The sequence below is a fragment of the Streptomyces sp. NBC_00086 genome (assembly GCF_026343255.1).
Classification (GTDB): Bacteria; Actinomycetota; Actinomycetes; order Streptomycetales; family Streptomycetaceae; genus Streptomyces.
Genome location: NZ_JAPELZ010000001.1, coordinates 3,657,086 through 3,772,428 on the forward strand (window position 1 = coordinate 3,657,086; position 115,343 = coordinate 3,772,428).

At 71.2% G+C, this 115,343-nt stretch carries 99 protein-coding genes, 1 tRNA gene and 2 pseudogenes (2 of these 102 running past the window's edge); 44 read left to right on the top strand and 58 right to left on the bottom strand.

Annotation, left to right across the window (positions count from 1 at the left end; all coding sequences use genetic code 11):
- From tmk to bldG, 8 genes are all read right to left on the bottom strand, one after another.
- Nucleotides 1–566: the 5' portion of a dTMP kinase gene (gene tmk / locus OG276_RS16230; RefSeq protein WP_266906080.1), read on the bottom strand. The gene continues 2,680 nt to the left of window position 1, outside the view; only the first 566 of its 3,246 coding nucleotides appear in the window; it begins with the start codon at nucleotides 564–566; its stop codon lies off the left edge, out of view.
- 285 nt (nucleotides 567–851) lie between these two features.
- Nucleotides 852–3,674: a type I DNA topoisomerase gene (gene topA / locus OG276_RS16235; protein ID WP_266906082.1), complete on the bottom strand. Its 2,823-nt coding sequence runs from the start codon at nucleotides 3,672–3,674 to the stop codon at nucleotides 852–854.
- Nucleotides 3,675–4,162: 488 nt separating this feature from the next.
- Nucleotides 4,163–4,360 (bottom strand): hypothetical protein, encoded by a 198-nt coding sequence (locus OG276_RS16240; protein ID WP_266906084.1) that lies wholly within the window; start codon nucleotides 4,358–4,360, stop codon nucleotides 4,163–4,165.
- A 180-nt stretch (nucleotides 4,361–4,540) separates the two neighbouring features.
- On the bottom strand, nucleotides 4,541–6,112 hold the full coding sequence (locus OG276_RS16245; RefSeq protein WP_266906086.1) for a methyltransferase: 1,572 nt from the start codon (nucleotides 6,110–6,112) through the stop codon (nucleotides 4,541–4,543).
- Between the two features lie 232 nt (nucleotides 6,113–6,344).
- Nucleotides 6,345–6,911, bottom strand: coding sequence for a small secreted protein (locus OG276_RS16250; protein ID WP_266906088.1), 567 nt, complete (start codon nucleotides 6,909–6,911; stop codon nucleotides 6,345–6,347).
- Between the two features lie 158 nt (nucleotides 6,912–7,069).
- Complete coding sequence (locus tag OG276_RS16255) at nucleotides 7,070–9,487, bottom strand: sodium-translocating pyrophosphatase (RefSeq protein ID WP_266906090.1); 2,418 nt, start codon at nucleotides 9,485–9,487, stop codon at nucleotides 7,070–7,072.
- Between the two features lie 730 nt (nucleotides 9,488–10,217).
- Nucleotides 10,218–10,658: an ATP-binding protein gene (locus OG276_RS16260; protein ID WP_266906092.1), complete on the bottom strand. Its 441-nt coding sequence runs from the start codon at nucleotides 10,656–10,658 to the stop codon at nucleotides 10,218–10,220.
- 101 nt (nucleotides 10,659–10,759) lie between these two features.
- Complete coding sequence (gene bldG, locus OG276_RS16265; RefSeq protein WP_243339893.1) at nucleotides 10,760–11,101, bottom strand: anti-sigma factor antagonist BldG; 342 nt, start codon at nucleotides 11,099–11,101, stop codon at nucleotides 10,760–10,762.
- Between the two features lie 81 nt (nucleotides 11,102–11,182).
- Here bldG and OG276_RS16270 point away from each other — a divergent pair, with 81 nt between their 5' ends.
- Nucleotides 11,183–13,657 carry a DEAD/DEAH box helicase gene (locus OG276_RS16270; RefSeq protein WP_266906094.1) on the top strand — a complete coding sequence of 825 codons (2,475 nt, stop codon included), beginning with the start codon at nucleotides 11,183–11,185 and terminating at the stop codon, nucleotides 13,655–13,657.
- Between the two features lie 553 nt (nucleotides 13,658–14,210).
- Here OG276_RS16270 and OG276_RS16275 read toward each other — a convergent pair.
- The 7 genes from OG276_RS16275 to ssd all read right to left on the bottom strand — a co-directional run bounded on the left by OG276_RS16275 (nucleotide 14,211) and on the right by ssd (nucleotide 19,301).
- Nucleotides 14,211–14,573: an Rv3654c family TadE-like protein gene (locus tag OG276_RS16275; protein WP_266906096.1), complete on the bottom strand. Its 363-nt coding sequence runs from the start codon at nucleotides 14,571–14,573 to the stop codon at nucleotides 14,211–14,213.
- The gene (locus OG276_RS16280) at nucleotides 14,570–14,923 is read right to left on the bottom strand and encodes a TadE family type IV pilus minor pilin (RefSeq protein WP_266906098.1); all 354 of its coding nucleotides are present in this window, start codon (nucleotides 14,921–14,923) and stop codon (nucleotides 14,570–14,572) included. The genes OG276_RS16275 and OG276_RS16280 overlap by 4 nt, the downstream gene beginning before the upstream one ends.
- Nucleotides 14,910–15,110: a DUF4244 domain-containing protein gene (locus OG276_RS16285; protein ID WP_266912872.1), complete on the bottom strand. Its 201-nt coding sequence runs from the start codon at nucleotides 15,108–15,110 to the stop codon at nucleotides 14,910–14,912. The genes OG276_RS16280 and OG276_RS16285 overlap by 14 nt, the downstream gene beginning before the upstream one ends.
- A 216-nt stretch (nucleotides 15,111–15,326) precedes the next feature.
- Entirely contained in the window at nucleotides 15,327–16,103 is a 777-nt protein-coding gene (locus OG276_RS16290; protein ID WP_266906100.1) for a type II secretion system F family protein, read from the bottom strand.
- Nucleotides 16,103–16,987 carry a type II secretion system F family protein gene (locus OG276_RS16295; protein WP_266906102.1) on the bottom strand — a complete coding sequence of 295 codons (885 nt, stop codon included), beginning with the start codon at nucleotides 16,985–16,987 and terminating at the stop codon, nucleotides 16,103–16,105. Before OG276_RS16295 ends, OG276_RS16290 begins: the two co-directional genes overlap by 1 nt.
- On the bottom strand, nucleotides 16,984–18,132 hold the full coding sequence (locus OG276_RS16300) for a TadA family conjugal transfer-associated ATPase (protein WP_266906104.1): 1,149 nt from the start codon (nucleotides 18,130–18,132) through the stop codon (nucleotides 16,984–16,986). The genes OG276_RS16295 and OG276_RS16300 overlap by 4 nt, the downstream gene beginning before the upstream one ends.
- Entirely contained in the window at nucleotides 18,129–19,301 is a 1,173-nt protein-coding gene (ssd, locus tag OG276_RS16305) for a septum site-determining protein Ssd (RefSeq protein ID WP_266906106.1), read from the bottom strand. Before ssd ends, OG276_RS16300 begins: the two co-directional genes overlap by 4 nt.
- Nucleotides 19,302–19,833: 532 nt before the next feature.
- Here ssd and OG276_RS16310 point away from each other — a divergent pair.
- Nucleotides 19,834–20,703, top strand: coding sequence for an HAD family phosphatase (locus OG276_RS16310; RefSeq protein WP_266906108.1), 870 nt, complete (start codon nucleotides 19,834–19,836; stop codon nucleotides 20,701–20,703).
- Between the two features lie 399 nt (nucleotides 20,704–21,102).
- On the opposite strand, the gene OG276_RS16315 is transcribed toward OG276_RS16310, so the two are convergent.
- Nucleotides 21,103–21,963, bottom strand: a complete 861-nt coding sequence (locus tag OG276_RS16315; protein WP_266906110.1) for an oxidoreductase — start codon at nucleotides 21,961–21,963, stop codon at nucleotides 21,103–21,105.
- A gap of 109 nt (nucleotides 21,964–22,072) precedes the next feature.
- Between OG276_RS16315 and OG276_RS16320 the strand changes: the two genes are divergently transcribed.
- On the top strand, nucleotides 22,073–23,083 hold the full coding sequence (locus tag OG276_RS16320) for an ATP-binding protein (RefSeq protein WP_266906112.1): 1,011 nt from the start codon (nucleotides 22,073–22,075) through the stop codon (nucleotides 23,081–23,083).
- Here the strand turns inward: OG276_RS16320 and OG276_RS16325 are convergent.
- Nucleotides 23,037–24,386, bottom strand: a complete 1,350-nt coding sequence (locus tag OG276_RS16325) for a hypothetical protein (RefSeq protein WP_266906114.1) — start codon at nucleotides 24,384–24,386, stop codon at nucleotides 23,037–23,039. The genes OG276_RS16320 and OG276_RS16325 overlap by 47 nt on opposite strands.
- A gap of 236 nt (nucleotides 24,387–24,622) precedes the next feature.
- Between OG276_RS16325 and OG276_RS16330 the strand changes: the two genes are divergently transcribed.
- From OG276_RS16330 to OG276_RS16350, 5 genes are all read left to right on the top strand, one after another.
- Nucleotides 24,623–27,028: a SulP family inorganic anion transporter gene (locus OG276_RS16330; RefSeq protein WP_266906116.1), complete on the top strand. Its 2,406-nt coding sequence runs from the start codon at nucleotides 24,623–24,625 to the stop codon at nucleotides 27,026–27,028.
- Between the two features lie 293 nt (nucleotides 27,029–27,321).
- Complete coding sequence (gene acs / locus OG276_RS16335; protein ID WP_266906118.1) at nucleotides 27,322–29,277, top strand: acetate--CoA ligase; 1,956 nt, start codon at nucleotides 27,322–27,324, stop codon at nucleotides 29,275–29,277.
- A 229-nt stretch (nucleotides 29,278–29,506) separates the two neighbouring features.
- Nucleotides 29,507–30,940 (top strand): Na+/H+ antiporter NhaA, encoded by a 1,434-nt coding sequence (nhaA, locus tag OG276_RS16340; protein WP_266906120.1) that lies wholly within the window; start codon nucleotides 29,507–29,509, stop codon nucleotides 30,938–30,940.
- A gap of 53 nt (nucleotides 30,941–30,993) precedes the next feature.
- Entirely contained in the window at nucleotides 30,994–31,452 is a 459-nt protein-coding gene (locus OG276_RS16345; protein ID WP_266906122.1) for a phage holin family protein, read from the top strand.
- Nucleotides 31,449–32,417, top strand: coding sequence for an alpha/beta fold hydrolase (locus OG276_RS16350; RefSeq protein ID WP_266906124.1), 969 nt, complete (start codon nucleotides 31,449–31,451; stop codon nucleotides 32,415–32,417). The genes OG276_RS16345 and OG276_RS16350 overlap by 4 nt, the downstream gene beginning before the upstream one ends.
- A gap of 387 nt (nucleotides 32,418–32,804) precedes the next feature.
- On the opposite strand, the gene OG276_RS16355 is transcribed toward OG276_RS16350, so the two are convergent.
- The 3 genes from OG276_RS16355 to nth all read right to left on the bottom strand — a co-directional run bounded on the left by OG276_RS16355 (nucleotide 32,805) and on the right by nth (nucleotide 35,778).
- Nucleotides 32,805–34,007, bottom strand: a complete 1,203-nt coding sequence (locus tag OG276_RS16355) for a MarP family serine protease (protein ID WP_266912874.1) — start codon at nucleotides 34,005–34,007, stop codon at nucleotides 32,805–32,807.
- Between the two features lie 13 nt (nucleotides 34,008–34,020).
- Entirely contained in the window at nucleotides 34,021–34,782 is a 762-nt protein-coding gene (locus tag OG276_RS16360) for a CoA pyrophosphatase (RefSeq protein ID WP_266906126.1), read from the bottom strand.
- A 186-nt stretch (nucleotides 34,783–34,968) separates the two neighbouring features.
- Nucleotides 34,969–35,778, bottom strand: a complete 810-nt coding sequence (gene nth / locus OG276_RS16365; protein WP_266906128.1) for an endonuclease III — start codon at nucleotides 35,776–35,778, stop codon at nucleotides 34,969–34,971.
- 398 nt (nucleotides 35,779–36,176) lie between these two features.
- Between nth and OG276_RS16370 the strand changes: the two genes are divergently transcribed.
- Both OG276_RS16370 and OG276_RS16375 read left to right on the top strand, forming a co-directional pair.
- Nucleotides 36,177–36,851, top strand: a complete 675-nt coding sequence (locus OG276_RS16370) for a Crp/Fnr family transcriptional regulator (RefSeq protein WP_003981529.1) — start codon at nucleotides 36,177–36,179, stop codon at nucleotides 36,849–36,851.
- A gap of 221 nt (nucleotides 36,852–37,072) precedes the next feature.
- Nucleotides 37,073–37,882, top strand: coding sequence for a nucleotidyltransferase domain-containing protein (locus tag OG276_RS16375; protein ID WP_266906130.1), 810 nt, complete (start codon nucleotides 37,073–37,075; stop codon nucleotides 37,880–37,882).
- A 16-nt stretch (nucleotides 37,883–37,898) separates the two neighbouring features.
- Here OG276_RS16375 and OG276_RS16380 read toward each other — a convergent pair whose 3' ends face one another.
- The 4 genes from OG276_RS16380 to OG276_RS16395 form a co-directional block, all read right to left on the bottom strand.
- Nucleotides 37,899–38,744 (bottom strand): MBL fold metallo-hydrolase, encoded by an 846-nt coding sequence (locus OG276_RS16380; protein WP_266906132.1) that lies wholly within the window; start codon nucleotides 38,742–38,744, stop codon nucleotides 37,899–37,901.
- Nucleotides 38,741–39,676 (bottom strand): NUDIX hydrolase, encoded by a 936-nt coding sequence (locus OG276_RS16385; protein WP_266906133.1) that lies wholly within the window; start codon nucleotides 39,674–39,676, stop codon nucleotides 38,741–38,743. Before OG276_RS16385 ends, OG276_RS16380 begins: the two co-directional genes overlap by 4 nt.
- Before the next feature lie 285 nt (nucleotides 39,677–39,961).
- A complete protein-coding gene (locus tag OG276_RS16390; RefSeq protein ID WP_266906135.1) occupies nucleotides 39,962–40,435 on the bottom strand; it encodes a RidA family protein in 474 nt (157 codons plus the stop codon).
- Nucleotides 40,432–40,596 carry a DUF4177 domain-containing protein gene (locus OG276_RS16395; RefSeq protein WP_112447450.1) on the bottom strand — a complete coding sequence of 55 codons (165 nt, stop codon included), beginning with the start codon at nucleotides 40,594–40,596 and terminating at the stop codon, nucleotides 40,432–40,434. The genes OG276_RS16390 and OG276_RS16395 overlap by 4 nt, the downstream gene beginning before the upstream one ends.
- A gap of 76 nt (nucleotides 40,597–40,672) precedes the next feature.
- Here OG276_RS16395 and OG276_RS16400 point away from each other — a divergent pair, with 76 nt between their 5' ends.
- Both OG276_RS16400 and OG276_RS16405 read left to right on the top strand, forming a co-directional pair.
- Nucleotides 40,673–41,653, top strand: coding sequence for an ArsA-related P-loop ATPase (locus OG276_RS16400; RefSeq protein ID WP_266906137.1), 981 nt, complete (start codon nucleotides 40,673–40,675; stop codon nucleotides 41,651–41,653).
- Nucleotides 41,654–41,667: 14 nt separating this feature from the next.
- Nucleotides 41,668–42,978: an ArsA family ATPase gene (locus OG276_RS16405; protein WP_266912876.1), complete on the top strand. Its 1,311-nt coding sequence runs from the start codon at nucleotides 41,668–41,670 to the stop codon at nucleotides 42,976–42,978.
- A gap of 28 nt (nucleotides 42,979–43,006) precedes the next feature.
- Here OG276_RS16405 and OG276_RS16410 read toward each other — a convergent pair whose 3' ends face one another.
- Nucleotides 43,007–43,357, bottom strand: coding sequence for a WhiB family transcriptional regulator (locus OG276_RS16410; protein ID WP_250745358.1), 351 nt, complete (start codon nucleotides 43,355–43,357; stop codon nucleotides 43,007–43,009).
- Between the two features lie 386 nt (nucleotides 43,358–43,743).
- Here OG276_RS16410 and OG276_RS16415 point away from each other — a divergent pair, with 386 nt between their 5' ends.
- Entirely contained in the window at nucleotides 43,744–46,020 is a 2,277-nt protein-coding gene (locus OG276_RS16415) for a transglycosylase domain-containing protein (protein ID WP_266906140.1), read from the top strand.
- A gap of 103 nt (nucleotides 46,021–46,123) precedes the next feature.
- Here the strand turns inward: OG276_RS16415 and OG276_RS16420 are convergent, their stop codons facing one another.
- Entirely contained in the window at nucleotides 46,124–46,585 is a 462-nt protein-coding gene (locus OG276_RS16420) for a GatB/YqeY domain-containing protein (protein ID WP_243330535.1), read from the bottom strand.
- Between the two features lie 79 nt (nucleotides 46,586–46,664).
- Between OG276_RS16420 and OG276_RS16425 the strand changes: the two genes are divergently transcribed.
- From OG276_RS16425 to OG276_RS16435, 3 genes are all read left to right on the top strand, one after another.
- Entirely contained in the window at nucleotides 46,665–47,603 is a 939-nt protein-coding gene (locus OG276_RS16425) for a metallophosphoesterase (RefSeq protein WP_266906143.1), read from the top strand.
- A gap of 31 nt (nucleotides 47,604–47,634) precedes the next feature.
- The gene (locus OG276_RS16430; RefSeq protein ID WP_266906145.1) at nucleotides 47,635–48,324 is read left to right on the top strand and encodes a Pr6Pr family membrane protein; all 690 of its coding nucleotides are present in this window, start codon (nucleotides 47,635–47,637) and stop codon (nucleotides 48,322–48,324) included.
- Between the two features lie 40 nt (nucleotides 48,325–48,364).
- A tRNA-Pro gene (locus OG276_RS16435) sits at nucleotides 48,365–48,438 on the top strand.
- A 141-nt stretch (nucleotides 48,439–48,579) separates the two neighbouring features.
- Here OG276_RS16435 and OG276_RS16440 read toward each other — a convergent pair.
- Nucleotides 48,580–48,858, bottom strand: a complete 279-nt coding sequence (locus OG276_RS16440) for a hypothetical protein (RefSeq protein WP_266906147.1) — start codon at nucleotides 48,856–48,858, stop codon at nucleotides 48,580–48,582.
- A 166-nt stretch (nucleotides 48,859–49,024) separates the two neighbouring features.
- Between OG276_RS16440 and OG276_RS16445 the strand changes: the two genes are divergently transcribed.
- Nucleotides 49,025–49,885, top strand: coding sequence for an SDR family oxidoreductase (locus tag OG276_RS16445; RefSeq protein WP_266906149.1), 861 nt, complete (start codon nucleotides 49,025–49,027; stop codon nucleotides 49,883–49,885).
- A gap of 186 nt (nucleotides 49,886–50,071) precedes the next feature.
- Here the strand turns inward: OG276_RS16445 and OG276_RS16450 are convergent, their stop codons facing one another.
- Entirely contained in the window at nucleotides 50,072–50,398 is a 327-nt protein-coding gene (locus OG276_RS16450; protein ID WP_323182337.1) for a hypothetical protein, read from the bottom strand.
- Between the two features lie 367 nt (nucleotides 50,399–50,765).
- On the opposite strand from OG276_RS16450, the gene OG276_RS16455 reads away from it, so the two are divergent.
- Together OG276_RS16455 and OG276_RS16460 are read left to right on the top strand one after the other, a co-directional pair.
- Nucleotides 50,766–51,251, top strand: a complete 486-nt coding sequence (locus OG276_RS16455) for a cation:proton antiporter regulatory subunit (RefSeq protein WP_266906153.1) — start codon at nucleotides 50,766–50,768, stop codon at nucleotides 51,249–51,251.
- Between the two features lie 3 nt (nucleotides 51,252–51,254).
- Nucleotides 51,255–52,514, top strand: a complete 1,260-nt coding sequence (locus OG276_RS16460; protein ID WP_266906155.1) for a cation:proton antiporter — start codon at nucleotides 51,255–51,257, stop codon at nucleotides 52,512–52,514.
- A 51-nt stretch (nucleotides 52,515–52,565) separates the two neighbouring features.
- On the opposite strand, the gene OG276_RS16465 is transcribed toward OG276_RS16460, so the two are convergent.
- The 4 genes from OG276_RS16465 to OG276_RS16480 all read right to left on the bottom strand — a co-directional run bounded on the left by OG276_RS16465 (nucleotide 52,566) and on the right by OG276_RS16480 (nucleotide 56,982).
- The gene (locus tag OG276_RS16465; RefSeq protein ID WP_266906157.1) at nucleotides 52,566–53,741 is read right to left on the bottom strand and encodes a cation:proton antiporter; all 1,176 of its coding nucleotides are present in this window, start codon (nucleotides 53,739–53,741) and stop codon (nucleotides 52,566–52,568) included.
- A gap of 5 nt (nucleotides 53,742–53,746) precedes the next feature.
- Nucleotides 53,747–54,226 (bottom strand): cation:proton antiporter regulatory subunit, encoded by a 480-nt coding sequence (locus OG276_RS16470; RefSeq protein WP_266906159.1) that lies wholly within the window; start codon nucleotides 54,224–54,226, stop codon nucleotides 53,747–53,749.
- Between the two features lie 321 nt (nucleotides 54,227–54,547).
- The gene (locus OG276_RS16475) at nucleotides 54,548–55,213 is read right to left on the bottom strand and encodes a class I SAM-dependent methyltransferase (protein ID WP_266906161.1); all 666 of its coding nucleotides are present in this window, start codon (nucleotides 55,211–55,213) and stop codon (nucleotides 54,548–54,550) included.
- 263 nt (nucleotides 55,214–55,476) lie between these two features.
- Complete coding sequence (locus tag OG276_RS16480) at nucleotides 55,477–56,982, bottom strand: SulP family inorganic anion transporter (RefSeq protein WP_266906163.1); 1,506 nt, start codon at nucleotides 56,980–56,982, stop codon at nucleotides 55,477–55,479.
- Nucleotides 56,983–57,389: 407 nt separating this feature from the next.
- Here OG276_RS16480 and OG276_RS16485 point away from each other — a divergent pair, with 407 nt between their 5' ends.
- The 7 genes and pseudogenes from OG276_RS16485 (at nucleotide 57,390) to OG276_RS16515 (ending at nucleotide 67,908) form a co-directional block, all read left to right on the top strand.
- Nucleotides 57,390–57,800 carry a MerR family transcriptional regulator gene (locus OG276_RS16485; protein WP_266906165.1) on the top strand — a complete coding sequence of 137 codons (411 nt, stop codon included), beginning with the start codon at nucleotides 57,390–57,392 and terminating at the stop codon, nucleotides 57,798–57,800.
- A 240-nt stretch (nucleotides 57,801–58,040) separates the two neighbouring features.
- A complete protein-coding gene (nhaA, locus tag OG276_RS16490; RefSeq protein WP_266906167.1) occupies nucleotides 58,041–59,363 on the top strand; it encodes a Na+/H+ antiporter NhaA in 1,323 nt (440 codons plus the stop codon).
- Nucleotides 59,363–59,830, top strand: a complete 468-nt coding sequence (locus tag OG276_RS16495) for a hypothetical protein (RefSeq protein WP_266913449.1) — start codon at nucleotides 59,363–59,365, stop codon at nucleotides 59,828–59,830. Before nhaA (OG276_RS16490) ends, OG276_RS16495 begins: the two co-directional genes overlap by 1 nt.
- 17 nt (nucleotides 59,831–59,847) lie before the next feature.
- A pseudogene (locus OG276_RS16500) lies at nucleotides 59,848–60,072 on the top strand (hypothetical protein); the annotation flags it as partial.
- 151 nt (nucleotides 60,073–60,223) lie between these two features.
- Nucleotides 60,224–60,829, top strand: a complete 606-nt coding sequence (locus OG276_RS16505) for a hypothetical protein (RefSeq protein WP_266906169.1) — start codon at nucleotides 60,224–60,226, stop codon at nucleotides 60,827–60,829.
- Nucleotides 60,830–60,891: 62 nt separating this feature from the next.
- Nucleotides 60,892–62,937, top strand: coding sequence for a flotillin family protein (locus OG276_RS16510; protein ID WP_266906171.1), 2,046 nt, complete (start codon nucleotides 60,892–60,894; stop codon nucleotides 62,935–62,937).
- A gap of 93 nt (nucleotides 62,938–63,030) precedes the next feature.
- Nucleotides 63,031–67,908 carry a DNA repair ATPase gene (locus tag OG276_RS16515; RefSeq protein WP_266906173.1) on the top strand — a complete coding sequence of 1,626 codons (4,878 nt, stop codon included), beginning with the start codon at nucleotides 63,031–63,033 and terminating at the stop codon, nucleotides 67,906–67,908.
- Nucleotides 67,909–67,959: 51 nt separating this feature from the next.
- On the opposite strand, the gene OG276_RS16520 is transcribed toward OG276_RS16515, so the two are convergent.
- The 3 genes from OG276_RS16520 to OG276_RS16535 all read right to left on the bottom strand — a co-directional run bounded on the left by OG276_RS16520 (nucleotide 67,960) and on the right by OG276_RS16535 (nucleotide 71,567).
- Entirely contained in the window at nucleotides 67,960–69,021 is a 1,062-nt protein-coding gene (locus OG276_RS16520) for a CdaR family transcriptional regulator (RefSeq protein ID WP_266906175.1), read from the bottom strand.
- Nucleotides 69,022–69,197: 176 nt separating this feature from the next.
- The gene (locus OG276_RS16525) at nucleotides 69,198–70,703 is read right to left on the bottom strand and encodes a LacI family DNA-binding transcriptional regulator (RefSeq protein WP_266906177.1); all 1,506 of its coding nucleotides are present in this window, start codon (nucleotides 70,701–70,703) and stop codon (nucleotides 69,198–69,200) included.
- A gap of 612 nt (nucleotides 70,704–71,315) precedes the next feature.
- A complete protein-coding gene (locus OG276_RS16535; RefSeq protein ID WP_266906181.1) occupies nucleotides 71,316–71,567 on the bottom strand; it encodes a helix-turn-helix domain-containing protein in 252 nt (83 codons plus the stop codon).
- Between the two features lie 646 nt (nucleotides 71,568–72,213).
- On the opposite strand from OG276_RS16535, the gene OG276_RS16540 reads away from it, so the two are divergent.
- From OG276_RS16540 to OG276_RS16570, 7 genes are all read left to right on the top strand, one after another.
- A complete protein-coding gene (locus OG276_RS16540) occupies nucleotides 72,214–73,134 on the top strand; it encodes a hypothetical protein (protein WP_266906183.1) in 921 nt (306 codons plus the stop codon).
- Complete coding sequence (locus tag OG276_RS16545; protein ID WP_266906185.1) at nucleotides 73,131–73,829, top strand: ATP-binding protein; 699 nt, start codon at nucleotides 73,131–73,133, stop codon at nucleotides 73,827–73,829. The genes OG276_RS16540 and OG276_RS16545 overlap by 4 nt, the downstream gene beginning before the upstream one ends.
- 96 nt (nucleotides 73,830–73,925) lie before the next feature.
- Nucleotides 73,926–74,717, top strand: coding sequence for a DUF2637 domain-containing protein (locus tag OG276_RS16550; RefSeq protein WP_266906187.1), 792 nt, complete (start codon nucleotides 73,926–73,928; stop codon nucleotides 74,715–74,717).
- Nucleotides 74,718–75,283: 566 nt separating this feature from the next.
- Entirely contained in the window at nucleotides 75,284–75,619 is a 336-nt protein-coding gene (locus OG276_RS16555; protein WP_266906189.1) for a plasmid mobilization relaxosome protein MobC, read from the top strand.
- The gene (locus OG276_RS16560; RefSeq protein ID WP_266906191.1) at nucleotides 75,616–77,349 is read left to right on the top strand and encodes a relaxase/mobilization nuclease domain-containing protein; all 1,734 of its coding nucleotides are present in this window, start codon (nucleotides 75,616–75,618) and stop codon (nucleotides 77,347–77,349) included. Before OG276_RS16555 ends, OG276_RS16560 begins: the two co-directional genes overlap by 4 nt.
- Nucleotides 77,350–77,572: 223 nt before the next feature.
- The gene (locus tag OG276_RS16565) at nucleotides 77,573–77,968 is read left to right on the top strand and encodes a hypothetical protein (RefSeq protein ID WP_266906193.1); all 396 of its coding nucleotides are present in this window, start codon (nucleotides 77,573–77,575) and stop codon (nucleotides 77,966–77,968) included.
- Nucleotides 77,969–78,107: 139 nt separating this feature from the next.
- Nucleotides 78,108–78,569: a hypothetical protein gene (locus tag OG276_RS16570; RefSeq protein WP_266906195.1), complete on the top strand. Its 462-nt coding sequence runs from the start codon at nucleotides 78,108–78,110 to the stop codon at nucleotides 78,567–78,569.
- Between the two features lie 260 nt (nucleotides 78,570–78,829).
- Here the strand turns inward: OG276_RS16570 and OG276_RS16575 are convergent, their stop codons facing one another.
- The 11 genes and pseudogenes from OG276_RS16575 to OG276_RS16625 all read right to left on the bottom strand — a co-directional run.
- Nucleotides 78,830–79,093 carry a hypothetical protein gene (locus OG276_RS16575; protein ID WP_266906197.1) on the bottom strand — a complete coding sequence of 88 codons (264 nt, stop codon included), beginning with the start codon at nucleotides 79,091–79,093 and terminating at the stop codon, nucleotides 78,830–78,832.
- Nucleotides 79,094–79,126: 33 nt separating this feature from the next.
- A complete protein-coding gene (locus OG276_RS16580; protein WP_266906199.1) occupies nucleotides 79,127–79,507 on the bottom strand; it encodes a hypothetical protein in 381 nt (126 codons plus the stop codon).
- 61 nt (nucleotides 79,508–79,568) lie between these two features.
- Nucleotides 79,569–80,051 carry a hypothetical protein gene (locus OG276_RS16585; protein ID WP_266906201.1) on the bottom strand — a complete coding sequence of 161 codons (483 nt, stop codon included), beginning with the start codon at nucleotides 80,049–80,051 and terminating at the stop codon, nucleotides 79,569–79,571.
- Nucleotides 80,052–80,652: 601 nt separating this feature from the next.
- Complete coding sequence (locus OG276_RS16590; protein WP_266906203.1) at nucleotides 80,653–81,273, bottom strand: 2OG-Fe(II) oxygenase; 621 nt, start codon at nucleotides 81,271–81,273, stop codon at nucleotides 80,653–80,655.
- Entirely contained in the window at nucleotides 81,270–82,646 is a 1,377-nt protein-coding gene (gene cysS / locus OG276_RS16595; protein WP_266906205.1) for a cysteine--tRNA ligase, read from the bottom strand. Before cysS ends, OG276_RS16590 begins: the two co-directional genes overlap by 4 nt.
- Before the next feature lie 78 nt (nucleotides 82,647–82,724).
- Nucleotides 82,725–83,630, bottom strand: coding sequence for a hypothetical protein (locus OG276_RS16600; protein WP_266906207.1), 906 nt, complete (start codon nucleotides 83,628–83,630; stop codon nucleotides 82,725–82,727).
- A 13-nt stretch (nucleotides 83,631–83,643) separates the two neighbouring features.
- The gene (locus OG276_RS16605; protein WP_266906209.1) at nucleotides 83,644–84,765 is read right to left on the bottom strand and encodes a sugar-transfer associated ATP-grasp domain-containing protein; all 1,122 of its coding nucleotides are present in this window, start codon (nucleotides 84,763–84,765) and stop codon (nucleotides 83,644–83,646) included.
- A 156-nt stretch (nucleotides 84,766–84,921) separates the two neighbouring features.
- Nucleotides 84,922–85,365, bottom strand: coding sequence for a hypothetical protein (locus OG276_RS16610; protein WP_266906211.1), 444 nt, complete (start codon nucleotides 85,363–85,365; stop codon nucleotides 84,922–84,924).
- A gap of 193 nt (nucleotides 85,366–85,558) precedes the next feature.
- Nucleotides 85,559–86,761 carry a helix-turn-helix domain-containing protein gene (locus OG276_RS16615; RefSeq protein WP_266906213.1) on the bottom strand — a complete coding sequence of 401 codons (1,203 nt, stop codon included), beginning with the start codon at nucleotides 86,759–86,761 and terminating at the stop codon, nucleotides 85,559–85,561.
- A gap of 89 nt (nucleotides 86,762–86,850) precedes the next feature.
- Nucleotides 86,851–87,513 (bottom strand): HAD-IA family hydrolase, encoded by a 663-nt coding sequence (locus OG276_RS16620; RefSeq protein WP_266906215.1) that lies wholly within the window; start codon nucleotides 87,511–87,513, stop codon nucleotides 86,851–86,853.
- Nucleotides 87,514–87,736: 223 nt separating this feature from the next.
- Nucleotides 87,737–87,820: pseudogene (locus OG276_RS16625) on the bottom strand (chemical-damaging agent resistance protein C); the annotation flags it as partial.
- A 375-nt stretch (nucleotides 87,821–88,195) separates the two neighbouring features.
- Here OG276_RS16625 and OG276_RS16630 point away from each other — a divergent pair.
- The 5 genes from OG276_RS16630 (at nucleotide 88,196) to OG276_RS16650 (ending at nucleotide 93,715) form a co-directional block, all read left to right on the top strand.
- A complete protein-coding gene (locus OG276_RS16630) occupies nucleotides 88,196–89,527 on the top strand; it encodes a hemolysin family protein (protein WP_266906217.1) in 1,332 nt (443 codons plus the stop codon).
- The gene (locus tag OG276_RS16635) at nucleotides 89,524–90,552 is read left to right on the top strand and encodes a hemolysin family protein (protein WP_266906219.1); all 1,029 of its coding nucleotides are present in this window, start codon (nucleotides 89,524–89,526) and stop codon (nucleotides 90,550–90,552) included. The genes OG276_RS16630 and OG276_RS16635 overlap by 4 nt, the downstream gene beginning before the upstream one ends.
- Before the next feature lie 111 nt (nucleotides 90,553–90,663).
- Entirely contained in the window at nucleotides 90,664–91,224 is a 561-nt protein-coding gene (locus tag OG276_RS16640) for a hypothetical protein (protein WP_266906221.1), read from the top strand.
- Between the two features lie 500 nt (nucleotides 91,225–91,724).
- Nucleotides 91,725–92,480: a DUF5131 family protein gene (locus OG276_RS16645; protein WP_266906223.1), complete on the top strand. Its 756-nt coding sequence runs from the start codon at nucleotides 91,725–91,727 to the stop codon at nucleotides 92,478–92,480.
- 107 nt (nucleotides 92,481–92,587) lie between these two features.
- Nucleotides 92,588–93,715 (top strand): three-Cys-motif partner protein TcmP, encoded by a 1,128-nt coding sequence (locus OG276_RS16650; RefSeq protein WP_266906225.1) that lies wholly within the window; start codon nucleotides 92,588–92,590, stop codon nucleotides 93,713–93,715.
- Nucleotides 93,716–93,744: 29 nt separating this feature from the next.
- On the opposite strand, the gene OG276_RS16655 is transcribed toward OG276_RS16650, so the two are convergent.
- The gene (locus OG276_RS16655; protein WP_266906227.1) at nucleotides 93,745–94,392 is read right to left on the bottom strand and encodes a restriction endonuclease; all 648 of its coding nucleotides are present in this window, start codon (nucleotides 94,390–94,392) and stop codon (nucleotides 93,745–93,747) included.
- Nucleotides 94,393–94,570: 178 nt separating this feature from the next.
- Nucleotides 94,571–95,116 (bottom strand): hypothetical protein, encoded by a 546-nt coding sequence (locus OG276_RS16660; RefSeq protein ID WP_266906229.1) that lies wholly within the window; start codon nucleotides 95,114–95,116, stop codon nucleotides 94,571–94,573.
- A 457-nt stretch (nucleotides 95,117–95,573) separates the two neighbouring features.
- Between OG276_RS16660 and OG276_RS16665 the strand changes: the two genes are divergently transcribed.
- On the top strand, nucleotides 95,574–97,082 hold the full coding sequence (locus tag OG276_RS16665; protein WP_266906231.1) for a SulP family inorganic anion transporter: 1,509 nt from the start codon (nucleotides 95,574–95,576) through the stop codon (nucleotides 97,080–97,082).
- 9 nt (nucleotides 97,083–97,091) lie between these two features.
- On the opposite strand, the gene OG276_RS16670 is transcribed toward OG276_RS16665, so the two are convergent.
- The 6 genes from OG276_RS16670 to OG276_RS16695 form a co-directional block, all read right to left on the bottom strand.
- Nucleotides 97,092–97,574, bottom strand: coding sequence for an SRPBCC domain-containing protein (locus OG276_RS16670; protein ID WP_266906233.1), 483 nt, complete (start codon nucleotides 97,572–97,574; stop codon nucleotides 97,092–97,094).
- 84 nt (nucleotides 97,575–97,658) lie between these two features.
- A complete protein-coding gene (locus OG276_RS16675) occupies nucleotides 97,659–99,188 on the bottom strand; it encodes a flotillin family protein (RefSeq protein WP_266906235.1) in 1,530 nt (509 codons plus the stop codon).
- A 130-nt stretch (nucleotides 99,189–99,318) separates the two neighbouring features.
- Complete coding sequence (locus OG276_RS16680) at nucleotides 99,319–99,828, bottom strand: hypothetical protein (protein ID WP_266906237.1); 510 nt, start codon at nucleotides 99,826–99,828, stop codon at nucleotides 99,319–99,321.
- Nucleotides 99,829–99,985: 157 nt separating this feature from the next.
- Nucleotides 99,986–101,038 carry a CdaR family transcriptional regulator gene (locus tag OG276_RS16685; protein WP_266906239.1) on the bottom strand — a complete coding sequence of 351 codons (1,053 nt, stop codon included), beginning with the start codon at nucleotides 101,036–101,038 and terminating at the stop codon, nucleotides 99,986–99,988.
- 73 nt (nucleotides 101,039–101,111) lie between these two features.
- On the bottom strand, nucleotides 101,112–101,645 hold the full coding sequence (locus tag OG276_RS16690) for a DM13 domain-containing protein (RefSeq protein WP_266912878.1): 534 nt from the start codon (nucleotides 101,643–101,645) through the stop codon (nucleotides 101,112–101,114).
- Between the two features lie 264 nt (nucleotides 101,646–101,909).
- Complete coding sequence (locus OG276_RS16695; RefSeq protein WP_266906241.1) at nucleotides 101,910–103,394, bottom strand: vanadium-dependent haloperoxidase; 1,485 nt, start codon at nucleotides 103,392–103,394, stop codon at nucleotides 101,910–101,912.
- Between the two features lie 286 nt (nucleotides 103,395–103,680).
- On the opposite strand from OG276_RS16695, the gene OG276_RS16700 reads away from it, so the two are divergent.
- Genes OG276_RS16700 through OG276_RS16710 form a run of 3 tightly spaced genes read left to right on the top strand, consistent with a single transcriptional unit; the run spans nucleotide 103,681 to nucleotide 105,982 of the window.
- Entirely contained in the window at nucleotides 103,681–104,304 is a 624-nt protein-coding gene (locus OG276_RS16700; RefSeq protein ID WP_266906243.1) for a metal ABC transporter ATP-binding protein, read from the top strand.
- On the top strand, nucleotides 104,301–105,191 hold the full coding sequence (locus OG276_RS16705; protein ID WP_266906245.1) for a metal ABC transporter permease: 891 nt from the start codon (nucleotides 104,301–104,303) through the stop codon (nucleotides 105,189–105,191). The genes OG276_RS16700 and OG276_RS16705 overlap by 4 nt, the downstream gene beginning before the upstream one ends.
- A complete protein-coding gene (locus OG276_RS16710; RefSeq protein WP_266906247.1) occupies nucleotides 105,146–105,982 on the top strand; it encodes an ABC transporter substrate-binding protein in 837 nt (278 codons plus the stop codon). The genes OG276_RS16705 and OG276_RS16710 overlap by 46 nt, the downstream gene beginning before the upstream one ends.
- A gap of 91 nt (nucleotides 105,983–106,073) precedes the next feature.
- Here OG276_RS16710 and OG276_RS16715 read toward each other — a convergent pair whose 3' ends face one another.
- A complete protein-coding gene (locus OG276_RS16715; RefSeq protein WP_266906249.1) occupies nucleotides 106,074–107,864 on the bottom strand; it encodes a class I adenylate-forming enzyme family protein in 1,791 nt (596 codons plus the stop codon).
- Entirely contained in the window at nucleotides 107,861–109,804 is a 1,944-nt protein-coding gene (locus OG276_RS16720) for a CoA transferase (RefSeq protein WP_266906251.1), read from the bottom strand. Before OG276_RS16720 ends, OG276_RS16715 begins: the two co-directional genes overlap by 4 nt.
- A 244-nt stretch (nucleotides 109,805–110,048) precedes the next feature.
- Here OG276_RS16720 and OG276_RS16725 point away from each other — a divergent pair, with 244 nt between their 5' ends.
- The gene (locus OG276_RS16725; protein WP_266906253.1) at nucleotides 110,049–111,173 is read left to right on the top strand and encodes an acyl-CoA dehydrogenase family protein; all 1,125 of its coding nucleotides are present in this window, start codon (nucleotides 110,049–110,051) and stop codon (nucleotides 111,171–111,173) included.
- Between the two features lie 574 nt (nucleotides 111,174–111,747).
- On the opposite strand, the gene OG276_RS16730 is transcribed toward OG276_RS16725, so the two are convergent.
- Both OG276_RS16730 and OG276_RS16735 read right to left on the bottom strand, forming a co-directional pair.
- Entirely contained in the window at nucleotides 111,748–112,512 is a 765-nt protein-coding gene (locus tag OG276_RS16730; protein WP_323182338.1) for a hypothetical protein, read from the bottom strand.
- A 971-nt stretch (nucleotides 112,513–113,483) separates the two neighbouring features.
- Nucleotides 113,484–114,629, bottom strand: coding sequence for an MFS transporter (locus OG276_RS16735; RefSeq protein ID WP_323182339.1), 1,146 nt, complete (start codon nucleotides 114,627–114,629; stop codon nucleotides 113,484–113,486).
- A gap of 268 nt (nucleotides 114,630–114,897) precedes the next feature.
- Here OG276_RS16735 and OG276_RS16740 point away from each other — a divergent pair, with 268 nt between their 5' ends.
- A protein-coding gene (locus tag OG276_RS16740; RefSeq protein ID WP_266906255.1) for a hypothetical protein crosses the window boundary here: on the top strand, nucleotides 114,898–115,343 show its 5' portion. 349 nt of this gene lie beyond the right edge of the window; only the first 446 of its 795 coding nucleotides appear in the window; its start codon is at nucleotides 114,898–114,900; its stop codon lies off the right edge, out of view.

Consider the following 115,343-nt stretch of genomic DNA (forward strand, 5'->3'; position numbering starts at 1 on the left):
GCGCCCTCGGGCGGCGGCGTCGGCAGCAGGCCGGGCGCGGCGCTGTCCCTGGCCAGCCCCCACAGCCGCTCCGCGGCGCCGGAGACGAAGACGGTGGCGAGCAGGGCGATCAGCGCGTGCGGGCCGATCCAGTCGAGCCACAGCGGGGCCACGACGAAGAGGCCGAGCCGCAGCCCGTCGGCGCCGATCATCGTCCAGCGGCGGTCCAGCTTGCCGCCGGGGGCGGTGAGCTTGGCCAGGGGGCCGAGGAGGACCGCGCCGAAGAGGACGGTGGAGAGCACGCGGACACCGAAGACGGCGGCGACGGCGAGGGCCCAGCCGGTGTAACCACCGCCGAAGGGCTCCTGCTCCACGGCCGTCTGGAAGACCAGCAGCACCAGGACCAGCAGGGCGAGGGCATCGCCGATGCCGCTCACCAACTGCGCGCTCCACAGACGGCGCAGCCCGGGGGTGCGCAGCAGGGCGCGCACCGCCCGCTCGCGGGAGTCCGCGGCGAGGGCTTCGTCGTAGGTGGGGGCGGTGTCGGTGGTGGCGGTCACGACCGTTGGCTGCTCGGCTCGCGTCATCCGCCCAGCCTATCCGCTGTGCTTGGCGGGTGCGGAGCCCCTGTGGACAAGCTCCGGTGTGACCCCCGACCCACCTCCCGGGGCTTCGCCCGCGGGGTCCGTGCCGCCGCTGCGCGGGGCATGTCCCCCACCCGCCCTTCCACCGTTCCCCGGGCTCCGCCCGGACCCGGAAAGATCCTGGGGCTCCGCCCCGGACCCCGGTCCTCAACCGCCGGACGGCTGAAACAGCGAGGGCCCGTGCGCATTGCACGGGCCCTGCCGGTGACTACTCGTCCGCGACTACGACTACTCGTCCGCCGCAGCGGCCGCCGTCTTCTTCGCGGCCGTCTTCTTGACGGTGGCGGTGGTCTTCTTCGCCGCCGTCGCCTTCTTCGCCGTCGTCGTCTTCTTGGCGGCAGCCGTCTTCGTCGCCGTCGCCTTCTTCGCCGGGGCCTTCTTCGCGGGCGCCTTCTTGGCCGTCTTCTTCACCGGGCCCTTGGCGCGCTTCTCCGCGAGCAGCTCGTACCCACGCTCCGGCGTGATCGTCTCGACGTCGTCGTCCCGCCGCAGCGTCGCGTTCGTCTCTCCGTCCGTCACGTACGGGCCGAACCGGCCGTCCTTGACGACCACGGGCTTCTCGCTGACCGGGTCGGTGCCCAGCTCCTTCAGCGGCGGCTTCGCGGCCGCGCGCCCCCGCTGCTTGGGCTGCGCGTAGATCGCGAGCGCCTGCTCCAGGGTGATGGCGAACAGCTGGTCCTCGGTCTCCAGCGACCGCGAGTCCGTGCCCTTCTTCAGGTACGGGCCGTAGCGGCCGTTCTGCGCGGTGATCTCCGCGCCCTCAGCGTCCACGCCCACGACCCGGGGAAGGGACATCAGACGCAGTGCGTCCTCGAGCGTGACCGTGTCCAGGCTCATCGACTGGAACAGCGAGGCCGTCCGCGGCTTCACCGCGTTCTTGCCGGTCTTCGGCGTGCCCTCGGGCAGGATCTCCGTCACGTACGGCCCGTAGCGACCGTCCTTCGCGACGATTTCGTTCCCGCTGATCGGGTCCTTGCCCAGCTCGAACTCGCCGCTCGGCTTCGCGAAGAGCTCCTCCGCGTACTCGACCGTCAGCTCGTCGGGGGCCAGCTCCTCGGGTACGTCCGCCCGCTGGTGGCCCTCGGCGTCCTTCTCGCCGCGCTCCACGTACGGCCCGTAGCGGCCGACGCGCAGCACGATGCCCTCGCCGACGGGGAAGGAGGAGATCTCCCGGGCGTCGATCGCGCCCAGGTCGGTCACCAGCTCCTTCAGGCCGCCGAGCGCGTCACCGTCGGCCGGTACGACCTCGGTCGCGTCCTCCGCGCCGAAGTAGAAGCGCTTGAGCCACGGCACGGACTGGGCCTCGCCCCGCGCGATGCGGTCGAGGTCGTCCTCCATCTTGGCGGTGAAGTCGTAGTCGACGAGCCGCCCGAAGTGCGTCTCCAGCAGGTTGACCACGGCGAACGACAGGAAGGACGGCACGAGCGCCGTGCCCTTCTTGAAGACGTACCCGCGGTCCAGGATCGTGCCGATGATCGACGCGTACGTCGACGGCCGGCCGATCTCCCGCTCTTCCAGCTCCTTGACCAGCGAGGCCTCGGTGTAGCGGGCCGGCGGCTTGGTCGAGTGGCCGTCGACCGTGATCTCCTCGGCCGACAGCGCGTCGCCCTCGGCGACCTGCGGGAGGCGCTTCTCACGGTCGTCGAGCTCGGCGTTCGGGTCGTCCGCGCCCTCGACGTAGGCCTTCATGAAGCCGTGGAAGGTGATCGTCTTGCCGGACGCCGAGAACTCGGCGTCGCGGCCGTCCGCCGACCGTCCGCCGATCTTCACGGTCACCGAGTTGCCGACCGCGTCCTTCATCTGGGAGGCGACGGTGCGCTTCCAGATGAGCTCGTACAGGCGGAACTGGTCGCCGGTCAGACCGGTCTCGGCCGGGGTGCGGAAACGATCACCCGAAGGACGGATCGCCTCGTGCGCCTCCTGCGCGTTCTTGACCTTGCCCGCGTAGACGCGGGGCTTCTCCGGCAGGTACTCGGCCCCGTAGAGCTGCGTGACCTGGGCACGGGCCGCCGACACCGCGGTGTCGGACAGCGTCGTGGAGTCGGTACGCATGTAGGTGATGAAGCCGTTCTCGTACAGCTTCTGCGCCACCTGCATCGTCGCCTTCGCACCGAAGCCGAGCTTGCGCGAGGCCTCCTGCTGGAGCGTCGTCGTACGGAACGGGGCGTACGGGGAGCGGCGGTACGGCTTGGACTCGACGGACCGGACGGCGAACGAGGTCTCGGTCAGCGCGGCGGCCAGCGCCCGTGCGTTCGCCTCGTCGAGGTGCAGCACCTCGCTCTTGAGCTGCCCGGTCGAGCCGAAGTCGCGGCCCTGCGCCACGCGCTTGCCGTCCACCGTGTTCAGGCGGGCGACCAGCGTGGAGGGGTCGGAGGCGTCACCGGCGCGGCCGGTGGCGAAGGTGCCGGTCAGGTCCCAGTACTCGGCCGAGCGGAAGGCGATGCGCTCGCGCTCCTTCTCGACCACCATGCGGGTCGCCACCGACTGGACGCGGCCCGCCGACAGCTTCGGCATGACCTTCTTCCACAGGACCGGCGAGACCTCGTAGCCGTAGAGGCGGTCGAGGATGCGGCGGGTCTCCTGGGCGTCGACCATGCGCTGGTTGAGCTCGCGCGGGTTGGCGACGGCGTCGCGGATCGCGTCCTTGGTGATCTCGTGGAAGACCATCCGGTGGACGGGGACCTTGGGCTTGAGGACTTCCTGCAGGTGCCACGCGATGGCTTCGCCCTCGCGGTCCTCATCGGTGGCGAGGAAGAGTTCGTCGGACTCGGCCAGCAGCTCCTTGAGCTTCCTGACCTGGGCCTTCTTATCGGCGTTGACGACGTAGATCGGCGCGAAGTCGTGCTCGACGTCCACACCGAGGCGACGGACCTCGCCCGTGTACTTGTCGGGAACCTCGGCCGCGCCGCTGGGGAGGTCGCGGATGTGCCCGACGCTCGCCTCGACGACGTATCCGGGGCCGAGGTAGCCCTTGATCGTCTTCGCCTTGGCAGGGGACTCGACGATGACGAGTCGGCGGCCGCCCTTTGCGGTCTCGCTAGTCGGGGACAACTTGGCTCTTCTCTCCGGTCGGCACTCGGTCGCAGTACGGCGACGCTGCGGAGTGTGACGGTACAACCCGCCCCCGTGTCAAACGGCAGAAGCCCGCAACGGCCACTCGAACGGTAACCCGACAAGTGCCATTTCTGCCGCCCGGATGCCACGGCAGGCCCTGCGCACTCACCGCGCAGAGTGGCCGAAGGGCCGTCTGGCCCCGCCCCGGCACCCCGCTTCACGTCGTTCTTTACGATCCTGCGCACATTCCGGACGAGCGGAGGAAACCCGGCGCGCCGCCGGCCGTGGGCGACATCCGGCCGATTCCGCGGCCCCGATCCCCCGGCCTCACCCCACCCGGACCGATGCACCCGCTCCCACCAGGGGCGATACCGCCCCGGCCCACCGGGGCCCACTGCCGCGGAGCCCGAATGCCGGGCAGCCCGGGGCGGTGCGGAGCCCCCGGGCCCCGTGAGCTTCGCCTCAGCGAGCCCCCGCGCCCGCACTCACAGCCGGCCGAGGCACCAGAGGCCGAGGGCCAGCGACACCCCGCCGGCGAGCAGTGCCACCGGTACGGCAACGACGGGGCGCACACCCTCGGCCACCGGCGCGCCTCGTAGGGCGCGCGCCCCCGTCCAAGCCGACAGAGCGGCCCCGAACAGCAGGAACACGGCTGCCGCGAAGATCGCCGGACCGTGTTCCATGCCGTTCCCCTCATCCCCCCGGGCCGCTCCCGGGATCCCCCCGGATCCCGCTGAGGAGAGGGTTTCAGCCGATGGGGGACGGCAGGCGAACCTGGGGTTACATCCCGGCTCCGGCTGCCCGAGGCCCGCCGCGGCTCCGGACCGCACCGGGCGCACGGCGGCGCACCGCGCCCGCCGTCCCTACTCCCCGGGGGCTTCCGCTCCGGCTTCCGCGCCCGCGTCCGCCCCGGTCAACGGCTCCAGGAACCCCTGCTCCACGAGCATCCGGATCGCCTCGGGCGTCCGGTCCCGCAGAACCACCGGGTCCTCCTCCACCAACTGGGCGATGGCGTCCAGAATCCGCCCCGCGCTCAGTGATCCGTCACACACCCCGGCGAAGCCGGCGCCGACCGTGTCGACCTTGGTGGCGCGCCGCATGCCCCGGTTCTGCCGGAGCACGACGTGCTCCGGATCCTCCGCGCCGGGCGCTCCGACCTGCTCCTGGACGACCTCCGCGGTCAGCCGGAAGTAGCCCGCGAGCAGGGCCGCGTCATCGTGGTCGCGCAGGTAGTCCTGGCGCGCGAAGTGCTCCAGGACGGCGTCCCCGAGCGGCTGCTCCACCGAGTGCGGCCACTCCTCGACCACGACCGACGGCTCGGCCGCGTCGCTGCGCCGCAGCGTGATCCAGCCGAACCCGACCGCCTTGGTCTTGCGGGCTTCGAACTCGTCCAGCCAGTCCTCGTACCGCTGTTCGTACTCGGCGGGGTCGGTCCGGTGGTCGCCGGCGTCGCGCAGCCACAGCTCCGCGTACTGCGTCACGTCCTGCACGTCGCGCTGCACGATCCAGGCATCGCAGCCGCGCGGCACCCAGGCCCGTACCCGGTCGTGCCAGTCCTCGCCGTCCACGTGCTGCCAGTTGCCCAGGAACTGCGCGAATCCGCCCGGGTTGAGCCGGGCTCCGGCCTCCTGGACCAGGGTCCGGCACAGGTCGTCGCCGCCCATCCCGCCGTCCCGGTACGTCAGCCGGGCTCCGGGGGAGATCACGAAGGGCGGGTTCGACACGATCAGGTCGTACGTGGCCGCGCCGACCGGCTCGAACAGCGACCCGGCGAGCAGTTCCGCCTCGGGGGCCCCCGACAGCGCCAGCGTCAACCGGGTGAATTCCAGGGCCCGCGGGTTGACATCGGTCGCCGTGACCCGGGTCGCGTGCTGGGCGGCGTGCAGCGCCTGGATCCCGGATCCGGTGCCGACGTCGAGGGCCGAGCCGACCGGCGTGCGGACGGTGATCCCCGCCAGCGTCGTGGAGGCGCCGCCGACACCGAGGACCACGCCCTCCTCGCGGCTGCCGATGCCGCCGGCCCCGCCGACGGCGCAGCCGAGGTCGGAGACGATGAACCAGTCCTCGCCGTCCGGGCCGCCGTACGGGCGCACGTCCACGGTGGCGTGCACCTCATCGCCCTCGCGCCGCAGCCAGCCGTCGGCCAGCGCCGCGTCCACGGGCAGGGCGCCCGCGGCATGTACGTACGGCACCGGCTGCCGCAGCAGGAACAGCCGGGTCAGGCTGGCGAGCGGCCCGTCGCCGTGGCTCCGCGTGGCGCGCAGGGCGGGGACCGTCTCGCTGCGGGCCAGCGCGGCGTACGCCGGGGCGCCGAGCAGATCGAGCAGCCCGTCGGCGGTGAAGCCCGCGGCGAGCAACGCGGCGCGCAGCTCGGCCGCGCGGGCCGACGAGGGGAGGCGGGCGGGCAGACCGGGGGGAAGGCTGGTGGTACTCACCCGCCCATTGTGGCCGCTGCCGCCGCCATTGCCCGCGCCACACGGCCTTCGGCGTGGGCGCCCGTCGCTCCCGCGAGCTCCCGGCCGGCGGCCGCACCCCGGGACGGGCCCCGGCCGGGCGCAGCTCCGTACGGCCGGGCCTGTCCCCGGACATGCCCCGGGGCGGCCGGGGTCCCGAAGGATCCCGGCCGCCCCGGTGGGTGCGGCGCCGCCGGCAGGGCGGCGGGCCGCGCTAGGACTGCGCCGGCGACGGAGTCGTCACCTGGCAGCCCTTCTGACTGTTCATCGCCTTGTCCAGCCCGCCCGCCTTGAGCTGGTCAAGGGCTTCCTTGCCGCCCTTGGTCGCTTCCTCCAGGCCGCCGGCAACCTCCTTGAGGCCCTCGGCGAACTTGCCCTGGTCCTTGGCGTCGAGCGCGTCCATCTTCGTCTTCAGGGCGGTGTAGCCCGCCGACGTCGATTCGAAGCCCATGACCGCGGCGGCCTGGGTCTTCTCCCCGTCCTTGACGGGCGGAACTCCCGCGTTCGTGAGGGCCGTCCCCATCGCCTTGTACGACTCGGACATGGTCCCGAAGGCCGCCGAGTCGGTCGTCTGGACCTCCTCGGGCTTACTGCTCTCGGTCGCCACCCGCTTGATGTCGGCGTTCGCCTGCTCGATCTTCGTGAGCTCTGGCTGCCAGCTGTCGCAGACCTTCTTGGCCCAGGCGTCGGTCTTCTTGTCGCCGTCGTCCCCGCCGCAGCCGGACAGGACGAGCATCAGCACCGCAGCGCCCGATACCGCGGCCGCAAGCTTCTTGTTCACCGGATTGGTCCCTTCGAAGGCTCTCGGCCCGGAAGATACACGCCCACCATCCGGGAAACGCAATGGCGGACGGACGGCGCGTCAGTCCGCGCCCCCCGTCCGCCATTCGGGCGTACGGTCGAGTCGAGCCGGGCCGGTTCAGGCCCGCGACGGCCGTCTCAGGAAGAGACCACCGCTGCCGGGTCGGCCTGCTGGCCCACCCGCTCCGCGGTCGCGCCCTCGCCCTCCCCGTCGTCGCCCACGGCGATGCCGCGGCGCTTGGAGATGTACACCGCGCCGACGATGACGCCGATCGCGAGGACCGCGACGATCGCCCGCACGGTCGGGCTGGCGTCGTCGCCGTAGCTGAACTGCACGATCGCGGGGGCGATCAGCAGCGCCACCAGGTTCATGACCTTGAGCAGCGGGTTGATGGCGGGACCGGCGGTGTCCTTGAAGGGGTCGCCGACGGTGTCGCCGATGACGACGGCCTCGTGGGCCGCGCTGCCCTTGCCGCCGTGGTGTCCGTCCTCGACGAGCTTCTTCGCGTTGTCCCACGCGCCACCGGAGTTGGCGAGGAAGACCGCCATCAGGGTGCCGGTGCCGATCGCGCCGGCGAGGAAGGAGCCGAGGGCTCCGACGCCGAGCGTGAACCCGACGGCGATCGGGGTGAGGACGGCGAGCAGCCCGGGCGTGGCGAGTTCGCGCAGCGCGTCCTTGGTGCAGATGTCCACGACGCGCCCGTACTCGGGCTTCTCGGTGTAGTCCATGATCCCGGGGTGCTCCCGGAACTGGCGGCGCACCTCGTAGACCACCGCGCCCGCCGAGCGGGACACGGCGTTGATGGCGAGGCCGGAGAACAGGAACACGACGGCCGCGCCCAGGATCAGCCCGACCAGGTTGTTGGGCTGCGCGATGTCCAGGCTGAGGTTCATCTCCCCGGCGGTCTTGGCTCCGACCTCCCTGACGGCGTTCGCGATGGCGTCGTTGTACGAGCCGAAGAGCGCGGCCGCGGCGAGCACGGCCGTGGCGATGGCGATGCCCTTGGTGATGGCCTTGGTGGTGTTGCCCACCGCGTCCAGGTCGGTGAGCACCTGCGCGCCGGCGCCCTCGACGTCCCCGGACATCTCCGCGATGCCCTGGGCGTTGTCGGAGACCGGACCGAAGGTGTCCATGGCGACGATGACGCCGACGGTGGTGAGCAGGCCGGTGCCGGCCAGCGCCACGGCGAAGAGCGCCAGCATGATCGAGGTGCCGCCGAGCAGGAACGCCCCGTACACGCCGAGACCGATGAGCAGCGCCGTGTAGACGGCGGACTCCAGACCGACCGAGATGCCGGCGAGCACGACCGTGGCGGCGCCCGTCAGGGAGGACTTGCCGATGTCCCGGACGGGACGGCGGTTGGTCTCGGTGAAGTAGCCGGTCAGCTGCTGGATCAGCGCCGCGAGCACGATGCCGATGGCGACGGCGACCAGCGCCAGGATCCGCGGGTCACCGGAGTGCCCGGAGATCGCGGCGTCTTCGACGCCGAGGAGCTCCTTGTAGGTGCCCGGCAGGTACGCGTAGACGGCGATCGCGACGAGGACCAGCGAGATGGCCGCGGAGATGAAGAAGCCGCGGTTGATGGCGGTCATTCCGCTGCGGTCGGTACGCCGCGGGGAGACCGCGAAGATGCCGATCATCGCGGTGACGACCCCGATGGCGGGGACGATCAGCGGGAAGGCCAGGCCCAGGTCGCCGAAGGCGGCCTTGCCGAGGATGAGGGCCGCCACCAGGGTGACGGCGTACGACTCGAAGAGGTCGGCGGCCATTCCCGCGCAGTCTCCGACGTTGTCGCCCACGTTGTCGGCGATGGTCGCGGCATTGCGCGGGTCGTCCTCCGGAATGCCCTGCTCGACCTTGCCGACCAGGTCGGCGCCGACGTCGGCGGCCTTGGTGAAGATGCCGCCTCCGACACGCATGAACATCGCGATGAGCGCTGCGCCGAGGCCGAAGCCCTCCAGGACCTTGGGCGCGTCGGCGGCGTAGACGAGCACGACGCAGGACGCGCCGAGCAGGCCGAGGCCGACGGTGAACATGCCCACCACGCCGCCGGTGCGGAACGCGATCCGCATGGCCTTGTGGGAGACCTCGGTCAGGTCCTTGGCGGGCTCGCCCTCGGCGGGGGTGGCCTCGCGTGCGGCGGCGGCGACGCGGACGTTGGCACGGACCGCGAGGCGCATGCCGATGTAGCCGGTGGCGGCCGAGAAGATGGCGCCGACGAGGAAGAAGGCGGAACGTCCCGCCCGCTGCGACCAGTCGTCGGCGGGGAGCAGGAACAGCAGGAAGAACACGACGACGGCGAAGACGCCGAGCGTGCGGAGCTGCCGGCCGAGATAGGCGTTGGCGCCTTCCTGGACGGCTGCGGCGATCTCCTTCATCTTGTCGGTTCCCTCGTCGGCGGCGAGGACCTGGCGGACCAGGATCTGCGCGACGACGAGCGCGGCGATGGCCACGACCGCAATGATGATCACGATGAGCCGATTGTCATCGGTGAGTACTGCGGATGCCAGGTCAGTGGTGCGACCGGGCGCGATAGGGGTGAAGAGCCCCGTCATTCGTCCTCCTTGACGTGATGAGCTCAAGATGTGGACGGATTGTAGGGAGCGCGACCCGATCAAAACAGTACGCAGGAAACGGAATTGGCCCGCACTTGCTCCTCACCAATAGATCTGGTCACTCCAATACCCTCGAAAGCGGTAACGGGGCAAAAGCATTGACGCTTGATCAGCGATCCGGAAATCCGCCGGAGAACGATCACAGAATGGATCTACGGGCACGGAAAAAGCCCTGCTCGGCAGGGCTTGAATAAGATCAGAAGATACGTCGGCACGCGCGGCGGAACATCATCGGTGCCCACATCCGCGGCGCTTCCAACGCCTTACCGGCACCCGCCCGGTCCCCCGTCGCCAGACGACCGGACGCCGAGAACCGCCCGCGGCCAAGCCCGACCTTCACCCGAAACAGGCGGGGAAGCACCAAACCCACGAGACGGGACGAGAACCCGCCGAGCCCCACGAGAACCCGCCGGGCACACGAGAACCCGCGAGGCCGCACCCGCCCCCCACGAGGCGGCACGAGACGCGCCGGGCGGGCACGAGGGGCCCGCCGGGGCGCGAGGCCCCCCGGGCAGCACGAAAACCCGCCGGGCGGCACAGGGCCACCCGGCGGGCACGAAGCGAGTACGACGCGAGTACGAAGCGGTTGGCAGCGAGCCGTGACCGGCTGCGGCGCTGGGGCAGCGCCCCGTGACCGGCGGCGGTCGAGCCGCAGCCGGGCAACCGCCGGCTACGGCAGCTCGGAGGTCCCCGAGACGGGCCAGCTCATCCGGATGGTCCCGCCGGCTTCCCCGCTGATGACGTCGACGTCGTCGACCAGGCCGCTGATCACGGCAAGGCCCATCTCGTCCTCGCCCTCGATGTCGGGGTCCAGAACGGCATCGATTCCGGGCACGGCGGCGGACGGACCGCCGGCCGGTCCGGGTACTTCGTCGCTGACCGCGATGGAGAACACCTTCTCCTCCTCGGTCAGCACCACCCGGACGGGCGCGGTGAGCCCGTTGCTGCGATGCAGTCCGACGGCACGCGAACAGGCCTCGCCCACGGCGAGGCGGACCTCGTCGAGGACGGCTTCCTCCACACCGGCCCGCCGCGCCACGGCGGCCGCGACCAGGCGGGCCGTCCGGACGTGTTCGGGCTGGGCGCTGAAGCGCAGTTCAACGGTGGCCATGCGCGTCCCCCTCGGACTACGGGCGTGCCTTACAGGGGCCCGGACCGCTTGTGGCCCGGTACCCCCCGCTCCATCTTCGGCCGTTTCGCCGCCGAGCGCCGTCAGTCGGTGGCGTTGACGGCGTCTTCCACCGAGTTGTGGATCGGAAACACCTTGGTCAGACCGGTGATTCGGAAGATCTTCAGGATGCGCTCCTGGTTGCACACCAGACGCAGCGAGCCCTCGTGCGCACGGACGCGCTTGAGGCCTCCCACGAGCACACCAAGTCCGGTGGAGTCGAGGAAGTCCACTCGCTCCATGTCGACAACCAGGTGGTAGCTGCCGTCGTTCACCAACTCGACCAACTGCTCGCGCAGCTTGGGCGCGGTATACACATCAATCTCGCCACCGACCTCCACGACCGTACGGTCGCCGACAGTGCGAGTCGACAGGGACAGGTCCACGGATCCTCCAGCACCTTGCTATCGAGCGGCGCCCCCCAGGGGCCTCCCCACCCGAAGGTAGAAGAGGGATTGGCTGCCGCGATGGCATTCAATCACTTACCGGCAGGCGCGCACGACGCCTTCGGACCATTGTCCCGCACGCCGGTGACACACTCGGTTCCAATGGCCAACACTCACCGTCCCGGTCCGCCCACGGCACCCGAGGACGTCAGACCCACCCCCGGCACGGTCCTGGACCGGCTGTCACGGGGGCCTTCCCGGGCTGCGCGCATCACCCATACGGAGCACTTGCCCGCTCGGGAGGGTCGTCATGCGGTCTGGCCCGATCGCATCCGAACTGATGTCGTAGCCGCGATTGAGGCCGCCGGGATCGACCATCCGTGGGAACACCAGGCCGCGGCCGCCGAGCACGCCCTCGACGGGGAGTCCGTGATCGTCGCCACGGGCACCGCCTCGGGCAAGTCGCTGGCCTACCTCGCGCCCGTGCTCTCGGCCCTCGCCGACGGGGCCGAGGCGCCCAACGGCCGGGGCGCGACCGCCCTGTACCTGGCCCCGACCAAGGCTCTGGCCGCCGACCAGCGCCGCGCCGTACGGGAACTGGCCGGCCCCCTCGGCAACGCCGTACGGCCCGCCGTGTACGACGGGGACACCCCGGTCGAGGAACGCGAGTGGGTGCGCCAGTACGCCAACTACGTCCTGACCAACCCCGACATGCTGCACCGCGGGATCCTCCCGGCCCACCCGCGCTGGTCCTCCTTCCTGCGGGCCCTGCGCTACGTCGTCATCGACGAGTGCCACACCTACCGGGGCGTCTTCGGCTCCCACGTCGCCCAGGTAGTGCGGCGGCTGCGCCGGCTGTGCGCCCGCTACGGCTCCGATCCCGTGTTCCTGCTGGCCTCCGCCACCGCGAGCGACCCGGCGGCCTCCGCGTCCCGCCTGACCGGCCTGCCGGTGGTGGCGGTCTCCGACGACGCCTCCCCGCGCGGCGAGGTCGTCTTCGCCCTGTGGGAGCCGCCCCTGACCGACCTCAAGGGCGAGCGGGGCGCACCCGTACGGCGTACGGCCACCGCCGAGACCGCCGACCTCCTCACCGACCTGGTCGTCCAGGGCGTCCGTACGGTCGCCTTCGTCCGCTCCCGGCGCGGCGCCGAGCTGATCGCCGTGATCGCCCAGGAGAAGCTCGCCGCCGTGGACCGCTCGCTGCCCCGGCGGGTCGCGGCCTACCGCGGCGGCTACCTGCCCGAGGAGCGCCGGGCCCTGGAGCGGGCCCTGCACTCCGGGGACCTGCTCGGCCTGGCCGCGACGACCGCCCTGGAGCTGGGCGTGGACGTCTCCGGCCTCGACGCCGTCCTGATCACCGGCTACCCGGGCACCCGCGCCTCCCTGTGGCAGCAGGCCGGCCGGGCCGGGCGCTCGGGCCAGGGCGCCCTGGCCGTCCTGATCGCCCGCGACGACCCGCTGGACACCTACCTGGTCCACCACCCCGAGGCCCTCTTCCGCCAGCCGGTGGAGGCCACGGTCCTGGACCCCGACAACCCCTACGTCCTGGCCCCGCACCTGTGCGCGGCCGCGGCCGAGCTACCGCTCACGGAGCCCGACCTCGACCTCTTCGGCCCGGCGGCACGCGACCTCCTCCCCCAGCTCGAAGCGGCGAAACTGCTGCGCCGCCGGGCCACGGCCTGGCACTGGACCCGCCGGGAACGGGCCTCGGACCTCACGGACATCCGGGGCGGCGGCGGACGCCCGGTGCAGATCGTCGAGGCCGCCACGGGCCGCCTGCTGGGCACGGTCGACGAGGAGGCCTCCCACACCGCCGTCCACGACGGTGCGGTCCACCTCCACCAGGGCCGCACATACCTCGTGAAGCACCTGGACCTGGAGGATTCCGTCGCGCTGGTCGAGCAGGCCGATCCGCCGTTCTCCACCACGGCCCGCGATACGACCGCCATCTCCGTCCTGGAGACCGAGACGGAGATCGCCTGGGGCCGGGGCAAGCTCTGCTTCGGCTCCGTGGAGGTCACCAACCAGGTCGTCTCCTACCTGCGCCGCAAACTGATCACCGGTGAGGTGCTCGGCGAGGCCAAACTGGACCTGCCGCCCCGCACCCTGCGCACCCGGGCCGTGTGGTGGACGGTCACCGAGGACCAGCTCGACGAGGCCCGGATCAACCCGGAGATCCTCGGCGGCGCCCTGCACGCCGCCGAGCACGCCTCCATCGGCCTGCTCCCGCTCTTCGCCACCTGCGACCGCTGGGACATCGGCGGGGTCTCCGTCCCGCTGCATCCCGACACCCTCCTTCCGACGGTCTTCGTCTACGACGGCCACCCGGGCGGAGCCGGCTTCGCCGAGCGCGCCTTCCACACGGCCCGCGCCTGGCTGACGGCGACCCGCGACGCGATCGCCGCCTGCGAATGCGAGGCCGGCTGCCCGTCGTGCATCCAGTCCCCCAAGTGCGGCAACGGCAACGACCCCCTGCACAAGCGCGGCGCCGTCCGCCTCCTCACCCACCTCCTCTCGGAATCCCCACCCCCCACCCCACCGGCAACGACGCCCTGAGCCCCTCCGAACCCCCAGCCCGAACCCCCGGGCCGAACCTCCGGCCCGAACCCCCGAGCCGGACCCGCCGAGCCAGGGACACCGGCGGACGCCCAGGCTTCGCGGGACCGCCGGCGATTGGCTTGATTTCGCCCCTGATGCCGCCCAAACCAAGTCAGTCCGTCCAGACCACGTGCACCCCACCCGGCCCGCAGCACCCCGCCCAGACCCCGGCGCCCACCCGGACCGGGCAGTCAGCCCAGACCCTGGGGCAACCCGCCCGGCCCGCAGCATCCCCGCCCAGGCCCTGGCACTCCGCCCGGCCCGGCCCGGCCCGCAGCACACCCCGCCCGGACCCCGGCGGCCCACCCGGACCGGGCAGTCGGCCCAGACCCTGGCAGCCCACCCGGACCGGGCATCGGCCCAGGCCAGGCAGTCGGTCCGCGGAGCACGCACCCGTATCCCCGGACCACACCTGAGCCCCCTGGGCCCTCCAGGACGGCCCGCCCGGGCACCGGCGGCCCCCGCACCCCGCACGGTCCCGGACCCGGGTTACCGGGCCCGTGGAGGCCCCTCACCGGGGCTCCACGGGCAACGGCGGGCCCGCGCGGGAGCGCAGCTCGGGTCCGAAGTGGCCCGTCGGGGCGCGGGCGGTGACCTCCGCGACCTCGCCCGTCACCACGCACGCGGTGACCCGCGCGCCCTGCGCCACCGCCACCCGTACCGCCGTGGCGCAGGCGGCCTCCGGGCCGTGGGCCCAGCTCGCCGCCGCCGCGAGGGCGGCCAGGTCGGCGGCGGCCGCGGCACGGTGCCGGGAGACCACCGCCTGCCCGAGCAGGAGCGCCCCGCCGAACACCGCCACCAGCACGGTCACCACCACGACCGCCCACACCGTCGCCGACCCCCGGTCCCGCGCGCCCGCACACCTCCCGGTCACGGCGGCGGCCCCACGGTGTCCTCGGCCAGGGCGGCGGCCAGGGCGGTGAGCCGGACCGGCAGCGCGGCCGGGCCCGGGGCGGGAGCCGAGACGCGGACCTGCCACAGGTCACCCTTCCGCGAGAGCTCCACCCGCGCCCCGGGCGGGGCGGCGGCCACGGCTGCCGCCACCGCCACGCCCGCCGGCTCCGACCGGGCCGCCACCCGGGCACCGGCCCGAGCGGCGTCCACACACCTGATCTGCGCGGCCGCCGCCATCAGCGCCCACACCAGCAGCGCCGCGAACAGCACCAGCGCCGGAATCACCAGGGCCGCCTCCGCCGTCACATATCCGCGGTCAGAACGGCGCATCGAGTGCCTTCCCGATGGTCGACTGAAGTGCCGTCGCGACCAGTTCACTCGTCACCACCTTGTACAGAACGGCCGCGAACGCACACGCCGCGATCGTGCCCATGGCGTATTCGGATGTGGACATTCCCGCATCGCCCCCACGGCCCTTCCGTCCCGCCGGCCCCGCCAGCCCTACCAGTCCCGCCATTGCCGCCCGCACTCGAATCCAGATGATCGACATGACAACCTCCCGTTGATTCAGCTTTTTGACGTGATCTCAGATCTCAGATGTCGGATGGTCATTTCAGGTGGCCAATTCGGTCGGCCATTCAGACGGTCCTTCGGATGCCCCTCAAGCAGCCCCTCACGTAGTCCTTCACGCGGTCCTTCACGCGGTGCTTCACGCAGCCCTTCACGCAGCCCTTCAGCTCGCTGAGAGGAGGCCGGAGGCCATTCCGATCACCACCGGCGCCACTCCCAGCGCAAGGAAGGCGGGGAGGAAGCACAGGCCGACCGGTGCGGTGACCAGGACCGCCGCCCGCTGCGCCCGGGCTCCCGCCAGGCGGGCGCGGTCCGCCCGGAGCGTCGAGGCGAGCCGGGACACCGGTTCCGCGGCGGGCGCCCCCGTACGCGCGGAGCGCTCCAGGCATTCGGCCAGGGCGCGCGCTCCCGGTATCTCCGCCAACCTCCCCCACGCGGCGCCCGGTTCACCGCCGAGCCGTAGCTCCGCCCCGGCCATCGCCAGCCGTTCGCCCACCGGGCCGCCCAGCGACTCCCCCACCGCCTCGGCGGCGTCCACCGGCCCGGCTCCGGCCGCCAGGCACGCGGCCAACAGGTCCGCGGCGAACGGAAGCTGACGCTCCGCCTCCCCAAGGTCCACCCCCGTGGCCGGCCGTCGCCGCGCGAGCCACCTGCGGACCGCGAAGCCCGCCGCGCAGCCGGCCACCGCGCCCGCGAGACCGCCGATCAGCAGCCAGACCGCCGCCAGCGCTCCGGCCGGCCCGGCCCAGGCCGTCACCGCCGCCCGCAGCCGGGGCCCGGCCGGCGGCCGCCTGCGCGCCGCCGTCACCGCGAGCAGCCGGGTGAGCCGGCGCCGGGCCGACCGCTCCCGGATGCGCGCAGCCGCCGCCGACGCCGCCCACAGGGCCGCCGCCGCGAGGCACAGGGCCATCCCCAGCCTGTGGATCGCGAAGCCGTCCATCACCGCTCCCCCACCCGGACGATCCGCCGGCACCACAGCAGCCCCAGCGCTTCCAGTGCCGAGCCCGCCAGCAGGCAGCCCCATCCGACCGGCGTGTGCAGGAGCACCCGCAGCGGATCGGCCCCCAGCCCGGTACCGATCAGCAGGCCGACCCCCGGGAGCAGGGCGAGCACCGCCGTCGTCGATCTCGCGCCCGTGAGCTGGGCGCGCAGTGATTCCTCCCGGTCCCGCTCGGCCCGCAGGGCCCCTTCCAGCCGGTCCAGTCCGGCGGCCAGCCCGGCGCCGCCGTCCACCGAGACCCGCCAGCAGGCCGCCATCGCCGCGAGCCCCTCCGCGCCGGGCTCCCGTGCCGCCTGCCGCAGTGCCGCGGCCACGTCCCCGCCGAAGGCGGCGGCCGCCAGGACCCCGGCCTCAGCGGCTCCCGGCCCGCCGGGACCGGACACCGTCCGGCGCATCGCCTCGCTCAGCGCCCGGCCGGGCTGCGCACCGGCGCGCAGCTCGCCGACCACGGCTCCGCACAGGGCCACCACTTCGGCGGCCCGCGCCGTCCGGGCCCGCGCCCGCTCCCTGCCCCGCAGCCACCGGCGCACCAGCGGCACGGCCGCCGCCCCGGCGAGCAGCGGGATCACCGACCCGCCCAGCAGTGCGAGCGCCAGCCCGGCCCCGAGGCAGGCCCACTCCCTGCTGCGCGCGGCCCGGACCCGGGCCCCGGCCACCAGGTGCTCCCAGGGCGCCGGTCCGGCCGGTACCGGCGGCCCCGCCCCGGCCAGTACGGCTCTGGCCCGCCGGGGCACCCGGTCGGCCCCGGCCAGCGCCCAGGCGGCCGCTCCGGCGCACACCACCCCGGCGAGCACCGGCAGCGCCGCCACCGCCCCGGCGCTCACCGGGCACCCGCGAGCAGCGGGCGCAGCCGCTCCCAGCCCCGGTCCCTAACGAACCCCCGGGCGCCCCAGCGCAGCGCCGGCACGGTGACCACGAGCCCGGCGGTGTCCCGCTCCAGGACGTGCACCTCGGCGACCCTGCGCCGGCCGGCCCGGTCCCGTACGAGGTGGATCACCAGGGTCAGGGCCGCCGCCAACTGGCTGTGCAGGGCGGCCCGGTCCAGCCCGGCGGCCGTCCCGAGAGCCTCCAGCCGGGCCGGCACATGGGCGGCGGCATTGGCGTGGACAGTGCCACAGCCGCCTTCGTGGCCAGTGTTGAGGGCGGCCAGCAGGTCCGCGACCTCGGCGCCCCGGACCTCGCCGACGACGAGCCGGTCCGGCCTCATCCGCAGCGCCTGGCGGACCAGGTCGGCGAGGGTGACCTGGCCGGCTCCTTCCTGGTTGGCCGGCCGGGTCTCCAGCCGCACCACGTGCGGATGGTCGGGCCGCAGCTCGGCCGAGTCCTCGGCGAGCACGATCCGCTCCCCGGGACCGACCAGCCCGAGCAGGGCGCTGAGCAAGGTGGTCTTGCCGGTGCCGGTCCCGCCCGAGACCAGGAAGGACAGCCGGGCCCGCACCATGTCCCGCAGCAGGCGCTGCCCGCCGGGCGGCAGCGTGCCCGCCGCGACCAGCTCCTCCAGCGTGAAGGCGCGCGGCCGCACCACCCGCAGGGACAGGCAGGCCGATCCGACGGCTACCGGAGGCAGTACGGCGTGCAACCGGGTGCCGTCGGGCATCCGGGCGTCGACCCAGGGCCGGGCGTCGTCGAGCCGGCGCCCGGCGACGGCTGCGAGCCGCTGGGCGAGCCTGCGCACGGCGGCGGCGTCGGTGAAGGTCACCCCGGTCAGCTCCAGCCCGCCGCCGCGGTCCACCCACACCCGGTCGGGGGCAGCCACCAGGACGTCGGTGACCTCGGGGTCGGCGAGGAGTGCCTCCAGCGGGCCGGCGCCGACCAGTTCGGACCTCAGTTCCGCGGCGACGCCGAGCACTTCCGCGTCGCCCAGCAGCCGGCCCTGGGCCCGCAGGGCCGCCGCCACCCGCGCCGGGGTGGGCTCCGCCCCGCTCTCGGCGAGCCGCTGGCGCACCGCGTCGAGGAGTACGGCGCTCATGCCGACACCCCCTGGGCGGAGCCGAGCGCGCGCTGCCAGAAGCCGTCACAGAAGCGGGCCAGGGCGCCCCGACCGTGCGCTCCCGGGGGCTCGCCCTCGGCCACCCGGCCCGGGAGCCCCACCTCCACCGGCACCTCGCCGGCCAGCGGCACCCCCAGCAGTCCGGCGACGGCCTCCGCGTCGAGTCCGCCGGGCGCGGGGCCCCGTACGACCACGCGGACGTCGCGGGCCACCATGCGGACTCCGGCGGACACCCGGCCGGCGGCGGCCACCGCCCGCAACTCGCCCCGCACCACCATCAGCACCAGGTCCAGCTGCGCGAGGACCTCGGCCACGGCTTCGTCGACCCGGCGCGGCAGGTCGACCACGACGACCCCGCCCCGGCGCCGCGCGGCGGACACCACCGAGCGCATCGCGGCGGGCGGCACCACCACGCGGTCCCCGCGGTCCCAGCTGAGCACCCGCAGGGCGTGCAGCTCGGGCAGGGATTCGGCGAGGGCTCCGGCGCCGACCCGGCCGCGCGAGGCGGCGAAGTCGGGCCAGCGCAGCCCCTCGGCGGCTTCGCCTCCCAGCAGCACGTCCATACCGCCGCCGAGGGGGTCGCCGTCGATGAGGATGGTCCGCTCGCCGGCCCGGGCGGCCCGCAGGGCCAGGGCGCAGGCGAGGGTGGAGGCTCCGGCTCCGCCGCTGCCCCCGATCACCCCGACCGTGAGGGCGGGCCGCCCGGCCCCTTCCACCACGTCGGCGATCCGGTCGACGAGCCGGTTCTCGGCGTCGGGGAGGGTCAGCACCTCCTCGGCGCCGATCTCCACCGCCCGCTGCCATACGTGGGGGTCGTCCAGATCCCGGCCGACGAGGAAGACCCCGTCCCGCCGGGGTGCGCCGCGCACCCGCCGGGCGGCATCGTCGCCGACCAGGACGAGCGGCGCCGATTCCCAGCCGACCCCTGCGACCCCTGCGACCCCTGCGACCCCCGCGATCCCCAAGCCGCCCGCGGCCCCCGGGGCGCTCCCGCCACTCCCGTCGCCGCTCTCACGGTCGGCTCCGCTTTGCTCGGGCACCGCGTGGTGCACATGCGGCTCGGCCCCCGCGGCGGCGCACAGCCGCAGCAGGTCGTCGAGCAGCAGGGGGTCCTCGGTGATGATCAGCGGCCGCCCACCGGCGGCCACAGGCCCTCCGGCCCCGGGATTCAGCCTGTCCCCGCCCGCCACCGCGAGATCCCGGACTTCACACGACTTCGATCCAGCCACGATCTCCGCCTCCTTCTCACCGCAAATCCAGCGCCGCGGACTTCGCGGCCGGAATCACCGTGACGGGATCGGGAAAAGGAAGTGGATCTTGCTCTAAAACCGTGGACAGCCGCCCCATTGTGAATAACTCGCTCACCCCAACAGGTGAGTTCCGGAGCGCGCCGGAACGACTACGCACCGTGACGAGTTCGAGAGGGTGAGGGCCTTCGACGCGCGGGCCCCTCGAAGACGAGGAGACCGAGGAATGATCACTTGGGGTCGAAAGCAGGGACGCGAACCGCGTCCGGACATGCGACGACCCCCGCCGGGGGGGAGAGCGGGGGTCGTCCCCACGGTCCGACTCGGGGGGGGAGGAGCCAGACCGGGTTAGCACGGTCGCGAACGATCCGTGACTTCCATGGTGTACCCGAGAGCCTTCTCAGGCAAACCCACGCGCCGCACTTTACGCCGAATGGTGGGCGCATATGCTCGGGTCGTGGAAAATCAGCCCTTGCCGCACTCCTTGCCTCGCACCGCAGCCTTCTTCGACCTGGACAAGACGGTCATTGCGAAGTCGAGCACTCTGACGTTCAGCAAGTCCTTCTACCAGGGCGGCCTGATCAACCGAAGGGCCGTGCTGCGCACCGCCTACACGCAGTTCATCTATCTGGCCGGCGGCGCCGACCACGATCAGATGGAGCGGATGCGGGAGTACCTGTCCGCCCTCTGCAAGGGGTGGAACGTGCAGCAGGTCCGGGAGATCGTCGCCGAGACCCTGCACGACCTCATCGACCCGCTGATCTACGACGAGGCCGCATCCCTCATCGAGGCCCACCACACCGCGGGCCGCGACGTGGTGATCGTGTCCACCTCCGGAGCCGAGGTCGTCGAGCCCATCGGCGAGATGCTCGGCGCCGACCGGGTCGTCGCCACGCGCATGGTCGTGGGCGAGGACGGCTGCTTCACCGGCGAGATCGAGTACTACGCCTACGGCCCCACCAAGGCGGAGGCCGTACGGGAACTCGCGGAGTCCGAGGGGTACGACCTCGCGCGCTGCTACGCGTACAGCGACTCGGTCACCGACATCCCGATGCTGGAGGCGGTCGGGCACCCGCACGCGGTCAATCCCGACCGGGCCCTGCGCCGCGAGGCGGTGGCGCGCGAGTGGCCCGTCCTGGTGTTCAACCGGCCGGTCCGGCTCAAGCAGCGGCTTCCGGGACTGTCGATGCCCGCACGGCCGGCGCTGGTCGCCGCAGCCGCGGTGGGCGCGGCCGCGGCCACCGCCGGGTTGGTCTGGTACGCGAGCCGGCGGCGCGCCCTGGCCGCAGCCGCACCCCGCTGACCTGCACGAACACCGAATGTCCGGTACATCCGCAATCGCACCGTAAAGCAAAGAAATGCGGCCAGGGGTTTCGCTCCGCACCGAAGCGGAGTACAAAGGAATCACGGCCCGCGAGACCAAAGAACATCCGAGAGGATCATCTTTAAAACGCAGTAAGGCCCACGGACCGAAGCATGAACGCCGAGCACCCACGCGACGTCGACCCGTCGATTACGGGCCAGCCGCACCAGGTAACGGGCAAAGATCCCGACCTGATGGGCAATCATTGAGGACGCTTGGTAACTGGGCGTAAATGCCAGCGGCGACACCAGAGCAGTACGGTGTCGCCGCAACCCATGCCCGGACCCGCCAGCCGGCCGTCAGGCCGCCAGGCCGGCCGTCAGACCGTCAGGCCAGACGTCAGGCCGCACCGCGCTGGAGCGCCTCGCAGACCGCCGTCGACTCGCGGACCCCGAGCTCGATCGCGCGGCCGCAGTGCGCGATCCAGGCCGACATCCCCTCCGCGGTCCCGGAAACGTAGCCCTTGAAGGCCTCCACGTAAGCATCCCGGCCCTGTTCCGCGTGCCCGACCTCCGCCGGACAGATCGCCTTCGGGTCCAGGCCGCTGTTGATCAGCACGATCCGCTCCGCGGTCCGCGCCACCAGGCCGTTGTACGAGCCGAACGGACGCAGCGCGAGCAGCTCGCCGTGCACCACCGCCGCCGTGATCAGCGCCGGAGCGGAACCGCCCGCGATGATCAGGCCGGAGAGCCCGTCCAGCCGGCCCGCCACCTCCTGCGCGTCGGGCAGGGGCAGGTCGATCAGCGGCTCGTCCACCGGCTCACCGGCCAGGCGGGGCCGGCCGACCACGTCGCCGTCGGCGGTGGAGCCCGAGGCCACCAGGTGGAGCCGCGCCAGGACCCGTAGGGGCGACTGGCGCCAGATGCTCAGCAGCTGGCCCGCCTCGGCCGTCAGACGCAGGGCGGCGCCCACCGTGCGGGCCTCCGGCTCCGAGCCGAAGTCGCTCCGGCGGCGGACCTCCTCCAGCGCCCAGTCGGCCCCCGACAGCGCCGCGCTCCCGCGCGCTCCGCGCAGCGCGGCCTCCGAGGCGACCGCCACGGCGCGGCGGCGCATGACGCGGTGACCGTAGACCCGGTCCACGGCCTTGCGTACGGATTCCACGGACTCGGAGACGCCCGGCAGAGCGCCCAGCGGGGCGAGCGGGTCGGCGGAGGCGGAAGAGGCGGCCGAAGAGGCGGCGGAAGCAGAGGCGCTACTCATAAGTAAGGAGCCTACGCACTGCTCCCCCATAGCACCGACCCCTCCTTGGAGTGGTCTTCTTCACTCAGGCATGCAACACAAAGCCACCGACCCACTACCCTTGGTGAACATGAAGATCGCTTTCGTGGGGAAGGGCGGCAGCGGCAAGACCACGCTGTCCTCCCTTTTCATCCGCCACCTCGCCTCCAATGAAGCCCGTGTCGTCGCGGTGGACGCCGACATCAACCAGCACCTGGGCACCGCGCTCGGACTCAGCGAGGACGACGCGGCCTCGCTCCCCGCGCTGGGCGCGCACCTGCCCCTGATCAAGGACTACCTGCGGGGCTCGAACCCGCGCATCGCCTCCGCCGACACGATGATCAAGACGACCCCGCCCGGCACCGGCTCCCGGCTGCTGCAGGTCGACGAGGACAACCCCGTCTACGACGCCTGCGCGCGCACCCTGACGCTCGACGGCGAGCCCGTACGGCTGATGGCGACGGGGCCCTTCACCGAGTCCGACCTGGGCGTGGCCTGCTACCACTCCAAGGTCGGCGCGGTCGAGCTCTGCCTCAACCACCTCGCCGACGGCCCGGACGAGTACGTCGTCGTCGACATGACGGCCGGCTCCGACTCCTTCGCCTCCGGCATGTTCACCCGCTTCGACGTGACCTTCCTGGTCGCCGAACCGACCCGCAAGGGCATCTCCGTCTACCGCCAGTACAAGGAGTACGCGCGGGACTTCGGGATCACGCTCAAGGTCGTCGGCAACAAGGTGCAGGGGCCGGAGGACATCGAGTTCCTCCAGGACGAGGCCGGCGAGGACCTGCTGGTCACCGTCGGGCAGTCGGACTGGGTGCGGGCGATGGAGAAGGGCCGCCCGGCCGCCTTCGAGCTGCTGGAGGCCACCAACCGGCTGGCCCTGCAGGCGCTCCAGGACGCCGCGGACGACTCCTACGCGCACCGCGACTGGGAGCGGTACACCGAGCAGATGGTCCACTTCCACCTGCGCAACGCGGAGAGCTGGGGCAACGCGAAGACCGGGGTCGACCTGGCGGATCAGGTCGACCCCGGTTTCGTCCTACGGGAGCTGCTCACTCCTCGTTCTGACTCGCTCCTGCCGGCTCCTCAGCCGGCTTGACCCCGGCGGGGGCGGCCGGCTTGGCCGGCGGCCCCGCCGTCAGGAAGGTGCTCCAGCCCGCCTTCGGCGCCTCGCCGACGTCGAGGGTGCGCATCCACTCCAGGGCCTTCGGGTCCTGGGCGTCCAGCCAGTCCACCAGCTCGCGGAAGGGCACGCAACGGACCTCCTTCTGCGTGCACATGGTCTTGATGGAGTCCTCGACGGCACGCATGTAGGTGCCGCCGTTCCAGGATTCGAAGTGGTTGCCGATGATCAGCGGCGCGCGGTTGCCCTGGTAGGTCCGCTCGAAGGCCTTGACCAGGCCGTCGCGCATCTGCTCGCCCCAGTACGCGTGCTGGGAGGGGTCGCCCTGCGTGGTCGTACCGGACTGGTTGACCAGGTAGTTGTAGTCCATGCTGAGCGTTTCGAAGGCGCGGCCCGGCATGGGGACCAGCTGGAGCGGGATGTCCCAGAGGCCGTCCGTCTTCTTCGGCCAGATCTGCTTGCTGATGCCGCTGGAGTCGTAGCGGAAGCCGCCCATCTCCTTCGCCGCCAGCATGAAGTTCTTCTGGCCTTCGAGGCAGGGGGTGCGGGCCCCGATCATCTCCTTGTCGTAGTCGAACGGGAGCGCCTCCATGCCCTTGAGGGCCGGCGAGTTCGTCTTCCAGTTCTTGACGAACGACTTCGCCTGGTTGATCTCGCTCTTCCACTCCTCCACGGACCAGGTCCCGACGCCGCCCTCGGGTCCGCAGAAGTGGCCGTTGAAGTGGGTGCCGATCTCGTTGCCCTCCAGCCAGGCCTCGCGCACCTGGAGAGCGGTGTCCTTGATGCCCTGGGGGTCGCCGAAGCCGATGTCGGAGCGGCCCGCGGAGTGCTGGGGCGCGGTGTAGAGGGAACGCTTCTCCTCCGGGAGCATGTACACGCCGCTGAGGAAGTACGTCATACGGGCGTTGTACTTCTTGCCCACCTCACGGAAATGCGAGAAGAGCCGCTGGCTGTCCTCTCCCGCCCCGTCCCACGAATAGACGACGAACTGCGGCGGCTTTTCGCCGGGCTTCAGCTTCTCCGCCTTCCGTACGTTCGGCTGCAGGCCCGTGTACGAGGTCGAGCCGTCCCCGATGAGCCGCTTGACGCTGCCCGGCGCCGGGCCTTCCGGCGCGGCCGCGCCCTTCTTGGCCGGCTGGGCTCCGGGGGCCGGACGGCCGGCGGGCTCCGAGGTGCTGCACCCGGCCACTCCCAGGACCAGCGCCGTGGCGACGAGACCACCGGCGATCCTCTTCTTGGCGGCCTTCTTCTTGGCGGGCCTCTTCGTGGTGGCAGTCATCCGCCGCACCTCTTCCCTCGCAGTTCCGTCGCAGGACTTCCGCGCCGCAACGTCCCACGCGGTCCGTTTTAAGGAAGGTGTGACAAGCCGGACTAAATGCCTAATCACCCGTGAGCGCTAATTCCTAGGCCGTTTGCCCGTATTACTCACCACAGAGCTTTACTCTCCATTACCGTTCATTTACCGAGTGTTGAGAATCCCGCCGCTTCACCCCTCCCCCCGAGGAGACGGGACCTATGCCAGCCACCCCCTCCCCCACTTCCCCTCCCCCCACCAAAGGCCTCCCGGCCGGCCTCCAGGCCGACCTCTCCGCCTCCGTAGCCGTCTTCCTGATCTCCCTGCCGCTCTCCCTCGGCATCGCCCTGGCCACCGGCGCCCCACTGCAGGCGGGGCTCGTCGCCGCGGCCGCCGGCGGGATCGTGGCCGCACGGCTCGGCGGAACACCGCTCCAGGTGAGCGGCCCCGCGACCGGACTCACCGTCGTCACCGCCGAGTTGATCCAGCACTACGGCTGGCGCACCACCTGTGCCATCACGGTGCTCGCCGGTCTGTGCCAGCTCGGGCTCGCCGCCCTGCGGACCGCCCGGTCCGCGCTGATGGTGAGCCCGGCGATCGTCCACGGGATGCTCGCCGGTGTCGGCGTGACCATCGCGCTGGCACAGCTGCACATCGTGCTCGGCGGCACCCCGCAGAGCTCCGCCCTGGCCAATGTCCGCGGACTTCCCGACCAGTTGGCCGATCTGCATCCCGCCGCGCTCGGCGTCAGCGTGCTCACCCTGGCCGTCCTGCTCTGCTGGCCACGACTGCCGGGGCGCACCGGGCGGAACCTGCGCAAGGTGCCCGCCGCGCTGGCCGCAGTCGCCGTCGCCACGGCCTGCGCCGCCCTCGCCGGACTCAGCCTGCCCCGGGTCGACCTGCCGTCCTGGCGCAGCCACGCGCTGCCCGAACTGCCCGAGGGGCCGGTCCTCGGCATCATCGCCGCCGTCCTGACCATCACCCTGGTCGGCAGTGTGGAATCCCTGCTCTCGGCCGTGGCCACCGACAAACTGATCGCCACCCAACGGAGCACGCAGGGGCGTCCCGCCCGGGCCGACCTCAACCGCGAACTGCGCGGCCAGGGCGCGGCGAACATCGTCTCCGGGGCGCTGGGCGGACTGCCCGTCGCGGGCGGCGCCGTCCGCAGCATGGCGAACGTCAAGGCAGGGGCCGTCAGCCGCCGTTCGGTCATGCTGCACGGGCTGTGGATCCTGCTCGCCGCCGGCCTGCTCGTGCCCGCCCTCGACCTGATCCCGCTCGCCGCGCTCGCCGCGCTCGTGATGGCGGTGGGCGTGCAGATGGTGAGCGCCACTCACCTGCGCACCGTCACCCGGCACCGCGAGTTCCTCGTCTACGCCACGACCATCGTGGCCGTGGTGCTCGGCGGAGTCCTGGAGGGCGTCGCCATCGGCATCGCGATGGCCGTCGCCCTGGCCCTGCACCGGCTGGCCCGGACCCGGATCACCGTCGAACTGCTCGACAGCGGGGTCCACCGGGTGTGGGCCCGCGGGCAGTTGACGTTCCTCGCGGTACCGCGGCTGAGCCGGGTGCTGAACCAGATCCCGCACCACGGGCACGCCGTCATCGAGCTGGACGGCTCGTTCATGGACCACGCCGCCTACGAGACCCTCCAGGACTGGCAGGACTCCCACCTGGCCCACGGGGGCTCGCTGGAGGTCACCGGCCGGTCGGGAGCCAGGACCGCCGAAGCCGAGCAGGCCCAGCGGGCCGAGCCGGGTGCCCAGCGGGGTGCCCAGCGCAGTACGCAGCGCGGGGACCACCAGTGCTGCCGGCCCTGGACCCCGTGGCAGAACCACTGCGACCACCGCGGCACGGTGTCCCGTACGGACCCGGCGGCGGCCGAGAGCCCGGCCGCGCCCCCCGCTCCCACCCCGGCCCCCACCCCGCCGGCCGGGCCCCGCGGGCGCGGGGCCGGTCAACTGGCCAACGGGATCAGCGCCTTCCAGCGGGACACGGCTCCGCACGTGCGCGAGGAGCTGGCCCGGCTGGCCCGGGAGGGGCAGCGACCCTCGCAGCTCTTCCTCACCTGCGCGGACTCCCGCCTGGTGACCAGCATGATCACGGCCAGCGGCCCCGGGGACCTGTTCACCGTCCGCAACGTCGGCAACCTCGTCCCGCTCCCGGGGGCCGAGTCCACGGACGATTCGGTCGCGGCGGCCATCGAGTACGCCGTGGACGTCCTGAAGGTGGACAGCATCACGGTCTGCGGGCATTCGGGGTGCGGGGCCATGCAGGCGCTGCTCAGCTCCGCGCCCGGGGTGCCCATGACCCCGCTGCGTCGGTGGCTGCGGCACGGGCTGCCGAGCCTGGAGCGGATGGCGAGCCGCCATCACGCCTGGGCGCGGATCTCCGGGAGGCTGCCGGCGGATGCCGTGGAGCAGCTGTGCCTGACCAATGTGGTGCAGCAGCTGGAGCACCTGAGGGCGCACGAATCGGTGGCCCGCCGGCTCGCCGAGGGCACGCTGGAGCTGCACGGGATGTACTTCCACGTCGGCGAGGCGCAGGCGTACCTGCTGTCGGAGGGAGAGGACTTCTTCGACTGCCGGGTCTTCGACACCGTCGGCGCGGGCGCGCTGCGCGGCTGAACGGCCGAACGGCCAACCGGCCAACCGGCCGAAGAGCCGACCGGCCGACCGGCTGAACGGGTAGACCCCCTCCGAGCGGGAGCTTTGAACCGATACCCTCCCGTATCCGTGCCACTCAGTGGCCCCTTCCCGCACCCTGCAGCGGGAGGGGGCCACTCGCGCGTGGGCCCGGCCGGGTAATAGGTCTACACCAATTCACGGCAACCTCTTGTCACCCGGGCCATTGACTGATGAGCTATGCCCGGGGACACAACCGGGGACACAACGGACACCCTGGGAAAGGGAGATGCGTCGTGAGCAATGAAAGCCTGGCCAATCTGCTCAAGGAGGAGCGGCGGTTCGCACCGCCTGCCGATCTGGCCGCCGCCGCCAATGTGACTCAGGCTGCGTACGCACAGGCCGACGCGGACCGGCTGGGCTTCTGGGCCGAGCAGGCGCGGCGGCTGAGCTGGGACACCGAGCCCACCGAAACGCTCGACTGGAGCAACCCGCCCTTCGCGAAGTGGTTCGCGGACGGCAAGCTGAACGTCGCGTACAACTGCGTGGACCGCCACGTCGAGGCCGGCAACGGCGACCGCGTGGCCATCCACTTCGAGGGCGAGCCCGGCGACAGCCGCTCGATCACCTACGCCGAGCTCAAGGACGAGGTCTCCAAGGCCGCCAACGCCCTCACCGAGCTCGGTGTCCAGGCCGGCGACCGGGTCGCCGTCTACCTGCCGATGATCCCCGAGGCCGTCGTCGCGATGCTCGCGTGCGCCCGCGTCGGCGCCGCCCACTCGGTCGTCTTCGGTGGTTTCTCCGCCGACGCCGTCGCCTCCCGCATCCAGGACGCCGACGCGAAGCTGGTCATCACCTCCGACGGCGGCTACCGCCGCGGCAAGCCGAGCGCCCTGAAGCCCGCCATCGACGAGGCCGTCGCCAAGTGCCCGCAGGTCGAGCACGTCCTGGTGGTGCGCCGCACCGGCCAGGACACCGCCTTCACCGAGGGCCGGGACGTCTGGTGGCACGAGATCGTCGAGCGCCAGTCCGCGGAGCACACCCCGCAGGCCTTCGACGCCGAGCACCCGCTGTTCATCCTGTACACCTCGGGGACCACGGGTAAGCCCAAGGGCATCCTGCACACCTCCGGCGGCTACCTCACGCAGGCCTCGTACACCCACCACGCGGTGTTCGACCTGAAGCCGGAGTCGGACGTCTACTGGTGCACCGCCGACATCGGCTGGGTGACCGGGCACTCCTACATCGTCTACGGGCCGCTCGCCAACGGCGCCACCCAGGTGATGTACGAGGGCACGCCGGACACCCCGCACCAGGGCCGGTTCTGGGAGGTCGTACAGAAGTACGGCGTCACCATCCTCTACACCGCGCCCACCGCGATCCGCACCTTCATGAAGTGGGGAGACGACATCCCCGCGAAGTTCGACCTCTCCAGCCTTCGCGTGCTGGGCTCGGTCGGCGAGCCGATCAACCCCGAGGCCTGGATCTGGTACCGCAAGCACATCGGCGGCGACCGCTGCCCGATCGTGGACACGTGGTGGCAGACCGAGACCGGCGCGATGATGATCTCCCCGCTGCCCGGTGTCACCGAGACCAAGCCCGGCTCCGCCCAGCGCGCCCTGCCCGGAATCGCCGCCACCGTCGTGGACGACGAGGCGAACGAGGTCCCCAACGGCGGAGGCGGCTACCTCGTCCTCACCGAGCCGTGGCCCTCCATGCTCCGCACCATCTGGGGCGACGACCAGCGCTACATCGACACCTACTGGTCCCGCTTCGAGGGCAAGTACTTCGCCGGCGACGGCGCCAAGAAGGACGAGGACGGCGACATCTGGCTCCTCGGCCGCGTCGACGACGTCATGCTCGTCTCCGGCCACAACATCTCCACCACCGAAGTCGAGTCCGCGCTCGTCTCGCACCCCTCGGTCGCCGAGGCGGCGGTCGTCGGCGCCGCCGACGAGACCACCGGCCAGGCCATCGTCGCCTTCGTCATCCTGCGCGGCAGCGCCTCCGAGACCGACACCCTGGTCGCGGAGCTCCGCAACCACGTCGGCGCCACCCTCGGCCCCATCGCCAAGCCCAAGCGCATCCTGCCCGTGCAGGAGCTGCCGAAGACCCGCTCCGGCAAGATCATGCGCCGCCTGCTCCGCGACGTCGCCGAGAACCGCGCGGTCGGCGACGTCACCACCCTCGCCGACTCCTCCGTCATGGACCTGATCCAGAGCAAGCTGCCGGCCGCCGGCAGCGAGGACTGATCCGCAGGCCGGGAAAGGTCTGAGACACCCGTACGACACGACGAAAGGGGCATTCGGCGCGGCGCGCCGGATGCCCCTTTCGCACATAAAGTGACGATCACCGGATACACCCACGCGTACACCCTGTAAAGTATTAGATGGTTAAAGAGCTACTCCACAGGGTGCGCCGGGAAGTCTGGTCGGCAACATGCTTCGCCATGCCGTCCAACCCACCCCGGAGGTGCCCCCCGTGGCCGCGCCCAGCCCCACCGACAACCAGAGCCGCAAGCTCCTCGGCCGCCTCTCGCTGCCGGAGCGCCGCTTCGTGGCCGACGCCCTGCGTGCCGAGACGGTGGGCGGCGTCCTCCTCCTCGTGGCCGCGATCGCCGCCCTCGTCTGGGCGAACGTGCCCGCCATCTCGGCGAGCTACGAAAGCGTCCGCTCCTTCCACATCGGGCCCGCCTCCCTCGGCCTGGACCTTTCGCTCCAGCACTGGGCGGCCGACGGCCTGCTGGCCATCTTCTTCTTCGTCGCCGGCATCGAGCTCAAGCGCGAGCTCGTCGCGGGCGACCTGCGCGACGCCAAGGCGGCCGCGCTCCCGGTGATCGCCGCGATCTGCGGCATGGCCGTGCCCGCGCTGGTCTACGTACTGACCAACGTGCTCGGCAACGGCTCGACCGACGGCTGGGCGGTCCCGACCGCCACCGACATCGCGTTCGCACTCGCCGTCCTCGCCGTGATCGGCACCTCGCTGCCGTCCGCCCTGCGCGCGTTCCTGCTGACCCTGGCCGTGGTCGACGACCTGTTCGCCATCATGATCATCGCGGTGTTCTTCACCAGCGACATCAACTTCCTGGCGCTCGGCGGCGCGGTCGCCGGCCTGGTCCTCTTCTGGTTCCTGCTCCGGGTGAACGTGCACGGCTGGTACGTCTACGTCCCGCTCGCCCTGGTCATCTGGGGCCTGATGTACAACAGCGGCGTCCACGCCACCATCGCCGGTGTTGCCATGGGCCTGATGCTGCGCTGCCACCGCAAGGAGGGCGAGCACCACTCCCCGGGCGAGCACATCGAGCACATGGTCCGGCCCCTCTCCGCCGGTCTGGCCGTCCCGCTCTTCGCCCTGTTCTCGGCCGGCGTCTCCCTCTCCGACGAGTCCATCGGCCAGGTCTTCACCCGGCCGGAGCCCCTCGGCGTGGTCCTCGGCCTCGTCGTCGGCAAGACGCTCGGCATCTTCGGCGGCACCTGGCTCGCCGCCCGCTTCACCAAGGCGGAGCTCAACGACGACCTTTCCTGGCCGGACGTCTTCGCCGTCGCCTCCCTCGCAGGCATCGGCTTCACCGTCTCGCTCCTGATCGGCGAGCTCGCCTTCACCGACGACCCCGTCCTCACCGACGAGATCAAGGCCGCCGTCCTGATCGGCTCGCTCATCGCCGCCATCGTCGCGTGCGTCCTGCTGAAGCTGCGCAACCGCAGGTACAAGGCGCTCACCGAGGACGAGGAGCGCGACGAGGACCTCGACGGCATCCCCGACATCTACGAGCAGGACAAGCCGGACTACCACCTGCGGATGGCGAAGATCTACGAGGCCAAGGCCGCGGAGCACCTGCGCAAGGCGGAAGCGGCCACGATCGCCGTGTCCGAAGCTCCGGGCGGATCCAGCACCGACGACGGCCGTCCGGCATGATCTGACCTGACGACAGGACAGCCGTCGCAGTCGGACGACAGAGGGAGAGAGCGATGAGCGCAGTGGACCAAGGGGCCCCAGGAGCCGAGCGCACACTCGGCCAGCTGGTCGCCTCGGCCACCGCCGAGATGTCCGCCCTGGTGCACGACGAGATCGCCCTCGCCAAGGTGGAGATCAAGCAGGACGTCAAGCGCGCGGGCATCGGAAGCGGCGCCGCGATCGTCGCGGGCGTGCTCCTCCTCTTCTCGCTGCCGGTGCTGAGCTTCGCGGCGGCGTACGGGATCCACAACCTCGGACTCGGGCTGGCCTGGTCCTTCCTGATCGTCGGTGTGGCGTTCTGGCTGCTCGCGGGCGTGATCGGGCTGATCGCCATGGCGAAGTTCAAGAAGATCAAGCCGCCGGTGAAGACCATCGCCTCGGTCAAGGAGACGGCGGCCCTCGTCGGCACCGTCAAGCCCCACGCCCGGTCGGTCAGTGACAACGCCGTGGGTGTGGCACGCTCGTCCTCATGACAGCCCCCTCGTCCGATTCCGGCACGTTCGCTGCGCCCCCCACCGCCGCCACGGCGGTCCGGATCGCCATCCCCGGCGGGCGAGAAGTGACGCACCGGGACGTCGCGGCCAACGGGGCGCGGTTCCACGTCGCCGAGCTGGGCGACGGACCGCTGGTGCTGCTCCTGCACGGGTTCCCGCAGTTCTGGTGGACGTGGCGGCACCAGATGACCGCGCTGGCCGACGCGGGCTACCGGGCGGTCGCGATGGACCTGCGCGGGGTGGGCGGCAGCGACCGCACCCCGCGCGGCTACGACCCGGCCAACCTGGCGCTGGACATCACCGGGGTCGTACGGTCCCTCGGCGAGCCCGACGCCGCTCTCGTCGGGCACGATCTGGGCGGCTACCTCGCCTGGACGGCGGCGGTGATGCGGCCCAAGCTGGTGCGCCGGCTGGTGGTGTCCTCGATGCCGCACCCGCGCCGGTGGCGCTCCGCGATGCTGTCCGACTTCGGCCAGACCCGCGCCAGCTCGCACATCTGGGGCTTCCAGCGGCCGTTCGTGCCCGAGCGTCAGCTCGTCGCCGACGACGGGGCGCTCGTCGGCGAACTGATCCGCGACTGGTCGGGCCCCCGGCTCCCCGAGGAGGACGATGTCGCGGTGTACCAGCGCGCGATGTGCATCCCCTCCACCGCGCACTGCTCGGTCGAGCCGTACCGCTGGATGATGCGCTCCATGGCCCGGCCCGACGGCCTGCAGTTCAACCGGCGCATGAAGCGGCCGGTGCGGGTGCCGACGCTGCACCTGCACGGCTCGCTCGATCCGGTGATGCGCACGCGGAGTGCGGCGGGGTCCGGGCAGTACGTCGAAGCCCCGTACCGCTGGCGGCTCTTCGACGGGCTCGGGCACTTCCCGCACGAGGAGGACCCGGTGGCGTTCTCGACCGAGCTGGTCAACTGGCTGAAGGATCCCGAGCCGGACCGCTGAGCCGACGGTCTCTTATATGACAAGCATTCAATTGCCTGGCGCATAGGCCAATTGGCCGCCCCGAACGCGATTACCGACCTTGGGCCCCGGGCAGAGCTCGGAGTATGGGCTGGACGCACGACTACGGTGACACCGCACACGAACGCCGCTCGACGGTCACGCCGGGCACGCACAGGGGGCAGGGCCGCGAAGGCCACGACGACCCCCGACTCGGGATTCCGCGCATCCTGCGCCGACGGGCCCGCTGGGTCTCCGCCAGGCTCAGGCACCAACGCACGTAGGCAAGGGGCCGGCAAGGCTTCCCGGGCCCGGCAGGGGCTCCCGGGCCCCGGCGGGGCCACGGGGCCTGCGGCAGGGCCACGGGGCCCCTCAAGGCTCCCGTAGGGCTCAGAGAGCGCAACCCTGGCTGTCGACCCGCCGGTTCGCCGTCTCCCCGATCCGGATGTCCTCGCGGATCTCCTCCGTGGTCAGGGCGTAACCGGTGTTGGGGTCGTCGAGGGACTTCGCGAAGACGACTCCGTACACCCTGCCCTCGGGCGTCAGCAGCGGGCCGCCGGAGTTGCCCTGGCGGACCGTCGCGTACAGGGAGTAGACGTCCCGTCGTACGGTTCCGCGGTGGTAGATGTCCGGGCCGTTGGCGTTGATCCGGCCGCGGACGCGTGCCGCGCGGACGTCGTACGCGCCGTTCTCCGGGAAGCCCGCGACGATGGCGTCGCTGCCGCTCGACGCGCCCTTGTCGGTGAACTCCAGTGCCGGCGCCTTCAGCTTGGGCACGTCCAGGACGGCGATGTCGCGCTCCCAGTCGTAGAGCACGACCTTGCCGTCGTAGAGCTTGCCCTCGCCGCCGACCTGCACGGTCGGTTCGCCGACCCCGCCGACCACGTGCGCGTTGGTCATCACCTTGCCCGGCGCGAAGACGAAGCCGGTGCCCTCCAGCACCTTGCTGCACGCGGGCGCCGTGCCGACGACCTTCACGATCGACTGCTTGGCGTGCTCGGCCACGGGGCTGCGCGCGAGCAGCGGGTCCGGCGGCTGGACCTCGGTGATCGGCTCGTTGGAGAACGGGCTGAAGACCTGCGGGAAGCCGTTGCGCGCCAGGGTGGAGCTGAAGTCCGAGAACCAGGTGTTCGCCTGCGCGGGAAGGACCCGCGAGACGCCGAAGAGCACCTTGGAGTTGCGGACCTCCTTGCCCAGCGTGGGAATTGACGTGCCGGCGACCAGGGAACCGATCAGCCAGGCCACCAGCAGCATCGCGACCACGTTCACCAGGGCGCCGCCCGTCGCGTCCAGCGCGCGGGCCGGGGACCAGGTGATGTGGCGCCGGAGCTTGCTGCCCAGATGGGTGGTCAGCGCCTGGCCGATCGAGGCACAGACGATGATCACGACCACGGCGATGACGACGACCGTCGTGGACACCTGGGTGCCGTTGTCGGTGACCCGGTCCCAGATCAGGGGCAGCAGGGACACGGCGACGAGACCACCGCCGAGGAAACCGATCACCGACAGGATGCCGACGACGAACCCCTGGCGGTAGCCGACGATCGCGAACCACACGGCGGCGAGCAGCAACAAGATGTCCAGCACGTTCACAGGGCTCACCGTCTCATGCGCGCCAGTCGAGCGGGACTTCCCGGGACCGGTCCCAGGGGCGTTCCCAGCCGGCGAAGTGCAGGATCCGGTCGATCACTCCGGCGGTGAAACCCCAGACCAGAGCCGATTCCACGGTGAAGGCCGGGCCGTGGAAGCCGCTCGGGTGGACGACGGTGACGCGGTGCTGCGGGTCCGTGAGATCGGCCACGGGCACCGTGAAGACGCGGGCGGTCTCGGCCGGGTCGACCACGCCGACCGGGCTGGGGTCGCGCCACCAGCCGAGCACCGGGCTCACGACGAACCCGCTGACCGGGATGTAGAGGCGCGGCAGCACCCCGAAGAGCTGGACCCCGGCCGGATCCAGACCGGTCTCCTCCTCCGCCTCGCGCAGCGCGGCGCGCAGCGGGCCCGTGGTGTGCGGGTCGCCGTCCTCGGGGTCGAGGGCCCCGCCGGGGAAGGAGGGCTGGCCGGGGTGCGAACGCAGGGTGCCGGCGCGCTCCATCAGCAGCAGCTCCGGGCCTCGGGGGCCCTCGCCGAAGAGGATCAGTACGGCGGACTGGCGGCCGCGGCCGTCCTCCGGCGGCAGGAACCGGCTGAGCTGGGTGGGCCGGACCGTCCGGGCCGCCTCGACGACGGGGTCCAGCCAGTCGGGCAGGCCGTGGGTGCGCAGGTCGATGCTTCCGCGCGGGCCGCGCCGGGTGTCGTACGGGGCCCCGTGCGCGGCGGCTGCGCCGAGCCCGGTGTCAGCGCGGCGGTTCTGCGTGGCCTCTGTCATAGGCACCCCTGTCCGTGGTCCCCCACACACCGCCAAACGCGGTGCGGGTAGCGATTCGTTCCTTGCGGGTGCGGCTCCGCTGCCGGGGCCCCGCCCCGGATCCCGCGCCTCGAACGCCGGCGGGGCTGGATGTCACGGCGCCGGCAGCCTGAGCAGCGCGGTGGCGGGCTCAGGCGCTGACCGGGCTCAGGCGTCCACCGGGCCGGATTTGGCAGGCGCCGGGAGGCCCGGGTAGTCCGGGGGCGGGCTCAGGCGCTGGCCGGGCTGGCCGCCCTTCTCGTACTTCAGGAGCTTCGCCGCCTTGTCCGGGTCGGTCTCGCCCTCCCCGTAGGACGGGCAGAGCGGTGCGATCGGGCAGGCCCCGCAGGCGGGCTTGCGGGAATGGCAGATCCGGCGGCCGTGGAAGACGACGCGGTGCGAGAGCATCGTCCACTCGCTCTTCGGGAAGATCGCGCAGATCTCCGCCTCGACCTTCTCCGGGTCCTCCTGCTCGGTCCACTTCCAGCGCCGCACCAGCCGGCCGAAGTGGGTGTCGACCGTGATCCCGGGCACGCCGAAGGCGTTGCCGAGCACCACGTTCGCCGTCTTGCGGCCCACCCCGGGGAGCGTCACCAGGTCCTCGATCCGGCCGGGCACCTCGCCGCCGAAGTCGTCCCGCAGCGCCTGTGAGAGGCCGAGCAGGGACTTGGCCTTCGCCCGGAAGAACCCGGTCGGCCGGATGATCTCCTCCAGCGCCTCCGGATCGGCTCCGGCCATGTCCTCGGGGGTCGGGTACGCGGCGAAGAGGGCCGGGGTCGTCTGGTTCACACGCAGGTCGGTGGTCTGCGCGGACAGGACGGTGGCGACCAGCAGCTCGAAGGAGTTGCGGAAGTCGAGCTCCGGGTGCGCGTACGGGTAGACCTCCGCCAGCTCGCGGTTGATCCTGCGTGCCCGCCGCACCATCGCCAGATGGCTCTCCGGCTTCGCCCCGGCCTTCTTGACCTTGCTCTCTGCCATCCCCGAAGGCTACGCCGCACAGCCCTCCGCCCGTGGCCGGACGTGAGCTCCGCCCGGCCGGGGTTTCTTGGCCGAAGTTTTGCCCTGAAGCGGGGGTGACTGCTCCGGGAGGGCTCCCACCAGGCCGTGTTCGCCCACGGCTGAATTTACCGTGGCCGTCACTCCGCCGGACCCCTTGGCCTGTGCTCTCACCGGCCTGTTGGACCCGCCGCAGGTCCGGGACGGGGTGACTACGACACCCCCGGACCTGAGGTAACACCACCCCGATCGGCCTCTCGCCGCACAGCACACCCGTACGTCCGGCATCCTTGTGATGAACGTGATTGATCGCACTGTTTGAGCCGTCCGGCAAAATGGGGGAGCGATCCCCCTGGCTGGTCGACATAGGAGAGAGACTCGTGGACGACGTACTGCGGCGTGCCCCGCTCTTCGCGGCGCTCGATGACGAGCAGGCCGCGGAGCTCCGCGCCTCCATGGGCGAGGTGACCCTCGCACGTGGTGACGCCCTGTTCCACGAGGGCGACCCCGGTGACCGGCTCTACGTCGTCACCGAGGGCAAGGTGAAGCTGCACCGCACCTCCCCCGACGGCCGCGAGAACATGCTGGCCGTCCTCGGCCCCGGAGAGCTGATCGGCGAGCTGTCGCTGTTCGACCCGGGCCCGCGCACCGCCACCGCCACCGCGCTGACCGAGGTCAAGCTGCTGGGTCTGGGTCACGGAGACCTCCAGCCCTGGCTGAACGCCCGGCCCGAGGTGGCGACCGCGCTGCTGCGCGCCGTCGCGCGGCGCCTGCGCAAGACCAACGACCAGATGTCCGACCTGGTCTTCTCCGACGTCCCGGGCCGCGTGGCCCGTGCGCTCCTCGACCTGTCGCGCCGCTTCGGCGTGCAGTCGGAGGAGGGCATCCACGTCGTGCACGACCTCACGCAGGAGGAGCTGGCCCAGCTCGTCGGCGCGTCGCGCGAGACCGTGAACAAGGCCCTGGCCGACTTCGCGGGACGCGGATGGCTCCGCCTGGAGGCGCGTGCGGTGATTCTTCTCGACGTGGAGCGGCTCGCGAAGCGGTCCCGCTGACGCCGGTCACAGTCGTGTGAGGGGTCCTGCCCGGTCGGGCGGGGCCCCTTCCGCGTACCTGCGGCGCCGTTCCGGGGGCTCTGCCCCCGCGCCCCTGCGCCCCCGCGCCTCAAACGACGGCGGGGCTGATTTCGGCTGCGCCGTGGCTGCCCGGCGGCCGGATGCGAGCACCCGGCGTTTCGCCCCGCGGTGTGCCGCCCGGGGAAAGGCACAGTGGACCCATGGAGCACAGAGGCCTCGACGCGTACGGGTACTTCGAGCGCGAAGGCTCGCTCGGGCAGGTGCAGGCCGAGTTCCGGGGGCTCGTCGCCGCCGTGCGGGAGCGGATCGGGGAGGCGTACGGGCGACGCCTGCACAGCGCCTACCTGTACGGGTCCGTGCCGCGCGGGAACGCCCGGCCCGGGCGGTCCGACCTCGACCTGCTGATCGCCCTGCACCACGCGCCCGGCGGGGAGGACCGCGACACCGCCGAGGCGCTGGCGCGCGGCATCGACGAGGAGTTCGCGGAGATCGACGGGGTCGGGATCCTGCTGTACGGCAAGGACCGGCTGCTGAGCGAGCAGGAACGTTACGACCTGGGCTGGTTCCTCGCCTGCCTGTGCACCCCGCTGCTCGGCGCGGACCTGGCCGAGCACCTGCCCCGCTACCGGCCCGACGGCCTGCTCGCCCGCGAGACCAACGGCGACCTCGCCGAGCTGCTGCCCAGGGTGCGCGAGCGGATCCGGGAGGCGGCCACCCCGGAGGAGTACCGCAAGCTGTGCCGGGGCGTCTCGCGGCACCTCGTACGGACCGGGTTCACCCTCGTCATGCCGCGGTGGGGCGGCTGGACCAGCGACCTCACCGAGTCGGCGGAGGTGTTCGCGCAGTACTACCCCGAGCGCGCCGACCAGATGCGCGCCGCTGCCGCCGCCGCGCTGGACCCGGTCGCCGACCCGGCCGTGCTGCGCGCCTACGTCGAGGACCTCGGGCCGTGGCTCGCGGACGAGTACACGACCCGGCACGGGACGAAGACGCCCCGGCCGGCGGGCTAGGCCGCCTGCGGCCCGCTCAGTCCGGGGCCCCGGGGATCAGCCCGTGCTCCGTCAGGTACTCCAGCTGCGCGCGTACGGACCACTCCGCGGCCGGCCACAGCGACCGGTCCACGTCCGCGTAGACGTGGGCGACGACCGCCTCGGGGGTGACCAGGCCGTTCTCGACCGCCGTCTCGATCTGCGCGAGGCGGTGCGCCCGGTGGGCGAGGTAGAACTCCACCGCTCCCTGCGCGTCGTCCAGGACCGGCCCGTGCCCCGGGAGCACCGTGTGGACCCCGTCGTCGACCGTCAGCGAGCGCAGCCGGCGCAGGGAGTCCAGGTAGTCGCCCAGGCGCCCGTCGGGGTGCGCGACGACCGTCGTGCCCCGCCCCAGGATCGTGTCGCCGGTCAGGACCGCGCGGTCGGCGGGCAGGTGGAAGCAGAGCGAGTCCGCGGTGTGGCCGGGCGTCGGCACCACGCGCAGCTCCAGACCGCCCGTGCGGATGACGTCCCCGGCGGCCAGGCCCTCGTCGCCCAGGCGCAGGGCCGGGTCCAGGGCGCGCACCTTCGTCCGGGTCAGCTCGGCGAAGCGGGCCGCGCCCTCCGCGTGGTCGGGGTGTCCGTGGGTGAGGAGGGTGAGCGCGACCCGCTTGCCCGCCCCCTCGGCGGCGGCGATCACCGCGCGCAGGTGTACGTCGTCCAGCGGGCCGGGGTCGATCACCACGGCCAGGTCGGAGCCGGGCTCGGAGACGAGCCAGGTGTTGGTGCCGTCGAGGGTCATCGGGGAGGCGTTCGGGGCCAGGACGTTCACCGCGCGGGCGGTGGCGGGTCCGGAGGCAACCATTCCGCGGGGCTGGCCGGGCAGGGCGGCGGCATCGGTCATGCGGGGGCTCCTCCGGGGTGCGCGGGGCCGGGGGTGCCGGGAGCCGTGAGGCGGACCCGCTTGGTGAACTCGTCGTGGCCCGGCCAGCTGAGCACCAGCTCCCCGTCCGTGAGGGTGGCCTGGGCGAGGACCGGGGTCAGGTCCTGGGCGCCGGCCGCCGCGAGGGCCTCCGCGGGGCTCGCGTACGGCTCCAGGGAGCGCAGGGTGGTGATGGTGGGCGGCATCATCAGCAGCTCGCCCTTGTCGTAGCCGGCGGCGGCGTCGGCCGGACGGATCCAGACCGTGCGGTCGGCCTCGGTGGAGGCGTTGCGGGTGCGCTGCCCCTCGGGGAGGGCCGCGACGAAGAACCAGGTGTCGTAGCGGCGCGGCTCGAACTCCGGGGTGATCCAGCGGGCCCACGCGCCGAGCAGGTCGGAGCGCAGGACCAGGCCCCGCCGGTCGAGGAACTCGGCGAAGGACAGCTCACGGGCGACCAGGGCCGCGCGGGCGGCCTCCCAGTCCTCGCCGGTGGTGTCGCCGACGACGGTGTCCGCGGACTCGCCCGCGAGCAGCACCCCGGCCTCCTCGAAGGTCTCCCGGACGGCTCCGCAGACGATCGCCTGGGCGGTGGCCGGGTCGGTGCCCATGCGCTCCGCCCACTCGGCACGGCTCGGGCCGGCCCAGCCGATGAGGTGGTCCTCGTCCCGGGGGTCCACGCCGCCGCCGGGATACGCGTAGGCGCCTCCGGCGAAGGCCATCTCGACGCGGCGGCGCAGCATGTGCACGGCGGGGCCGTCGGGGGTGTCGCGCAGCAGCATCACGGTGGCGGCGCGCCTCGGTTCCACCGGGGTGAGGGCGCCGTCCGCGAGGGCGCGGATCCGGTCGGGCCACTCCGGGGGGTACCACTGACCTCCGGCGGAGGTCTCTTGCTGACCGTACTGACCATTCGGCATGGCGGGATGCTACGGGCATCCGGGCCGATGTTCGAGGGGTGCCCCTGCCTGCCGGGCTGCGCGGGGCGAAGTTCCCAGGGCCTGCCCTGACCCGGTCCTCAAGCGCCGGACGGGCTGGGAAGGGGTACCGGGCTGCGCCCGGACCCCTCTGGGGCTCCGCCCCAGACCCCGGTCCTCAAACGCCGGACGGCTGAAGAGCAAACGCCGGAGGGGCCGGATCGTGCCCTACGGGCAGGGTCCGGCCCCTCCGGGGTAGACGTTCGGCCCCACAGGGCCGCGCCGAGGTCAGGCTCCAGGAACCAGTTCCACCTGGATCTCGATCTCGACCGGGGCGTCCAGCGGGAGGACCGCCACGCCGACCGCGCTGCGGGCGTGGACGCCCTTGTCGCCGAGGACGGCGCCCAGCAGCTCGCTCGCGCCGTTCAACACGCCCGGCTGTGCCGTGAAGTCGGGGGCGGAGGCGATGAAGCCCACCACCTTCACGACGCGCGCGATCTTGTCGAGGTCGCCGATGACGGACTTCACCGCGGCCAGCGCGTTCAGCGCGCAGGTCGCGGCCAGTTCCTTGGCCTGCTCCGCCGAGACCTCCGCGCCGACCTTGCCGGTGACCGGCAGGTTGCCCTTCACCATCGGGAGCTGCCCCGCGGTGTACACGTAGGCGCCCGAGCGCACGGCCGGCTGGTAGGTGGCCAGCGGCGGGACGACCTCGGGGAGGGTCAGGCCGAGCTCGGCCAGCTTCGCCTCGACGACTCCGCTCATGCCGCCTTCTCCCGCTTCAGGTAGGCCACGAGCTGCTCGGGGTTGTTCGGGCCGGGAACGACCTGGACGAGCTCCCAGCCGTCCTCGCCCCAGGTGTCCAGGATCTGCTTGGTGGCGTGGACCAGCAGCGGGACGGTCGCGTATTCGAACTTCTTGGTCATGGGAGCGAGCGTAGTGCCTGCCGTGCGGGGCCCCGCCACCACCGCCGCCGCCGGGGAGGAATTAGGCTCGGGCCCTGTGAGCAGGCTCCAGGTGGTCAGCGGCAAGGGCGGCACCGGCAAGACCACGGTCGCCGCGGCACTCGCGCTCGCCCTCGCACGCGAGGGCAAGCGGACTCTTCTCGTGGAGGTCGAGGGCAGGCAGGGCCTCGCCCAGGTCTTCGGGGCGGAGGCGCTCCCCTACGAGGACCGGAAGATCGCCGTCGCCTCGGGCGGCGGGGAGGTCTACGCGCTCGCCATCGACGCGGAGCGGGCGCTCCTGGACTACCTCCAGATGTTCTACAAGCTCGGCTCGGCCGGCCGCGCCCTCAAGAAGCTCGGCGCCATCGACTTCGCGACGACCATCGCGCCGGGACTGCGCGACGTGCTCCTGACGGGCAAGGCGTGCGAGGCGGTCCGGCGCAAGGACAAGTCCGGCCGGTTCGTCTACGACCACGTGATCATGGACGCTCCGCCGACCGGGCGGATCACCCGCTTCCTGAACGTCAACGACGAGGTGGCGGGCCTGGCCCGGTTCGGGCCGATCCACAACCAGGCGCAGGCCGTGATGAAGGTGCTCAAGTCCCCCGAGACGGCCGTGCACCTGGTCACCCTGCTGGAGGAGATGCCCGTGCAGGAGACCGCCGACGGGATCGCCGAGCTCCGCCAGGCGGGCCTGCCGGTGGGGCGGGTCGTCGTCAACATGGTCCGGCCGCACCACCTCGACGAGGACGCCCTGCGCGCCGCCTCCGGCGAGCGGCGCTCCGACGTCTCCAGGGCGCTGTCCCGGGCCGGCCTCGGCAGCGCCCGGCGCGGCGGGCCGGCCGAACGGCTGGTGGACCCGCTGCTCGCGCAGGCCTCGGAGCACGCGAGCCGGGTGGAGCTGGAACGCGCCCAGCGCACCGTACTGGCGGGGCTGGACGTGCCGACGTACGAACTCCCCCTGCTCGGCGCGGGGATGGACCTGGCCGGGCTCTACGGGCTCGCCGCGGAGCTGCGCAAGCAGGTGGGCGAGGAATGAGCGAGGCCGGGACCATGGAGATGACGATGGAGGCGACGACGATGGACGCTCCCCCGCGACTGGACGTCGACCGGCTGCTCGACGATCCGCAGACCCGGATCATCGTGTGCTGCGGCGCGGGCGGCGTCGGCAAGACCACGACCGCCGCGGCGCTCGGGGTACGGGCGGCCGAGCGCGGGCGCAAGGTGGTCGTCCTGACCATCGACCCGGCGCGCAGGCTGGCCCAGTCGATGGGGATCGACTCGCTCGACAACACTCCGCGCAGAGTCACGGGCGTGCGGGGCCCGGAAGGCGCGGACGGCGGCGGCGAACTGCACGCCATGATGCTCGACATGAAGCGGACCTTCGACGAGATCGTCGAGGGCCACTCCGACCCCGAGCGCGCCGAGGCCATCCTCGCCAACCCCTTCTACCAGTCCCTGTCGGCCGGCTTCGCGGGCACGCAGGAGTACATGGCGATGGAGAAGCTGGGGCAGCTGAGGGCCCGGGACGACTGGGACCTGATCGTGGTGGACACCCCGCCGAGCCGCTCCGCGCTGGACTTCCTGGACGCGCCGGGGCGCCTGGGGTCCTTCCTGGACGGGAAGTTCATCCGGGTGCTGATGGCTCCGGCGAAGGTGGGCGGCCGGGCGGGGATGAAGTTCCTCAATGTCGGCATGTCGATGATGACGGGCACGCTGAGCAAGCTGATGGGTGCCTCGCTGCTGAAGGACGTACAGACCTTCGTGGCCGCCATGGACACGATGTTCGGCGGCTTCCGCACCCGCGCGGACGCCACCTTCCAGCTCCTCCAGGCTCCCGGAACGGCGTTCCTGGTGGTCTCCGCGCCCGAACCGGACGCGCTGCGCGAGGCCGCGTACTTCGTCGAGCGGCTGGCCGCGGAACGGATGCCGCTGGCCGGGCTCGTACTGAACCGGGTGCACGGCAGCGGCGCCGAACAGCTGTCGGCGGAGCGGGCGTTGGCCGCCGCGGAGAATCTTGAAGAAGGCGGCATTGTGGATCAGGAGTCCGGGAAAGCTGGACTTCGTGACTCCACGGACCCCGCATCCGACTCCGACACCGACCCCGACGCCCGCACTGCGCGAGAGACCGGCGCCGACGCCGTAGAAGCCGACGTGGATGTGATCACGGCAGGACTGCTCCGCCTGCACGCGGAGCGCATGCAGGTCATCGCGCGCGAACAGCGCACGCGTGACCGCTTCACCTCGCTGCACCCCGAGGTGGCGGTGGCCGAAGTGGCCGCCCTGCCCGGCGACGTACACGACCTCGCCGGGCTGCGGGCCATCGGAGAGCGACTCGCGGCCGGGGTTCCGGCCGGAGCGTAGGCGTTCCTACGACGGGTGCCCAGGTGGTCTACCCGGCTGCCGCGTACGTCTCGTACGGAACACCGATCTCCTCATCGTCATCCATGGTGAGGATGCCCGTACTGCGCTCGTACTCCGTGCGTGCGGTTTCGAGCAGTCGCCTCCACGAGGTGACGGTGGGGCGCCGGCGCAACAGCGCACGTCGCTCCCGCTCGGTCATTCCGCCCCACACTCCGAACTCGACACGATTGTCGAGCGCGTCGGCCAGGCACTCGGTCCGCACCGGACATCCGGTGCACACCGCCTTGGCCCTGTTCTGTGCCGCTCCTTGAACGAACAGTTCATCCGGATCGGTAGTGCGGCAGGCTGCCTGCGCACTCCAGTCGGTAACCCAGCCCATCCCGGCGCCGTCCTCTCCCGAATCGAGGCTCCCCCACGGCGGTAGCGGCATATTCACCGCTGCCAGTTGAGGACGTTACGGAAGGCGGGCACAGTGCAACACCCCCGACGGGCCCAATCTTGAATGGTCCGAACGGACTATGGGTAAGCGGCAGATCACCCGACGGAGTGATCCTGCGACATGCCCGACCATTCCGGCGATTTGGGTGAAATCGGCGGGGCACACTGATCACAGGAGGCTAGATTCGGACATGCGTCCACCCCATTCGGGAAGGGTGAAAAACAAGCCGAGGGGTTGATGTCCCACCGCACTGCTGTGACAGTTGAGGACAGCTTAGGCCAAGGCATTCGCGCGTGTCCGGCGATTGAGAACGTAGGCTGCCCTCCATGGGAAAGAAGCGCTCGGGCGGCGGGCTCACGGGGCCACAGCAGGCCGCCAAGTTCCTCGGTGTGTCCGTTCTCTCCGGAGTTGTACTCGCGGGGATCGCGATCCCGGGCGCCGGCGCCCTGGGACTCGCGGCCAAGGGCACGGTCGAGGGGTTCGATGAGATCCCGGCCAATCTGAAGACTCCACCGTTGAGCCAGCGCACCACGATTCTGGACGCGGAGGGTGGCTTGATCGCCACGGTCTATTCGCGTGACCGGCAGGTGGTCCCGATCACGGCCATCTCCCCGTACATGCAGAAGGCCATCGTCGCGATCGAGGACTCCCGCTTCTACGAGCACGGCGCGGTCGACCTCAAGGGCATCCTGCGTGCGGTCAACCGCAATGCCCAGGAGGGCGGCGCGGCCCAGGGCGCGTCGACGCTGACGCAGCAGTACGTGAAGAACGTCTTCGTCGAAGAGGCCGGCGACGACGAGACGAAGGTGCGCGAGGCCCAGGAGAAGAGCCTCGGACGCAAGATCCGCGAGCTGAAGTACTCGATCCAGGTCGAGGAGGAGCTCGGGAAGCAGAAGATCCTCGAGAACTACCTCAACATCACGTACTTCGGGCAGCAGGCGTACGGAATCGAATCCGCCGCCCGGCGCTACTTCAGCAAGCCCGCCAAGGACCTGACCCTGGAAGAGTCGGCGCTGCTGGCGGGCGTGGTGCAGTCACCGAGCCGGTACGACCCGATGAACGACTCGCAGGAGGCGATGAAGCGCCGCAACATCGTCCTCCAGCGCATGGCGGACGTCAGGGACATCTCCCAGGCCGAGGCTGATGCCGCGAAGGCGAAGCCGGTCCAGCTGAAGGTGACCAAGCCGAAGAACGGCTGCATCACCGCCGTCAAGGGCGCGGGCTTCTTCTGCGACTTCGTGCGCAACACCTTCCTCGACGACACCGCCTTCGGGAAGACCCGCGAGGACCGGGCGAAGGTCTGGAACCAGGGCGGCCTCACCGTCCGGACGACCCTGGACCCGCAGTCGCAGGACTCGGTCAACGAGTCCATCAAGGACCACGTGGACCAGGACGACAAGGTCGCCACGGCCGTCACCCTCGTCCAGCCCGGCACCGGGCGGGTCCTCGCCATGGGGCAGTCGAAGCCATACGGCTTCGGCAAGAACGAGACCCAGATCAACTTCTCGGTGGACAAGAAGATGGGCGGCTCGAACTTCGGCTTCCCGACCGGCTCCACCTTCAAGGCCTTCGTCGCGGCCGCGGCCCTGGAGGGCGGACTGCCGCCGACGAAGATGTACCAGTCCCCGTACGACATGGACTACCCGAGCCCGGTGCGGACCTGCAGCGACAAGCCCTGGGTCAACACCGACCGGGCCAAGGTGGAGAACGAGACCGAGTCCGAGGTCGGCCCGTACGGGATGAAGGAGGCGATGGCCAAGTCGGTCAACACCTACTTCGTGGAGATGATCTCCGAGGTGGGCCTGTGCCCCGTCACCGAGATGACCAGCAAGCTCGGCGTGATCCCGGCCAACGGCGCCAAGCTCCCCGAGGTCCCCGCCATCGCGCTCGGCAGTGAGGGCATGTCCCCGCTGACCATGGCCAACGCCTACGCCACCTTCGCCAACCGCGGCGTGTACTGCACCCCGGTCACCATCGAGTCGATCACCGACTCGCACGGCAAGGCGCTGACCGTCCCGAAGTCCAAGTGCGGCCGCGCGATGAGCGAGACGACCGCCGACACCATCAACACGCTGCTGCTCGGCGTGGTCGACTCCGGTACCGGCCAGAAGTCGGGTCTGTCCGACCGGCAGAGCGCGGGCAAGACGGGTACCACCGACAGCCGTTACAACGCCTGGTTCGTCGGCTACACCCCGAACATGTCCGGCGCGACCTGGGTCGGCTCCGGCGGCGCCAAGCAGGTGTCGATGGAGAACATCACCATCGGCGGCCAGTACTACGACAAGGTCTTCGGTGGTGGCCTGCCCGGCCCGATCTGGAAGCAGGCGGTCTCCGGCGCGCTCTCCGGCCGCGAGGCCCCGGGCTTCACCACGGTGAACATCCCCGACACCCCGAGCCCGGCCCCCGGCGGCAAGCCCAGCGGCAAGCCCACCAAGCCCGGCAAGCCGGGCCGCGACGGCAAGCCCGGTGACAGTCGGCCCGGCGGGCAGACCGCCACCGGCGGGACCGTCGGAGCCACCGGCGGAACCGACGGCGGCACGGGCGGGACCGACCCGCTCGGCGGGATCACGTTCCCGCCGGGCATCATCGGCGGCCGCGACTAGGCACCTTGGGGCCCGTAGGCCCCGTAGGCCCCGTAGCAAAACGAGGGAGGGCCCCCACCGATCCGCATCCGGATCGGTGGGGGCCCTCCCTCGTTTTCCCGTACTAGGACAGGTGCTTCTTGACGGCGGCGGCGACGCGCCCGCCCTCCGCCAGACCCGCGACCTTCGGGTTCACGATCTTCATCACGGCGCCCATGGCCCGCGGCCCCTCGGCGCCCGCCGCCTTGGCCTCCTCGACGGCCTGCGCCACGATCGCGTCGAGCTCGGCCTCGCCGAGCTGCTTGGGGAGGTAGGTGTCGAGGAACTCGCCCTCGGCGGTCTCCCGCGCGGCCTGCTCGGGACGGCCACCCTGCGCGAAGGCGTCCGCGGCCTCGCGGCGCTTCTTCGCCTCCTTGGCGATCACCTTGAGGACTTCCTCGTCGGAGAGCACCCGGGCTTCCTTGCCCGCGACTTCCTGGTTGGTGATGGCGGAGAGGGTCAGGCGCAGCGTGGACGAGGCGAGCTCGTTGCGCGCGCGGATGGCGGTGGTGAGGTCTTCCTGGAGCTTGGCCTTGAGCGTGGTCATGTCCCGAGTCTGCCAGGTACGGGGGCTCCGGCGCCCGCCGGTTTCCCGGCGGGGTTGCCGGGTCTGCGAACATATGGGCATGCGTGCGCGTTACGGAGTACCCCTGAAGGTCACCGCCGGCATCGCCGCGGCGGGGGCCGCCGGCCTGGCCTATGCCGCCGGTTTCGAAGCCCGGTCCTTCCGCCTGCGCCGGGTCACGGTCCCCGTGCTCCCGCAGGGGATGCGCCCGTTGCGCGTCCTGCAGGTCTCGGACATCCACATGGTCGGCGGGCAGCGCAAGAAGCGCGCCTGGCTGCAGTCGCTCGCCGGGCTGCGCCCCGACCTCGTGGTGAACACGGGCGACAACCTCTCCGACACGGAGGGCGTGCCGGAAGTGCTCGACGCGCTCGGCCCGCTGATGGAGTTCCCCGGCGTGTACGTCTTCGGGTCGAACGACTACTACGGCCCCCGGATGCGCAATCCCGGGCGCTACCTGATCGAGAAGACCCAGGGCCGGCACGGGCTCAACGGAAACGCACCGGTCGTCGGCGCCGTCCACAACCCGTGGGAGGGGATGCGGGACGCCTTCGACGCGGCCGGCTGGCTGAACCTCACCAACACCCGGGGCCGGCTCAAGCTCGACGGCCTGGAGCTGGCCTTCACCGGCCTGGACGACCCGCACATCAAGCGCGACCGGTACGAGCGGGTCGCGGGCGGTCCGGAGACGGACGCCGACTTCTCGATGGCCGTCGTACACGCCCCGTACCTGCGCGTCCTCGAAGCCTTCACCGCCGACCGGTACCCCCTGATCCTGGCCGGGCACACGCACGGCGGACAGCTGTGCATCCCCTTCTACGGGGCGCTCGTCACCAACTGCGACCTGGACACCAAGCGGGTGAAGGGCCTCTCGACGCACGAGACGCAGGGGCAGCGCGCGTACCTCCACGTGTCGGCGGGCTGCGGGACCAACCGCTTCACCCCGGTGCGCTTCGCGTGCCCGCCCGAGGCGACACTGCTGACACTGACCGCGAAGGCATGAGGCGGGCGGTCGCGCCGGGTACGTTGATCGGATGATCGCACCTGCCGCACTCCGCCTCACGACCGTCGCCTTCCGCACACTGATCGCGGCCGCGGCCGTCACCGGTCTGGTCATCGAGTGCGTGTACGGCAGCGTGCCCCTGGTCCTGAGCTTCTTCACGATCTGGACGAACATCCTGGTCGCGATCGTCTACGGGCTCTCCGCCCTCCGCGTCCACCGGCGCGAGCCGGACGTCGCCCCCTTCTGGCGGGGCGGCGTCCTCCTCTTCATCCTGATCACCGGGCTGGTCTTCCACCTGCTCCTGGCCAACCCGTCGAGCCCCTTCAACGTGGTCGAGGACCTGGACAAGCTGACCGGCGCGAAGTCCGTCTCCAACCAGCTCCTCCACACGGTCACCCCCATCGGCGCCGTCCTGGACTTCCTCTTCCTGACGGCCCCCCGCACCCTGCGCCCGCGCTACGCCGCGCAGTGGCTGGCGTACCCCCTGGTCTACGTGGTCTTCGCGCTGATCCGCGGCGCCCTCCTCTCCCCCGGCATCCCGCACCGGTACACGTACCCCTTCATCGACGCCGCCCAGTACGGCTACGCGAAGGTCGCGCTGAACGCGGTGGTCCTGGGCCTCGCCTTCTACGCCCTCGGCCTCGCCCTGGTCACGGCGGACCGCTACCGCCCGCCGCGCGAAAACCGGATTTCGTCTCCGGCCGAGGGTCCGCTAAAGTAATCGATGTCGCCAGGGCAGCAAGCGCTGCAGGGGTGGACATCGGGGTGTAGCGCAGCTTGGCAGCGCGCTTCGTTCGGGACGAAGAGGTCGTGGGTTCAAATCCCGCCACCCCGACTTCGTAAGACCAGGTCAAGGGCTTGATCCGCATCGCGGGTCAGGCCCTTCCTGCGTTCCGGGTGATCGTTTGGGAGAAATCTGGGAGAAGATCTTGGTCGGCTTCTCCCAGGACTTCGGACCCGACGTCCGCCCTGCCGGTCAGAGGGGGTGCGGAGACATGACGTGGGGCTCGACGCCCGGCGCCTCAAGCAGGCAGCGTGGGACTCCCGGACCAGGTGTCGTGCGAACCGCGATCGGAATCGGCGGATCGGTCGGAAGATCCACGCGCACCGTGACGGGCCTGTCGTCCCAGGTCGTGGCGTGTCCCGTCTCCTCGCCATCCACCAAGACCTGCACCTCTACGGTGTGACCTGTCTGGACGGTGGCGCTGACCGAGTGACCGTCGTAGTCGATGTGGAAGTGGTGGCGTCGTCTCATGAGTACGCCTCCTCGCCTGCCCCACCACTCAAGCCTAGTGCTGCTCCGCGGGGCAGCCCTTCGCGCGCCCTGACGAGTGAACCCGCGCGTGTCCTGAGGGTCTCAGGACGATCGTGCCGCACACCGTGGGGTGGAGAGCCCCGAATCGGTGTGAGGACGCGACGAGATGACGACCGTAGTGGTGACCGGCGCGACCGGGAACGTCGGACGGCACGTGGTGAGCGAGTTGCGCCGGCGAGGCATCCCCCACCGCGCGTTCACCCGCGACCCTGAACGAGCCACGGCCGTACTCGGCCCCGGCGCCGACCTTGTGCAAGGGGACTTCGCCGATCCCGCATCGCTCCGGGCCGCCTTCGCGGGCGCCGAGCAGGCCTTCCTGAGCTGTGCCAACGACCCACGGCAGGTCGGGAACGCGGCAAACGCGATCGAGGCCGCAGCCACGGCCGGTGTCCGGCAGATCGTCATGCTGTCCACGGTCGGAGCCGAGGCCGGAGCCGCGGAGACGTTCGCGGATCAGCACGGCCGCATCGAGCACCGCCTGCGCTCGGCGGGGATCCCCTTCGTGATTCTCCGGTCCAGCTTCCTGATGTCGAACCTCCTCGGTTCACTGCCGACGATCGGGCAGGCCGGGCGGATCTTCCTGCCCGCGGACGACGCCCGCGTCGCCATGATCGACCCCCGTGACGTGGCCGCCTGCGCGGTCGCAGTGCTCTCCGGGCAGAGCAGGGACGGAGAGACCCATCTGATCACCGGCCCCGAGGCCCTCACCTTCACCGAGGTCGCCCACCGACTCTCCAGCGCCCTCGGACGGACGGTGGAGTACGTCGCCGTACCCGACGAGGCAGCCCTGGCTGGCATGCTCGGCGCGGGCCTGCCGCCGTGGCTCGCCGAGGGGGTGGTGGGCATCTTCCAGCTGCTCCGGGAAGGCACCAATGCCGACACCACCGACTCCGTGCGCCAGCTGACCGGGCACGACCCACGCCCCGTCGCCGACTTCGCCCGCGACCTCATGGCACCGCTCCAGTGATGCTCGGTCTGCCACGCCACCTGGTCACGGCTCCGTCCCTGACACCTCCTTGATGCCGGGATAGCACCGCCCTTCAGGCCTGTCACCGGCGTTAAGAGGGCATAAAGACTGCCGGTCTCCGGCAATGCGCTCTCGGGTGCGTACCGGGCAGGATCAGGACAGGTCATCCTGCGGCACCCGAAGTGATCAGGAACCCGTGGACTTGTGGAGGGTCAGGCGGCGGTAGGCGGCGCGGGCGTTGGCGATGCGGGAGATGGCGGTTCCGATGCTCGCCGCCGCCAGGAGGCATCCGAGGCGGCCCAGGTCGTAGCCGGCGGACCAGGTCAGTTCGCCCATGGGTGGTGTGGCGAAGCCGTTGAGGGCGAGCCAACAGACCAGGGCTGTGCCCGGTGCGGCGATGAGCCGGGCTCCGGTGCTCAGTACGGCGCACAGCACGGACAGAAGGAGAAGATCGATCGTGGGGTCGCCCTGGCCGTTCAGGTAGTTGAGGACGGTGACCACGACGAGGGCCACGACCCCTGAGGCTGCCCACACCGAGGGGGTTGCGACGGGGTGGGGCACAGGGCGGGCACCGGAACTCAGACGCCTCCATTGCACCACGCGATTCCTCCCTCGCCCTGGCCTCCGCCGTTGGAGGCCTCCGCCATGATGCCGGAGCCGGGGAGGAACGGGCACAGGCCAGAAATCAGCCGAACGACGGCGCGGCATGATTCGCCGTCAAACCGTCCCGCCGCACCGCCTCCTCCATCGGAGCCGCGGCACCTTCCACAGGCGAATTCTTCACCGATTCGGCTGACTAGCGCAGGGATAGGGTGACGACATGAGGTGCACTGTCCACCTCCATCTTCCGCCGACAACGTCAGAAACCTGGGGGTCTTCCGTGCCTGTTCCCCGCGTGAGCCGTACTCCGCTGCCGGGCATAGGGGTCCGCTACGACCTCACCACTCGTGAGCATCGCCGCCTGTCGGTGATCGCCCACCGGGACGGTGCCCGAACGCTGAACGCCTACCGGCGGGACGACCCGGACGAGTGCGCGCTGTCGGTGAAGCTGACCGGCGGCGAGACGGAGGCGCTGATCGACGCGTTGATGCCCTCGCACCACAGCCCGAACCTGCTCTCCACGACCGACCTGGGGCTGGTGGCGGAGCGGATCGAGCTGTCCTCCATCTCCCACTGGAACGGGCGGGTGCTGGGTGACACCCGCATGCGAACGGAGACTGGCGTGTCCATCGTGGCCGTGCTGCGACGGGCCGGGGCGATACCTTCCCCCGGGCCCGACTTCCGGCTGGCCGGCGGGGACACCCTCATAGTGATCGGCACCCGCGAGGGCGTCGAGGCCGCCGCCGCGATTCTCGGCCGGGAGTGACGTATGCACTCCTCCGCTGTCTTCCTGATCGAGTTCGGCGCGATCATCCTCGCCCTGGGCCTGCTGGGCCGCTTCGCCGGACGGTTCCAGTTCTCCCCCATACCCCTCTACCTCCTGGCGGGCCTCGCCTTCGGCAAGGGCGGACTCCTGCCGCTCGGCACGAGCGAGGAGTTCGTCGCCATCGGGGCCGAGATCGGCGTCATCCTGCTCCTGCTCATGCTCGGGCTGGAGTACACAGCAAGCGACCTGGTCTCCAACCTCAAGACCCAGTACCCGGCCGGTCTCGTCGACTTCACCCTCAACGCCCTGCCCGGCGCCGGCATGGCCCTCCTGCTCGGATGGGGCCCGGTCGCCGCGGTCGTCCTGGCCGGCGTCACCTGGATCTCCTCCTCCGGCGTCATCGCCAAGGTCATGGGCGACCTCGGGCGCCTCGGCAACCGCGAGACCCCGGTCATCCTCAGCATCCTGGTCCTCGAAGACCTCGCGATGGCCGTCTACCTGCCGATCATCACCGCCCTGCTCGCGGGAGTGAGCCTGGCCGCCGGCAGCGCCACCCTCGCCATCGCCCTCGGCGTGGCCGGGCTGGTCCTCTTCCTGGCCGTCCGCTTCGGAAGGGTCATCTCCCGCTTCGTCTCCAGCGACGACCCCGAGAAGCTCCTCCTGGTCGTCCTCGGCCTCACCCTCCTGGTCGCGGGCATCGCCCAGCAGCTCCAGGTCTCCGCCGCCGTCGGCGCGTTCCTCGTCGGCATCGCCCTCTCGGGGGAGGTCGCGGAGGGCGCCCACAGTCTGCTGAGCCCCTTGCGGGACCTGTTCGCCGCCGTGTTCTTCGTCTTCTTCGGCCTGCACACCGACCCCGCCAGCATCCCCCCGGTCATCCTGCCCGCGCTCGCCCTGGCCGTCGTCACGGCGGGTACGAAGATCGCCACCGGCTACTGGGCCGCACGCCGCGCCGGGATCTCCGTCAAGGGACGGTGGCGCGCCGGCGGGACCCTGGTGGCGCGCGGCGAGTTCTCCATCGTGATCGCCGGTCTCGCCGTCACCGCCGGCATCGAGCCCTCTCTCGGGCCGCTGGCCACCGCCTACGTGCTGGTCCTGGTCATCGTCGGCCCGCTGACCGCCCGCTACACCGAACCGATCGCGACCTTCCTCACCGGACGCGGCCGCAAGCAGCAGATGCCTGAGGTGCTGAAGCCGGGCCTGATTCCGGCACAGCCGCAAGCGATGGACGCGATGGACGACTCCGGCACCGTCGGCCGCCCATGAGCGACGGCCACGCCTCCTGCTCCGCGACCCGGGATGGAAGCGGGACTGCGGTCACGCTGTGCTGTCTTTCGCACCGGGTGGACGGGGCTTGCCGAGAGGGATGGTGCCGGCGAGGCGGGTCAGGAGCGGGCAGGCGAAAGCCAGAATGAAGACGTAAGCGGTCACCAGGGGGCCGAGCGAGCCCTGCATCGTTCCGACGAGCCCGACGATCACCAGAGAGAACTCGCCCCGGGCGATGAGCACGGTCCCGGCGCGCAGTCGACCACGCCGGCCCACGTGGTCGCGTGCGGCGGCGAACCGTCCAGTGGCCACCTTGGTGAAGGCGGTGACCGCCGCGAGCGCCAGGGCCGCGGGCAGAACGGGCACGAGGTCGGCGGGGTCGACAGACAGCCCGATGGCCAGGAAGAACACCGCCGCGAAGAGGTCGCGCAGCGGACTGAGCACCGCGCGGGTACGGGTCGCGGTCTCTCCGGTGAGGGTGAGGCCGACGAGGAAGGCACCCACTGCGGCCGACGCATGGACGGCCTCGGCGAGGGCGGCGACGATCAGGGTCAAGCCCAGCACCCGCAGCAGCAACTGTTCGGCGTCCGGGTGGGAGACGAGACGGCCCACATGGTGGCCCCACCGGTAGGAGACGGTGAAGGCGGCGATGACGGCGCCCACGGCCGCAAGTACACCGAGGACCGCTTGCCACCACTGGCCGCCCGACGCGAGCACGGCGAGCACCGGCAGGTAGAGGGCCATGGCGCAGTCCTCCATGACGAGCACCGACAGAACCGCCGGTGTCTCCCGGTTACCCAGTCGCCGCAAGTCCTCCAAAAGGCGGGCAACGATGCCGGAGGAGGAGATGTACGTGGCGCCAGCTAGGGCGAAGATCCCGACGCCGTCCATTCCCAGCAGCCATCCGGCGACCGCCCCGGGTGCGGCGTTCAGCCCCAGGTCCACCAGGGCCGACGGCACGTGCCGCCGCATGCCGACCGCGAACTCGGGCAGAGAGAACTCCAGCCCCAGGGCGAGCAGGAGGAGGACCACTCCGATGGCCGCGCCCGTCTCGACGAACTCGCCGGCGGCAGGCACGGGCGCGATGCCGCCCTTGCCGACCGCGAGGCCGGCCAGCAGGTAGAGCGGAATCGGCGAGAGCGTGAAGCGCCGCGCCAGCGTCCCCAGCACGCTCAGGGCGGCCAGGATGATGCCGAGCTCGAGCAGCAGCGCGACCGGCGTCCGCACGGGGCTCAGCCCCGGATGATCTGTTCCACACCCGCGATGCCCTCGTGGGTCCCGATCACCACCAGCACGTCCCCGCCGCGAAGAGGCTCCTGAGGTGTGGGCGAGGCGATCACTTCCTCACCCCGGACAACCGCGACGATCGACGCGCCGGTCCGAGTCCGCGCTCGCGTGTCGCCCAGAGGCCGGCCGTCGTACACGCTGCCCGCCCGCACCTCGACCTGCCCGGACATCAGCCCCGGGACTTCCTTCGTCAGGTCGGCGAACCGCTCCGCGATCCGCGGAGCCCCAAGAATCTCCGCGACCGTGTCCGCCTCCTCACCGTTGAGCTGCAGCACCGGCCTTCCCTCGTCCGGGTCCTCCTCCCCGTAAAGGACCAGGTCGAATTCACCCGTGCGCCTGGCCACCACCCCGACCCGGTCACCGCGGTGATTGGTGAACTCGTAGCGCAGACCCACACCGGGCAGCAGAACCTCGGTGACATCCATTTCCCCATCATCAAGTGACGGCAGAGGGACGGCATGCCCGGATGGGCTGCGCGGGGATCAGGGCCGCGTGACGTAGCAGGTCTCAGCCGCGCGGCCGGCGATCCGCACCGCAGGGTGGCTTCGGCCTCCACCGCGCATATGGGCCTTGCCTCCGAGATTCGTCCCGCACAGGGCGAGGCAGAGGCGTGAGGCACGCTGTCGCGACGGCTGGCTTTGTCCACGAGAACGGGCAGCGTTTTGACGCGAGGACGGACGGGGCTCAGGGGCTCTGGCGGGCAGGAATTGTTCACGAGATTGGACAGCACTGGGCTCCCGCAGCACTCACCGGGGGACGGTCTGGGTAACGCGCCACAACCTCCGGGGGAGCCCGCCTTCCTCGAACGGGGCGACCTCATCCAGAGTCCAGCCTTCGGCGAGGCCGTCGACCAGGTCGCGAGGGAAGAAGTGGACGGCGAAGCCGCCGTGCTCCCAGATGTCGTCTCCGTGCCCGGTACCGGCCTGGTAATGGGCGTCCCCGGTATGACGAACGGTGTAGACGAAGGCCCCGCCAGGCCGCAGTACCCGTCGTACCTCGGCGACCAGGGCGTGGATCTCCTGGGTGGACAGCGCCATGCAGAGCAGCATGTGAGCGAACACGGCATCCACCGAGGCGTCCGCGAGCGGCAGAGCCTCGCGGACGTCGTGAACCGCCGTGGTGACCAGCCCGGCCACGCCTTGGGCCGCGGCGGCCTCGCGCAGCTGATCGAGACCGACCGGGCTGAAGTCAGTGGCCATCACGGAAAAGCCTTCACGGGCGAAGTGCAGCGCGTCACGGCCGTGGCCAGCACCTAGCTCCAGCACCTCGCGGGCATCGGCGGCCCGGAAGACGGCAGCGGCACGGATCGCCGGCTCGGAGGGCTTCTCGCCGTACATGCCGGGATGCGCGCCGTAGGTCTGCTGCCAGTGCGCACGCTGCACCTCGGCCAGTCCCTGCTCCGACTCCGACACTCTGACGCCCTCCTGACCGGGCCGGTATCGAACAACCGGCCCCCGTCGGGCCACCTTAGAGGGACCCCAGGTCGTCACCTCGCCCGCCCGCTGCCAGTGCTGTCGGTTCTGGTGAACATCGGCTTCGACCTGAACCGGGTGCCTCCCGAAGCACTGAACAATCCCTGCCGGAATTCGTGAACAAAGCCAGACGGCGGTCGTTTGTGAGAAGACGAAGGACCCCGGCCGTGGCTCCGGGGTCCTTCGGTTTCGCGGCGGCTGGGTCAGTGGCTGGTGAGTTCGCCGGTGAGCTTGCCGTGGAGGTCGGCGCTGGGGTCGTTCAGTCCGATGATCTCCACCGTCTTGCCGCGCTGGGCGTACTTGGTCTCGATGGCGTCCAGGGCGGCGACCGAGGAAGCGTCCCAGATGTGGGCGGCGGACAGGTCGATGACGACCTTGTCGGGGTCGGTGGCGTAGCTGAACTGGCCGACGAGGTCGTTGGAGGAGGCGAAGAACAGCTCGCCGGTCACGGCGTACACGACGGTGGTTCCGTCGGGGTCGGTGACGGCGGTGACGTTGGCGAGGTGGGCGACGCGCTTGGCGAAGATGACCATGGCGGTGACGGAGCCGACGACGACGCCGATGGCGAGGTTGTCGGTGGCGACCACGCAGATCACGGTGATGACCATGACGGCGATCTCGCCGGCGGGCATCCGCTTGAGGGTCTTGGGGGCGATGGAGTGCCAGTCGAACGTCGCGAACGACACCATCACCATGACGGCGACCAGGGCGGCCATGGGGATGTCGGAGACGACCGGGCCGAAGACGATGCACAGCACCATCAGGAACGCGCCGGCCAGGAAGGTGGACAGGCGGGTGCGGGCTCCGGAGACCTTCACGTTGATCATGGTCTGGCCGATCATGGCGCAGCCGCCCATGCCGCCGAAGAAGCCGGTGACGATGTTGGCGATGCCCTGGCCGATCGACTCACGGGTCTTGGAGGAGTGGGTGTCGGTGATCTCATCGACCAGCTTGGCCGTCATGAGGGATTCCATGAGGCCGACCAGCGCCATGGCGAAGGCGTACGGGGCGATGGTGGTCAGGGTGTCGAGGGTGAACGGCACGTCGGGCAGGCCCGGGACGGGCAGGGAGGACGGCAGGGCGCCCTTGTCGCCGACGGTCGGCACGGCGATCGCGGCCGCGACCGTGATGACGGTCAGAATGACGATGGAGACCAGCGGCGCCGGGATCACGGTGGTCACCTTCGGGAAGAACACCATCAGGGCCAGGCCGCCGATGATCAGCGGGTAGACGGGCCACGGGACGTCGTGCATCTCGGGGACCTGGGCCATGAAGATCAGGATGGCGAGGGCGTTGACGAAGCCGACCATCACCGAGCGCGGCACGAACCGCATCAGCTTTGCGACGCCAAGCGCGCCGAGCGCCACCTGAATGACGCCAGCCAGGATGACGGCGGCGACGAGGTAGCCGAAACCGTGCTCGCGGTTGAGCGGGGCAATCACCAGGGCTACGGCGCCAGTGGCCGCCGAGATCATCGCCCGCCGACCGCCCACGATCGAGATGACCACGGCCATGGTGAACGAGGCGAACAGACCGACGGCGGGGTCGACCCCGGCGATGATCGAGAACGAGATCGCCTCGGGGATCAGCGCGAGCGCGACGACCAGGCCCGCGAGGACCTCCGTGCGCCAGACCTTCGGGTCGGACAGCCAGTCGGGGCGCAGACCGCGCAGGCGCGCGACGGGGGACGTCAGGGAAGCAGAAGACAAGGGATCGGGTACCTGTCGTGCTCGGGCACACCTGCTCTGGGCAGGGCCGGGGTGTGCGGGAGAGCGCGGAGGGGCCGGGTCGGCACTCCGCGGTCGGCCCGAATCAGGCGGGCCGGAAGATCGGGAGGGAGGATGCGGCGGGCCTGCGCAGTACGCGGCCGGGCAGCTCGCATCCGGGGCGAAGCGTCACGGCGGGCAGGCGGCGGCGCTGGGCGTCATGGGCTCGCGCACGCTTGGCTCCTGCAAGAATCGGGTCTTCGCCGGGAGCACCATCGGCCCCGACACGGCAGCAGGGGAAAGGCCACAGGCCGCCGCACAAGAGCAACTCTACCTTAACGTTAGAGTAGAGATCGGTGGGCCTGCGCAGGAAGCGGCCCGCCACGACGAGAAGGGCCAGGACCGCGGGCGTGGACGACAGGCACATGCAGATCGGTGAAGTCGCCGCGCGGACCGAGCTGTCCTTGCGCACCATCCGGCACTACGAGGAGACCGGCCTGGTCGCCCCCTCGGCCCGCTCCCAGGGCGGCTTCCGCCTCTACACCGAGAGCGATGTCGCCCGCCTCATGGTCATCCGCCGGATGAAGCCGCTCGGCTTCACCCTCGACCAGATGCGCGACCTCCTGGACGCCACCGACCGCCTCGATAACGAGACCAGCCTCGACGCCGACGAGCGCGAGGACCTGCTGAAGCGCGTGCGCGAGTACGAGCAGGCCGCCACCGAGCAGGTCGACAAGCTCCGAGTCCAGCTGGCCCGCGCCGAGGACTTCGCCGAAACGCTCCGCACACGCCTGCACCAAAGCGCACCTGCCGCGTCCTGACCCGCGAGCCCGGCCGGAGACCGCGGCAACTGCTGCCTGGTGCTGTGCCTCCCGCCAGGGCTGATCACAACCTGACACCGATGTGATCTTGAGGGGCGATGCGGGGCAGACAGCCCTGCTCCCCGGTGGATACGGTGTAAAGAACGCGTCAGGAAAAGGCGCGCGGTGTGCCGGGAAGTCTGGTCGGCGTCCTGGGGGCAGTGTGCCCTCTTCTCGCTGACACACCGGAGGCCCACTGCCATGGCCGGCACCCGCTCCCCCTTCCTCGGCTTGCTACCCCTGCCCGAACGGCAGGCAATCACCCGGGCCCTGCGCACCGAGACCGTGGGCGGGCTGATCCTCCTCGGCGCAGCCGTCCTCGCGCTGACCTGGGCCAACAGTCCCTGGAGCGCGGCATATACGTCCGTACGCGACTTCCACTTCGGGATACCGGCCCTGGGCCTGGACCTGTCCGTGGGCCACTGGACGGCCGACGGGCTGCTGGCCGTGTTCTTCCTCGTCGCCGGAATCGAGCTCAAACGCGAGCTCGTCGTCGGCGAACTGCGCACCCCGGCCACCGCCGCACTGCCGGTGATTGCCGCCCTGTGCGGGATGGCCGTACCCGCCGCCCTCTACCTGACTACCGTCATGGCGGGCGGGGGAAGTGGGGCGGGCTGGGCGGTTCCGATGGCCACCGACATCGCCTTCGCCCTCGCGGTACTGGCGGTGTTGTCCACGCACCTGCCGGCCGCGCTGCGCGCCTTCCTTCTGACCCTGGCCGTGGTCGACGACCTGGGCGCGATCTTGATCATCGCGGTGTTCTTCACCTCCGACCTGAACCTGTGGGCCCTCGCCGGAGCCTTCGCGGGCCTGGTCCTCTTCTACCTGCTCCAGCGGCTGCGGGTGCGCGGCTGGTGGTGGTACGTGCCCCTCGGGCTGGCGATCTGGGCGCTGATGTACAACGGCGGCGTCCACGCCACCGTCGCCGGAGTCGCCATGGGCCTGATCCTGCGCACCACCCGCGACAAGGACGAAGAGGTCTCACCCGCCTCGCGGGTCTCGCACCTGATCCACCCGCTCTCCGCGGGCATCGCGGTGCCGCTGTTCGCGCTGTTCGCCGCCGGGGTGAGCATCTCCGGCCCGGCCCTGGGCGCGGTGTTCACCAGCCCCGAACCCCTCGGTGTCGTGATCGGCCTGGTCGTCGGCAAGACGGTGGGCATCTTCGCCGGGACCTACCTGGCCGCCCGCTTCACCCGCGCCCAGCTCAACCCCGACCTCGCCTGGGCCGATGTCCTCGGCCTGTCGGTGCTGGCCGGGATCGGCTTCACCGTCGCCCTCCTGATCGGGGAACTCGCCTTCCCCGGCGGCCAGACCGCCGAGCACGTCAAGGCAGCCGTCCTCGTCGCCTCCCTGATCGCCGCCGTCCTCGCGGCCGTCCTGCTGCGCAGGCGTAACACCGTCTACCGGCGCCTGTACGAGGCGGAGAACATCGACGCCGACCACGACGGCATCCCCGACATCTACCAGCACGACACAGCGGACACCGAGGGCACCGCCGCTCGTACGGACGGGCAGCACACCTGATGGCCGCCGGCGATGCCTCACTGCTGGCCCCCGTTATCGTCATCGCCGCCCTGGTCATCCGCACCGCCATCACCGAGCTCCGGCATCCGGGCAGCGCCCGACGGCAGTGGGCGTTCGCCACGAACTCCCGGGCAATGGCGGCCGGTGCGACGGTCGCTGCGGCCACGGTCCTGATCGGCGGGACCCGCTACGGCTGGACGGCGGCGGCCTGGGCCCTGCTCACCGGGGCACTCGCCGCCTTCGTCACAGGCAGCACCTCTTCGGCTGCCTCACCGCCCCCAGCGCCGAACAAGGAGCAACCCATGTCGGAAAGACAGATCGGGAAGGTGCTGGCCGCCATCGGCGCACCGCTCACCCTGGCCGGTGTGGCGATGCACTTCCTGCCCGGACCCGACCTCCCCGTACTCATCATCGGCCTGGCCCTGCTCATCACGGGCCTCGTCATGGCCGCAGCCGCCCGCCGGTAACACCAGGCGCCCCCGGCAAGGTCGTCATCGACCTGACCGCGGCCCACATCTGGGAAGCCTCCTGCGTCGCCGCACTGGACGCGATCGAGACCAAGTACGCGCAGCGCGGCAAGAACGTCGAGCTCATCGGGCTCAACGACCCCAGCGCCGACCTCCACGGCAAGCTCACCTGCGAACTCACCAGCCATGACCCGGTGCGCGGGCAGGCCACTGAAAGCCGGGCATCAGCACGTCGGCGTTAAAGAAGCATAAAGATTGCCGACGACCGGCAATGTGAACAAGCCTGCGTGCAGGGCAGGATGGGCTGTGCCCGGAGGGGGAGCCGAGCTTTGTGCCGTAAACCGGAAACCGGCGTTCCGGCCGAAGGCGACGCATGAGGAAGGGGGAAAGCTCATGGATGAGTTCATCACTGCCGCCCTTGGCTTTCCCACCGTGTTGTTCACCGCCGCCCTGATGGTGGTGCTCGGCTTCTGGCTGCTTGTGCTCTGCGGAGCCGCGGATCACGACGGTTTCGACTCCGATCTGGACGGCGGCGCTCTGGGCCTCGGCGGTGTACCCGTCACCCTGTCGGCGTCGCTGCTGATCGCCCTGGCCTGGTTCACGAACCTGTACGGCTCCGCACTTCTCGCCCGTACTGGATGGCCCAGCGCCTTGGTTCATTTCCTCGGCACCGTGCTGCTGTTCGGGTCGCTGCTTCTCTCGTGGCGCGTGACGCGGCTGGTCGTACGGCCCCTGGCGAAGCTCTTCCCTGACGAACCCGGGCCGTCCCGGCTGGACTTCGTCGGTCTGACCTGCGCCATCCGCACGGGGCGGGTGGACGCGGGCTTCGGCCAGGCCGAGGTCACGGCAGGGGACGGCGCCACCGCGATCGTCCAGGTCCGCCAGCACGGCAGTGATCCGCTCACGCTCGGCAGCACCGCGCTGCTCTACGCGTACGACGACGCCGGCGAGTTCTTCTGGGTCGCGCCCTTCGATGCGGCGCTCGACCCGCGCGGCTGATCCGCCGCCTTTCTCAGCCTTCCCGGGCTTCTCAGCTTCGACTTCTCACGTGGGGATTCCTCATGGATGCCATCTCATTGGGCCTCGGCACGCTCGTCATCGTCGTTCTCGTCCTGGTGATCGCCGCGCTGCTCGTGGTGACCCGGCTGTTCCGCAAGGTCGAGCAGGGCAAGGCCCTGATCGTCTCGAAGATGCGGAAGGTCGATGTGACCTTCACCGGGCAGGTGGTGCTGCCCGTGCTCCACAAGGCCGAGGTCATGGACATCTCGGTGAAGACCATCGAGATCTCCCGGACCGGCCGCGACGGTCTGATCTGCAAGGACAACATCCGCGCCGACATCCGGATCTCGTTCTTCGTGCGCGTCAACAAGACCGTCGAGGACGTCATCAAGGTCGCTCAGGCCATCGGTACGCAGCGGGCCTCGGACAAGGCGACCCTGCAGGAGCTGTTCAACGCCAAGTTCTCCGAGGCGCTCAAGACGGTCGGCAAGCAGCTCGACTTCACCGACCTCTACACGATGCGCAACGAACTGCGCGACCGGATCATCCACATCATCGGCACCGATCTGAACGGCTACAGCCTGGAGGACGCGGCGATCGACTACCTGGAGCAGACCCCGCTCTCCCAGCTGGACGCCGGCAACATCCTCGACGCCCAGGGCATCCGGAAGATCACCGAGCTGACGGCCATCGAGAGCGTACGCACCAACGAGTTCCGTCAGCACGAGCAGAAGGAGCTCACCCGCCAGAACGTCGACGCCCGCGAGGCCATCTTGGAGCTGGAGCGCCGCCAGGCCGACGCGGAGATCAAGCAGCGCCGCGAGATCGAGACGGTGCGGGCGCGGGAGGAGGCGCAGACCGCGAGCGTGGTGGAGGAGGAGCGGCTGCGGGCGCAGAGCGCCTTCCTCAAGACGGAGGAGCAGCTCGGCATCCAGCGCGAGAACCAGGCGCGTGAGGTGGCCGTCGCGCAGAAGAACCGCGAGCGGGTCATCGCCGTCGAGAACGAGCGGATCGAGAAGGACCGTCTGCTGGAGGTCATCGCGCGGGAGCGGGAGACCCAGCTGAGCCGGATCGCGGCCGACAAGGAGGTCGAGACCGAGAAGCGGGACATCGCCGAGGTCGTGCGGGAGCGGATCGCGGTGGACCGTACGGTCGCCGAGCAGGAGGAGTCCATCAAGCGGCTGCGGGTGGTGGAGGAGGCCGAGCGGACCCGGCAGGCGATCGTCATCGGGGCCGAGGCCGAGGCGCAGGAGAGGCTGGTCAAGGACATCAAGGCCGCGGAGGCGGCCGAGCAGGCGGCTGTGCACCGGGCGGCCGAGGAGCTCACCCTCGCCGAGGCCCGCAACAAGACCGCCGACCTCGATGCTCGCGCCAAGATCCGTCTCGCCGAGGGCATCCAGGCGGAGGCCGCCGCCGAGGGCCTGGCCGCGGTCGCCGTACGGGTGAGGGAAGCGGACGCGATCGAGAAGACCGGCCGGGCCGAGGCCGGGGCCACGACGGCCCGGCTGAAGGCGGAGGCGGACGGCGCCCGCGAGATGGCGCTGGCCGAGGCGACCGCCATCGGCGAGAAGCTGAAGGCGGAGGCGGAGGGCCTGACCGAGAAGGCCGCGGCGATGGCCGCCCTGGACGAGGCCTCGCGCGGCCACGAGGAGTACCGGCTGCGGCTGGAGGCGGAGAAGGAGATCCGGCTCGCCGGGCTGGACGTGCAGCGCCAGGTCGCGGAGGCCCAGGCCACCGTGCTGGCGACGGGGCTGGAGAGCGCCGACATCAGCATCATCGGCGGGGAGTCGGCGTTCTTCGACCGGATCGTCGGCGCGATGTCGATGGGCCGGGCCGTGGACGGGTTCATGGGCAGCTCCCAGACCGCCCAGGCCCTGGCCGGGCCCTGGCTGGACGGCGCCGGCTCCTTCACCGAGGACCTCACGAAGGTGCTGGGCTCGGTGTCCACGTCCGACGTGCGGAACCTGACCGTCTCCGCCCTGCTGATGAAGCTCATGCCGGGCGAATCCGGGCAGCTGGACGAGCTGATGGCCAAGGCCCGGCAGCTGGGTCTGGCCGACCTGCCAGTGACCACGCTTGCCGGCCTGAACGGCGCTGCCAAAAGCTGACCGCCACGGGGGTGCGGTCACGTTCCGGAGCCGCCGCGGAGGGGGCGGCGGCTCCGGAGGAGCACCACTTTGCATACGAGGGAGCTGGAACACATGACCACGGCCACGGCGATGGACGCCCGTACGTATGAGGTGCTGTCGTACGAGGTGCTGCGCGACCGGCTGGCGGCGCAGGCCGGCGAGCTGGCCCGGCGGGCCGAGGCCCTGAACGCCGCTCGGATCGCCGAGTTCGGAACGACGGAGCTCTCCCTCGCGGGTTCTGAGCGCCTGCGCACCGAGGGCGTAAGGGTGGTGCCCCGCGACGTCGTCGCCGTCGGGGACGTGCTGCTCTTCGGGTACGACGGCTCGGTGGCCGCGGGTGCCGAGCGTGCGGTGTCGGACGTTTTCCATCTGTACGACCGCGACCTGAACCCGCTCCCGGAGGACGCGGCCCCCGGTCTCCTCGACGACCCCGCCTTCGTACGGGAATTCGGCGCGCTGCACCGCTACTTCCAGGGCGCGCGACTGCTCCGGCTCCGGGGTGTCGACGGCAAGCTGCTGGCCGTGTTCCAGACCGGGGAGCGGGCCGAGGACATGCGCGTCCTGCGCTGGTCTCTCACCCCGTCGGGCGGGGCGCGGTTCCTGGATGCCCGGGGCGAGCGCGACCACGTCTTCCCGCCCGCCCATGACGTCGAGTGGACGCGGACGGCGCGCGAGGACCACGTCCTGGGTCGGCACCCGCACGTCTCCATCGACGGACGGATCTTCGTCTCGACGGTCGGCGGCGCGCTCACCGTCAAGACCGGGAACGACACCGAGAGCGTCGAGGGCGTCCACCGGGAGCCGGTCGACGAGCCGCTCCAGTCCCTCGCCGACGCCGAGATCGCGTACGCGACCGTGGGCCCGCTCATCCTGCTGCGGATCCGCCCTTACAAGGAGGAGACACCGCGCCACCTGGTCTTCAACGCCGTCACGAACGCCGTGGTCCGCCTCGACGGCATCGGCCGGTCCTGCCGCCGGCTTCCCGAAGACCAGGGCATCGTCTTCCCCGGCGGCTACTGCCTCGCCTCGGGCACGGTGAAGACCTTTGGCGCCGGCGACACGGACACCTCGGACCTGGAGTTCGAGCGCGCCGTCCACTCCCCCAACGGCGAGGACGTGCTGTACGTCTTCCACGACCGCACACAGGGACGGAGCCTGCTCCTGCCCTACAACCTGATCCGCAAGGAGGTCGCCACCCCGATCTCCTGCCACGGCCACGCACTCTTCGAGGACGGCACCCTTGTCGTTCTGCGCGCCGAGGCCAACGAGCCTGCCGGGGCGCACCCGGTGCAGATCTGGCACACCCCGTACGTCTCTGACACCCACCCCGTGTCCATGGGCGACGGCCCGCTCGGCCGGATCGGCAACGCCGACCTGGTCCGGGGCATCGCCGACTGCCTGTCCATCGCCCGCCAGTCCACCGAGACCACTCCCACCGGCACCATCTACGAGACCCTGGTCGCCGCCTGCATCCGGGCCGCCGACCTCCACCACTGGCTGGGCGAACCGGAAGCCGGCCTGCGCGGCCCCCTGGAGGCGGTCCGGTCCACCGCCGCACAGGTTCTTGAGGAGTCCGAGACAGTCCGGGCCCTCACCCGGCAGGCCTCCGACACGCTCGCCCAGTCCGCCCAGCAGATCGCCCGGCTGGTCCGGCGCATCCGAGGCGAGTCCCCGGCCGGTGCCGAGGAGTGGATCGACCGCATTACCGAGCTGCGCCGCGCACAAGGGCACCTGCTCACCCTCAAGGAGATGCAGTACGCGGACACGGCGGGCATCGACGCCCTGGCCGGCGACGTGGAGAGCGACATCGCCTCCACCGCCCGGCGCGCCGTGGCCTTCCTGCACCGCGAGGACGCCTTCACCGACCACCACGCCGAGGCCGAACGGCTCGCCGCCGACGCCGAGGCGATCACCACCGTCGCCGGGGCCGCCCCGGTCGCGGAGCGGCTTGAGGAGCGGGCCTTCGGGCTACAGACCCTGGTCGAGGTCGTCACAGGCCTGGACGTCGGTGACGCGACCGTACGCACCACCATCCTGGAGCGGATCGCCGAGGTCCTCGGCAGCCTGAACCACGCCCGAGCCACCCTGGCCGCCCGCCGCCGCGAACTCCTCGACCAGGAAGGGCGGGCCGAGTTCGCGGCCGAGTTCGCGCTGCTCGGCCAGGCCGTCACCGGCGCCCTCGCCGCGGCCGGCACTCCCGAGGAGTGCGAGGCACAGCGTGCCCGGCTGCTGCTCCAACTGGAGAACCTGGAGTCACGCTTCGCCGAGCACGACGCGTTCCTCACCGCGATCACCGACAAGCGGACCGAGATCCACGACGCGTTCTCCGCACGCGAGCAGACCCTCCGGGATGCCCGCGCCCGGCGCGCCGAGACCCTCGCCGACTCCGCCCGCCGGGTCCTGGAGACGGTCACCCGTCGCGCGTCGGGACTGGAGAGCCCCGACGAGATCCACACCTACTTCGCATCCGACCCGATGGCGGCCAAGGTCCGCCGCACCGCCGACGAGCTGCGGCAGCTCGGAGATTCGGTCCGGGCGGAGGAACTGGAGGGCCGCCTGCTGGCCGCCCGCCAGGAGGCCGCACGCGCCCTGCGAGACCGCAGCGAGCTGTTCGCGGACGGCGGCGACACGATCCGCCTGGGCCGCCACCGCTTCGCCGTCACCCGCCAAGCCGCCGAACTGACCCTCGTACCGCACCAGGACGGCCTGTCCTTCGCCCTGACCGGCACCGACTACCGCCGGCCGGTCACCGACCCGGAGTTCGCCGCCACCCGCCCCTACTGGGACCGGCTGCTGCCGTCCGAATCGCCCGACGTGTACCGGGCCGAGTACCTCGCCGCCCGGCTGCTCGCCGAACACGGCACGGAAGCCCTCGCCGCAGCCGACCTGCCGGCACTCGTGCGTCAGGCTGCCGAAGCCGCGTACGACGAGGGCTACCAGCGGGGCGTCCACGATCACGACGCCACCGCGATCCTGGGCGTGCTCCTCGAACTGCACGAGTCCGCCGTGCTGCTGCGCTACCCGCCACGCGAGCGGGCGGCGGCCACACTCTTCTGGGCCCACGCGACGACGGCCGAGTCCCGCGACTCCTTCATCCGCCGTGCGATGTCTCTGGCGCGGGCTCGCGACACTTTCGGGCTCGCGCCGGCCATCGACGGCCTGCAAGCCGAAATCGCCGAGGACCTCGCCAGGTTCGCCCCGGAGGCGGCCGATCCCGCACGCGCAGCCGAGTACCTCTTCGAGGAGCTGACCACAGGACCCGCGGGGTTCGCTGTCTCCGCCTCGGCCCGTGTGCTCCTCGACAAGTTCCGGCGCAGCGTGGGCTCCTCGCCCTACGACGATGAGCTCACTGCCTTGCCCGACCTCGGAACACGGCAGCACCTCGTCGAAGGCTGGCTCACCGCCTACGCCGCGGCCTGCGGCGAACACATCGACGCGGGCGACATCGCCGAAGCCGCGGCCGTCGAACTGTGCCCCTCCCTGAAGCGCTACGACACCACCGGCGAGACCACCGCCACCGTAGCCGGGCTCCTCGGCGCCCACCCACGGATCACCGGACGCTCCCTCACGCTGCGCCTGGACGAGTTCCTGGCCCGCACCGCGGAGTTCACCGCCCAAGCCGTCCCGGGCTTCCGCGCCTACCAGCGGTACCGCAGTGCCCTCCTCGCATCCGAGCGCACGCAGCTGCACGTCGACGCGTACCGGCCCCGGGTCATGTCCTCCTTCGTCCGCAACCGACTCGTCGACGAGGTGTACCTGCCCCTCATCGGTGACAACCTCGCCAAGCAGCTGGGCGCTGCCGGGGACGCCAAGCGCACCGACAACAGCGGTCTGCTGCTGCTCCTCTCACCGCCCGGATACGGCAAGACCACGCTCATGGAGTACGTCGCCGAGCGCCTCGGGCTGCTCCTGGTCAAGGTCGACGGTCCGGCCCTCGGCCACCACACCACCTCGCTGGACCCGGCCGAGGCCCCGGACGCCGCCGCCCGCCGGGAGCTGGAGAAGATCGCCTTCGCCCTCGCGGCCGGCAGCAACGTCCTGCTCTACCTGGACGACATCCAGCACACCTCGCCCGAGCTGCTCCAGAAGTTCATCCCGCTGTGCGACGCGACCCGCACCCTGAACGGTCACGACCTGCGCGGCAAGCGCTTCGCGGTCTGCATGGCCGGCAACCCGTACACCGAGTCCGGGCAGCGCTTCAGCATCCCCGACATGCTCGCCAACCGCGCCGACGTCTGGAACCTCGGCGACGTACTGACCGGCAAGGAGGACGCCTTCGCCCTCAGCTTCGTCGAGAACGCCCTCACCTCCAACCCGGTCCTCGCCCCACTCGCCGCCCGCGACCGCGCCGACCTGGAGCTGCTCGTACGGCTCGCCGCCGATGACCCGACCGCCCGGCGCGACCGACTCACCCACCCCTACCCGCCGGCCGAACTCGACCGGATCCTCGCCGTGCTCCGCCACCTATTCATCGCCCGGGGCACGGTCCTCGCGGTGAACGACGCCTACATCGCCTCCGCAGCCCAGAGCGAGGCCAGCCGCACCGAACCGCCCTTCCGGCTCCAAGGCTCGTACCGCAACATGAACAAGATCGTGGCCCGCATCTCGCCCGCCATGAACGAAGCCGAGCTGATCGCCGTAATCGACGACCACTACACGTCAGAGGCCCAGACCCTCACCACCGGAGCCGAGGCCAACCTCCTCAAGCTCGGCGCCCTCCGCGGCACACTCGCCGAACGTCAGGCGGCCCGCTGGTCCGAGATCACCACCTCGTACGTCCGCGCTCAGGCACTCGGAAGCTCCGGCGACGACCCCCTGAGCCGGGCAGTGGCCGCCCTCGGCCTGCTCGCCGACCGGGTGGCCGCCGTGGAGAGCGCCATCACTCGCGCCACGGACCCACGCCACCTGCTCGCAACCTCGAACGGCAGGCACGCCGCCCGCGAAGAATGAACGCCCGGGCACACGGTGCCCGGGCCCGCTCACCCGTGTCCCGCCAGACCATCAGTCGGCCGAGCCGGGCCAGCCCAGCAGCCGGGCCCCGATCACGGCGGTCTGGAGCGAGTAGCGGTGGCGCGGGTCGGCGGGGTCGGCCCGGGTCAGCTGGTGGATTCGTTCGAGCCGGTACGTCAGGGCGCGCACACTGAGGGAAAGCCGGCGGGCCGCGTCGGTTGCCACGCAACCGCTGTCGAAGTACGCGTGGAGGGTGTCGATCAGCGGCTGCGCGCCGCCCCGGGCCTGCTGGAGCGGCCCGAGCATGGCCTCCACCAGGTCGGCCATGGCCTCCCGGTCGCGAGCCAGGACCGGATAGACCAGCAGGTCGGCGGCGTGGAGCACCGGATCTTCCAGCTCCATCCGCTCGCCGAGGTCAAGGGCGTTGAGGGCTTCCTCGTAGGAGTGGACGACGCCTCCGGCGCCCGCATGCGCACGGCCGATCGCCACCCGGCCGCCGTCGGTCGCCGCGTACGCCTGCTTCGCGAAGAAGGCCAGGACCTCGGGCTGGTCACCCGGTGCCACGCATATCAGCCGGCCGTCCTTCGTCGTCAGCAGGATGTCCCGGTTCCCGAACCGTGTCAGCACGGCCGCCTCGATGCCGCGCGCGACGGGATAGCCCTCTCCGTACGGTTCGGATCCCTGGGCCACCGCCACCGCATGCGCCTGCGACAGGCGCAGCCCGAAGCGCGCGGCCCGCTCCGCCAGCCGCCCCAGGTCGCTGCGCCCGTACAGCAGGTCGTCGACGAACTCGCGGCGCACTGCCTCTTCCTGGCGAACCGCCTGGTATTGAGCCCGCTCGTAGCCCCCGGCGAACGCGTCCACGGCCTGCTCCACAGCCGCCAGCAGATGGTCCGCTCCGGACGGCGACAGGGCCGGCCGCACCTCCTGAGCTGCACTGAGATGGGCTCGTACCAGGCTCCGCAGCCCAATCCCGGCCTCTGCGGCCCGCTCCCCCGCATCGCGCCGCGCGTCCAGTTCATCACGCGTGAGCCGACGGCCCGTGGCGCATGCGTCCACCAGGATCGCCGCGTACCCGGTCAAATGCTCCCCGACCGTCTGGTCCTCCGTCACGGCCCCTCCCCGATCTAGACGCCCCATGACGGCCCAAGCCTGACACGTGCTGGTGTCAGGCTCCGCGCGTACGTGTCTGGCGACGCCCGACCGAACAGCCCCACGCCTCGGCCCGTACGCGACCCAGGGCCGGCTGCGGATCGCGGGCAGCCGGCACCACGAGCGTCACCTGTTCCTTACACGGTTGCTCGCAGCAGGCGGTCGAGGGCGGTGACGGAGGAGCGGGGACTCAGCGCCCGGCGGGCCCGGATCGCCTCCTCCCACTGGCTGGTCAGCCCCGCGAGGAGGCGCCGACGCATGCCGGGCGTCACGTGGGCGTAGCGAGCCGAGACGGAGCCATCGATGTGGCCCATGCGCTCGTCCATGAGGACCTTTTCCGTGCCCAGGTCCTCCATGACCGTCCGGTGGGAGTGTCGGAGGCCGTGCGGAGTGAGGCCCTTTGCGATGGGGGTCCAGCAGGCATCCGCGCGGCCGTGCGCGTTGCGGCCTCGGACGGGGACACCCGGCCAGGGGTCGCCAAGCAGCGGAACCGGGCGAGCCTCCTGCGGGGCCTTCTTCGGGTACCAGCCAGTGGCGGCCGGCTGGAACAGCCAGGTGGCGAAGCCGTTGCGGCGCCAGTGGGCGGCGTACTCACTCGGTATCCCCCCGCGCACAAAGCCCAGCTCCTGGATGGCGAGTTCGACCCGGGCACGGGTGGCCTCCCGGACCCGGTCGGGGTGGTTCAGCACGTTGGAGACCGTGCCGGTGGACACCTCGGCCCTGCGGGCGACGTCCACGAGCTTGGCTCCCTGGTGGCCGCCGGTCCGCGCGGTGCCCTGGCCCTGGAAGACGTACGTCCTGCCGTGGCACGGGCAGGGTGTCGGCTTGGTTCGCACGATGTGGTTCGCAACCAGGGCGGAGAGCCAGTCCGGGAGGTCGATGGTGCGGTAGCTGTCGTCCTTGGGAGGACAGCGCACCATCTCGCCCGAGTCGAGTTCGTACAGCTGCCACTCGACCCGTGCGGAGCCCGGTCTGGCGAACTCCGTCTCCCATCCCACGATTTCGCCCCAGCGCATGCCGGTGTACGCCTTGAGGATCACGGCGACGAACTCGTCGTCGCGGCCCGACAGGAGTGCCGCCCGCTCGGCGATGAGCAGGGCGCCGAGCGCGTCGGTGACCACCTTCTCCGGGCCTCGGTCGCGGGAGCGGCCGGCCCGCTTGCCCCGGCCTCGGCGCTTCGTCGCGGGATTGGCGCCGATGAGGCCATCCTCAACGGCGTCGGCCAGGATGAGGTGCAGGGTAGCCCGCCACGTCTTCACGCTCGAGGCCGCGTAGACGGCCTTCTCCGCCTTCTCCCACCGGTCGACGTCGGTGCGGAGGATGCCGGCGAGCGCCTGCTCCCCGAACTCGGGGAGCAGGTGTTCCTCGATGTGGCGCCGGTAGTTCTGCATGGTGGAGGCGGCCAGGTCCTGGACGTCGTACCAGCGGCTCGCGTACTCGCCGAACGTCTCGTGTCCGAGCGTCGGGTCACGCCAGTCACCTCGGCGGACCGTGACCTCGGCCGCGTCTGCGGCCTGCTTGGCCTCCCGTTTGGTGGCGAACTTGACCACCGCTCCGGTGTCGTCCTGCACCGTGCCGTACTTGCCTTCGGTGATCTTGTACCGGCCCCGCCAGTACGTCGCACGCTTTTCCGCGTATCCCACATGTCCCCCTCTCTGTCGTGGGTGTCGGGTCAGGCAGCGGTTTCGTAGCGGGCTTGCGCGTTCAGAAGGCGGCGAGGCGGCCTGGCCACCAGCCGGGGCCGGGACTCGGAGGTGCCACTTCGGCCAGCGGAGCGGGCCTGTACGGATGCAGGCTTACGAGGAGGAGCAGGCGCCTCAGTCGAAGGCGCGGCTGTCGCCGGCCGCTCCTCGTGGATGCGGATGATCTCGGCGAGATGGTCCGCGGTGAAGCGGTACGCCCCACCTACGTACACGAACGGAATGAGGCGGCGTCGGGCCCGGTCGCGGACCCACCAGGCGGAGCAGCCGAGGGCTCTGGCCAGTTCCTCGGGGCCGAACAGGCGGGGCAGCGTGGGATCCCCGTGCGGCGTGCGCTTGGTCATCGGGCACCACCTCGGCCGTGGCGCGTGCGGTCTGCCCCGAGGGCGCGAGGGATGACGGACATGGCGGTTCGGTGCAAGAAGGTCCCTTGTCTGGCGGGGCCGGGCATACGGGCAGGCCGGCGGGCGCCGTGTGATCGTTCAGGAGTGGGCGTTCGGGTCACTGGAGCGGGCGGCGGTGCTGGCACACCGAGGCCCTGTGACACCGGTTGGTCTACGAGGTCCCGCGGAGCAGGGCGAGCGGGCAGACCCCGAGGGCGGCGGCGATGGCGACGAGGTCGTCGACGTCGCAGCGGCGCCGGGTGCGCTCTATGCGGGACAGCATCGTGTTGGTCATGGGGTGGCCGAGCGCGGTCACGCGGTCGGCGAGCTCGCGCTGGGCGAAGCCGCGCGAAATGCGGAGGTACTCGATGGCAATGGCGGTCCGTTCTCCGGCAGGGCCGATTTCCGTGGGGCGTCGGGGCATACGTCAGTTGTAGCTTGGAAACCGAGATTTTCGTAACCGGGGATTCGGGTGTATAAAGCCTCGCCGTGCGGCTTCGCACCAGGCGAAATGGGAGTGCGGCACTTCGCGACACCTGAAGGCAAAGGCGCCATAGACCCCTTTTCGGGCATCTCGCGCGATCCACCTGGATGCCCTTCAGACAGTCCAGGCACGACTTCTGGCGCTCCGGCGCGGGGGAACATAGATCGGGGACGCCTCGCCGGTCAAGGCTTCTGCGATGCGATCTTCCCCGCGTCTTATTTGCGGCTGATTTTTTGGTCAGTCGGGAATCCGGCTCTATCGTTAAAGAAATGCGCGGCCGCGATTTCGACTGGTGCTGTTCCGTAGCCGGAATCGCTGGACTTGCGCGCGCCGGGTGTGGCTATGTTGGCCACGACCCGGTGAGGGAATACGAAACGGCCCCCGGCGTGCCAACGCCGAGGGCCGATGAGTCCCCTACCGAACCGCCCACTCCTGAACGATCGAGTCGGCGGTGGCGGGCTGCCAGGCCTGCCGCCGCCGGGTGAGGAACGTATATGCCCCACAGTACGGCCCAGGCGGCCGTCGACATACCCCTGCCCGCTCCGCACACCTCGTCCGCGCCCCGCGCGAAGGCGGGGCGATAGGCATGGCGCGCATCCGCACCATCAAGCCGGAAGCCTTCAGCTCCGAATCGCTGGCCGCCGTCAGCATCGCCGCCGAGCGGACCTTCTACGGGCTGCTGACCCAGGCCGACGACCACGGACGCTTCCGCGACCAGGCCGCCGTCATCGCGGGCCTGCTCTGGTCCCTGCGCCCCGAGCACGGGCCGATCGAGGTCGAGGACGACCTTAACCAGCTCGCCATGGCCGACCTGATCTGCCGGTACGAGGGCGAGGACGGCAAGCGCTACCTGCACATCGTCACCTTCGCTAAGCACCAGAAGGTCAACCGCCCCAGCGGCGTCCGGCACCCGGTGTGTCCGCACCACGACGCGGGCCGGACGCCCCTGCCCTCACCACTGGCTCACGGAGGGCTCCGCGAGGAGTCCTTGCAGGCTCACCGAGCCCTCAGCGAGGGCTCGACGGAACGGCGCGAGTCCACACCGAGCCAGGTTTCCGCAGGTCAGAGCGAATTCAGTGAGCCCTCCATGAGGGTGCAGGGAGGGCTCCCCGGGCCGTCCGTGAGGCCTCACGGTCCGGATCTAGGACCTAGGATCATGGATCTAGGATCAACTCCGTTGGGGGGCGCAAGCGCCCCCGCACCCGAGACCGTCTCGGCCCAGCAGATGGTCGCCGAATACGCCGCCGCATGTCCCAACCGCCCGCCGAGCGCGGTGCTGGGCCAGCTCGGCCGATCCGTCGCGAAGCTCCTCGCTGACGGCATCGCCGCCGCCCACATTCGCGCCGGTCTGATGCGGCTGCGGGAGAAGGCCCTGCACCCGAGCGTGCTGCCGAGCCTGGTCAACGAGGCCATGAACCCGCCACAGACGCAGGCTCCCGCCCGCCCGGCCCACCGGACCTACGCCAACCCGGCCGACGCCGAAGCCGCGTACGGAGGCGCCCTGTGAGCACCGCGACCCGCGAACCGCAGCGTGCCGGGATCCTGGCGGCTCGCCTGAACGGGATCCTCGCCGCCCGGGGCATCGACCCCGACAGCGTCCCTGCCCAGCCACCGTCCGAGCCCGTGACCGCACTGGAGCTCGCTGACCGGCGCATCCCCGCCCGCTACCGCGAGGCCACTGCCACCGACCCCGGTGTGCATGCCTGGACGGAGCAGGTCGCCCGTATGGGCCGGGTCGGCCCCGGCGGCACCCGCGGGATCTCGTACGGACCCTCGCTGCTGATCGTCGGCCCCACCGGAACCGGCAAGACGTACCAGGCGTACGGTGCCGTGCGCTCCCTGCTCATCGCCGGGGTCCGGCTGCGCTGGCAGGCGGTCACCTCCGCCGACCTGCACGCTCAGCTCCGCCCGCGGCCCAACCACGACCCCGAACGGGAGATCCAGGAACTCGGCCGGTGCCCGCTGCTGATCCTGGACGACCTCGGCGCGGCCAAGCAGTCCGAGTGGACCGAGGAGCTGACGTACCGGCTGATCAACCGCCGCTACACCGAGGTGCTCCCCACGCTCATCACCACCAACCTCCCCACCCAGGCCCTGCGCGACGCCGTCGGCGACCGCGTCGCCTCCCGCCTGGCCGAGATGACCGACCGCGTCATCCTCAGCGGCACCGACCGCCGCCGGTCCGCCCCGCGCCCCTCCTGACGAGCGCCGGCGACCCCAACACCTCACCCCTGCCGTTCACGCCGCCCTCCGCGCCCGCACCCAGCTCGCGGTGGAGGGGCCCTCTGGAGACCCCGCTTGACCTCACACGCCTACACACCTCTCCCCCGCACCACGGCCTGGGACCGGGCCGCGATCTTCGCCCTCGGCGCCGCCGGATGCGCGCTCTCGTACGACGCGCTCCAGCAGATGGCCGTCGCCATCCACGTCCGTGGGTACCTGACCTACCTCTTCCCGCTGGTGATCGACGGCTTCATCGCCTACGGCGTCCGCGCCCTGCTCGTACTGCGCACCGCGCCCTACCGCGCCCGCCTGTACGTCTGGACCCTCTTCGGGACCGCGACCACTGCCAGCATCTGGGCCAACGCCCTCCATGCCATCCGACTCAACCAACTCACTCCACCGGGCGGCGGCCTACGCCTGGGCGACGTCACCGTCGGCATCCTCTCCACCCTGGCCCCACTGGCCCTCGCTGGCGCGGTCCACCTCCACATCCTCATCACCCGGCAATCCACGACCGCACCCGGCTCCGCCTTCGAGCCTCCTGCAGACCAAGACGCCGACCAGACCACGGATCCGGATCCGGGTACCAAGGAGCAGGCTCCGGCCGGCCCGCCAGAGGAGCCGAACGCCCAGCCCGACGAACCGCGCCGGATCCGTATCGGGCGTCCACCCGAGGCCGAACTGAACGAATTGTTGGACCTGGTCCGCCCTGCCATCGAAGCGCACGGAAAGCCGACCCGTGACCTGGTCCGCTCGACCATCAGGGACGCCAACCTCGGCATCAGCGAGAAGCGCCTCACCCAGCTCATGGCCGCCTTGCGCGCGGACCAGACGACCGCCGATGGCCCTCGCCCTCACCCCGAGTGACCCAAAGTCTCCGCAGGCCACAGGCCCGCTCCGGGGGCTGGACCGGGGCGGGGATGCCCCTTCCGCCCGCAAGGCCAACTCAACTGCCCCGGCCGACCGGAGCGCGTCATGCACCTCCGCACCGGTGCTGTCCGGCAGTCCGGATCGCCCTGTCGGAGACGACAGCCTCCCGTCCCGCGCGGACCACCACCGCGTATGAACCCGTCAGCACACCTATCCCACGAAAGCACCAGCGCATGCACGAAGCACACCGCGAAGACCCCTGCCACCTCAGCAGTAGCCAGCCGCTCCCCACCGGTACCAGCGCAGCAAGTTGTACCCAGAGCATTGCTCCCGTCGGGAGCAATGCTCTGGGCTCCCCCGCCCCAGGGGTGGCGGCGGAGGACCGGCACCAGGGGGCGCCGGTCCTTCGGGATGCGGCCGAGGGCGGACCACACCCGGGCAGGGACGGACAGCACACCTGCCACACCACGCGCTGCACGCACGCCGCGCCGACGACATCCCACGCGCGCCAGCGCGAACGCCTGCGCGCCGAGAACAAGCGCACCCACCAGCCCAGCTGCCGCATGAACGACGACGAGTACCAGCTCCTCGTCCGCGCGGCCTCTGCCTGCCGCATGAGCATCGCCGGCTTCCTCGCCCACTCCGCTCTGAAGGCCGCACGCGATCTCGACCGCACCGAAGCCGAGATCGCCACCCGTCGGGAGATCGTCAGCGAGCTGTTCGCGCTGCGCCGGGCCCTCGGCCCGATCGGCAAGAACCTGAACCAGGTCGCCACCGTCCTGAACTCCGGCGCCGACGCCCCGCACGCCCGGGCGGTCCTCGACGCCGTCCAGCGGACCGCCCAGCGCGTGGAGGACTTCACCCAGCGCTACATGGCGACGGAAGCTCCCACCGGATGATCCCCCGCATCCACAAGATGGGCAGCCGCACCATCGGCCTGATCCGCTACCTCTACGGGCCCGGCACCCACGAAGAGCACACCGACCCCCACCTCGTGGCCGCCTGGGACGGTCTCGTCCCCGACCCCGGCCGCAACCCAGCCGCCACTTACGAGGACCTGCAAAGGCTCCTCGACCAGCCCGTCGAAGCCCTGCCCGAGTCGCGGCGCCCCACCGAGCACGTGTGGCACCTGTCCGTACGTGCCGCGCCCGAAGACCCGATCCTCACCGACGAGCAGTGGGGCGACATCGCCCGCCGCATGGTTGCTGCCACCGGCATAGCCCCCGAGGGCGACACCGCCGCCTGCCGTTGGGCAGCCGTCCGCCACGCCGACGACCACATCCACATCATCGCCACCACCGTCCGCGAGGACGGCCGCCGGCCCCGCCGCCACAACGAAGCCCAACGCTCCCAGACCGAAGCCCGTCTCATCGAAGCCGACTACTGCCTGCGCCGCCTCAACGCCGGTGACGGAACCGCCGCCCAACGCCCCACCAGCGCCGAACGACACAAAGCCGACCGCAACAAGCGGGAACGCACCCCCAGGGAGGAACTACGCGAGACCGTCCGCCGTGCCGTGGCCGGCGCCCAGGGCGAGGAGGAGTTCTTCGACCGCCTCGCCTCTGCCGGCCTCCTCGTACGGCAGCGGAAGGCACCGTCCGGGGATGTCCTCGGCTACACCGTCGCCCTGCCCGACGACCGCAACAAGAACGGCGAACCCGTCTACTTCTCCGGGTCGAAGCTCGCCCCGGACCTGTCCCTGCCCCGCATGCGCGAACGCTGGACCACCCCGGCAAAGACCGCCGACGACAGCAGCGACCAGGACCGTCCCACCCTGCCGCCGGTGACCGGCCCCGCGTTCGCACGACGCCGCGCCACCACTGCCGCCTGGCAGGCGCTGCTCGTCATCGACAACGGCGACGACGACGGCCTGATCGCGGGGCAGATCGCAGCCATGGGGGAGGTGCTCGACGCGCTCGCCAAGTCCTCCGCCGCGCACACCCGCAAGGAGCTGCGGGACGCGGCCTCCTCGTTCGAGCGGGCCACCCGCTCCCACGTGAGAGCCGCTCGCGGGCACGACCGCGCCCTGCGGCAGGCTGCCCGGGACCTCGTCCACAGCGGACCGGCCCTCGGCCGCGGAGAAGACGGCGCCACCACGGCCATGCTCATCGACATGGCGTTCTTCCTCGCCATCGCGGCAGCGAACTGGCACGGCAAGAAGCACCACGCCCAGCAGGCCGAAGCCGCACGCCAGGCCGCTGAGCACCTGCGCGCCGCCTACCAGGCCGCCGCAGCACAGCCCATAGCCGTACTCCGCCAGCGAGGCCGCGTCCTGCCCCAGCCCTTGCAGCAGCGGCACGCTGCCGTTCTGCGCCAGGTGGTCCCCGACCTTGCCGAACAGGTCCTGGCCGAGCCCGGCTGGCCCGCGCTGGCAGCCACCCTCGCCGACGCCCACGCCGCCGGCCACGATCCGGCCACCCTGCTCACCGAAGCCACCCGGCACCGGGAACTGGACAGCGCCACCTCGATCAGCGACGTCCTCACCTGGCGCCTGCGCCGCCTCGCCCACCTGCCCGCCGACCCCGGAAACATCCACGCCACACCCGCCCGAGGCAAGAACAGGACCCCGCCCTCGGCACCGGCGCAACCCGCGAACACGGCAGCGAACGAAGCCACTCGTCGGCGCTGATCACGCCGATCCGGCAGGGGACGCCACCTGACTGATTGGCTCGACCACCCAATGGCCGGGGCCATCAGCAGCCGCCCCACACCCCAGGTGTGAAAGCCCCTCACCCCCGAAGCCCATGTCCCCTAAACCAAGGCCCGCCCCTGTGCCCCGAGCACCCCCAGAGACACCGCCCCGAACCGATCACCACAAACCGATCACACGACACCACATAAGGAACCCACCCGTGCCCCAGCCTTCCATCCGCCCCGACGTCGTCGTTCTTTTCACCGACGTCGACTGGGACGGCCACCTCGACGACCCCACGCGCCCCTACCATCGCGACGGGCGCCCCTTCACCCACGCCGAGCACCTCCTGCTCAACACCATCACCCCGGAAGAGCAGGCCGCCGGGCTGGCGCAGTTGCGACGTGAGGCCGACTGGCTGCGCGACATCGACGCAAAGCGGCAGGTCTTCGTCGATCTGGTCCTCAAGTACCTCGCCAAGCTCCCCGAGGGCTCCTTGGTCGACGACGCCATCGACATCATGACCGACGAGGACTACGCCGAGTACGAGCGCCTGCTCCCCATCGTCACCGCGGAAGACACCCTCGAATACCTCGCCGAACACGCAGAGGACTAACCGGCCATACGCCAACGAGCTCACGGTCCAGCCGCGGCCGCCGACGGAATGCTGCGACTGGTCGAACAGGCGCACTGGGCGGAGGGTTGGCTACATGTCGCCACCGGCCGAGGCCCTCGGCCAGTCGCGGAGGAAGGGCGTGGCCATCTTGCTCACGGACGTCCTGGCCGACTGGGCGCAGAGCTCGGTGGAGGTGGTCGCACGGGACCGGGCGGCCGGGCGCCGCGCGCCCACCACCGCCGAGATCACCCGGAGCCTGACCCAGGCGGTGATCTCTCTCCGCGACGGGACGGGGATCGGCCCGATCGCGAAGTACGCCCGCACCTACCGCGAACTGCGGTTGCCGGTGGTCCCGGACGGCAAGGGCCGGTACGGCTGGCTGGACGTCGTGATCTGGCTGCCCGACGTACCGGGCATCGTGGTGGAGATCGACTCCCGGCCCAACCCTGCCTCGGTCCAGAAGCTCGTCTTCGCCCGCGACGCGGGCGCGTTCCCGCTGTGGGTGTGCTTCGGCAAGGGCGGCATCGAGAGGATCGACGGGGTGACGGTCCTCGGTATCCGGGAATGTGTCCAAGGCGTCCTCGACACGGGAGCCGAGTAGCTCTCGTGTAGCTGCCGCGAAGTGGCGGTCTGCCGCGGCGGCCCAAGCCGGGGCGCATCCGCCGGCCCGGGGAACCGCTCGCGGGCGATTGGTCCTCGAACGGGCCGAGCTCCAGGATCGCATCGCCACCACCGGCGACATCATCCGCGCCGTCACAAAGCGTGTCGTCCCCGGCGTCGGGGACCGATGGAACGGCCAGTAAACCTCAGTGGGGCTCCCCGCCCACAAGACGGGGAGCCCCACCTGCATGCCTGCGCCGGTCAACCGGCCATGGACGCCACAACCAGCGCAACGGCCGCGCCGCACAGCAGCACCGCAAGCGGCCATGCCAGCCAGCCGCGCCCGGTACGCCTGCGCCACAGCCCCAGCCACAGCGCACACGCCCCCACGAGCAGAACCGTCAGACCGCTCAGCTCGCCGTTCCGCCACGCCACCTGCACGGCGCCACGGTCAGCACCCCATACAAGAAGCGCAACGAGGACTCCAACGGTCAGCGCACACGCCGCTTCCAGCAGCCTGCTCATACGGCGCCTTTCTTCTCCGGCGTGGCCGTCAGGTCAGCGCGACGGCGGAACTGACGGCTTGACCTCGACGGTCTCCGTCTTGCGGCCCTCTGCGTCCGTGCTGAAGGACCGCTTCTCCCCGGCCCGAGGACCGGCCACGGGCCCTTGGGGCGCACCGGGCTTCATCTCGACGCCCGGCTTGACCATGAGGGTCTTTCCGTTTGCGTCCTTGACCACCTTGCCGTCCGCCCCGATCAGCGGCAGCTCTGCGGGCAACTTGGACGCGTCCACTGTGCCGTCGGGGTTGACCCACGGCGGCTTGGGCGGCGCCGGCGGCACCGCGGCTTTCTCGGCGTGCCCGCTGTCGGCGGGGCGGGGCGCCTCATCGGCGGATGCGTTCGCCACCACGGCGCCCAGCAGAAGCACCCCAGACATTGCTGCTACAGCGAGGGATACACGGGTCTTCTTCATGCGCGGTGTCTCCAGTCTCGGCAGGCTACGGCTCGATGTACTGATTTCCAGACCACATGAGAACGTCGGTCCCGTACCAGGTACCGCCGTAGTAGACGTTCGACACGCCAAGCGTGCCGTAGTAGCCGCCACCGCAGGGCGGCGCGATCCCGAAGTTCCAGGCGAGGGTCATCCTGGAGTCCTCTTTGGTGTTGGCGTAGCCGCTCCAGGTGCCGTCCGGGTACTGGGTGCCCAGGAGCTGTACGCACACACCCCAATCGGTGCCGTCCCAGATGTAGTACTGCCATGCGGTCTTGAGGTCGCCGGGGTTCCGGTTCCAGATCAGGACGCACGCCTGGGCGAGAGGGATGCCGGAGGAGGCCAGCCCATAGGACTTGGCGTAGCCTCCTCCGCCGCCGTGGGAGACCTCCGCATAGGTGTACAGGCACTTCGAGGAGTCGGTGTTGGCCCACACCTCGTCGGACTGGTACACGACGTGCGCCTGGGCGGCGGTGGCGGAGCTGAACACCAGAATCAAGGCTGCGCCGAAGGCGATCAGGGCGCCGAGCGGCCGGGGCAATCGGCGTCTTGCCCGTGGAACGGGGTGGGTGGGTTTCACAGGGATCCCCTCGTGTTCGTGCACGGCTGATGCAGGTCCACGTACACACCTGACCCTACGTCAGGTCAGCGTCATATTTTGAGGTTTGTTCGATTCTGGAGGCGACCAAGAGGAGGCCGGGCATGCTGCGCAGTTGGCGCGCAGTGCCAGCTTCGCTTCCGCCAGGTCGGGGTGACTGAGGCCGACTTCGCGGATGAGCAGGGAGAAGGAGGCACGGAACATGACTTCCCCGTCGCGGGTGGCGATGACGGACCCGACCGCATGATCACCGGCTTAGCGTTAACCGCCGTACCGATGTACGAGGCTGTACCCGCTCAGCACACCGCGCCATCAGCCTCACTCCAGAAGCACACGCACTCGGCACAGACCTGACCACCAGGGCCGCCTAACACCGCTAACAGCCTCGGGGCCAACGCAGAAACGCGTTGGCCCCGAGGCTGTTGCACTGTCCTGGCCGGGTCATTTCCCACCAGGGTCCACGTGCCCTGGCCGAGACATCGCTGCTGGCGAGTCAACGGTGAGCCGCGACGCCTTCGACGGCGATCGCCGCGGTACGGCGGCCCTCAAGGCTCTCGGCATCGGTGCGGATGACGAGGGTGATGCGCTCTCCCCGCGTGATCGGCCGTACGCCGTGAATGTGGTCGCGGGTGGCCGGGAAGGCGACCAGGGTGCCGCAGGGAGGCTTGATCTCCTGGGCCGGGTTCTCGAAGAACAGCTCGCCGCCGGAGTAGGAGTCCGGCGTGTTGAGCCAGACGAGCAGGGTGAGGTCGCCGCCGACGACGGGCTGTCCGTTAGTCCGGGCCCGCTCGCGCTCGACCTCGGTGACCTCGTCGTGGTGCGCCACGAACCCGACGCCAGGACCGTAGCGGTAGACGACCGCCGGCTGGGTGGGTATCCGCTTCGGAACGGCCTGGAAGTGGTCGCGGATGTAGGGGACGCAGTGGGAGATGACCGCTTCCTCCAGCGCCCGCGGGATCTCCACGTACTCGCTCTTGCGCAGCGCCTCGTCGATGACGCCCTGGAAGGTGCGCGGCCGGGCGGTCTCGCTCTTCACGTGGTCCATCAGGGCGCCGCAGAGGCTGAGGGGGATGACGCTCTCTGCGAGAAGGGGTAACCGGGTCTTCCAGGTCATTGGGTCTTTTCCTTCCACCAGCGGGTGCCTTCGGGCGAGTCTTCGAGGGTGATGCCCTGCTTGACGAGCTGGTCGCGGATCACGTCGGCCTCGGCGAAGTTCCTCGCCGCGCGGAGCCGGTCGCGTTCCTTGACGAGGTCGTCGACAGCGGTATCGCCCTGGTCCGCGTCGGCGATGTCGAAGGTTCCGAAGAGGTCGTTGACGTCCTGGATCAGCCGCAGGGAGGCCGGCCCGGACGGTTCCTGCGTACGGTTCTGCTCGCGGATGAACTGGAAGAGGACGGCCAGGGCGCCCGGGGTGTCGAAGTCGTCGTCCAGGTGCTCGCGCATCTCCTTCCAGGTGTCGGACGCCCGTGAGGTGTTCGCCGGGCTATCCGTGTGCGCGGGGTCGATGGTCCGGGCAAAGTTCTCGATCCGGCGGCGTGCTGCTCGGGCCTGCTCCAGCGTGGAGTCGTTCAGCTCCATGGAGGAGCGGTAGTGCTGGGAGAGGAACGCGTACCGCAGAGTGCGGGAGTCCGTGCGGGCGAGCGCGTCGCGGATGGTGAGGAAGTTCCCGGTGCTCTTCGACATCTTGTCGCCGTCGACGCGCAGGAGGCCGGTGTGCATCCAGTAGCGCGCCAGGGGCTCGATCCCGGAGGCGGCCTCCATCTGAGCCACCTCGGCTTCGTGGTGGGGGAAGATGAGATCGACGGCGCCGCCGTGCAGGTCGTACGAGGGGCCGAAGAAGGTCTCCGTGATCGCGGTGTCCTCAATGTGCCAGCCCGGTCGGCCCGGCCCCAGTTCGGTCTCCCAGAACGGTTCGCCGTCCTTGCGCCCCTTCCACAGAGCGAAGTCGCCAGGGCTGCGCTTCTTGGAGTGGTCGTCGATCCGCGAGACCGAGTCCTCGGGGCGCAGGTCGGTGCGGCCCGAGAGCTTGCCGTATGCCGGGAACGAGGCCAGGTCGAAGTACCAGCCGTCATCGAGCTGGTAAGCGTGGCCGCGGGCGATGAGCCTCTTGACCTGGTCCACGATCGCGTCGATGTGGTCGTGGGCACGTGCGTGGACATCGACGCGGGTGTTCCCCAGCGCGGCCATGTCCTCCAGGTACTGCTTCTCGAACAGGGCCGCGATGTCCTCCGGAGGCACGTTCTCCTCCCGGGAACGCCGGATGATCTTGTCGTCCACGTCGGTGATGTTCTGGAGGTAGGTGACCTTGTAGCCGCTCGCTTCCAGGTACGCGGCGATGAAGTCGAACTGCGTGTAGGTCTTCGCGTGCCCGACGTGGCTGGGGCCGTAGACGGTAGGTCCGCACACGAACATCCGCACCTCGGTCTCCCGCTCGGGGCGGAAATCCTCCGTCCGTCCGGTCAGTGTGTTGTGGACCTTGATCGCCATCGTTCCTCCTGGGTGAGCGGATCACGCAGCGTACTGACGTGCTGACAACAGCGTCTAATTGGAATCGTCGTACTCACCTCAGGAGACGAATCGGGGGAAGGGGCGGTCAGCGAAGACGGATGCCTGTTCCCCGAGAATGTGGTGGTTGGCCCGCTGGTACGCCTTGCGCACGGTCTCGATGGCCCGGGTACTCAGGTCCATTCCGGCCGAGCGGCAGAACGCCTCCAGGGCCTCGCACCGGCGCTCCAGGTCGACCATCGACAGGGGGTCGCACTGCTGGGCCTCGATCAGGAGGTTTTCCTGCTCGGTGCTGATCAGGCCCAGTGCGCCGAGGGAATGGAGCTTCCACTTCATGTTCGGCAGCAGCCGGCCCGAGCGGGCGTACAGCCAGTCCACGATCTCGTCCAGGGCGCCCGACAGGACGAAGTGGCCGGTGGGGGTCCCGACGCGGCGCGCCATGCGCAGGGGGATCTCGCGCACGTCCCAGGTGATCCGGTTGTGGAGCCGGTGGGTCTCGCCCTCCAGCCGCCAGAGCTGCTCTTTCGTCTTGCGGAGGATCAGCGCCTCGAAGGCGTTCTCGCGGTCGAGCAGCGGTTCGCCCTTGTTCGCGTAGGCGTCGCACTTGTCGCTGTTCCACGTCGTGCGCGGGTCGGCCTCGTACTGGAACAGGAGCTGGTGGACGTTGACCTCCATGCGCCCCCAGGGAACCGGCAGGTAGAAGCTGAACTCGGGGACCCAGGCGGGGAGCCGTTCGCGGACCAGGGCGTACGTGTCCGCCGGGGAGGGCCTCCACTCGTCCTCCTTGAGCGGGACGTCGAGGACGACGGCGAGGTCGAAGTCGGAGTCGGTGCTGAACCGTGTGACGTTGTTGGGCGCGTCTGCAGAGGAGGAGAGGACGTAGAGCGCTTGGACCTCGGGCATGGACTGGAGGGTGTCGAGGAGGCCGGCGGCTGCGGCGCGGGCCTGCATTTTCAGGTCTTCCACGAGAACTCCCTTGTCAGATGATCGGGCGATCCATCACGGCGCGGAGCGCCGGGACGAGATCCGGAGCGACACCGCCGTGGGTGCGCTGGATGTGTGCGAGCGAAGGGCTGCTGTTCCCCTCGATGACCACCGGGCCCCCCGGAGTGACTGCGATGTCCCAGCCGATGAAGGGGACCTGCGGGAACAGGCGGGCGCAGCGGGCGGCCAGCTCGCGGACCTCGCCGATGTGGGAGACCTTGTGGCCGGCGAACGGCACGGTGCTGGCCTGGTGGCGCGTCTGGGCGTTGAGGTACCGGTCGTAGCCGTGGCGGTCCAGTGCCCCGTCGGAGTGCACCCGGATCTGCAAGCCGCCGTCGGCCGAGTTGTCCGTCGTGCTGTCGACGCCACCGAGCTTCAGCATCGTGTAGAGCACCTCGGCGGTGCCCTCGGTCAGCAGGGTGACGACCCGGAAGGTGTTGAGCGCGTACGGGTTCAGCACGTCCAGGTCGTGGTGCTGCGGTACGTGGTACTCGACCAGCCAGGTGCCCCACCGCTGCGCGTAGGCCACGAGATCGAAGGCGTCCTCGCCGGGCCGCACGATCACGACTCCGGAGCCGCCGCTGGAGTAGCGGGAGGGCTTGACCACCACGCGCCCAGAGCCGGAAGCGTGATCGAGGACGGCCTCCAGCGAAACCTCATCGCCATCGGAGGTGACGCCTGCACAGCCGTTGCCGCTCGCGATCAGTGGGGGCTGCGGGATGCCGGCGGAAGCAAGGATCTTCTTGCAGACCACCTTGTCGTCCAGGTCGATGGTGTCCCGGTTCACGCGGGGAAGGAGGCGGTGGAACAAGGCGGTCTCCGGCAGGTACGCACACGCCCGCTCGGCAGACACCTCGCGCCTGTACCCGCCGTAGCGGAAGTAGTGGAAGGGCAGGCAGCGCCAACGCGCGGAGACCATCACCAGATCCCCGGCGATACGGGCCATGCTCTTCCGGCCGTTGTCGCGCAGCATCGTGGGGAGGTGCTCGCGTCTCATCTGCCGTACCTGGTACGGGAGGAACCGTAGGCCGGATATGCGGGGGAGAACCCGGGTACGGAACCACTCCTCGCTCATCGCCTGCCGGTGGTTGAAGCCACGGTTCGCAGTGCGGGTCATGTCGCTCCTCCGATGTCTCAGTAGTCCGGGGTTCCGGCGATGGCCAGGGCAAGGACCAGGGTGGTGACGGCGATGACGTAGGCCAGGACCGCTAATTGCTGCTTCATCGGGCGTGCTCGATGTTGTCGGCCGCGGTCGACCAGAGGCGCCTGGTGTTCATGGGGTGTCTACCTGTGGCGTGTCTTCCCACGGGGACCACCCCGAGGAGGCGTCGGCAACATCGCGGCGCCGCTGCAGCTGTCCGAGGGTGCGGCGGGGCACGACGTCAGCGGCATGCACGAGGAACCCACCCCGGTCTCGGATGAGGACACCGAGGCCGGCGAACTGTGCGGTGTCGGCAGCGACATGGGAGAGTGAGCTGACGATGATTCCCCGGATCATCCCGGTGGACAGGGCGGTCGTTATGGCCTGCCAACCGGGCCGCTCGTCGAGCAGCACCGCAGGGTCGGTATCGGACCACGCTCCGGCAACGTGCCAGTGGCGGGCGTCGGCGTAGTGGCGACCGCGCTTCTCGCCGTCTCGGACGGCAGTGGCGGTAGCAGAGCAGGTGTAGACGGCGACGGGTACGTGCCCGAGGCCGCCGATCGGGTTGTTCGGCATGCCCATAAGGCTGCTGCGTAGAGGTACGCGGGCCCAGACACGACCCGTGGCAGCGACGACAGTCCGTGCCGGGTTCCGGTGCCACGGGGCGTGGCAGCGTAGGGCCTGGCGGTCGAGCATGTGCAACGCCCCGTAGTAGTCGGGCAGGTGGCGGCCTGCCGACTGCTACGGGGCGTGGTAGTTGGGCCGCGGGTCAGCGCACCCCGAGGGGGACCCCGGCGACGTTGGCGAGACCGCGGAGACGCCCGACGGAGACTCCGGCGAGCCGGCCGATGATGACGCCGGGGAGCATCTGGTGGCGCACCCAGCCGGGGGCCATCGTGCAGACGGCTTCGAGGGTGTCGGCGGCAGCCTCCCAGCGGCGGCACTCCACGTGGGTGAGGGCAACGTCCAAGCCATAGCGGGCGCGGGTGGCCAGCGGCACGGAGTCGTCCAAGCGGACGGTGTCCATGAGGCGCAGTGCGCCGGAGGTGTCGCCGAGGGCCACGGCGATGCTCATGGCCTGTGTGGCGGCGTACATGGGCCCGTACGGCTGGGCGTGGTCACCGCGGGCGTGCTCATCCCCAATGCGGGCGGCCACAGCGTGGGCCTGGGAGAGGTACTCGCGGGCGCTGTCAGCGCTCGCACCGCCTCGTGATGCGGCCACGGCGGCGTTCGTGACGAGCTGCCCGTACACGCTCAGCCGGTCGGGGTCGTGCTCGCTCATCTTGGGCTCGATCCGGTCGGCCTGCGCCGCGGCAAGGGAGAACCCCTGCGTGGTGCGGCCATCGCGCAGGTTGACCCACGCCGTTGTGGCGGCCAAGTGGGCGTCGCGGAGGTCGTCCCCGGCCTGCACCGCGATCTGGCGGCCGTACGTCAGCGCCGCGTAGGCCAGATCGCGTGAGCCCAGCACGTTGGCGGCCATACCCGCCGTCTGGAAGGTGTCGATCAGGACACCACCAGCGGCCTCTCGCTCAGCGTGGTCGGCGACATCGAACCGGGCCTTTGCCTCGGGGAGGAGCTGGCCCAGGAGCGTCCCGAGCTCGGTGTACCGGCCTGCCCAGTAGGCCTCGTCCGCCCGGCGGACGGCGGCGCGCAGCTCCTCAACGGTGCCCGGCTCGACGTCGGCGGGGATGCCGATGGCAGCGTCATGGGTGGCCGCAGACACCATCCGAAGAGCGGCCCGCTCGTCGCGGTCCATGGACCGGCGGGGTGCCTGCTGGCCGAGGAGTACGGCGATGTCCGTACCGAGGGCGTCGGCAATGGACAGCAGCGACGGGAGCGACGCGGTGCCGCCGCGTTCCAGCTTGCGGACCACACCGACGGACACGGCGGCGGCTTCCGCTAACTGCTCCTGTGTCATCCCGCCGCGCAGCGTCTTCAACCGCTCAGAGGTGGTGTACTCCGACCACTGCATGCTCCAGCACCTCCGTGTGATTGGCCTCATACGGACGGTACTGGCAGGAGCAGTGGGGCCGACAGCCCTTGATCAGCCGCAAGTTGGGGTCACGCGGCAAGAACCGCGCTGACCCCCAAAAGGGCCTCAAGCTCCGCAACAGCCTCGTCCTCATCGGTGGCGTGGACGGTGGTGATTCCCAGCTCCGCGGCCGGCGGAAGGTTCACGGCGTGGTCGTCCACGAACACGCACCGCTCGGCGGGCAGGCCGATGCGGTCCAGGGTCAGCCGATAGATCGCCGGATCAGGCTTGGCCATACCGACCAGCTCGGAGACGACGTGCACATCGAACAGGTCCCAGATTCCGACGTGCTCGTACGGGTTGAACGGGTCCAGGCCGAAGCTGTTGGACAGCAGGGCAATCCGATGACCAGCCGCGCGTGCCGCACGGGCGAGGGCAGCCATCCGGAGAGCCGCGGGCACTCCGGCCCATGCCCGGCCCATCAGGTTCACCGGGTCCACGTGCGCACCCAGGAGAGGGGCGGTCCCTTCGTTCCACTCCTCCTGCCCTATCTCCCCGACCTCGAGGGCCGCGTACAGGCGCTGGCCCTCCGGGTGATCGTTGAGGGTGCTGCGCCACGCCTCAGGGGCCAGCCCTTCGGATACGCACCACGCACGGTGGACGGCGAGAGGGCTGGCGGTGAGCACCCCGGCGAAATCGAGGATCAGGCCGAGCTGTTCACGCCCGTCGACAAGGTCAGTGCTGTGCGGCATCCGGTGGCCGTCCCTTCCACGATTGGTCTCACAAGGGACGCTACCGCGCACCCACACACGCGGAACGTTCAAGAAGGCCCCACTCCTTCCGAGCGTCCGCTCACGGCCTCAGACACGGGTCCACCCTCCCCATCCACGGTGGTTCGGCTCAGCCCTCCTTCCTTGTCCGCCCCCGCACCACCGCCCCCGTACGCTCGGACGCCATCGCCGTCGTCCTCGCCGCCCCGAAGAGCATCGCGGTCTCAATGGCCGCGTCCTCGGAGAGGTCATAGCGGGCGAGTTCGGCGCCGCCCGCCTGGTTACAGACGACGAAGTGCCTGCAGGTGGGCACTTTGCCCCCCGACCAGTAGTGGCGGAACGGGGAAAGTCCGGAATTGACGCAGACGTCGTGGACCCTGAGGCGAGATCCCGTTTCGGAACGACCGTCGCGCGTCGCCCCCGCCTGTCCTAGATGATGTCCGTCGCCGTTACCGGCGTCCTCGGGGAATTCCTCCCGCCCCGCCTGGGACTTTGCCTACCCTTTACGATGGGATCGGGGACACTCCCCCACAACCATCCGCGGACCGGAGACGGTACCGCCGAACGAAAGAAGGAGCAGCAGACCCGCAATGGGTGAACCTCCTAGTCCGAGCCGTGCCACGTCCTGCCCGCAGATGATCGAGCCGGGAGTGGGGGTGGCACGGTGACCGAAGTGCTGCTGCTGCTTCTCGCGCTGGTCCTGACGCTGGCGTGCGCGGTGTTCGTCGCTGCCGAGTTTTCTCTGACCACGGTCGAGCGTAGTGAGCTGGAGCGTGCCGCAGCTGCCGGTGAGCGGGGTGCCGAGGGCGCTCTGAAGGCCGCCAAGCGCCTGACGTTCCAGCTCTCGGGTGCCCAGCTGGGTATCACCGTGACTTCGCTGGTGATCGGCATGCTGGCCGAGCCGTCCGTGTCCGCGCTGCTGCGCGGCCCGCTGCAGGCCGTCGGCCTTCCGGCTGGCGCGGTGTCGACCACAGCAACGCTGCTGGGCGTCGCGATGTCCACCGTCGTCCTGATGGTGGTCGGTGAGCTGGTGCCGAAGAACTGGGCGATCTCCCGGCCGCTGGCCGTGGCCAAGGTCGTCGCCGGCCCGCAGCGAGCCTTCACCGCCGCCTTCGGGCCGCTGATCCGGCACCTGAACAACACCGCGAACCGCCTCGTACGGCGCTTCGGCCTGGAGCCCGCCGAGGAGCTGGCCTCCGCCCGCACCCCGGAGGAGCTGGTCGCGCTGGCCCGGCACTCCGCCCGCGCCGGGGCGATCGAGGCGGACTCCGCCGAGCTGTTCGTCCGTACCCTGCACCTGGCCGAGCTGACCGCCGAGAACGTCATGACCCCGCGCGTCGACGTCCAGGCCCTGGAGCTCCACGCGACCGCGGCCGATGCCGCGGCCCTGACGCTGGCCACGGGCCTGTCCCGTTTCCCCGTCTACCGCGACACCCTCGACGACGTCGTCGGCACCATCCACATCCGCGATGTCCTCGACCTCGACGAGGACGACCGCCTGGTGACGACCGTCGCGGACCTGATGAGCTCCGCGTTGATGGCGCCGCACTCACTGCCCGTCGACATCCTCCTCGGCAGGTTGCGCAAGGCCCACACCATGGCCGTGATCATCGACGAGTACGGCGGCACCGCGGGCGTCGCCACCGTCGAGGACATCGTCGAGGAAGTTGTCGGCTCGGTCCGCGACGAGCACGACCCGTTCGAGGCACCCGACCTCGTCGAAGGCCCCGAGCTGGACGGCCGCAGGGTCTGGGAGGCCGACGGCAGCGTCCGCGTCGACGAGCTGGAGGAACTCGGACTGACCGCGCCCGAAGGCCCGTACGAGACCCTCGCCGGGCTGATCGCGACCCGCCTGGAGCGCATCCCCGTCGAGGGCGACACCGTGGAGCTGGACGGCTGGGAGCTGTCCGTCCTCGACATCGACCACCACCGCGCCGATCGTGTGTCGATCACCGCGCCGGCGCAGAGCGCCACCGATGAGGAGCAGGCCCGATGACCGTAATCCAGCTGCTGATCGGTGCCTTCACCCTGATCACCAACGCCTTCTTCGTCGGCGCCGAGTTCGCCCTGATCTCGGTGCGGCGCAGCCAGATCGAACCGGCCGCGCTCAAGGGCGACCGGCGGGCGAAGACCGTCCTGTGGGGTCTTGAGCACCTCTCGGCGATGATGGCCACCGCCCAGCTCGGCATCACCGTCTCCTCCCTGGTGCTGGGCGCGGTCGCCGAGCCGGCCATCGCGCACCTGCTGGAACCTCCGTTCCACGCCATCGGGGTGCCCGAGGGGCTGATCCACCCGATCGCGTTCGTCATCGCACTCACCCTGGCGACGTACCTGCACATGCTCGTCGGCGAGATGATCCCCAAGAACATCGCGCTCGCAGCGCCGGCGCCGACCGCGCTGCTGCTGGGCCCGCCGCTGGTCGCCCTCACCAGGGCCCTGCGGCCGTTCGTCTTCGGCATCAACGCCTTCGCCAACACCCTGCTGCGGCTGCTGAAGGTGGAGCCGAAGGACGAGGTGGGCTCCGTCTTCACCGACGAGGAACTCGCCCGCCTCGTCAGGGACTCCAGCGCCGCCGGCCTTCTCGCCCCCGAGGGCAGTGAGCGGCTCCGGGATGCCCTGGAACTCGGCACCCGCCCGGTCGGCGAGGTGATGGTCCCCCTCGACAAGGTGGTCACCGTCCCCTGCGACATCACCCCCCGGCGCCTGGAACGGACAGCGGCCGACCACGGCTACTCCCGCCTCCCCGTCATCGGCCCCGTGGGCCAGGAGATCTGGGGATACCTCCACATCAAGGACGCCCTCGCCGCCGGCGACCGCTCCGCACCCTTCCCCCGCAGCGCCATGCGTCCCGTCATCACGGTCGCCCTCGACACCCCGCTCGACGACACCATGACCGCCATGCGCGACGCCGGCACCCACCTCGCGGCCGTCGCCGCGGCCACCGGGACGGTGGTCGGCTTCGTCACGATGGAGGACCTCCTGGAGGAACTGGTCGGCGCCGCCCACGACGGCGACGCCTGATCCCCCCACGCACACACGCCGTCGGCCGGCACCCCGGAGCCGGTGCGGCCGACGGCGTGGGGGCACAGAATTCCGGGACCGCGAACCACTCTCGGCACCTATGCTGCGGCCGTGACCACACCCCCCAAGCTCCCCCGCCGCCATCTGATAGCGGCGGTCCTGCTGATCGTCGTAGTCAGCGCCTCGGTCACGTCGTGGCGCTGGTGGGAGCGACGTCAGGCCGGCGAGTTCACCCGCGATCCCTCCTACTGCGCACTCGTGACCCCCGAGACCATCCACCGGCTGCTGCCGACGTCCTACGGCGGGCGCGAGGACCTGGGGTCGTGCACCTGGGCCGCCCCACGGGAAAAGGGCGTGTACCGGGCCAACGTCCACCTGCGGGCGTCACGGCTCACGGTCGACCTGGCCCGCGAGAACTACCGCGAACAGCGCAGCGGCGACGAACGCGGCTGGGAGAAGGACACCCAGGAGGACCTGCCTGGCCTCGGTGAAGAAGCCTTCCTCCGCTTCGGGCCGACCGACCCTGGCAAGAACATCACTGCGCGGGTCGTCTTCCGCCGCAGCAACATGCTGATCACCATCACGTACGCCCGCAGTGACGACGACCGCGAGGCCGTCCGTACAGGAGCCATCGACGCCGCCCGCGACGCGGTCTCCCAACTGCGGCCGTGAGTCGCCGTGCCAGTCAGGGCGGTAAACAACACGGCCGGCCTCGCCCCGGCCCGCGGCCTCTTCTGACAGTCCGCACCCGGCACCGAGTCCGGCCAGGACATCTGGATCCACTGCGGCTCCCCGGCACCGGCATGTGGATCAGGCCGTAGCAGGACCGACGGGCCATCCTGCTCACCAAGAAGATCCACTTCACCCGCGACCGGGAGCCCTCAACCGAAATCCGCAGCAACTATCGCGCGACCATGTTCTCGTAGGCGGCTCGGGCGCTCCACGGTTTACGTGCCCCGACGATGCCGGGTCGACCGCACAACGACGGTCCGCGACTGCGACGTCCCGAAATCGATCGTGGCCCCTGATCCCCTATGCGGGACGAAGGTCCGCCGTGAATGATGGGGCGGGCCGCGTGCCAGGTTGGCATGCCGCTCGTTACGCAGGTCAGCCGAAGCGCACGTAGAGCGCGCCCTTGTGCCGCATGTCGCTTCATTGCAGGGAGGGCACGCATGAGTGATCGCAGTTCCATCGAGTGGACCGAAGCCACGTGGAATCCGACAACAGGCTGCGACCGGATAACCCCTGGGTGCGACAACTGTTACGCCCTGACGTTATCCCGGCGGCTGAAGTCCATGGGCGCAGCCAAGTACCAGAATGACGGGGATCCTCGCACGTCAGGACCAGGATTTGGCCTCACGCTCCACCCGGACGCCCTCGATGTTCCGTTGCAGTGGAGAGCCCCGCGCATGGTCTTCGTGAACTCGATGAGCGATCTGTTCCATGCTCGGGTTCCGTTGGACTTCGTGAAGCAAGTCTTCCAAGTCATCGCGGAAACACCCCAGCACACCTATCAGTTGCTGACCAAGCGCGCCCTCCGACTGCGTCGAGTGGCCGATCAGCTCGACTGGCCGGCCAACCTATGGATGGGCGTGTCAGTGGAGAGCGCGGACCAGCTTGATCGCGTCGATGACCTACGGGAAGTGCCGGCAGCCGTCCGCTTCCTTTCCTGCGAGCCGCTGCTCGGACCCCTCACCGGACTGGATCTCGACGGGATCGGGTGGGTGATCGCAGGAGGGGAGTCCGGCCCGAACCACCGTCCGATCGACGAGGAATGGGTCATCGAGATCCGCGACCTCTGCAACGAGGCCAGTGTCCCGTTCTTCTTCAAGCAGTGGGGAGGCCGGACACCCAAGGCCGGCGGACGCGAGCTCGAAGGCCAGATCTGGAGTGAGATGCCGGACCGTATTCCCGCGATCGCTTCCTGAGCAGCGATAACCGGCCAATGCCGTTCGACCACCTGACGCTGCCCAGCACACCGTGTGATCCTCTGCCCTGAATCGCGTAACCAGAGGGCACCGGGGGGAGAGCGGACATGGTGGTTCCCAAGGACGTGTGGTGGGACAGGGACCCGCACACGGCGGCGAAGCACGACCTCCTGAGGAAGTACTTACAGCCCTGGGCTCCCATCCTGCTGTCGCGCTACGACAGCATCGCCTACGCGGAGGGGTTCTCCGGCCCGGGCGTGTATTCCGAGGGGGAGCCTGGTTCGCCGATCGTCGCCTTCAACGTGTTCGCCGGCGTACTCGAACACCGGCCCAAGCACATCCGGATGGTGCTCGTCGAGGGCGACAAGCGCCGGGAATCCGAACTGCGGACCCAGATCGGTAAGGCACGTGCTGAGCACTCCGGCGATGTCAATCGGCGTATCAGCGTCAGCACGCATCACGGGGAATGCCATCCCACTCTGCTAGAGCAGCTGCGTGCGCAGGGATGCCTGGGCAGCCCTCTGTTCGTTCTCCTCGACAGCTACGGCGGACCCGACATCCCGTTCACGCTCCTGCAGGAGCTGGCCAGGTACCGCAGCACAGAGGTCATGGTTACCTTCGCCCCGTCGTTCCTCACCCGGTTCGCCGGGAAGGACGAAAGGCACAGGAGCGCCGGAGACGCGGCCTTCGGCGGCACACAATGGCAAGGAGTGTTCCAGCAGCACCCGGGTCAGAAGTTCGCGTTCCTTCGGGACCAGTACAGCGACACGCTTCGCCGGGCAGGGTTCTCCCACACACTCGCCTTCGAAATGGTCGATGAGAAGGGCCACGTCCTCTACCTCATCTTCGGCACCCGCCACGAACTCGGCCTGGAGAAGATGAAGGAAGCCATGTGGAGCGTCGACCGCGACCACGGCGTCCGATACCGCGACCCCAAGGACACCCAGCAGCAGCAGCTCGCCCTGGAGCTGGAACCGAATACCGAGCCGTTGCGCAGGATCCTGCTGGAGCACGTCAGCAGGTCACCGGAAGGTATGACCGTTGCCGAGCTCAAGACCTACACCTTGCTGGAAACGGTGTACAAGCCTGGCCAGGTGACCAACTTGATCCGGCAGATGCGCGACGCCTCGGCGGTCACGACGACACCTCACCGCGTGACAACCGAGACACTCGTGCTGCCCTATGTGCCGCCGCCCGAGCAGCCCAAACCAGCTGACCAGCCGACACTGTTCTGAGGCCACGGGGTCGACAACCACCAACTCGGCTAACCGTACGTCTCCTTGCGGCGCGCGCGGTGCTGACGATCGCCTTGGCCCGAGCCGTTCACGTTGCTCAGGGACAGCACCGAGGTGCCGTTGTTCCATAGCCCCAAGTGGTCTCGGTGGATGGCGAGCACCCCGTTCTTCACCGCGGTGCGCACGGACGGGCCGCTGAAGTACGTCGTCGTCACGAAGATGGCGACGTCAGCGGCGAAATGCACCCGAGCGCCGAGCAGATCCCGGACCTCACGGCTCGGGATCGTGCGCTTCGGCGCGTACCGCTTGCACTGGATCACCATGCTCCGACCGTCCGGCAGCCGCCCTCGCACATCTGCCCCGTCGTCGTGCGAGCCTCCGACCCGCTTGAGCTCGGTGCAGCCATCGCGGCGGCACAGCTCCAGCACGAAGTCCTCGAACTCCCCACCGGTCATCGAGTCGACTTCCGCGAGCGTACGGTGGCCGGCCTTGACGGCCTCCTCGTGGCGCCACTGGCGGTCGCCTCTCCGGATTACCCGATCCGTTCGCCACAACCGCCAGCCGCCGGCCCCCGCCACGGTGGCACCAACGGCCCCGGCCGCGTACGGCCAGATCTCCGCCCAGAAGACCGCCAGCAGAACCACCCCGACGCCGCCGACGACCAGCGCCGCCCGCACCCTCGCCTCACGTCTCCGCCGGGCCGTCGAGCGACGACCTCCTCGTCCACCCACTTTGGCCTCCCCTCCTGCTCCCAGGAGTGTGGGCACCCTCACCGCCTACCCGTAAGAGCGCCCATTGGCCATCGCTTCGCAGACCAAGCCGGACGACCAGCATGTAGGCCCCGCAGGGCGGGCCTCAGTGAACAGCAACCGCCGCTTCGGCTGCGACGACGTCACGCAATGTGTCCCGCGGACTCTGGCATGGCGGGACGAGGAGGACGCCGTCGACCACCAGGGCCTTGGTCAGTAGATGGGCGTTGGGACCATCGGCACGCACGATCCGGAGCACCCGCTTCTCGGCGAAGCCTTGGAGTTCCGCTAGGGCGAGGATGCGGGAGAACTCCTGCGCGGTGCCGAAAGCATCCTGAGTACAGTCGACGCGGTCCAGAAACGCCACCATCAGCTTGCGGAATGCGCCGTCGTTTTCCTGACACGTCCGTCGGACGGCGTCGAGCTCCGCGCCTTCCGTGAAGGCCGTCCGTTCTCCCAGGTACTCCCTGGCCTCGATGGCTGACAGCCGGCTCGGGTCATAGAGCACCCTGACTTTGCCCTTCACCTCCCGGCACACCGCCGGGGCGGCGCCGGACGGCGTCCCCTGCTCGAAGACGGCACGCACGGGCTCGTTGGCAGGAGTCCCGCTCCTCGACAGCTCACACTCAGCCGTCACTGCAGCTTGCTTCATGCGAAGTCTCCTCTGGCGCGGTAAGAAACTGCCCGGTGCGCGCAGCCCCTGTCAGCCGCCATCACGCCGCGGGTGCGGCCCTCAGTTCGCCGACAACGCCAGAGCCACCCTCATGCCGTACACGTCGATCAGGTGCCCGAAGCTTGCGCGGCGGCCCCAGGCGCTGGGAGAAATCTGGGAGATGATCTTGCTTCAAGGGGGCTGCGAGACTCACTCAGACCACGGGACACCGATGCCCTGACCTGCGGAGATTCCAAATGCCCAGCGTCAGCGCCCGGCCGTACTTCGTTCGGGACGAAGAGGTCGTGGGTTCAAATCCCGCCACCCCGACTTCGTAAGACCAGGTCAAGGGCTTGATCCGCATCGCGGGTCAGGCCCTTCCTGTGTTTCCGGAGACTGTTCTCCGCGCACCCGTCTGTTGGTTCGGGTGTGCTCGCCGAACCTGAGGTCCGTGCTCTTGTCTGCCTTTTCTGCTTCCCTGTCCGCGCGGCTGCCCGGGCTTCGGCGGCCGCCGTCGTGGCTCTCGCCGAAGGTGCTGCGGACCGAGGTGCTCGGTGGGTTGGTGGTCGCGCTGGCGCTGATACCCGAGGCCATCTCGTTCTCCGTCATCGCCGGGGTGGATCCGGCGATCGGGCTGTTCTCCTCGTTCACGATGGCCGTGGTGATCTCGGTCGTCGGTGGGCGGCCCGCGATGATCTCCGCCGCCACCGGCGCCGTGGCGCTCGTGATCGCGCCGCTGAACCGGGAGCACGGGCTGGGGTACCTGGTTGCGGCCGTGATCCTCGCCGGGGTGTTCCAGATCGTGCTCGGGGCGCTCGGGGTGGCGAAGCTGATCCGGTTCGTGCCGCGGTCGGTGATGGTCGGCTTCGTCAACTCCCTCGCCATTCTTGTTTTCATGGCCCAGGTTCCCGAGCTGCGGGACGTGCCGTGGGCCGTGTACCCGCTGCTCGCCGGCGGGCTGACGCTGATGGTGTTCTTCCCGAAGGTCACCAAGGTGGTCCCGGCGCCGCTCGTGGCCATCGTCATCCTCACCTGCATCACGGTCGCCGCGGGGATCGCGGTGCCGACCGTCGGGGACAAGGGGGCGCTGCCGTCCTCGCTGCCCGTTCCCGGTCTGCCGGACGTGCCGTTCACGCTGGACACCCTGACGCTCGTCGCCCCGTACGCGCTGGCCATGGCGGTGGTCGGGCTGATGGAGTCGCTGATGACGGCCAAGTTGGTGGACGAGATCACCGACACGCGGTCGAGCAAGACGCGGGAGTCCGTGGGCCAGGGCGTCGCGAACATCGTCACCGGTTTCTTCGGCGGCATGGGCGGCTGCGCCATGATCGGGCAGACGATGATCAACGTGAAGGTGTCGGGTGCCCGGACTCGGCTGTCCACCTTCCTGGCCGGTGCGTTCCTGATGGTGCTGTGCATCGTGTTCGGGCCGGTGGTCTCCGAGATTCCGATGGCCGCGCTCGTCGCCGTCATGGTGATGGTCTGCTTCGCGACCTTCGACTGGCACTCGATCGCGCCGAAGACGCTGAAGCGCATGCCGGGCGGCGAGATCACCGTCATGGTGGTCACCGTTGTCTGCGTGGTCGCCACCCACAACCTGGCCGTGGGCGTCGTCGTCGGGTCGGTCACCGCGATGGTCGTCTTCGCCAAGCGGGTCGCACACCTCGTGAACGTCACCGCCGTCACCGACCCCGACGGGGGCATGGTGGTGTACTCGGTCACCGGCGCGCTGTTCTTCGCCTCGTCCAATGATCTGGTCGGGCACTTCGACTACGCGGGCGACCCCGGCCGGGTCGTCATCGACCTCTCCGGCGCGCACATCTGGGACGCGTCCTCCGTCGCGGCGCTCGACGCCGTCGAGGAGAGGTACCGCCGGCGCGGCAAGAGCGTCGAGATCACCGGGCTGAACGAGGACAGTGCCCGGATGCACGGAAAGCTCAGCGGCGAGTTGGCATCGGGGCACTGACGGGCCGCGTCAGCCCGCGGGCCGGCGCGCCCACGGGTCCGGGCCCGGGTCGCCGCCTTCGGCGCGGAGCGCGAGGCGGTCGACGTAGTGCTGCCAGAGCTCCGCGTGCGCCTCGCACGCCTCCGAGGTGGGCAGGCCGCTGTGGATCAGGTGGAGCAGGGTGCCCGCGGGGGTGGGTTCGAGGGTGATCTCCACCCGGGTGGAGCCGGCCGCCAGGGGTGTGCCCGCCTCCCAGCCCCAGGTGAAGACGAGCCGCTCCGGCGGGGTGAGCGTCAAGAAACGGCCGGACGCCACGTTCTCCCCGGTGACCCTGGTGCGGTACGAGCCTCCGGGCTCGAAGGAGAACGTACCGTCGGCGCCCATCCAGGACAGCCACTTCTCCCGGTCGGTGAGAAGGGCGAAGAGGGTTTCGGGGCGGGCCGCGATGCGGCGCTCCAGGGTGACGGTGTCCATCGGGGTCTCGGGGTCTGACGGGGTCGCGGGGGGCGTCATGAGGATCATTCTTCCGCCACCGGGCCGCCGCAGCCGTGAGGCCCGCTGCTCGGCAGCGGGCCTCACGGGCGTTTCAGCAGGGGGTCAGCCCGTGATCTCGATCTTCCCGTTGGAGGCGGCGGCCTCCGGTGTGGCGGAGTCCTTCGGGGCGCCCGCGGTGAGGCCCTTCAGGAGCTGGGCCAGGTCGACGCCGGTGGTGGAGCTGAGGAGCTCCATGCCCTGGGCGACGTTGTCGGTGACGGTACGGGAGAGCTTGCTCGCGCCGTCGGTGGAGATGACGGTCATCTTGTCGATGGCGGAGAGGGGTTCCGCGGCCTTGGCCACGACCTTCGGGAGTGCCTCGACCATCATCTGGATCATGGCCGCATCGCCGTACGTCTCGAAGGCCTCCGCCTTCTTCTGCATGGCCTCGGCCTCGGCCGATCCCTTGGCCAGGATGGCGGCGGCCTCGGCGTCGCCTTCCAGGCGCACGGCCTCGGCGATGGCGGCACGGCGGGCGCGCTCGGCCTCACCGCGCTTGGCGCCCTCGATGGCCTCGGCCTCGGCCAGGGCGGAGCGGCGCTGCTTCTCGCCCTCACCCGTGAGGCGGGCGCGCTCGGCCTCGCCCTGGGCGGCGGCGATGGCCGCGAGGCGTTCGGCCTCGGCCTGCTTGACGCGGGCCACGCGCTTGGCCTCCGCCTCCTGCTCGGCCTCGTAGCGGCGGGCGTCGGCGGGCTTGCGGACCTGGGTGTCGAGCTGGCGGTCGGTCAGGGCGGCCTGCCGCTCGGCGACCTTCTCCTGCTCCGCGAGGATCTGCTGCTGACGGTCGGCCTCGGCGAGCGGGCCGGCGGCGTTGGCCTGGGCGGCCGCCGCGTCGGTCTCGGCCTTGATCTCCGCCTGGCGCAGGTACAGGGTGCGCTCGGCGACCGCGATCTCCTCCTCGGCCTTCAGGCGTGCCTGCTCGGCGGCGCGGCGGGAGTTGGCCTCGGCGATGTCGGCTTCCTGCTTGGCGCGGGCGGCCTCGGGGCGGCCGAGGTCTTCGAGGTAGGAGCCCTCGGTGGTGATGTCCTGGATCTGGAAGGCGTCCAGGACCAGGCCCTGGCCGGACAGGCTGGCCTCCGCCTCCTCGGCGACCTGCCCCGCGAAGGCGGCACGGTCGCGGATGATGTCCTCCACCGACATGCGGCCGACGATGGCGCGCAGGGCGCCCGAGAGGACTTCCTGGGTGAAGCCGACGATGCCGTCCTGCTGCTGGAGGAAGCGCTGGGCGGCGGCCCGGATGGCGTCCTCGTTGCCGCCGACCTTGACGATCGCGACGCCTTCGAGGTTGGCCTTGATCCCGCGCAGGGTGACCGCGCCGCGTACGGCGACGGGGATGTGACGGCTGGAGAGGTCCAGGGTGTAGCGCTGCTGCACGAAGGGGACGACGAAGACTCCGCCGCCGACCACGACCTTCTGGCCGCTGTTGTCGGTGGATATCCGCCCGGTCTCCGGGTCGGTGGAGCTCTTGCCGCGCCGGCCGGTGATCAGGAACGCCTCACTGGGCCCGGCGACCTTGTAGCGCGTGACGACGACCAGGGCGAGCAGAACGAGGAGTACGACGACTCCCACGACCGCGATGACGACTGGGCTCATGACGGATCCCCCCTGCCTCCCCCGTGGGGGCAGATCGGTGATGGACTGATGGTGGACGGGGTGGTGATGGATGGGGTGGTGGATGGTGTGGTGGATGGGGTGACGTGCGCGGTGGAACGGGTCGGGTTCCTCAGTGTTCGACGGCGCGGACGCTGACGGAGGTCGACGACGGAGCCGCCGTCACCCACACCTCCGCGCCGCGGGCCAGCGGACCCTCGGCGGTGGCCGCGTACTTCACGGGCTGGCCGGCCAGGCGCAGGAGGACCTCGCCGTAGCCGGAGGCCGGGATCGAGGTGACCACGGTGCCGGTCGAACCGATGAGGGAGTCCTGGTGCGGGGCCGCCCCGTCGCCGTCCCGCATCAGGCTGCGGCTCAGGCGGTACGTCGCCCAGCCCGCGCAGGCTCCCGCGAGGGCGCCCGCGGCGGTCGCCGGGCCCGGCCCGAACCCCGTGGTCCCGAGCACGATCGCCCCGGTGAAGCCGAGCATCGACACGAAGCCCGCGAGCACCGGCAGGGACAGCCAGCCGTCGAACAGTGCGCTGAGCGCACCGTCGAAGAGGCCTTCCAGCACGCCGTCGAGGAGCAGGGAGAGGGCCAGCAGCGCGATGCCCGCAATGCCGAGACCAAGAAACAAGCCCATGGACGCTCCTCCCCGTCCGAGTGGCCTTTCCGCCGGACACCGGCATCGTGCCACTTGGGGAGTGCTCCGCGCATTGCCTGCCGTCGGCAATCTTTACGTCTCTTTGACGCACGGGGCTCAGGGACGCGGGCGGATCAGGAACGCACGGCGCCCCGGGTCACGCGTCGCTGCCCGGCCAGCCCAGCAGCCGGGCGCCGATCACCGCCGTCTGGAGCGTGTACCGGTTCAGCGGGTCGGCCGGGTCGGCCCGGGTGAGGGTGTGGATGCGTTCCAGCCGGTACGTCAGCGCGCGCACGCTGAGCGAGAGGCGCCGGGCCGCCTCGGTGGACACGCAGCCGCTGTCGAAGTACGCGGTGAGCGTGTCGAGGAGCGGCTGGGCGCCGCCGCGGGAGGTGCGCAGGGGGCCGAGGGTGCTCTCGACCAGATCGGCCATGGCCTGCCGGTCCCGGGTCAGCACCGGGAAGACGAGCAGGTCGCCCGCGTGCAGCACCGGTCCGTCCAGGTCCATCCGCCGGGCGAGGTCGAGTGCGTTCAGGGCCTCCTCGTAGGAGTGGACGACCCCGCCCGCGCCCGGGTGCGAACGGCCGATCCCGACCCGGCCGCCGTCGGTGGCGGCGTGCGCCCGCTTCGCGAAGTACTCCAGGACCTCGGGCTGGTCCCCCGGGGCCACACAGATCAGCCGGCCGTCCTTCGTGGTCAGCAGGATCTGCCGGCCCGGGAACCGGGCGAGGACCGCCGACTCGATCCCGCGTGCCATGGGGTAGCCGTCACCGTACGTCTCGGGGCCGGTGGCCACGGCGACGCCGTGCGACTGCGAGAGGCGCAGCCCGAAGCGCCCGGCACGTTCGGCCAGCCGGCCCAGGTCGCTGCCGCCGTAGAGGAGGTCGTCGATGAACTCCCGGCGCGCCGCCTCCTCCTGGCGGACGGCCTGGTGCTGGGCACGTTCGTAGCCCTCGACGAAGGCGTCCACCGCCTGCTCGACGGCCGCCAGGAGCGGACCGGGTGCGGGGAGGGGCCGTACGAGCTGCGCCGCGGCCAGGTGATCGCGGATCAGCGCGCGGAGCGGCAGCCCGGCCTCCGCCGCCCGCTCCCCCTCCCCACGTCGGGACTCCAGTTCCGCGCGGGTCAGGCGGCGGCCCGTGGCGCAGGCGTCGACGAGCAGGTCGGCGTACCCCGGGAGCCGGCTCGCCGGTGCTTGTGGTCCCGCCACGGTGTTCCCCCGATCCCGACGCGCCCGTGAGGCGTCCTTGGTACGGGGACAAGCGTGACATGGCGGCCTCCGCTCACGCGCGCGTGAGGGCCGCCGCACCGAAGGAGACGTCGAAGCGGTCGCACCAGATGGTGATGCTGCCGTAGTCGGACGGGTTCACGTCGGCCGGGATCGCGTAGTTCTGGTCGCCCTTGTTGCCCTTGAGCTTGCCCAGGCTGACGTACTTGCCGTCGTCGAACACCCGCCAGCCCGCCGTGCCCTCCTTCACCGGGGCGTCCGTCAGCCAGACGCGCAGATCGGGGCCGTTGCTGGTGTCGAGGTTCTCCAGGCGCAGGGTGTGGGAGCCGTCCGGGAGCCGGATCAGCTTCGCGGTGCCGGTGGTGGTGTGCTCGTGGCTGATCAGCGTGCCCTGGGCGAGGGTCTGCGGGGTCACGGGCGAGCGGGTGGGTTCGGGGGCGGCGGCTGTGGCTGTGGCGGTGGGGGCCGCCGCCGGGAGGGCCTCGTTGACGGTGGCGTCCTGCCAGAGCTTCCACGGCTGGAACCAGTACAGGCCGAGGCCCAGCAGGAGGGCCGCCGGGAGGGCGAGGACGGTCAGGAGCCTGCGCACGCCCCGCCTCCTCGCCGGATTCTGCCGCTGGTTCTGCGGCTGGCCCTGCGGCTCGTTCTGCGGCTGGTTCTGCGTCACTCGCCGGGTCCTTCCTCGCGTGCGGGCGTCCGACCGTCCGGCCGTCATCGACATTCAACGCGCGGGCGCGGGGCGGGACCAGGCCCGGCCGGATGACGAAAGGCTTACGTCATCCGGCCGGGTGGGGCCGTCCCTGTCAGGCCGGGCCCGTCAGGTCGGGCCCGCAGGTCGGCCGGTCAGGTTGGCTCAGAGCGTGCGGAGCTTCGTGGTGAAGACCTGGTTCGCGATCTTCTCGCCCAGGGCGAGGCCGTCCGTGGCGTCCCACGGGTAGTGGACGCCGAGCCAGATGCGGCTGTCGGCGTCCTCCTTGCCGGCCGCGCTGAAGCTGGTGAAGTGGCGGGTCTTGACCGGGGCCTGCGGTTCGTCGGTGGTGAGGTCGAAGGAGATGTTGTCGCTGCCGAAGTAGCGCTTCATGACCCCGGCCCAGGCGCCGCCGAAGGAGGCGTGGCCGGAGACGTACGCGGGGAAGCAGGGGCTGACGTTGACGCCCGTCGGGCTCTTCAGGAGCGGCTTCCACTGGGGGTCGAGGCCGCCCTCGCGGACCGCCGAGACGGGCCGCCACAGGTCGATGGGCGTGGCGAACTTGGCGTCGCGGACCGCGATCCCGGTGTCGGCCATGGCGAGGGAGACGAGGGCGAAGAGGCGGGCGTTCGCGTAGACCCCGAGGCTGCGGGCCTTGGCGACCTCGCGGGTGGCCTGGAGCATGTGGCCCGGCGGCTTGTAGGTGCCGTTGTTGTCGTTGGCCCAGAACCAGGCCGCGGCGAGCTGGTCCGGGGTCCGGTTGATCACCGGGGTGGCCGCCGTGGGCTTGTCGGCGCCGGCCGTGCGGACCGCCGCGACCTGCTGCTTGTACGCGTCGCTCGCCACCAGGGCCTCGTACGAGCCGTACTGGGTCAGGGTGGTGGGGCGGAACTGCGAGCCGGAGGCCAGCGAGAACGGCTTGACCTGGCCGTAGAACGGGCTGATCGCGTCGCTGTCCTCGTCACAGGAGGCGTCGGGCATGTCTGCGTAGCTCGTCGGCCGCCAGGCGCCCGGCTTGTTGTCCCCCACGTAGACCTGCGGATTGTCGGAGCCGTCGCCGGTGCGGGCGTCGGTCATCTGCTTGACCATCGCGCCGACCACGGAGATGTCCAGGAAGTCTCCGGCGGTGGGCTCGGTGCCGAAGCGCTCGCGGAAGCGTGCGTCGAGGTACTGGGTCTGGTCCGCGTAGCGGCTCTGCTTGTTGCCGTAGAGGCCGAGGAGGATGTTGTAGGCCGTCCGGCCGATGACGCGCTCCTCCTCGTCGGGGCCCTCGACCCAGCCCACGTAGTTCTCCGCCTTGATGTACGGCTCCGAGGTGATCTTGCCCTTCCACTTCAGCTGGTACGAGGACTCCGCGTCGTAGATCGCGGCGTTCATCATCGCGGCCGAGCGGGCCATCGGGACGGGCCCGCCGCCGACCCGGCGGAAGACGTTCTGCAGCACGTCGTTCCAGTAGTGCACCGGGTCGGCTATCGACTGCGCCGGCAGCGCGGCCTGGGCGGGCTGCGGGGCGGCGGCGAGAACGGTTCCGGTCGCGGCCAGGACGACGGCGGTCGCCAGGGCGCGGTGCCAGAGAGCGCTCCGTCGGGTGGCCCCGCGCAGGGTGGCGCCGCGCAGGGTGCGGCGAGGGGTGCGGACGTTCTCGGGCATGGCTGGACTCCCTTTGACCACAAGCATGTTGATCACCACGGGAGGTGGCGGCGCGAGCATGGCGCGGGGCGGGCCCGGGCGCTTGTAGAAAATGGAACGACCGTGCGGAATGGCCGGTCCCGCCCGGCTGGACGGCGTGAATCCGCTAGCGCACCCCTCTACCGGCCCGCCACCGGCCCCTCCGCCGACCCGCCGGCGGCAGATCGCCGATCGTCGGAACCGCGGGCCCCTTCCGGCCGACCAACTCCACGCGGAGAGACGACCGGTGACAGCGGAAGGGCGTGGAATGGGCGGGCTGGACGTGCGGATGGAGGGGGTGGGCTGCCGGCACGGGCGGGTCGAGGCCGTGACCGGCGTCGACCTGGAGATCGCCGCGGGCGAGCGCGTCGCACTGACCGGCACCAACGGATCGGGCAAGACCACCCTGCTGCGCGCCGTGCTCGGACTGCACCCGCAGGTCAGCGGGAAGATCCTGGTCGGCGGCCGCGCGGGCGACCCGGCCTGGCGGCGGCGGTCCTGCGCGTGGATCCCGCAGAAGCCCGCCGCCGGGCGCTTCCCGCTGCTGGGCGGCGAACTCCTCGCCAGCAGCGGCGACTTCCGCGCCGCGGGCGAGGCCGCCGACCGGCTGGGGGTGGGGCCGCTGACCGGGCGGCCGCTGCACACCCTGTCCGGCGGGCAGTTGCAGCGCATGTACCTGGCCCGGGCGATCGGCTGCGTGGCCGCGGGGGCCGGCGTACTGCTCGCCGACGAGCCGACCGCCGCCCTGGACTTCGCCGGACAGGACGAAGCCGCCGACGTCCTGGCCGCGCTGCCCGTGACGCTCGTCGTCGTCACGCACGACCGGGCGCTCGCGGAACGCTGCGACCGGGTCCTGGAGATGGCCGCGGGCCGGCTGCGGGAGGTCCGGTGAGCGCCACCCTCGCGGCCGCCTCCCTCGCGAGCGCCGACCTCGGCACCCTGCTGCAACTGGCCCCCGTGCAGCGGGCGGGCTTCGCCCTGCTGCTGGCCGCCGTGGGCCTGCCCGTGATCGGTGTGGTCATCGTCGGGCTGGACATCATGCCGGTGCGCTTCGCGATGATGCACGTCGCCCTGCTGGGCATCGCCGTCGGCCTGCTCGCGGGGCTGGACCCCATGCTGTGCGCACTCGTGGCCTGCGCGCTGGCCGGAGCCGGGGTCGCCCCGCTGGCCCGGACCCCGGACGGGCTGTCCGGGGCGATGGGGCTGCTGATGAGCCTGGCGATCGCCGCCGCGCTGCTGCTCCTCGCGGTCTCCGGGGTGAACGCCTCGGGCGCGTTCGCGCTGCTGTGGGGCTCGATCCTGTCCGTCGGCGGCGCCGATCTCGTGGTGCTCGGCGTGCTGGCCGTCCTCGTGCCCGGCCTGTTTTGGTGGCGGCGGCGCGAGGTGGCACTGCTGCTGTACGACCGTGAGCTCGCGCAGTGTTCGGGCGTGCCGGTGCGGGCGCTGACCACCGTCCTGCTGGTGCTCGTCGCGGTCGCGGTCGCCGGGGCCATCAAGCTCACCGGCGCCCTGCTGGTCGACGCCCTCACCCTGCTGCCCGCCCTGGCCGCGCGCCGGCTGGGCACCTCGCTGAAATCGATCACCGGGTGGGCGGTGGGCATCGGCGTCTTCGTGAACCTGACCGGCTTCCTCATCGCCCTCCGGCTGGACTGGCCCCCCGGGCCCGTCCTCGTCCTGACCGCGGGGGCGCTCGTCCTCGCGGTGCACCTCGTACCCGAACGGAGAATCCGCTCATGGCGCCGCGAACCCGCGTCCGCAGCACTTCCCTCCTCGCACTGAGCACGGCACTGGGCCTGGCACTGGCCCTGGTGACCGGCTGCGGTGACAGCGACACCGGCGACGGCGCTCGTGGTGGTGACACCGCCAAGGGAGGAAAGCCGACCGTCGTCGTGACGACCACCTGGGAGGGCGCCTTCGCCAAGGCCGCGGGCGCGCAGGACGTCAAGGTGATCGTGCCGCAGTCCGTGCACCATGCGCCGGACTACGACCCCAAGCCCTCCGACCTCGCCGCCGTCGCCGGGGCCGACTTCGTGCTGTACGCGCCGTTCGAGCCGTACGCCGCGAAGATCAAGGAGGCCGCCGGGTCGAAGGCGGAGCTGGTGGAGGTCGGCCTCGACAACGACGCCGACAAGGTCAAGGCCGAAGTCACCAGGCTGGGCGCGCTGTTCGGCACGCAGGCCGCCGCCGCGAAGTGGACGGCCGACTTCGACGCCGAGTACGGGCGGGTCGCGAAGGAGGTCCGGGCCGCCTGGCCCGGCGGGAAGAGCCCGTCGGTCGTGAGCCAGGTGTTCACCGGCTGGTCGGCGAAGCTGGCGGGCGCCACCACGGTGGGCACCTACGGCCCCGAGGCGGTGACCCCGGCGCAGCTCGCCGAGCTGTCGGCGAAGAAGCCGGCGCTGGTACTGGACAACGCGCACATGTCGACCGGGACCGTCCTGCCCGGCTCCGGCGCGCGACAGGTGACGATCGTCAACTACCCCGGGAACGACCTGGACTTGCTGCCGGTCTACCGGAACGCGGGGGCCGAACTGAGGAAGGCGATGGCCATGGTGGACGCTCCCGCCGAATAGGGAGAGGCCGGCGTAGGGAGAGACCGAGCAGAGCGGAGCCGAGCGGTTCCGTGCGGGCGGGGCGGTCCACCGGGGGCCGCCCCGCCGTCCGCTACGCGCCCACGCCGGCGGGTGCCGCGGCGGCCGGGGCTCCTGCGCCCGCCCCCGCACGGACCGGGATGGTCCGCCCGGTACGGGCACGGTCGGCCGGCTCGGGGCAAGCCGGGGCGGCCCCCCGCCCGGACGCTCCGTCCGCGAGGCGGGCCCGCAGCGCCGCCCGGTCGGGTTTGCCGGCCGGGGTGAGCGGGAGCTCTGCCAGCAGCAGCAGGTGCTCGGGGTGCTTGCGGCGCTCCAGGCCGCGGAGCGTGAGGTGCGCGGCGAGGGAGTCGAGGGTGGGGGGCTGCGCGCCGCGCGGGACGACGCAGGCGGCGAGGCGCTCGCCCATCACCTCGTCGGGGACCCCGACGCAGACGGCGTCGCGGACGAGGGGATCGCAGGAGAGCTCCCGTTCCACCTCGGCGGGGCTGATGTTGGCGCCGCCGCGGATGACGATGTCCTTGAGGCGGCCGACGACGTGCAGGACCCCGTCCCCGTCGATGAAGCCGAGGTCGCCGGTACGGACCCAGCCCTCGGGCGTGCGGTACCGGGCGTCCAGGTCGGGGGAGGCGACGTAGCACATGGGGGTCATGGGGCCCCGCGCGATGATCTCCCCGATCGAGCCGTCGGGGAGCCGCTCGTGCGTCTCGGTGTCGGTGATGCGGATGTCGGCGACCCGGGGGTCGGGGCGGCCGGCGGCGATGCCCGTGCCCTCGGATTCCGGGGCCGTGGCGCCCAGTCCGGTGTGGCAGTTGACCCCGTCGGCCGATCCGTAGAGGTTGACGACCGGGCAGCCGAAGGCGCGGCTCGCGGCGTCGGCCGTGGTCTCGTCGAGGGGGGCGCCGCCGAGGACGAGGGCGGTGGGGGCGGGGAGGGGCTGGGTGTCGCCGGGACCGGATGCCTCCGTCTCCAGACGGTCGAGCATCATGCGGATCATCGTGGGGACGCCGAGGACGTGCGTGGGCCGGTGCTCGCGCATCGCGGCGAGGGCCGCCTCCGGCGTGAAGTGGTCGAGGACGATCAGGGTTCCGCCGTGCCGGGCGAGGGTGACCGCCGTGCCGCTGGAGCCGAAGGCGGACGCGAGCGGTACGAGGAACAGGCAGCGCGGTGGCGTCCCGTCGGGCATCAGCGAGGCGAGGAAGTTGCCGCGGCCGCCGGCGAGGGCGTTGTGGGAGTACGCGATCATCTTCGGCTCCGCCTCCGAGCCCGAGGACACCAGGATGCGGGCGGCGCTGTCGGGGTGGGGCCGGGCGGGTACGAAGGCGGCCGGATCGGAGCGCAGCAGCTCCGTGAGCCGAATCGTTCCTTCAGGCTCCGTGCCGGCCGGTCCGCCGACCGCGACGACGTGGCGCAGCGCGGGCAGTTCGGGGACCAGGTCCCGCAGTTCGGCGGCGTGCCGGTGGCCCCGGTGCTCCACGGCGGCGATCACCGCGACGGCCTCGGCGCGGCGCAGCAGACTGCGGGCCTCCCGGCTGCCCCGGCCCACGGGGAAGGGCAGGGCCACCGCTCCGAGGGCGGCCAGGGCCAGGTCCGCGATGACCGCGTTGCGGCCGTTGGGGAGCTGGACGCCGACCACGTCGCCGGGCCGTACGCCGAGCTCCGCGAGGCCGGTGGCCAGACATCGCACCTTGCGGTCGAGCGCGGTGTAGCAGAGCTTGCCCTTGGCATCGATGACCGCGGTGTGGTGCAGATCCGCGATCTGGCGGGCCCGGAAGAGGCTGTAGAGGTCGAGGTCGGGACAGGTTCCGTCGACCGCCCACGAGCGGCGCAGGCCCACGGGCAGCAGATCGTGCAGTGCGACGGTCATACGAAGCTCCAGGGGTCGGGAACGGCGGGGGCACCGTGCGCGTCGCGGCTGATCGAGCCGGCGAAGCGCGGGTCTTCGGACAGGTCGGCAAGGTCGGTGGTGACCGCGGTCGCGGCGAGGCCGCGCGCCCGCAGCGCGCGCAGGGCGTCCTCGGTGGACAGCTCCGCGAGCCCGTGAGTGGCCGCCGCCGCGCGGGCGTCCGCGTCGGCCGGGGCGATCCAGCCGTCCGCGGTGCGCAGGGGCGTACGGAAACCCGCGGGCCGGCGGCCCCGCTCCCCGCGCCGGGTGCGGCGCAGGGCCGGGGCGGTGAGCAGGTCGGCGGCGCCGAGCAGCGAGGAGTCCACGCGGACCCCGCGTCCGGTGCGCTCGCGCAGCAGCAGCCCGGCGAGGACGGCCTCGGCGCCGAGCAGCCCGCCCAGCACGTCGAGCAGGGTCATCAGGGAGGGCGCCGGCACCTCGCCCTCGGGGCGGGCGGCCTCGCCGACGCCGGTGCGGGCCTGGACCATGAAGTCCGTGCCCATCGGCGGATCGGCGATCCGTCCCGAGCCCCAGCCTCCGGTGTACGCGTACACGAGCGCGGGGTTCGCCGTCGCGAGGTCGGCGGAGTCCAGGCCCAGCTCGGCGGCCTTCCCCGGGGCCCAGTTGTGCAGGAACACATCGGCTCCGGCCGCCAGCGCGGCCAGCCGCAGCCGGTCGCCGGGCGACTTGATGTCGATCTCCACGGCGTGCTTGCCCCGGTTCAGGGCCAGCCAGCGGGCCGAGATCCCCGAACAGGAGGGCGGCATGCCGCGCAGCGGGTCACCGCCCGGCGGCTCGATCCGGATCACCTCGGCGCCGAGCAGCCCCAGCAGGTGGGTGGCGAGCGGCGCCTGGACGCGGCGGCCGGCCTCCAGGACGGTCATGCCCGCGAGGGGGCCCGGGGCGGCGGGCGCCGTACGGCCCGGGCGGGCACGGCCGCCCGGGAGGGGGCCCGGGGCGGCGTGCGCCGCCTGCGGGCGGGCATGGCCGCCCGGGCCGTACGGGGCCAGGGCCCAGGGGGCGGCTCCGTCGTCCTCGGCGGCCCGCTCGGCCAGGCTCCGCAGCCGGCAGACCTCGGCTCCCGAGGCGGCCGCCGCGTCGCGGATCCGCTGCCAGGGGTGGGCCCGGGTGGTGGCGTGCAGTGCTTCGGGGAAGGGCGCGCACGCGGTGGCGTACCGGAACTGGAAGGGCCGCCACCCGGCCCGTACCGCGTCGGAGGGGGCCTGCAGAGCCCGCCAGAACGCGGCCCAGGCACCCGGATCCAGGGTCTCCAGCTCGAAGAGCGTGCCGTCGGCCGCGGTGAAGGGCGGCCCGCCGGGCGCGAGTTCGGCGGCTTCGCCGTCATCGGCGCCGCTCGCGGCGAGGTACTGGGACACGACGAGCAGCCCGGCCCGGTCCACGTACGTGTGCGGCTGCGCGGCGCCGCCCTCGCACCCCCTGGCCCGGCCCAGCAGGGCGGCGAGCAGCCCCTGCGTGGTGAGGACGGCCGCCGCGGCGGTGGCGTAGTCGACGGCGAGCCCCCGCGGCAGGCCGTCGCGGCGGCCGTGGACCGCCATGATGCCGGTCGCGGCTTGGGCGGTGGCCTCGTCGGTGACGCCCGCCAGGGCCGCTTCGGGCGACGCCCAGGCGAGGGTGGCGGCCGCCCGGGCGGGGAGCGCGGACGCGGGGACGGATGCGCGGCCCTGGGGGTCCGCGAAGGGATCCGCGAAGTCGTTCCCGAAGGCGTGCCCGAAGGCGGCGTCCGCCAAGGTGACGCGTGCCGTGCCGGTGTCATCCCCCGCGGCCGGGGCGGCATCCGTGGAGACGGCTCCCAGCATCCGCAGGTGCTCGGCCACGGGGCCGGCGAGCGCGGGCGGTCCCGAGGTGGTGAAGCGCAGCCCGTCGAGCGGCCGAGCGGTCTGGGTGACGGCGGGTGACGCCATGCCTCTCCTCTTCTCCCGGCCCGGCGATCGGCCGGCGCCGCAGCAGGTGGTCCCGTACGCGGGAACCAAGGGGCGGGCCCGCCCGACCAGTTCCACGGGAAGGCAGTCGGACTGCTGTTCCCACGGGTTCCCGGCGGGCTGGAGGAAAGTGGTGGAAAACCGAATGGCGAGGGCTGGAGGGAGTGGACCGGATACCCCGGGCGAACAGGCCCGGCCCGATGTGGACTTGAGGACCCGGGCGCGGGTGGCCGAGTTCGTGCGGGAGCGGGTGATGCCCCGCGAGCCCGTCCTCGACGCGGGCGGCCCCGCCGCGGCGGCGGCCCTGCGGGAGCTCCAGGCCGGCGCGAAGGAGGCGGGCCTGTGGGCGCTGCCGCTTCCCGAGGAACTCGGCGGCCAGGGGATGGACTTGGCGCGCTACGCGCTATTGGCCGAAGTCGAGGGGGCCAGCGACCACGGACCTGCCGCGCTGGGGTCGGCGCCGCTGCTGGACGCGACGATGCTGTGGCGGCACGGCGGCGAGCGGGTCCGCGCGCTGTACCCGCGGCGGCTGACGTCCGGCGAGCTGCGCGCCTGCTACGCCATGACCGACCCGGAGACACCCGGCACCGACCCGTACCTGACCGCCACGCGCGCGGTGGAACAGCCGGACGGCAGCTGGACCGTCACCGGCCGCAAGTGGTTCACCTCGTACGCCGCCGAGGCCGATCTGGTCACCGTCCTGGCCCGCACCGACGGGCAGCCGGGAGACCGTACGGGGCTGTCGCTGCTCGTCGTCCCGACCTCGGCGCCGGGCTTCCGGGTGGTACGGGAGCTGCCGGTGCTGGGCGCGTCCGGCCAGTGGGAGATCGAGTTCGACCGGGTGCGCGTGGACGCCGACCACCTGCTCGGCGAACGCGGAGGGGCCCTCGCCATCGCCGGGGAACGGCTCCAACTGGGCCGCACCCTGCGCTGCCTGCGCTGGCTCGGCCAGGCGCAGCGCGCGTTCGACCTCATGTGTGAGCGCGTGAACTCCCGTACCGGCTCGCGCGGTCCGCTCGGAGGCCACCAGCTGGTGCAGAGCCACGTCTTCGAGTCGCTCCTGACGCTACGCACCACCCGGCCGCTCGTCCACGAGGCCGTGGCCCGGATCAGCGCCGGACGGGACGCGCACGTGGAGGTGGGCCTGGCCAAGGTCGCCGCGGCCCGCATGCTCCAGCAGGTGACCGACGCGGCCATCCAGATCCACGGCGCGGCCGGCCTCGGCCCCGACACCCCCTTGCCCGCCCTCTACCGCTCGGGCCGCACGGCCCGAATCCTGGACGGCCCGGACGAACTGCACATCACGGGGGTGGCGCGGAGGGTGTTGGGGGGTAGGGAGCATGGGGGGTAGGGAGCCTGTGCTGCGGGTTGGGCGGTGGCTGCGTGGGTGCCGGGCGGCGTCCCGGCAGTCGAGCGTCCTTCCGTGGTGGGACGGTCCGTCAAGGGCGCTCCCTGCGGTCGCGTCGCTGCGCGATGGCCTTCGGCCACCCTTGACGGACCGTCCCACCACGGAAAAACACAAGACTTCCGGGATCCCCCCGGGGAATGGCCGGGGGGGAAGTGACCGAGGGGCGGCCTGGTCTGAGTTGCGCAGCCCCCTTCGGCCGATGGGCATCCGAATAAGGCTCCGGCAGGACAGTGACCTCAGCCGGTACGGACGCGCGGGGCGATCAGAGCATCCAGGGCCGGGCGTCTGGACACCCTTCCCGTGACCGTCGACCGCCACCCAGAGCGAGAGGTGGATGAGGAGGGCCTCAGGGCCGGTGGGCGCGACAGATCGCTACGTACTCTCGCTCGGCTTAGCGACTAACGACCGGCCGTGGCTGGACATAAGCCGCACGCGACCGGTTCCCCTCCCACTCGGCTTAGCGACTGCGGCGAGTGGGAGGAACGACGGACCGTGCGGGGTAGAGGAATGGGCGGGGTCAGATGGTGTGGAGGTCGGCCATCCCGGTCAGTGCGGCTAGTCCTAGTGCCAAGAAGAAGTCGCCCCAGACCAGTTCGTGGTGGACGGCGAGTCCCTTGTCCGCGTCGTAGCAGCCGTTCAGCAGTCGGCCCCGGGAGAGGTGGTGGTCGACCAGGTGCTCCAGGATCTCCGTCGCGCGGTGCGCGTACTGCGCGGATCGAGGGCCGGGCAGTAGGGACAGTTTCAGGAGTGCGACAGCCGTGATGGCTGCGGCTGAGGTGTCCGCAGGGCCGTCCGGGCGGGCCGCGTCAGCGGGCGGTACGAGGGGGGTCCCCGGGCCTGCCCATGCGGCGGCAAGGCGTTCCGCCAGTGCCCGCGGGTGCCCTGGCAGGTGCTCGGCGACGGTGGGGCGGTGTAGTACGTCGGCCAGCGCGAGCAGCAGCCAGGCCGGTCCTCGGCTCCACCCCGGCGCCGGCTCCGCGCATGCCAGCCAGCCGCTCTCCGCCTCGTAGGACCAGGCCGGTACGAGGGCGCGGCGGACCTCCGCCCCGGAGTCCCGGAGGCACAAGGTCAGGTGGCGCTGAAGGTGCGAGGCCGCGGCCTCGGGGCCGACGGTGGCGAGCAGGGGGATCGTGCCCGGCAGGCCGTCCACCCGGGCCAGCAGTCGGGGACCTCCGAACGCCGATCCCCAGGGCAGCAGCCCGAGTTCCTCGTCCATCGCAGCCAGGCAGACGCCGGCCGCCCTCGCCCGCAGCTCCTGCGCCCCGGAATCCTCGACAGCCAAGGCAGTCCCGTACCAAAGAATCAGCCCGCGCGTGGAGGTGTCGGCATCCACCCACCCGGCCAGCCGCGCGGTACAGGCGGAGGCAACGGCCCGGTCGCCTTCGGCACCCGTATGGCGAGCCCTCAGCCACAACAACCCGGCCCAGAAGCCACCGGCCCAGGACCCCCGTCCGGTCGTCGTCCACTCCCCCGTGTCCGGATCCGCATACAGCGGAAACCGCCCCCCATCGACACCGTCCGCCGTGACGGCCACCTGCTCCAACACCTCCGCCAACGCCCGCCCCGCCCACTCACCCACCACCCGCACACCCACCACCGGCACACCCACCATCCGCACGTCCCCCATCCCCACGTCCCTCATCCCCACGTCACCCATCCCCACGTCACCCACCCCCACGTCACCCGTCCCCACGTCACCCGTCCCCACGTCACCCATCCGTCACCGGCCACTTCCTCCCCCCGCTCACGCCAGATACCGCCCTCCCGGCCACAGCCGGTCGCCAGCCGCTAAGCCGAGCGAGAGTACGTAGCGATCTGTCGCGCCCACCGGCCCTGAGGGGCTTGTGAGCGTCCTTGCGCTCGGGGTGGCGGTCGACGGTCACGGGAAGGGTGTCCAGACGCCCGGCCCTGGATGCTCTGATCGCCCCGCGCGTCCGTACCGGCTGAGGTCACGGTCCTGCCGGAGCCCTATCCGGATGCCCACCGACCAAAGGGGGCTGCGCATCTCAGACGAGGCCGCCCCTCGGTCACTTCCCCCCGGCCATTCCCCGGGGGGATCCCGGAAGTCTTGTGGCGTTTCGGTGTGGGTCGGTCGGTCAAGGGTGGCCGAAGGCCATCGCGAAGCGACGCGACCAAAGGGAGCGCCCTTGAGGGACCGGCCCACACCGAAAGGACACTGGACTGCCGGGACGCCCCCCGGAACCGTCAACGCCCCCGCCCCACTTGCTCCCGCCCCCACCCCTAACCCCACCCCTACCCCCGCCCCCGCACCGCCCAAGCCACCCCCACCCCACAAGCCACACCGAACTCCGCCGCCACCACCATCCACCCCGTCCCGTAATGCCCGGAGTTCGCGAAGGGCCCGAAAAGGAGGGGGCCGACGGTGAAGCCCGTGAAGAAGCCGGCGGCGACCAAGGCGGAGTCCTGGCCGGTCCGGCCGGGGGCGGAGCGCTGCATCACCAGGACCATCGAGACGGCGTTGGCCGATACCGCGAACACCCCTACGGCCACCGCCGCCACCCACACCAGCGGACCCGCGCTCGGCGCCACGACCAGCAGGACGGCCGCCCCGACCGCGCCGGCTGCGAGGCCTCCCGGCAGCCATTCCGCGCGCCCCGGGCGGGCCGCCTTCGACCAGCCGACCCGCCCGGCGATGCCCGCGACGCCGAGCACCGCGACCAGCGCGCCCGCCGCCGTGGGGCCCATGCCGAGGTGTTGTGCGCCGAAGAGGGCCACGTACGTGTTGACCGAGGCGATCCCGCAGCCCAGGAACAGCGAAAACACCGCCAGCCAGGCGATGTCGCCCCGCGGGACGAGCGAGCCGCGGGGTCCGGCCGGGGCCGCCCGCTGGTCGGCGGGCAGGGCGCGCAGCGCCCACAGCGCCGCCAGCGCGGCGGTGGCGGCGGCCGTCCACACCGCCCCGCGCCAGCCGATCCCGCCGGCCAGTGCCGTGAGCGGCAGCCCGGCGGCGAAGGCGCCCAGCTGGACGCCCGACTGCTTCATGCCGGTCACCGGCCCGCGACGGCCGGGAGGCACGGCGGCGAGGATCGCCTTGTTGGTCGCAGGATTGGCCAGGGCCTGGGGCAGTCCCCCCAGCCCGACGGCTGCGAGCAGGAACCAGGGGCCGGGCGCGGCGCCGATCAGCGCGAGCGCCGCCGCGGACACCGTCAGCAGGAGCACGAGGGAACGGCGCGGCCCGATCCGGTCCACCAGCCTGCCGCCGAGCGGCGACAGCACGGCCGCCGTACCGAAGCCGACCGTGGTGGTCCAGCCGAGCAGGGAGGGCGAGACCCCCAACTCCTGCACCAGACGCGGACCGAGCGCACCGAGCAGGAACAGCTGGAGCATCGAGAAGGCCATGGCGCCGGTAAGCAGAGCCGTCAGTCCACCCGTCGGCACACCCACCCCACCACCCGCCGGTCCCGCGGCCGCTCCGGACGTCTTCACCGCCCCATTCCGGTCAGCCACCGCTCGCCCACCCCGTTCCCGCCACTCGCCCTCAGTACCCGGCCATCACTTCAGGAACAGGAGTCGGACCAGCGAACACCCCAGTTCCCAGCGGCCGTTGTGGCGCACGCCACAGAACGGAAGCAGTCGTTTTCCGGACGATGAGAAAACCTGATGCCCTCTGTCGCCCCCTCCCGGCCGGTGCAACGATGGCCCAGCCATGACACCGGGTCGATGTTGCCGAGCCGTACGGGCCGCGATGTTCGCGGCCACCTGCGTGCTGCTCTCGTCCCTCGGGCACATCCTCATGTCGGAAACCTCCGTCCCCTGGTGGGCGATGGCCGCGGCCTTCGCCGCCACCTCGGCGACCGGCTGGTTCCTCGCCGGGCGGGAGCGCGGCCTCGCGGCCGTGGTCTCCGCGACCGTCGGCGTCCAGGCCGCCCTGCACGGAGGGTTCTCGCTGGCCCAGGCCGCGGCAGCGCGGCCACCGGAACCAGGCACCTCCTTAGGCTCCTTGGCTTCCCTGTCCTCCCTGTCCTCCCTGGCCCGCCGCTGGGCCCAGTACCTGCTCTGCGCACCCTCCGCACTCCGCCCGCAGGCGCCTGCGCCGCAGGGCACCGGCAGCGCCACCACACACGTCATGCACGGGACGCACGGCATGCACGC

Bases quoted from the DNA above. Each gene is read 5' to 3' on its own strand.
- nhaA (WP_266906167.1), top strand. From the start codon at position 58,041: ATGGCCGGCACCCGCTCCCCCTTCCTCGGCTTGCTACCCCTGCCCGAA.
- OG276_RS16445 (WP_266906149.1), top strand. From the start codon at position 49,025: ATGACGACCGTAGTGGTGACCGGCGCGACCGGGAACGTCGGACGGCAC.
- OG276_RS16650 (WP_266906225.1), top strand. From the start codon at position 92,588: ATGGTGGTTCCCAAGGACGTGTGGTGGGACAGGGACCCGCACACGGCG.
- OG276_RS16695 (WP_266906241.1), bottom strand. From the start codon at position 103,394: ATGCCCGAGAACGTCCGCACCCCTCGCCGCACCCTGCGCGGCGCCACC.
- OG276_RS16680 (WP_266906237.1), bottom strand. From the start codon at position 99,828: ATGGGCTTGTTTCTTGGTCTCGGCATTGCGGGCATCGCGCTGCTGGCC.
- OG276_RS16555 (WP_266906189.1), top strand. From the start codon at position 75,284: ATGAACGACGACGAGTACCAGCTCCTCGTCCGCGCGGCCTCTGCCTGC.
- OG276_RS16415 (WP_266906140.1), top strand. From the start codon at position 43,744: ATGGGAAAGAAGCGCTCGGGCGGCGGGCTCACGGGGCCACAGCAGGCC.
- OG276_RS16285 (WP_266912872.1), bottom strand. From the start codon at position 15,110: ATGGCGGGACTGGTAGGGCTGGCGGGGCCGGCGGGACGGAAGGGCCGT.
- OG276_RS16325 (WP_266906114.1), bottom strand. From the start codon at position 24,386: ATGACTGCCACCACGAAGAGGCCCGCCAAGAAGAAGGCCGCCAAGAAG.
- OG276_RS16560 (WP_266906191.1), top strand. From the start codon at position 75,616: ATGATCCCCCGCATCCACAAGATGGGCAGCCGCACCATCGGCCTGATC.
- OG276_RS16535 (WP_266906181.1), bottom strand. From the start codon at position 71,567: ATGCCCCGACGCCCCACGGAAATCGGCCCTGCCGGAGAACGGACCGCC.
- OG276_RS16700 (WP_266906243.1), top strand. From the start codon at position 103,681: ATGGGCGGGCTGGACGTGCGGATGGAGGGGGTGGGCTGCCGGCACGGG.
- OG276_RS16425 (WP_266906143.1), top strand. From the start codon at position 46,665: ATGCGTGCGCGTTACGGAGTACCCCTGAAGGTCACCGCCGGCATCGCC.
- OG276_RS16510 (WP_266906171.1), top strand. From the start codon at position 60,892: ATGGATGCCATCTCATTGGGCCTCGGCACGCTCGTCATCGTCGTTCTC.
- OG276_RS16395 (WP_112447450.1), bottom strand. From the start codon at position 40,596: ATGACCAAGAAGTTCGAATACGCGACCGTCCCGCTGCTGGTCCACGCC.
- OG276_RS16310 (WP_266906108.1), top strand. From the start codon at position 19,834: ATGGTGGGCGCATATGCTCGGGTCGTGGAAAATCAGCCCTTGCCGCAC.
- OG276_RS16360 (WP_266906126.1), bottom strand. From the start codon at position 34,782: ATGACAGAGGCCACGCAGAACCGCCGCGCTGACACCGGGCTCGGCGCA.
- OG276_RS16270 (WP_266906094.1), top strand. From the start codon at position 11,183: ATGGCATTCAATCACTTACCGGCAGGCGCGCACGACGCCTTCGGACCA.
- OG276_RS16385 (WP_266906133.1), bottom strand. From the start codon at position 39,676: ATGCCGAATGGTCAGTACGGTCAGCAAGAGACCTCCGCCGGAGGTCAG.
- OG276_RS16345 (WP_266906122.1), top strand. From the start codon at position 30,994: ATGAGCGCAGTGGACCAAGGGGCCCCAGGAGCCGAGCGCACACTCGGC.
- OG276_RS16575 (WP_266906197.1), bottom strand. From the start codon at position 79,093: ATGAGCAGGCTGCTGGAAGCGGCGTGTGCGCTGACCGTTGGAGTCCTC.
- OG276_RS16495 (WP_266913449.1), top strand. From the start codon at position 59,363: ATGGCCGCCGGCGATGCCTCACTGCTGGCCCCCGTTATCGTCATCGCC.
- OG276_RS16315 (WP_266906110.1), bottom strand. From the start codon at position 21,963: ATGAGTAGCGCCTCTGCTTCCGCCGCCTCTTCGGCCGCCTCTTCCGCC.
- OG276_RS16590 (WP_266906203.1), bottom strand. From the start codon at position 81,273: ATGACCTGGAAGACCCGGTTACCCCTTCTCGCAGAGAGCGTCATCCCC.
- OG276_RS16605 (WP_266906209.1), bottom strand. From the start codon at position 84,765: ATGACCCGCACTGCGAACCGTGGCTTCAACCACCGGCAGGCGATGAGC.
- OG276_RS16620 (WP_266906215.1), bottom strand. From the start codon at position 87,513: ATGCCGCACAGCACTGACCTTGTCGACGGGCGTGAACAGCTCGGCCTG.
- OG276_RS16505 (WP_266906169.1), top strand. From the start codon at position 60,224: ATGGATGAGTTCATCACTGCCGCCCTTGGCTTTCCCACCGTGTTGTTC.
- OG276_RS16440 (WP_266906147.1), bottom strand. From the start codon at position 48,858: ATGAGACGACGCCACCACTTCCACATCGACTACGACGGTCACTCGGTC.
- OG276_RS16280 (WP_266906098.1), bottom strand. From the start codon at position 14,923: ATGCGCCGTTCTGACCGCGGATATGTGACGGCGGAGGCGGCCCTGGTG.
- cysS (WP_266906205.1), bottom strand. From the start codon at position 82,646: ATGGCGATCAAGGTCCACAACACACTGACCGGACGGACGGAGGATTTC.
- OG276_RS16350 (WP_266906124.1), top strand. From the start codon at position 31,449: ATGACAGCCCCCTCGTCCGATTCCGGCACGTTCGCTGCGCCCCCCACC.
- OG276_RS16320 (WP_266906112.1), top strand. From the start codon at position 22,073: ATGAAGATCGCTTTCGTGGGGAAGGGCGGCAGCGGCAAGACCACGCTG.
- OG276_RS16460 (WP_266906155.1), top strand. From the start codon at position 51,255: ATGCACTCCTCCGCTGTCTTCCTGATCGAGTTCGGCGCGATCATCCTC.
- OG276_RS16670 (WP_266906233.1), bottom strand. From the start codon at position 97,574: ATGACGCCCCCCGCGACCCCGTCAGACCCCGAGACCCCGATGGACACC.
- OG276_RS16580 (WP_266906199.1), bottom strand. From the start codon at position 79,507: ATGTCTGGGGTGCTTCTGCTGGGCGCCGTGGTGGCGAACGCATCCGCC.
- OG276_RS16720 (WP_266906251.1), bottom strand. From the start codon at position 109,804: ATGGCGTCACCCGCCGTCACCCAGACCGCTCGGCCGCTCGACGGGCTG.
- OG276_RS16540 (WP_266906183.1), top strand. From the start codon at position 72,214: ATGGCGCGCATCCGCACCATCAAGCCGGAAGCCTTCAGCTCCGAATCG.
- OG276_RS16255 (WP_266906090.1), bottom strand. From the start codon at position 9,487: ATGACGGGGCTCTTCACCCCTATCGCGCCCGGTCGCACCACTGACCTG.
- OG276_RS16380 (WP_266906132.1), bottom strand. From the start codon at position 38,744: ATGACCGATGCCGCCGCCCTGCCCGGCCAGCCCCGCGGAATGGTTGCC.
- OG276_RS16410 (WP_250745358.1), bottom strand. From the start codon at position 43,357: ATGGGCTGGGTTACCGACTGGAGTGCGCAGGCAGCCTGCCGCACTACC.
- OG276_RS16715 (WP_266906249.1), bottom strand. From the start codon at position 107,864: ATGACCGTCGCACTGCACGATCTGCTGCCCGTGGGCCTGCGCCGCTCG.
- OG276_RS16710 (WP_266906247.1), top strand. From the start codon at position 105,146: ATGGCGCCGCGAACCCGCGTCCGCAGCACTTCCCTCCTCGCACTGAGC.
- OG276_RS16635 (WP_266906219.1), top strand. From the start codon at position 89,524: ATGACCGTAATCCAGCTGCTGATCGGTGCCTTCACCCTGATCACCAAC.
- nth (WP_266906128.1), bottom strand. From the start codon at position 35,778: ATGGCAGAGAGCAAGGTCAAGAAGGCCGGGGCGAAGCCGGAGAGCCAT.
- OG276_RS16675 (WP_266906235.1), bottom strand. From the start codon at position 99,188: ATGAGCCCAGTCGTCATCGCGGTCGTGGGAGTCGTCGTACTCCTCGTT.
- OG276_RS16375 (WP_266906130.1), top strand. From the start codon at position 37,073: ATGGAGCACAGAGGCCTCGACGCGTACGGGTACTTCGAGCGCGAAGGC.
- OG276_RS16610 (WP_266906211.1), bottom strand. From the start codon at position 85,365: ATGCCGAACAACCCGATCGGCGGCCTCGGGCACGTACCCGTCGCCGTC.
- OG276_RS16240 (WP_266906084.1), bottom strand. From the start codon at position 4,360: ATGGAACACGGTCCGGCGATCTTCGCGGCAGCCGTGTTCCTGCTGTTC.
- OG276_RS16420 (WP_243330535.1), bottom strand. From the start codon at position 46,585: ATGACCACGCTCAAGGCCAAGCTCCAGGAAGACCTCACCACCGCCATC.
- OG276_RS16300 (WP_266906104.1), bottom strand. From the start codon at position 18,132: ATGAGCGCCGTACTCCTCGACGCGGTGCGCCAGCGGCTCGCCGAGAGC.
- OG276_RS16390 (WP_266906135.1), bottom strand. From the start codon at position 40,435: ATGAGCGGAGTCGTCGAGGCGAAGCTGGCCGAGCTCGGCCTGACCCTC.
- OG276_RS16290 (WP_266906100.1), bottom strand. From the start codon at position 16,103: ATGGACGGCTTCGCGATCCACAGGCTGGGGATGGCCCTGTGCCTCGCG.
- OG276_RS16430 (WP_266906145.1), top strand. From the start codon at position 47,635: ATGATCGCACCTGCCGCACTCCGCCTCACGACCGTCGCCTTCCGCACA.
- OG276_RS16515 (WP_266906173.1), top strand. From the start codon at position 63,031: ATGACCACGGCCACGGCGATGGACGCCCGTACGTATGAGGTGCTGTCG.
- OG276_RS16260 (WP_266906092.1), bottom strand. From the start codon at position 10,658: ATGGCCACCGTTGAACTGCGCTTCAGCGCCCAGCCCGAACACGTCCGG.
- OG276_RS16330 (WP_266906116.1), top strand. From the start codon at position 24,623: ATGCCAGCCACCCCCTCCCCCACTTCCCCTCCCCCCACCAAAGGCCTC.
- OG276_RS16405 (WP_266912876.1), top strand. From the start codon at position 41,668: ATGGAGATGACGATGGAGGCGACGACGATGGACGCTCCCCCGCGACTG.
- OG276_RS16470 (WP_266906159.1), bottom strand. From the start codon at position 54,226: ATGGATGTCACCGAGGTTCTGCTGCCCGGTGTGGGTCTGCGCTACGAG.
- OG276_RS16615 (WP_266906213.1), bottom strand. From the start codon at position 86,761: ATGCAGTGGTCGGAGTACACCACCTCTGAGCGGTTGAAGACGCTGCGC.
- OG276_RS16645 (WP_266906223.1), top strand. From the start codon at position 91,725: ATGAGTGATCGCAGTTCCATCGAGTGGACCGAAGCCACGTGGAATCCG.
- OG276_RS16660 (WP_266906229.1), bottom strand. From the start codon at position 95,116: ATGAAGCAAGCTGCAGTGACGGCTGAGTGTGAGCTGTCGAGGAGCGGG.